The sequence below is a fragment of the Candidatus Lernaella stagnicola genome, from assembly GCA_030765525.1.
Taxonomy (GTDB): Bacteria; Lernaellota; Lernaellaia; order Lernaellales; family Lernaellaceae; genus Lernaella; species Lernaella stagnicola.
The window spans coordinates 1-115,343 of sequence record JAVCCK010000042.1; the positions used below are offsets into that span (position 1 = coordinate 1).

Genomic DNA, 115,343 nt, shown 5'->3' on the forward strand with positions numbered 1-115,343 from the left:
ATGAGACACGTGAAGTTTGCGGCGGTGGCCGTCGCGCTGGCGCTCGCGGTGGTGATCTCCGTCGCCGTCGCGCAGCAAAACAAGGGCGGCGATGCGCCCGACGGCATGGTCCACATTCCGGCCGGATGGTTTCAGATGGGCTGCTCGCCGGGCGATTCGGAGTGCTACAGTGAGGAACAGCCAAGCAAACGCGTGTTCGTGGATGGCTTCTTCATGGACATCCACGAAGTCACACAGGCCGAGTACCAAAGGGTCATGGGGACGAACCCGAGTGATTTTTCAGGTTGCACGACTTGCCCGGTGGAAACGGTGAATTGGAACGACGCCCGCAGCTACTGCGGGAAAGTGGGCAAACGCTTGCCCACCGAGGCCGAGTGGGAATACGCGGCGCGGGGCGGGACGACGGGGGCGCGGTATGGCGAGATCGACGCTATAGCTTGGTATCAGGGCAATTCCGGCAAGAAAACCCACCCCGTAGGCCAGAAGCAGCCGAACGCCTATGGTTTGTACGACATGCTGGGCAACGTGTGGGAGTGGTGCGAGGATTACTACGACAAGAATTGGTATTCGAAGATGCCTGAACGCAACCCGCGAAATGATAATAAATCTCAGTTCCGCGTGCTGCGGGGTGGTTGCTCGATCTATAATCCTCAAATCTTACGCGCGTCGCGTCGGAACTGGTATCAACCTACGTATACGCTCCCCCACTTCGGGTTTCGATGTGTCGGGACTGAAAAATGACCCTTGGGCTCTTTTGCCCTTTTACCCTTGCCCCGCCGCCGGCGAGCGCGGTTTTTTTTGCTGTCGACATGCAAGGTCGGCCGCACACCCCGTTTCCGATTACTTGTCGGCGTTCGGTTGGATTTTCCGCGGTGACGATGTACCCTTTTCCCTCAAATTCATCTCGGTAACCTCAGCATTTGACCAACGACCCTTCGTGGAGGACTTCGATGAGACACATGAAGTTTGCGGCGGTGGCCGTCGCGCTGGCGCTCGCGGTGGTGATCTCCGTCGCCGTCGCGCAGCAAAACAAGGGCGGCGATGCGCCCGACGGCATGGTCCACATTCCGGCCGGGTGGTTTCAGATGGGTTGCTCGCCGGGCGATTCCGAGTGCAGCAGCAATGAGAAGCCGAGCAAGCGCGTCTACGTCGACGGTTTCTTCATGGACATCCACGAAGTCACACAGGCCGAGTACCAAAGGGTCATGGGCGCGAACCCGAGTCACTTTTCAGGTTGCACGACTTGCCCGGTGGAAACGGTATTTTGGAACGATGCCAGAAACTTCTGCACAAAAGTCGGCAAACGTCTGCCGACCGAGGCGGAATGGGAGTACGCAGCGCGGGGCAGGACGACGGGGGCGCGGTACGGTGATCTCAACAGCGTGGCTTGGTACATCGAAAACTCCGGCAAGAAGACTCATCCCGTCGGCCAGAAGCAGGCGAACGCCTATGGCCTGTATGATATGCTCGGCAACGTGTGGGAGTGGTGTGAGGATTGGTATGACAAGGATTGGTATTCGAAGATGCCGGAGCGCAACCCACGGAATGATAACCAATCTCAGTGCCGCGTGCTGCGGGGTGGTAGCTGGTTCAGTTATCCTCAGAACGTACGCGCGTCGTATCGGTTCAGGGTTCACCCGACGATTACGAACTTCAACTTCGGGTTTCGATGTGTCGGGAACGCTGATGAGTGATGGGGCATAAACGGCGAAATCACAGCCCACCTCTCGCACGTCACAACGGCGAAGAAGCTATTCAAAACCCTGAAGATTCGCTTCGTAAAGTAAATTTCACCTCGAAAACGATTGGCTTTATGGCGTTTTTTCGGCATCAGCCGCTTGGCGGATTCGCGCGATTGCCGGCGGAAGAAATCCCAACTGCGGAAGAAACCAGCAGGGCGCGTCACGTGTCGAAGTGCTTATCGCGCGGCCATAAGGGATCGCGTGGTTGACAAGCGACGAGCGTTGCGGTTTTGTGCAGGGCACACGCAAGGCTGATGATTACTCAACGTTGAAACGGAGGAAGGTTGATGTTCTTCAAGATGTCGCGCACGGCGCTTATTCTCATACTCGTTCTCTCTTTTACGGCCGTCACGGCGCTGGCCCAGGACGATCCGACGGCGACGAAAAAACCCTTTGAGTGGCGGTTTTTCTTTGGCTTGGGCGGCGGTCATACGATGCTCAGCGAATTGAACGCCGACATGGACGACGCGGGTTATAATGAATTCCCCGGCGGTTTTGGCGCCGGCAGCTTCGGATTTATCGGCAACTACAACCGTTGGATGTTCGGAACCCACGGCATCAGTTTCAGCCTTGCACCCATCGAAGATAAGGCCGAAAACTGGACGGCGGCGGCGGAGGGAAGCTTCGGCGTAGCGCAGTTCGGTTATGCTGTTTTGCACCAAGGCGGTTGGCAACTCTACCCGCTGATCGGTCTGGGTCTCGGGAATGCAACCCTGCGAATTTACGACGACACGGACACGGATTTCGACGAAGTGCTCAGAGATCCACGGCGGATGTCGAGCATTAAGACGGGTTTCTTCCTCGTCAACGCGGAATTCGGCTTCGACTACCGCTTCAATATGGTCCAGAACACACACGGCGACCGCAGCCAGGGCTTGGTGCTCGGCGGCCGGTTGGGCTACGCGTACACGCCGATCAACCGCGATTGGTCGATGGGCGACACGCAAGTGGACGACGCCCCGCTACTGGGCATCAACGGCCCGTACCTGCAATTCGTGATCGGCTGGGGCGGCGGCGGCGTGTACTGATTTCCAACCCTTAAAAAACGACGGCGGGCTCCCAAGAGTCCGCCATTTTTTTATGGCGACCAGGGTACTCGAAACCGCGTTTCCTTTTTTTGGACCGGTGCTATCGATTAATAGTCCCTGATTGAAAACGCGTGCGAGACTTGCCGGCGCTGCCGCTTGGCGTGCGTTGCCGGTGTCTGTTTCCACCGTGTTGAAAACCGTGTGAAGAAACCGCCGTCGGGGCGGTTTAAGTGAAGACAGACACAACAACCTGTCACCGAGGCGAAGGTGATCACGGATCGCGAAACGGGTCGATCACGCGGCTTCGGTTTCGTCACCTTTGCCGCGGCCGAAGACGCCGATGCGGCAATTGAAAGCCTCGACGGCGAGGAATTGGAGGGCCGCCGCATCAAAGTCAACGAGGCGCACGACCGCCGTAATGGCGCTAGCGGGTCGCCCCGCGAAAGTCGGCGGTAGGGCTCGTCTACTCGTTGTTGTTCTTTTGTTGATTAGGTGAAAATCCAAGCCCGACGGCTTACACGCCGCCGGGTTTTTTTGTGGGCAGAGGGTCAACATCGGTCGCGGAGCCTATTCGTTGACCTCGACGGAAAATCCCGCCGCTTCCAAGTGGCGGACGGCGCGTTGTCGGTCGGATTCGGCAAGCTCGCCGAAATCGCGGTAGTCGCCGCCGCGGCCGACTTTCTCCCACTTCGTGCGGGCCAGACGATTGTAGGGCATCAGGTGAACGGGGCCTGTGTAGCCGGCGTCGCGCAGAAAGTCGATGAGTGCGTCGAGGTCATCATCACCGGTGTTCACGCCGGGAATCAACGGCATGCGAACGACGAGTCGATCCGTGCCGACAACCTCGAGTAACTCGCGGAAGCGGTCGTGGATACGCTCGGGATCCGCGCCCGTCCAGCGACGGTGCGTCTCGGCCGCGACAAGCTTGAGATCGAAGAGTATCAAATCGACATTCTCGGCCAGCGGCGCGACCCACGACGCGTCGAAATAGCCGCAGGTTTCCAGCGCGACGTGTATGCCCGCCTCGCGCACCGACCGCGCGACGGCAAGCAGAAACTCGGGTTGCATCACCGCCTCGCCGCCCGTGAACGTCACGCCGCCGCCCGAGGTATCGTAGAAAGGCTTATCGCGCAAAACCGTCTCGCGGATCGCTGCGACGTCCATCTCGCGCCCAATGATTTCGGTCGCGCCGGTCGGGCAAGCCTCCGCGCAAGCGCCGCAAACCGTACAACGGGACGCCTCGCGTTCCAGGATGCCGTCACGAAGTTGGAGGGCGTTGTTCGGGCAGGTCTCCACGCAGACGCCGCAGGCCTCGCAGCGCTCGGCGAAGTGGGCGAGTTCCGGCTCGCGCCGCCACGATTCGGGGTTGTGGCACCAGGCGCAACGCAGCGGGCACCCCTTGAAGAACACGAGCGTACGGATGCCCGGCCCGTCGTAGATGGCGTAGTTTTGGATATCGAAAACAACGCCGTGCATCAATCAGCCGCTATGCTCGGTGCGGTGGATGATTTCGTTTTGAATTTCCTGGCCCAGATCGACGAAGTAGGTGCTGTAGCCGCCGACCTTGACGATCAAGTCGCGGTGGGCCTCCGGGTCGACCTGCGCCGCCCGCAGCGTTTCCGCCGACGCGACGGTGGGCTGAATCTGCGCGCCGCCCATTTGGAAATAAGTCTGCATCAACGCGATCCATTTATTCCGCGCCGCCGGTGTTTTACCAATGCCCGACGGGTGCTGCCTGATGTTCACCGCACAGCCCAGCAGGTGCGTGAAATCCACCGCCGCCACCGAACGCAGCACGCCCGTCACCCCGCAGCGCTCGACGTTGTAGGGGTTGCAACTCGCCGCATAGGGAGTCGCGGCCAGGCGGCCGTCGGGCGTGGCGGGCGAGAGCCGGCCGTCGATCGTGTGCGAGGTCATACTGTTCATGAAACCGACGAAGGGGCCGTCGCCTTTGAAGCTGCGGTGACGCGCGGCGGAGGCAAAGAGTGCGTCGCTGACGCGGCGGGCCAGCGCGTCGCTTTCGGGATCGGCGTTGCCCCATTTGCCGGGCACTTCGGCCACCAAGCGATGCACGTTTTCGTGGCCGACGAAATTGTCATCGACGGCGCGCATCAACTCCGCGAAGCCGATTTTCTTTTCGTCAAAGACCAGTTTCTTGATCACAAACAGCGAATCGACCACGTTGGCCAGGCTGTTGATCATGTTGATCCCGGCGTAGTTGTAGACTGCCCCGCCCCGCGTGATGTCGGTGCGCGTCGCCACGCAGCCTTCGATAAATGCCGACAGGCACGGCGCGGGCATGTGCTCGGCGAAGAGGCGGTCGCGCAGGTTCGAGGCCTCGGCGTTGATCGTCATCTGGAACTCGACGTGTTGCACGAAGGCGTCAAAAAGCTGTTCGAAATCGGTGAATTCGCCTACCTCGCCGGTCTTCGGACCCACATCGTGCAGGGTGCCGATCATCGTCGTGGCGTTGCCGTTGTGCAGCGTGATGTCGAGGATGTGCCCGAGCAGCAAACCCGTGAAACTGATGCCGCCGGTTTTGCCCGGTGCCAGCAGGTCGGTGCAGCCGGTGATCGCGTAATTGTTGGCGTCGGCCGGGGTGAAACCGTGGCGCTTCATGGCGGGCACGAAGACCTCGTCGTTCATCATCGACAGGTTGCTCGTGCCGCGATAGAGGATGTCGGCCACGTGCTCGTAAAGTTGGTGCGGCGTGTTTTTATGCACCCGCACGACGATGCTCGTCACGCTCTTGGAGCGGTCGGCGGCGTCGAGCAGGAGGTACGTGAGTTCGTTGGTCGCGTCCTGCCCTTCCGGCGTGAGGCCGCCGAGCGTGATCGGCGTCGAACCCTCGTAGCGCAGGTAGAAATTGCCGAGGAAATTCGACTCCGGCCGCAGATTTTGCGCCATCACCTTGAGCAGCAATTCCTCCATTAATTCGCAAGCTTCGGCGGCGGTGATGCGACCCGCGGCGACGTCGCGTTCGTAGTACGGGCCGAGGATCTGATCCAGCCGCCCGTAGGCATGCACGTTGGACGGGTGCGCCGTTTCCAGCGCTGCGCGGTGCGCCCAAATGGCCTGCGCGGCTTCGCGGAAAGTCTCGGCGGGATGGAGCGGCACCTTCCGGCAAACGGCAAGCAACTGCGCGAGTTGCGCCCGGCGTTCCGGATCCGTAGTCCGTTGTTCTTCCTGCTTAATTCGATCGGCCAGTCGCTGCGCATAAACGATGAAACCCTCCAGCGCCACGACGACCGATTGCAGAAACACACCCTCGTCGCTTTGCCGGTCCTCGACCTTGGCCAGCTCGGCCTCGACGTCTTCCTTGATGCCCAGCAGACCGCGGCGCAGCACCACTTCGTGGTCAAAAACGATGTGACCTTGGTAAGTTGCGATGGCTGCACCGAGCGAAACCACCAGCGCCTGTTTGCTCGGAGTGTTGGGCACGCCCTCGACAAATTGCTTGAGTTCGCCGTGGTAGAGGCCGGAGGTGGCCAGTTCGCGCGCCACGATGTCGGCGATGGCCTTGCCGCGCCAGTAGGGCAGCAGGTCGTCGAGCAGTTCGCGCCGGGCGGCCGGGTCGATGCCGAAGGGGTTGATGGTGCGCTCGTCCATCGTCTTGAGGCTGGGTTTGACGGGCATGGGGCCGAGGGCGGCGCTATTTTTGAAGGTGCGGTAAAGTCCTAATAATCCAAGCTTTTTCACCAGATACACGACAAAGCGCAGGTACGAGGTCGCTTGAAATTTCAGCAGCGTACTCTTGCGAAGTTCGGTGGCCAGCACGTCGTTGAACAGGCCGCGCTCGATGTCGATGGGCCAACCCAGGAAGTGCTTACTCCAGGCGCCGGCAAGGCGGTCGTCGGGGTCGAGGTTGTGCTCCATATTCTCGAAGACGTGCTTCATCGACAGCGCCACGCGCAGCGGCAGCGGGACGTCGCTTGTCTCCAGTTCGCGCCACTTGGCGGTGAAATATTTTGCGCGCTGGACACAAATTTGCGGCATTTCGGTCTGATATCGGCGTCGCATGCGGGTGATACGATGACTCGGCGCGCCACGTTTTGCGGCGGCCGTCATGAGATGTCACCGAATTGCGAGAACAATTTTCGATCATCGGCGGCGGCGCGGCGGTCGAATAGGCGCGCGGCTTTCTTGCCGTCACGGCGCCCGAATGCCTCGATCAGTCCCGCATAAAGCTTGACGGCGTTCGCCGGGTCGCCCACCGCCTGCATGTACACGCCGCTCATTTTTTCCACCACGTCGCGCAGCGTGTTGAGCAGGTAGACGAACACGAGGTTGCCGGTGGCCTGGGCGACCTGGTGGAAGAAAGCGAAGTCGGCTTCGGCGCGGGCGGCCGGGTCGTCGCGGGGGTAGTCGGCGACGATAGTTTCGAGCGCGGCCAGTTGCTCCGGCGTGATGCGCGCGGCGGCGAGGCGAATCATCTCAGCGCCCACGATGCGGCGGCTTTCGGCGAGGTTGAGGATCAGTTGCGTATCCAGGCCGATGCCGTTTTCGAGCAGGAATTTGACGAACTCCAGGCCCGCCGCGGTGTTGGTATCGCGGACGAACACGCCGTCGCCGGGGCGGATGCGCAGCAGGCCCATGGTTTCCAGGCGGCGGAGGGCTTCGCGCAGCGAGGTGCGGTTGATGCCCAGTTGGCGGGCGAGTTCGCGTTCGGCGGGCAGTTTTTGATCCGGGGTGAACTGGCCGTCAAGTATCAGGTGCGTGAGTTGGACGACGACTTCGTCGGAGACCCGCGTTCTTCGCACGGGCTTGATTTTGGCGGTCTGATTTGCGGCGGACATGGGCTGCCTTTCTGTTTATCGTTGCCGGCGGCATTGGTCCACTGGTTGGACCAATTCCTTTTTTGCCGGATTTTCGCGGAGGTGTCAAGGGTTGGCGGGTGTTTGGGTTGCCGGGTTCAACTTGTTTGTCAGGCGCGGGACGGCGGGACAAATTCTATTGCTTCATTTTCGCTATCAAGGACACCAAGTATTGCTCTGCAACCTTTTGATGGTGGTGGCCGATGGCTTTGAATATCTCGCATGCCATGCGGGAGTATTCCAACGCCTTCACGAAATCGTTTTGCGCTTCGAAAACCTTAGCCATGTTGTGCAAGGTAATCGCTTCACCAACCCGGTCGCCCACTTCGCGAAATATTTGCAGGCTCTGTTCATAGTATTCGAGCGCTTTCGCTAAATCGCCACGCGCATCATAAACTAGCGCGATGTTGCTCAGCGTCGTGCCTTCCCCGGCCCGGTCGCCCACTTCGCGAAATATTTGCAGGCTTTGTTCAAAGTATTCGAGCGCCTTCGTCAAATCGCCGCGCGCCCGGTACACTTCCCCGATGTTGTTCAGCGTCACGCCTTCCCCGGCCCGGTCGCCGACTTCGCGTCTGATTTGCAGGCTTTGTTCGAAGTATTCAAGCGCTTTCGTCAAATCGCCGCGCGCTTCGTGTACACACGCGATATTGTTCAGCGTGGAGCCTTCCAAGGCACGGTCGCCCACTTCACGGGATATTTCCAGGCTCTGTTCGTAAAACTTCAGCGCCTTCGCCAAATCGCCGCGCGCCCGGTACACGTCAGCGATGTTGTTCAGCGTCGTGCCTTCGCCGGTGCGTTCGCCGACTTCGCGAAATATTTGCAGGCTCTGTTCATAGTATTCGAGCGCCTTCGTCAAATCGCCACGCGCATTGTAAACTGCCGCGATGTTGCTCAGCGTCGTGCCTTCGCCCGCGCGGTTGCCGACTTCGCGTCGAATTCGCAGGCTCTCTTCGAAAAGGTCGAGCGCTTTCGCCAAATCGCCGCGCACTTGGAACACACCCGCGATGTTGTTCAGCGCCTTGCCTAATGCTCCGCGATCGCCGGTCACGTCTGCCTTCGCGCGGCGTTTTGTCTCCAGGTCCAACACCGCATCATAAAGCGACCACGTGTATAGCTGTTGCGAGAAGTCTTCGGTTTCCGAGAGGAACCGTTTCTCGTCGTCGAGACGGTCAAGGTATTCAACCGCGCGCATCAGATCGTCGACGCGCTCGCGGCGATCGCCAAAGCGCTCGCGGAAAAAGTGGTAGAACCCCAAGAATTTTTCGCTAACCTGTTCAGGTGACTCGGTAGAACATTCGCCGAGAATCCATTCTGCAAATAGCGCGTGGCGCATCTCGTGTTGGTAGGGGCCGTCGCCGGAACGGTCCCTGTACACGAGTTTGCGCACGCCGGCGTCCCCGAGGGCGTCTCGTGTTTCGTCAGGCGACAACTTGGCCAACACGGCCAGGTCGTCCCGCGTGACGGGAATGCCCAATAACGCGACGGTTTCAAGCAGCGACCGCGGTGCGCCGACGGCGTTTTCGAAAACCGTTTTAATTTCGGTTTCCAGCCGCTTGGGCAAACGCGCCAACGCGGCCTCCACGTCGGAAGCGCCGACCAGTTCTTTCGCGTAGATCGCCAGGGCCAGCGGCCAGCCGCGAACCTTCTCGAGAAACTCTTGGCACCGCTCGGGAGGAATTCTTTTCAAGCCGGGATGATCGGCGATTGTTTCGGCGGCGGCGTCGAGGTTTAGGCACTTGACTTCGTAATGATGGCTGCCGACTTCGCCCATGAATTTCGGCTCGTGCACGAGGAAATCGTCATTGCGCTGCGCGACAATGAATTTCACGCGGGGGATGTGCTCGGCGACGAAGTGAAACACGACTTCCGCGTTTTCGTTGGTGCGCAGGTCCTGCACCGGGTCGACGACGATCACCAAGCGTTCGGTGTGCGCTATTTTTGCCGACACGCCGCGCAACGCCTCGATGAGTTTTTCCTTATCAGGTCGCGGGTCGTCTTGAAAAAACAGTTCCAACCCCGCACCCACCTGCGGCACTGCCGCGACGATTCTCCGCCACCTGTCTTGGTTTCCCTTGAAGAGAGAGAGCTTTCCAAAAAGGTCGAAAGCCCAACCACGCAGGCTCAATTCAATGTTGTCGTCTCGAAACACGCGGAACATTTTCACAAAACGTTCGCTGCGGCCGGCGACAGCGCAGGCCATGAATTCATGAAGCACCCGCGACTTGCCCATGCCGGGCTCGCCGGTCAAGAGAAAGACGGGATCGTCGGAGTCGAGGAAACTAAGAATACGGGTGACGGCCTCGCGATGTTGTTCGCCGACGAATTTCAGTTCATGCGCGTTGCTCACAAGCGCCTCAACCGTATGGGGTGGTTTTTCCGCTTTCGCACTGAGTTCAACGGAAACGACCGTACCAAACAGGGGCTGATTTCACAATGCGCCGTATCGGTATGTCGTCGGGGGCTATTCCAAATCCAGCGCGGCGGCGGGGCTTAATCTATGCCTTCATTTTCGCTATCAAGGACGCCAAGTACTTCTCTGGGTATTCTTGATGGTGGTGGTCGATCTCTTTGAATATCGCGCATGCCATGCGGGAGTATTCCAGCGCCTTCTCGAAATCGTTTTGCGATTCGAAAACTTTAGCCATGTTGTGCAAGGTAATCGCTTCGCCGGCTCGGTCGCCCACTTCGCGCGTAATCTGCAGGCTCTGTTCGAAGTATTCGAGCGCCTCGGCTAAATCGCCACGTGCTTTGTGTACACCCGCGAGGTTGTTCAGCGTCGTGCCTACGCCGGCCCGGTCTCCCAATTCGCGAAATATTTGCAGGCTTTCTTCGTAAGACTCCAGCGCTTTTGTCAAGTCGCCACGCGCTTCGTGCATCATCGCGATGTTGTTTAGCGTCGCGCCTTCGCCGGCGCGGTTGCCCACGTCGCGAGATATTTGCAGGCTCTCTTCGTAAGACTCCAGCGCTTTTGTCAAGTCGCCGCGCGCCCAGAATACCCCCCCGATGTTGTTCAGCGTCGTACCTTCGCCGACGCGGTCGCCCATTTCGCGAGATCTTTGCAGGCTCTGTTCGTAAAACTCCAGCGCCTTCGTCAAATCGCCGCGCACCCGGTACACTTCCCCGATGTTGTTCAGCGTCGTGCCTTCGCCGGCGCGGTCGCCCAATTCGCGGTCGATTCGCAGGCTCTCTTCGTAAAGCTCCAGCGCCTTTTTCAAATCGCCGCGCGCTTGGTGTACACCCGCGATGTTGCTCAGTGACGCGCCTTCCCCGGCCCGGTCGCCCAATTCGCGGTCGATTTGCAGGCTTTCTTCGAAAAGCGCCAGCGCCTTCGTCATATCACCACGCGCCCAGAACACACCCGCGACGTTGTTAAGCAACTCGCCTTGTAATCGACGATCACCGATCGAGTTTGCCTTCGCAACGCGTTTTGTTTCAAGCTCCAACATCGCATCATAAAGTGACCACGTGTAAAGTTGTTCCGAAACGCCGTCCGTTTCATCGAGAAATACTTGCACGTTACCCATGCGGTCGAGGTATTCGATCGCGCGCATCAGGTCGTCGACACGATCGCGGCGATCGCCAAAACGCTCGCGGAAAAAGCGGTAGAACTCTTCATACCGTTTATTAACCGACTCTCGGGAAATCTGGCGGAGTTCGTGGCAAATCCACTCCGTGTACAGCGCGTGGCGCATGCGGAATTGCCGACCTTGTTCGGTATTCGCGCTTTTAATCAGCTTCGCCACATTGGGTACCCGTACGATTTCGGCAATATTCTCCGGCGCAAGGCCCAACAAGCGGGCCCACGTTTCCACGTCGACCGTCGCGTCAAGCAGGCACAAAGTTTCGATGGCCTGACGGGCGTCGTCCCTTAACCCGCCGTACAAACGGCGAATTTCCGTTTCGAGATCCGGCGGCAACGCATCGAGAATGTCGTTCACATCGCGGTCCGTGTCGGCCAGCATTTCGGCTTCGCCGCCGCGGTCGGCCACTTCGCGCCGAATTTGCAGGCTCTCTTCCAAAGGTTCAAGCGCTTTCGGCATTTCGCCAAGCAGTCGGTGCACGTCCGCGATGTTGTTCAGCGTGAGAACTTCCCCGACTCGGTCGAACACATCGCAAGATATTTGCAGACCCCTTTCGTAAAACTCCCGAGCCTTCGGCAATTCGCCCCGCGATTTGTTCATACATGCGATTTGGGTCGGGGTCGCACTTACTAATCGAATACTGCCGATCAGATTTGTGTACGCGTCGCGTCGTGCAATAAGTTCCAACAAGGCATCAAAGGCTGACAACGTATATAGCCTCTGCAAATCGTTTTCCGTTTCTGAGAGGAAATAAGCTGGGTTGTCGAGACGATCGAGGCATTCGATCGCGCGCATCAGGTCGTCGACGCGGTCGCGGCAATCGCCAAAGCGCTTGCGGAAAAAGCGGTAGAACTCCATATATCGCTCATTTACCGACTCTCGGGAAATCTGGCGGAGTTCGCGGCAAATCCACTCCGTGTACAACGCGTAGCGCATGCGGAATTGCCTACCTTGTTCGGTATCCGCGCTTTCAATCAGCTTCGCCACGTTGGGTACCTGGGCGATTTCGGCTATTTTCTCAGTCGTAACCCCTAACAAACCAGCCCACGTTTCCGCGTCGACCGTCGCGCCAACCAAGCACAAGGTTTCGATGGCCTGACTGGCTTCGCTCCTTAAGCCCCAGTACAAGCTGCGAATTTCCATTTCCAAACCCGGCGGCAACGCATCGAGAATGTCGTTCACATCGCGGTCCCTGTCGGCCAACATGTCGGCGTAGGCCGCCAAGGCGAGCGGCCAACCGCGGAGTTTTTCAAGGAACTCGGCGCGGCGCGACTCCGGTATTCGCGCCAGGGCTTCGTTGGTTTCGAACGTCTCTTCCGCCGCGCTATCCGCAAGCCTTTCGACGGCGAAGGTGTGGCGTCGCGCCAACCTCCGGAAGGCCGCGTCTAGCGCGAGGACGTCATCGTTGCGTTGCGCAATCAGGAACTTGATTCCCGGGATTCGTTGGGCGGCGAGTTGCACGAGCAGATCCGTGTTATCGCTACCGCTTAAGTCTTCCCACGGGTCGATAACGATCAGCACGCGTTTCGAATCATCCATTGCCGCCGAAACCGCTTGCAGCAAACGGATCAAGCGATCGCGCGGTTCCAGCAATTCGTCCTTGATAAGCTGCTCGGCAAGTTTGCCGATTTCCGGAAGCGCGCCAAGGAATTTCCGCCAGCGGTCTTTCGTTCCCCAGAAGCCCGCTTCTTTGTGAAAAAGGCTTTTGGCCCAATCCGTGAGAAGCGAGTTGATGGCGTATCCCGGAAATATTTCGAACCGGATGAGAAAGCGGGCGTCGCTATCTTGGAAAAGCGGTTGTTTCAACAATTCATGGAGCACCCGCGACTTGCCCATGCCGGGCTCGCCGGTCAAGAGAAAGACGGGATCGGCGGTATCGAGGAAGCGAAGAATACGGGTGACGGCTTCGCGATGCTGTTCGCCGACGAATTTCAGTTCATGCGCGTCGCTCACAAGCGCCTCAACCGTATGGGGTGTTTTTTCCGCTTTCGCACTGAGTTCAACGGAAACGACCGTACCAAACAGGGGCTGATTTCACAATGCGCCGTATCGGTATGTCGTCGGGGGCTATTCCGAATCCAGCGCGGCGGCGGAGCATTCGGGCCCGGCGACACCGGCGACGCAGCCGAGGGCGCGTGCGGCGCGGTCGGCTAATTCGAGGCCGACTTGCTTTTCCTCGTCCACCACGACGTCGGCCCCCGCCGCGTCCAGTTCGTGGCTAAAATACGCGTAGCGCGAGCGCACGATGATATGCGCGTCCGTGGCGTAGGCGCGCACGTTGGCCACGATGGCGCGCGCGGCGTTCGGGTCGGGCACGGTGACGATCACGTGGCACCCGGCGGCGATGCCGGCGTGGTGCAGCACTTCACTTTGCCGGGCGTTGCCGAGGTGGGTTTCCAGGCCGAGACGTTCGGCCGTCGCGGCGGTGCGGGCGTTTTGCTCGATGACAATCGGCCGCTGCCCCATCGACAGCAAGGTATCGGCCACTCGCCGCCCGGCCGGGCCGAAGCCGATGACGAACACGAGGCACACATCACCCCGCTCCGGCGGGGCGTCGCGCACGACTTGATAGCGCGGGAAAACACGGTGGATAGCCGCGTCTGCCCAGGGCACGGCGTAACGAACCATGTGCGGCGCGAAAAAGAGACTGAGGATCGTCACGGCAACGGCGTAGGCGAAGGTGTCGCCGCTGATCACGCCGGTGGCGGCGGCCGTGGTGGCGATCACGAAGGAAAACTCGCCGACCTGGCCGAGACTAATGCCGGTCGCCAGGGCGTCGTAGCGATTTTGCCGAAGCAAACGCAACACGCCGTAAACGATCAGTGACTTGCCGACAAACACAGCCGCCACGCCGAGCAATACGAGGTGCAGGTGTTCGAGAATCCACAGCGGTTGGGTGAGCATGCCGATGGACGTGAAAAAGAGCGTGACGAACATGGTGCGCAGCGGCCCGACATCGGCTCGTATCTGCGTGGCGAAAGGCGACTCGCCTAATAGTATCCCGGCGATGAACGCGCCGAGCGCGGGCGAAAGCCCTAACGTGTGCGCACCCCATGCCGCACCCAGCGCCCCGACAATCGCCAGCAAGATAAGCAGTTCGTGATTCTTGGCGAGGCTTTCAGAAAGCAGTAAGCGCGGGATGATTTTGTTGAAGATCAAGTATAACAAGGCGATCAGCAGCGCCGCCGCGCCCGCCGCCTTGAGCAGGGCCCCGGCTATCTGCATGGCCGAACCGCCCTGCCCCATGACCGTCACCAGCAGCACCAAGGGAACGACGGCGATGTCTTGCAGCAACAAGATACTCAGCGCGTTGCGGCCGGAGGTGGAATCGATTTGGGTCCGCGCCATCAACACGCGCAACACGACGGCGGTCGAACTAAGCGCCACCATTGCGCCGAGCACGAGCGCGGCGGGTGTGGTGTACATCCACGAGGCCGCGACGGCGAAAATCGCCAGGGTGAGAAGCACCTGCAACGTGCCGCCGATGGCCGCGACGCGGCCGAGACTGCGCAGGCGGGTCAGTGAAAACTCGAGCCCGATGGAAAACAGCAGCAGCGCCACGCCCAATTCGGCGATCTGGCGCAACACGTCGCCGGAAAACAGCAGCGGCCCGAGCACGGCTCCGGCCAGCAAATAGCCGACGATGGCGCTTTGTTTCCACCGCTCGGCCAGTGCGCCGAACACGAACGCGACCCCGAGTAAAAGGACGATTTCGAGCAGCAAAGTCCAGGTGTTCATGTCTCCCCCGCGTGAACGGATAATATAACCATAGCAGCGACATGCAAATCGGCCGGCGCTACGTTCGGCGCTTTACCCAGGGCCGGTCAGTGCGCTAGGGTCGGAACATCCACGGGAGGGTCATCGAATGAAGCGCTACACCGCGTGTGTGTTTGTTGGGGTGTGTGTTTTTCTCTGCCTACCTGCTTGTGTGTTGCTTTGCCTACCGGCCTGCGGGGACAGCGAGCCGATCAACGACGATGCCTTCGATCCTGACGAGCTCGGCGATGACGACGCGGGCGGCGGCTTATCGTCCGTTGATCCGGCGGGCCTGACGCAGCACGACCCGAAGTTGCAGGACCTCTACGACGAATTGGATTTCTACGACTACCTGGAATTCGAACCGGTGCGCGTCGGCAAGGGCGCGGCGGGCTATACCAATTATTATTACGACAAAGAGGATTTCCGCTGCTACAACGGCCGGCAAGCACACGTGGCGGTACGACCGGGAAAAGAAAATAAGGTGATGTTCTTCATGGAGGGCGGCGGCGCGTCGTGGCCGGGCGGCGGTTTCGCGGTGCAAATCAACTATCCTTTCGACATCAGCTACCGCAGCCGCGTACCGCAGAACCCGCTGCGCGATTGGACTTTCGTCTACGTGCCCTACTGCGACAACAGCATTCACAGCGGCGACAACGTCATGAAGGTCAAGGGCAGGACGCGCTACTTCCAGGGGTTGCGGCACACGGCGGCGGCGGTGGCGCTGACCAAAAAGCTTTTTCCCGACGCGGAAAAGGTGCTGGTCACCGGTGCGAGCGCCGGGGGGATGGGCACGTATCTCGCGTGGGTGATCACCAAGTCGCAGTATCCCGACACGGACACTTATGTCCTGTCCGACTCGGGTATGGGATTCTGGAATCCGAACGACCTGGAAACGTGGAACGTGATCAACGACGCCTGGGCGTTGCGGATGCCCTCGGCCTGCGCGCGCTGCGACAGCACGGTGCAGACCTGGCTTTTCGATCTGTACCTCGATCTGGACCCGCAGGTGCGCATCGGCATGTTTACGGCCTATCAAGACGTGATTATGTCCAATTTCTTTTTGAAGATGAGCGGCCCGGACTACGAGAAGGCCGTCATGGCAATCACCAACCAAATCAAGGCGGCGCACCCGCGTCGTTTCGGGCGGTTTTTTATCGAGGGGCGCACGCACACATCCTACGAATTCATTTTGCCGCCGGGGCCGCGTGTGGAGGTGGAAGACACCTCGCTTTTCGAATGGATCGGGCAACTGGTCAACGACGACCCGGCCTGGGTCGACCGGCTTGAGTAAACGCGGCTAACGAGCCAGCTTCGCCGAGGCGAATCCTTCATCATTCACGACGATGGTGCGCGGACCGTACAGCCGCCCGCTGCGCGCGTCGAACCACCGCAGCGTGACGCGCTCGCCCGGCACGCCCGCGACGGTGACGGCGATGGCGTCGTGTAAGGCCTCGATTTTCGTGAAGCGCTTGTCGGCCAGCGGCACGAACTTGTCGGTCTCGCCCAGCAACGCCAAGCCGTTGGTCAGGACCGGCGCGAGAATCAGGTGCGTGAAATCGTAGAGGTCGGCGATGGGCTTGAAGTGGTAGACGCCTTCGTGCAAGCGCGCCGTTTTCGTCCTCCAGTTGTAGACGACGACCGGCTCGGTCACGCCGAGTTCGGCGGCGAGGTCGATATGCCAGTCGGTGACGGTATCCGGGAAGTGGAAGAAGTCGCTGGGATCCTGGAGGTCGTAGGAGACGTAGGGCCACATTTTGTCCAGCTTCGCGCGCTGCGGGTGGTGCCGGGCGATGTGGTACGCGGTGAGGTAGCGCCAGCGGCCCAGCGCGCCGCGGTCGGAATAGGTTTCGGTGATAAACGGGCGCCGGTTGGGCAGCAGCATGGCGTCGATGGGCAGCGCGGGGCGATCGGGTTTGAGCAGTAGGCCGTCGACGCGGCAGGTGCGCGATAGCATGTCGGCGTCGGCCTCGCCGAGGCGGTCGCTGGGGCCGACCATGCCCGCACTCAGCGAACTGATCAGCGCTTCGGCCCAGCCGTGGTCTTCGGAAGTGCGGAAGTTGTCTTTGAAGGGCCAGATGCCCACCGCGTAGACGATCAGATTGTTGATGTGAAACTGCGGCCAGTAGGATTCCTTCGAGACGTTGGGGGCGTAGTCGATGCTGCTGCGCACGCTGGTGATGTTGGGGTGGCGGACCGAGTCCATCACGTGGGCTGCGCCGGACATGCAGATTTGCATGGTCATACCCTGATCGGCCATCGCGCCGGCCAGGTTATCCATATAGCGGTCGGTGGCGTCGACGGAGCGGCGCAGGGAGCGGTTGCCCCAGAATTGGTTCATCAGCCAATCCTGCTCGTAGGTGGTTACGCCCCAGCTTTTGGCGTTGCGGGCGAATTCGTCAAAGACGCCGCGCCCGACCGGCATGGCCATGCGGCGGTCGAAGACGAAGGGGTATTGGTCGACGTACTCGTTGTCTTTGGCGAACCAGCGGTTGTGGACGATAAGCGGCAACCCCGTCTTTTGGTGTAAGTACGTGAGGCCGTGGGGGAAGCGGTCGGCGGTCGGCTCCCAACGAAGCAAGCCGCCGGTGACGATGCCGCCCGCCTTTTTGTAGAACCAGGAATCGATCTGCAAGTAACCGTAGGGAATGCCGCGGGCGTCGGCGTCTTGTTTGACGCGCAGGAGCACTTCCTCTTCGGTCATGCCGGGCTCGGAGTTGTAGTAGTAGTACGCGCCGTTGTTGGTCCAGTAGCCCAGGTAGGACAGGCCGACATCGGCGTAGCGGTCGCGGCGCTCGGCGTGCTGCATCGCGCGAAGGCGGAAGCCCCAGCGCTCGATGGTATGTTGCACGCCGTGGCCCGCCACGAGTATGAAGCCATGGTGGAACCCGGCCGGGACGCGCTCGATATCGCCGTGCAGGCCGTAGTGGATTTGGCCGTTTTCGAAGGAGATCAGCGTCGCGTAAAAGTGTTCCGTCGAAGAAAACACGAGGCAGTCGAAGTCGTCGCTGTAGAGCACGAGCGGGCCGTTAGAAGCGATGTTCTCCAGGCGGGGTGGGAACATCGGCGTGAGCTGCCAATTGAGTACGTGCTTGTATTTCGGGTCGACGTCGATGACGCCGTAACTCACCGAGGGATGGTAGAAATCGCCGGTGGCGATGTTTTCCAAGCCGTCTTCGACGATTTTGACGATGTGTTGTTCGCCCGTGTCGGCGGTGTGTCCGTCGACGATGAGTCCCCCGAGGCGCGGCGTAACGCCTTCTCCGCTAAGCTGGGGCGTCGTGGCGCAGGCGGCCGCCAACGCAACCACAAACGAGAACGCAAACACCGTTATCCAACGCGTGTACCGTCGCATTTCGGCTCCTTTTTCGAGCACTGCTTTAGAGCGGCGTCAAATGTAGCGGGATACCCTTTGGCGGTCAATTGACGCTGTCGTTCGAAAACGTTTCGGCCAATATCGTGCAAAGTGTTCGTTGGCTTGTGAATAAACATATCTTGAAATATATTTGAAAAATCAGCGTGTGGAGAATTCATGCAAAAGAGAATCTATGAAATCGTCGAGAAGGCTTCGCCCGAAGACCGTGTCAGTCGAGCTTTCGATGTCGCGATACTTGCACTAATCGTATTGAATGTTCTGGCAGTGATTGCGGAGACTATCGACGAAGTTCAGTCGTCAATTGGACCTGCCTTGCGAGCGTTCGAAGTTTTTTCGGTTGTGGTGTTTTCTACTGAATATCTGTTGAGATTATGGTCATGCACGCTTTCGCCGCAATACCGACATCCGGTTTGGGGACGAGTACGTTACGCCTTTAGTTTTTTCATGATCATTGACTTCTTGGCCATTGCACCCTTTTATTTCGGCATGATTGGTGATCTTCGCTTTTTGCGTAGTCTTCGCCTCTTACGTTTCTTCCGCATCATGAAAACACTTCGCTATTCGACTGCTGCCCACACGTTGGTTTCTGTAGCAAAATCTAAAAAAGAAGATCTCACGATATCATTCGTTTTTTCAGGCGTATTGTTCATTCTCGCTTCATCGGCAATGTATTTCTGTGAGCGAGATGCACAACCGGAAGCGTTTGCCAGCATTCCACATGCCATGTGGTGGGCGGCGGCGACGCTGACAACCGTCGGTTACGGCGATGTCGCGCCAATCACCGTTGTCGGGAAGGTTTTAGGAGGGATTATTGCTATACTCGGCGTGACGACATTCGCCCTGCCTACTGCCATACTCGGTGCCGGATTTCTCGAAAAAGCGTCGAGTCGGAATGCTGCGATTTGCCCGCATTGCGGCGCAACGATTCAGGATGACGATTTGAAATAAAAGACTTGAAATGGGTTCTTCATTCGCAAATCGTTTTCCGTCGGACCTATCCGATTGAATCTGTCGCGTAGTGGCGTCAGCAGCCCACCTCACGGCATAAGTGCGAGGGCGGCGGGGGTGATCAGGTCGTCCGCGAGGTCCAGGACGCCGGTTTTGCCGCTCGGGGACATGATGCCCAGTTGGCCCATTTGCGAAAGGACGAAAACGCAGCCGTCGGCGTTGGTTTCCATGTCGGCATGGAATGCGATTAGATTACATCCGCTTACATCATCAGCTTGATGTCGCGTTGGAGGCGTTCTCGGCCCAGAACGCCGACGACAGCTTCGTCTCTTCCGGAGAAAAAAGGCCGAACGAACGGTTCTTGAAGCATGAACAACATTGTGTTCTGCAAGCTACAGCAGTAAACTAAATCCTAGGCACCGGTTTTTTACGTATTCGGTTATTGCCTAAGTGCCGTTTTCGGTGTGTTTAGTCCGGTGAGTCGTTGAGCGTGACATGGAGAATGTTTTTTAGTTCACGCGGAAAGGTATATTATGAACACAGATTTCCTTCGCCCCTTTCTGTTACTCGTCGTTGCCGCACTGCTGACCCTTGCGATCCTTCCTTCGCCCAGCTACGCGGATTGGGAAGAAAAATGGGCCGCCGCCTACAGCCATCGGGGGTGGGCGCAGGATTATCCTATTTCTATCTTGATCGCGCCCGACGGCAACGCGATTGTCACGGGTTCCAGTTATCTTTTGAAGTTTTCTTCCTACGGCCCACCCGGAGAAGACCACGCGCGCTTCGTCACCATCAAATACGATACGGCCGGGCAACCACTTTGGGTGGCGCAGTATCACCCCGACGACGACGGAAGCCATTGGCCGCAGGCGCAGGCCGTCGATGCCCAGGGCAACACCATCGTCACCGGCACATCATGGAACGGCTCAACGGATTTCGATTTCGCCACCGTTAAATACAATCCCGACGGTGAGCTTCTTTGGACGGCTCGTTGGACGGAAGCCGACATGGAAGACGTGCCGACCGCGGTTGCCGTCGACGCCGCGGGCAATGTTTTTGTTGCCGGCACTTCCTTGTGCGAAACGGAATTATTCGGCACCACGACGATAAAATATGACGCCGAGGGAAACGAACTTTGGGTCGAAACCCTGCCCTATAATTTGGGTACTCCCGACATGGGGAGCGTAATCGCCGTGACCGATGCGGGCGAGTCTTACGTAAGCGTGGAAGGCCACCGCGTGTCCTTTCCGGCGACAATCATTAAGCGAACCGCCGACGGCGAAATGCTTTGGCGAGTCGACCTGCCCGACACAAGAATTTACGCCCTTCGCCTGGACAGTGCCGGGAACTTGTTGGCGGTCGGGGACATTGACGACACAATGACACCCGTCGTCGCAAAATACGCTTCCGGTGGCGATTTGATTTGGCGTGTCGTCCTGCCGGATAGCAAGCCGGGACAACTTTCTTTCCGGCCACATCATTACCTGGCCCTCGACGACGCCGATAACGTCTACGTCTCCTCCCTCTATCGTTCGTTCGCCAAGATAAGTCCCGCCGGAGACCTGCTTTGGGCTACGACCCTCTATCGTTTCTCCACCCGCGCGTTGCAGCCGAGTGCCGATGGCGGCGTTTCGGTCGTCGGAACCAGCCGAGGCGATATGATGAATCCTTTCGACGATTACCTCGCCATCCTGCAGTTCGATGCCGAGGGTGAATTGTCCGAAACCGTCGTTCACGAATCCCGATACGGCTCCGAAGGAATCGACCTGGCACTCGACTCCGCCGGCCGGTTGTGGGCGACTGCCGGCCTCTGCCGATTCTACGTGGACTTCCCCAAGTTAGATTGTCTGCTTTGGGATATCTTTACCGTCCAGTATTCCGACGTCTCCTCACCGGTCGATGACGATGACGACACAACGCCAACAACGGATGACGACGACAACGACGACAACGACGATAACGACGACAACGACGATGACGATGACAACGACGACAACGACGACAACGACGATGACGATGACAACGACGATAACGACGACACCGACGATGACGATGACGACGATGTTTCGCCCGCCGGCGATGACGACGACCAGACCGAATCCGGCGATAGTAGTGACGGAGGATGTTTTTAGCTTGTTTTCGTTCAGCTCTTGACCGGTTTTTCTAATTCCGCGGCATTTTGAAGGTCGCTACATCACCAGCTTGATGTCGCGTTTGAGGCGTTCTTTGCCCAGGACGCCGATGACGGCCTCGTCGTTGGGGGTGGACTCCATTTTGCGGGCGTCTTCCTCAATGTGGACCATGGAGGTTTCGATGCCGTAGGAGCCGAGGATCTTCTTGAGCATCGGGTATTGCTCTTCCAGCGACTGCTTCACCGAGAGGAAGCCGCGCTCGGCCGCCTTGGCTCGCTGCCAGAAGGCCACGGGGTTCATCTCGAAGAACTGGACGTCGTTGATGCCCGGTTCGATCAGGATGATATCGCCCATGAAATTGGGATCCTGGGCGTAGTAGCGCATCGCCTGGTGCAGGCGGTGATGCAGCAACATGCGGAAAACCTGGTTGATCACCGCGACCATACCGCCGGCCGCCAAGTGGGGCTTGTCGGTGATGTACTGGTCGATTTCCTTGTACCACTGCACCACGAGGCGGTTTTCCAGCGGCCGGAACGGATTGTAGCAAATCACGAGGCTCGCGCCGTGTTCGACAGCCACGTCGATGTTGGCCGTGGCGGCCACGGCGCCGTCGACGTAATCGATGCCCTTGATGCGCGCCGGCTTGTAGAAGCCCGGCAAGGCGGTGGAAGCCTGGATGGCCTCGCTGATGGTCAGGGCGCAGTTTTCATCGTGGCCGAACACGACCCGCTCGCCGGTATCGAGTTTGGTGGCCGTGATGTAGAGCTCTTTGCGCTGCCGGTGATACAGATCGACGAAGTCGTTTTTGACGTGATTGGCTTCGAGGTTGTGGCGAATGTACGCCTCAAGCCGGCTGTTTTCGAAAATCCCCGAGGGGATGTAGTCGGTGATGGTGGGGATGCTTTGGCTGGCCGCGGCGATGCGCACCAGTATTTTCACGAGGTTATCAAAGTTTTTGTAGCTCGGCGAAAAGACGAAATCCGACACGTGACCCCAGAATTTCTTGTCGGAGGAAAAGAGCATCGACAGGAAATTGATACCGAAGCGCGGCAGCGTGGTCGCGAGGTCGAAAGTCAGTTCCAGGGGTTTTTGAATGAATTCGGAGATGTTGGGATTGTAGAAGTCGAGCGGTTTGAGTTGCGAAAGCCGGTCGGAGCGTCCGTCGAGGCTTTTGAGAACTTCTTCCGGCGAGATGCCCGTGCAGATCGGGCACGCGATCAAGGCGCCGGCAGACAGCCCCACGAACATCTCGAAGTCGATGATATCGCGGTTGATCATCAGGTCGGTCAGGGCCTTGAGGCCGCCCAGCTTATAGGCGCCGCCACTGACGGCACCGCCGGCCAAGACCAAGGCGGTCTTGGCGTTTTTCTTGCGGATGCTCAGATCGCTCTTCTGGACGATGGTTATTCCCATCGGTTCGCCTCCGGTTTTGCCCCTGCCCGTCGGTTGAGAGGCCGGACGTTTTTGCCGCCCGGCAGCCTCATGCTGCGTAGTTTCATCGTTGCTTGGCACAGAACGTATTGGTTGCGATCTGCGAACACACTCCAATATGTTGTGCGGAGTCTATCGGCCGACCACAACATCTGTCAACCATAAAGGAAACCGGATGTCTAGTCCCCCATTCCGGTCGTGGAATGTTTTGTCTTATTTTTCAATCGGTTGGAAAGTTCATTTCCCGTAGCGTAAAAGCTGCGGCCCCTGGCGCGGTGCGTCAAACAAGAAAGCTCCCCCTCCCCGCCACGCTCGGTTTCTTGCATGCGTTCCTCACGCGAGGGCGACCGTAGGCGGATTTCGCCACCCTGCCCGGCACGCAAAAACGCCGACAAGCATGCGTTGTGCTTGCCGGCGCTTATTAGAAGCAATCTTCCTTTTCGACCCTTAACGTAGCCGCAATTGGTTCCGTGACACCGTTCCCTGGTCGCCGTCGTTGAAGGCGATCGAATATTTGTTGCCGTTGATGGCCGAGACGGTCCCCGGGTAGTAGCGCCCGTCCGACCATTTCGCCAGCACTTTCACGCCGACTTTGACCATGGCCTTGGGCGGAACCACATCTATGACGATTTGGCTCGGCGCGCAGCATTTCTGGTCGCCGTCGTCAAAGGCGATGTGCCACCCGGCGTCGCATTTCTTGGCGATTTTGCCGTGGTACCACCCGTTGGCGGTCCACTCGGCGTAAACGGCGTGGCCGACGACAAATTTGCCCCCCGCTAGGGCGACGGTCGCGGCGATAAATAGCGCCACGATCAGAAACAGACAAAGCTTACGACTCATACGCGCACCCCCCTTTTCGGTTGAACGAAGCGAACCCCTCTCCTACCGCGATTGGTGGACGCGGGTCGCCTATTTGACTGTGAACGTCACCGAGGCGACTTCCTTGCCGCCGCTGTCGGTATCGTGCATGCGGAAGTCGTACGACCCCTTCTTTTTCGGCGCACTGAAGGTGAAAACCCCGGAGGTTTTGCCGCCAAGATACTGGTAGGTCAGGTCGTGTTTGTCGTTCTCGGCCTCGCTGCCGTGCGGTATCGACGCCGGGATAATGCCGATCCACGCGTTTTTCGCATAGGAACCGGGCGCTTTCCAGGTGACGTTAATCGCTTCGCCGGTTTTCACATCTGTTTTGTCGGCGCTGAGGCTGGGTCCACCGGAGCAGGCGCTAAGCACCAGGATGGACAATACGATCACACAAGCAAGCAACAGAATTCTTTTCATGAGTGTACTCCTTACAATCAAGTGCCGGGTCGGCTAGGCGAAGCCCGGCAGTCCGGTTTCCGTCGTTCAATCGCATGGCGAAGATACTCTGGCGCAAATCAGCGAAAGAAGCTCAATCATGGAGGTCATGGCATTCATTGCACATCGGTTTTGGCCTGTCAACGAAATCAGCCGCCGGAAGGCCCGAACCGGGCGAACCGACCGGTCCAGCCGAAACCTTATTGATACCGATTCCCTCTTGATAGAACCGAAGGCTGCGGGTGTTGAGGCGTGGGGAAGCGGTTTTTTCGCAGGTTGACGCCCACGCAATGATTCGCTTTTCGCCTGCCCCTTATTGACGCGACCGGCACCTTCCGGTACAAAGTCCGCACGTAACTTTTCCGCACTAATTATGCAACTTCCGAGATGGGGTGGGCAGATGGATCAGGATAAAAATCTCGCGCATATGTTCAAGACCAGTGCAACGAAATTCGGCAACAAGCCGTTTATGCGTTTCAAGAAAGACGGTGAATGGGCGACCCTGAGCTACCGTGAGGTGGACCGCATCGTCATGGACCTCGCCCAAGGCCTGTTGGCGCTGGGTTTCAAACGCGGCGACCGCATTTCGCTGCTTTCGGAAAACCGGCCGTACTGGGCGATGATGGATTTGGCCACGCAGTGCCTGGGTGGGATTCTGGCGACGATTTACGCCACCAACACTCCGAAGGAATGCGCCTACATCATCAACAACAGCGAATCGCGCTTCGTGGTGGTTTCCAACAACAACCAGTTGCAGAAGCTGATCAGCCGCAAGATCAGCCTGCCGACCGTGGAGAAGATCATCATCTTCGACCCGATCGAAGGCATTACCGATCAGGACGAGCGGGTGCTGTCGCTCAAGCAGTTGCGGGAAATGGGCCGCGACTACAACAAGCCCGAAGAGGTTGAGCAGGCCATCGGCAAAAGTACGATGGACGACGTGGCCACGTTGATTTACACGTCGGGCACGACCGGCGATCCCAAGGGCGTGATGCTCACCCACGGCAATTTCTACAGCAACGTCGAAGCGGCGATGTCCGTGATGCCCATCGAACCCGAAGAGTCGTTTTTGAGTTTCCTGCCCCTGTCGCACAGCTTGGAGCGCATGGCCGGGCACTTCACGCCCATGCACATCGGGGCAACAATCAGCTACGCCGAGTCGATCGACGCGATTCGCTCCAACCTGCAGGAAGTGCAGCCGACGGCGATGATCAGCGTGCCGCGCATTTATGAAAAATTCCACGCGGCGATCATGGGCAAAATCGAGTCGGGGGGCACGGTCAAACGCAAACTGTTCGCTTGGGCGATGAAGGTCGGCATCGAGCACAGCCAGCGCAAGATCGCCAAGAAGGGCATCTCGTTCCTGCTGCAAAAGCAATATGACCTGGCCGACGCGCTTGTCTTCACGAAGATCAAGGCGAATCTGGGCGGCAAGTTGCGGTACGCCATCAGCGGCGGTGCGCCGCTTTCGCCGGAACTGTTCGAGTTTTTCTGGGCGATGGGCATGGAGATTTACGAAGGCTACGGCCTGACCGAAACCTCGCCGGTGATCGCGGCCAATACGCCCGATGCGGTGCGCCGCGGTACCGTGGGCAAGGTGCTGCCCGGCGTGACGGTGAAGATCGCCGACGACGGGGAGATCCTCTGCAAGGGCCCGAATGTGATGAAGGGCTACTACAAGATGGATGAGGCGACGGCCGAAGCGATCGTGGATGGCTGGTTCTATACGGGCGATATCGGGGAGCTGGATGCTGACGGCTTTTTGACGATCACCGACCGGAAGAAGGACCTGATCATCACCGCGGGCGGCAAGAACGTCGCGCCGCAGAACATCGAGAACATGCTGAAGCTCGACCGCTTTATCGAGCAGGTGAACATCGTGGGCGATCGGCGCAAATACCTCACGGCGATCATCGCCCCGGCCTTCCCGGAACTCGAGGATTTCGCGCGGGATAAGGGTCTGACGTACACGAGTAACGAGGAACTGGTCGCCCTGCCGGCCGTGCGCGAGTTGATGCAGCAAGCCATCGACCGCGTGAACCAGGAATTGGCGAAATACGAGACGATCAAGAAGTTCTACATTTCGCCGGTGGTCTTCACGCAGGAAAACAACATGATTACACCGACGATGAAGGTCAAGCGCAAGAAGGTGACCGTGTTTTTCGCCAAAGAAATCGAGGCGATGTACGAGGAATAAAGGCGCGGGCCGACATCACTTGGCCGCCTAGCGGCAGTGGACGTTGAACTCCACGTCGTCGTTGACATAGACCGAACCCACCGACTTGCCGTCGCAATAGACGGTGATGCGCTTATCGACACTGCTGCCGAGATTCAAATAGTAGCGACCGCCGCTGTCGGGATAGGCTTTCTTGTTATTCCACGAGGTCGAAATCGTGTGGTTGCCCTTGAGGCATTTCTCGCCGCCTTTGCCGTAGCAGGCGCCGTAGAGGCCGTCGGCGGCGGCGAGCGTCGCACAGACGAAAAATAAGGCGAGCAGGACGCATACGAGTCGCATTTTCATGACCGATCTCCCTAATTAGACGTCGCGGCGACCGATTTGGTGTCGAGTTTTACTGGCTGAAGGCGCCGAGTAATTGCGTGGCGGCGGCTTCCTCGTTGCCATCGCCCAGGGCTGTTTGCAGCAGCTTCGCGTAGTTGCCGGGCAAATTGGCCACGACTTGCTTACCGTTAAGATAGCGCAGATCGTGCGCCAATTCCCACAACAGTTTGCGCGGCGTGGTCGTGCCCACCGACGCGCCGAGACTGAGGAAGTCGTCGCCGTCGATTTTCACCTTGCGGTTGCCGCGCCAGGCGATCACCACCTCGTCGATATCCCGGCCCTGCAATTCGTGCGCGAAGGCGATGAAAGAACGCACCACGTCCGCCGCTCCGGCCGGCGCGCCCACGTTGCGTACGTCGAAGACGATGGTTCCGGTATTGAAATAGGAGTCGTAGTAGGCCTTGGCGTGCACGCCCTGGTTCCGCGCGTCCTGACCGACAACTTTCTTTAGCGGTCGCTGCAGGCGGAAGTGATTCAACGCGAACACGCCGATAATCATCGCGAACGCGGCCAGGACCGCGATCGTAAAGCCTCGCTGTAAATTCTTCGACGTAAAGAAACGCCACGGGTTCTGCTTTAAGAGAATCACACGCATCCACCCTGTTTCGGCCTAAGCCCCGACGATACCCCCATCGCCGGTCGTCCAGCCTGACAAACTATTTTTCTTGCCGGCTAAAGTACCACGCAGGCCCGATAGCCAGCAACCGTACAGGCGTCAAAAAAGGCGGACCGAAGCCCGCCTCTCATTTCTTACATAAACGCTCGTAGGCCTCGACGGCCGACGATGCTTACATCGCAAAGTCGCCGCAGGTAATCGTCCCTTCGGCCACACCGATAAACAATTCGTTTTCCGCTGCGACCACGCCGCAGTAGAAGGTGACCACGCCCTCCAAATCGCCCTCGACAACGGTGAAGTCGACGAAGTTGGAGACAACATCCGCGGCACAAACGGCATCGGGAATGGTGTCGGGTTTCGCGAAGGATCCCTGCATCTCCCCGCTGGTCGCGTCGTGACGGAAACCGGTCACGTCATAGGCTTCTTCTTCGTCGCCGTCAGGCCACAGTTCGCCGGTAAGAACGCCGGTGTCGATGTCGATGTCGATGTACGCGGTCCACAACGATTGCCCGGCTTCGGCCGACGTGGTCGTGCCTTCGATGGACAAATCATAGCCGTTGCAGTCGCCGCCGGTATCATCATCGCCGCCGGTATCATCGTCTGTAGCGTCGTTATCGTCGTTGTCGTCGTCATCGTCGTCACAGCTACACGAACCGATTGCCAATGCCAGTGCAAACACACACAAAAGCACCAAGAACATCCGGACTTTCATCCTTGTGTCTCCTTTCAGATAAAGCTGAGTTTGGACATAACATACTAACTAACACATTTTGGGATTGAATTGTAAATAGCAGAATTGGATGCTCCCGGATTCCGTTTCGCGCACCTCCCGGCGTTGCTTGGGTCGGGGCGCATATCGTACAGTGAGCCGCCGAAGTTACTCGAAAGCAGCTCTTGCCGGTGTCGCCGGCGTCGTTTTTTTTCGCAGGGGCTTCGGCGCGACCGTGAGGGGAACATCATGCAAAACAGTCGTTTCAATTGGAAAAGCCTTGTGGGCCTGTGCCTGGGTTATTTCGCGGCCTATGTGGTTTACGGCACGTTCGTGCGCTGGCTGCGAATCACGCAGGAAATGCCCGGCATGGAAGTCACCTTCAACACGACGGTCGGCGGGACGCTGATCTGCATGGTGGTGGTGTTGGTGTTTTGGTGGCCGGGACGCCTCGTACTGCGCGAGCCGCGGGTTTGGGGCGGCAGAATACCCGGGGAATACGCCTGGCTGGTGCCGTCCGGTATTTGCACGGGTTTCGTGATTGTCACGACGACTTTGATGTACACCTACGGTTTTTCGGTGATGGTGGCGATGGTGCTGATGCGTTCGGCACTGATCGTGTCCAGCCGGGCTGTCGACGCGATTCTGATTCGACAGGGCCACGTGACCAAGCCGGTGTACTGGCAGGAAAACGCCGCGGTCGTGGCGGCTGTCGCGGCGATGAGCGTCGTGATTTTCGTGGCCGACAAGGACGATTTCAAGTTCTTTGAGTCCTCGGCCGCCATGATCACGATGCTGTTCTACATCATTCCCTACAGCCTCCGCATTTACATTTTGAACCGCTTCAAGACGCAAGCCGACCACAAGGCCATTTTCGGCATCGAGCAGATAGCCGCCTCCAGCACGATTTTCCTCGTCATGGGCGCGGTCGTGATCGCCTACCTCGCGGGCTGGAATCCGACGCCGGTGGCCGAATTCGCGGCCGGCGTCTTCAGCCCTACACCGGTGGCGATTCTCATCGGAATGGTTTTCGGAATTGGCGCGTTCTTCTCGGTTTTTCTTTTCCTCTTTAAAGACGGTTCAGCGACCTTCAACGTCACCTTGAACCGCCTGACCTCGCTGACTGCCGGCACCGTGGCGACGTTGTGCTTCTGGCTGCTTTTCGACGGTCAGCCAGTCAAGTCGTACCAGTGGGCGGCGTTGGGCGTCGTGCTTTTGGCGATCGGGCTTTTGGCCTGGGCGGGCAAGCGGCGAAAGCGGGAGGCAGCCTGAGCCGGGGCGTTATTTGATTTTTCCCTCGCGGCGCAGGCGGAAGTAATGCCGCCAACCCAGGATAAGCGGCCAGCGACGTTCGGCGGGGGTTAGTTCGATACGCACGCCGTAGGTTCGTTCCACTTTGTCCAAGAGATAATCCAGCCAGTTGTCGATAAACAGAATGTTTTTGAACCACCGCATTTTGCCGCGCCGGCGGCTGCGAGCCAGGAGGCTCCGCGTCGTCTCGTGAAGTGCGGCGCGTTGCGACACCGAGCGGCGCATGAAATACGTGCCGGGCGGGTCTTCGGCTTGGCGGGCGTGAAACAATTCGGGGTTGGCGTCGCAGAATTGATCGAGGTGGACGCGGTAGGCCGCGCGGTAGAACTCCGGCGCGGCGGCAAACAGCGCCGCGACTTTCTCGTCGGTCTTTTCCAGGCGCACCTCGCCCAGATAACTCAGCGCCAAAGCCTGCGTGATGAACTCGTCGAGGGTGAATTCGTTGGGCACTTTGTTGACTGCGTGCTCGGTGATGGTGCCCATCGCCTGCCAACAACACCCCAGCAGTTCGTCGCGTTCGAAGGTGTCACGATACCAGGCAAGCCCGATGCGTTTGGAAAAGCGACCGAGATGGTAGAGGTCGGACGCCTCGAAGTGAACTTCCCGCCGCAGGTCTTCGACACTGATCACGCAGACCTTGCATCGGAGCGGCTCACCCTCGTGTTCGATCTCCAGGAAGTAAACGTTCGGCGGTAATACTCGGGCCGACCAGCGGTCGCGGCGTCGCGAGAAGACCGAGCGGTAATCGTCACAAACCAGGTAAAAATCGAAAAAAGAATTCCCGCTCGCCGTCTCACTATCCAGACGCGACCCGTAGAACACCACTGCCGCAAGGCCGTCTTTGAAACGCCGGCGGAACTCTTCGACAAACGCCGCGACGACCGGCGAGGGATCCAACTCGCAGGTTTCGCGCAGCAGAGACAGCGGATCGACGGTCATCGCCATTGCGCTTCGGAGCTTTCCAGGCGGGCGATCCGCGCCTCCAGAACGAACTGGTAGGCGAAGAGACCGGGCCAGAGCCGGGTCAGGAAGTGGTAAGTGCCGTCCAAGAACCGGATAAAGAGGTTGTGGGCGTGAGTTTGAAATACGATCTCGAAAGGCAACGGCGTCGTGCGGCGCTCAACGATTTCAAAGCCGGTCTGCCGCACGAGGCGTTCAAACGTGGCTTTCGTGAACAGGCGCACGTGGGTGTCGTCCAGAATGCCGCGCGGGCCGTATTCGAAGCGGCCCAGCAAAAGCGACAGCCGATAGAACCAAATGGCGACGTTGCCGGTGGAAATGATCAAGCGGCCTTCCGGCGTCAGGTGCCGCCTCACCAGGGCCATGGCGGTCTCGCGGTGAACCAGGTGCTCGATCACATCGGCAAGAATCACCACGTCGAATTCGCGACCGTAGGGCAACTGGACGATATCGTTGTCTAAATCCATTTGATGGTAGTGGTCGTAGGGCAAGCGCACTTGCTCCGGCGGCAGCTTGTCGACGCCGACGACGTGACAGCCCTTCTTCGCCAACTCGTGGGCCAAAAGGCCTTGGCTGCAGCCCAGGTCCAACACTCGCGCCCCGGCGGGCACGGCATCCAGAATTTGGCGATGCGATCCCAGCGGCGAGCTTTTAAATGTGTACTTGCCGCCGTGTTGGATGATCCACCGGCCGTGTCGATGGATGTGCAATTGATGCAGGCGGTACCCCAGGGCAGCGGCGAGGATGCGCCACGCCTGCCGCATCGAAAGGGGCCGGCGACCGCTTCGCTTGACCGGCAGGGGCACGGCGCGCGGCAAGCGGCGCAGGATTTTGCATTGGATGAACAGCTCCGTTTCGAGTTCGGGACCGTCCGAGTTTTCCTGCAGGGGTATTTCGCGCAAAAGTGGTACGGCAAACAGGCGGAAGCCGGCGCGGTGGTCGGCGAGGTCAGTGTGCAAAATTCGGTTGAGCCGTCGATTCAAGCGCGCTTCGGGCGGGGGCAATTCGCCCGCTTGCGTGACGCCCAGTGCGCATTCTGCGCCGTCAAACACCGCCGCCGCAAGTAGAGGAACGACGGCTTCGGGATCGAACTTATCGCCGCGACCAGCCACGACGACGAAATCGAAATCTTCGTCGACGGCGTACTGCAGGCCGGCTTTCAACGTGGTTTCGTAACCGAAGGCGCGCACGTGTCGCAGCACGCGCAGTACGGGTCGCGGTGGTTCGGTGACCGGCTCGGCAACGGTGTCGCCGGGCGGTAGGTAGGCGTACACCGCGGTCAACAAGCGGTCAAAATCCAGCGGTAACTCGGCGGCGATCCGCTGCAGGTCGGCGGCGGAAGGGCACTCGGCGAGAAACAGGGCGAGACGCGGGAAGGTGTCTCCCATTTCGTCCCGGCGTTCCAGAAGCCGCGCCAACTCGCTTGTTTGGTTCGTGATAGGGCCCCCCTGCCCGGCCCGAAAGTCCCTCACGCGCGACACGGGCCGTCGGGTCGTTATTACACCACGAGCCGGGCAGCGACAACAGCGCCCCGTTGAAGTTCTCCCTTGATCGCGTCCGGTTCGGAACTTAGGATACATCTTCGCGAAAGGAGATAAGCGATTGCACCCGATCCTATTTGAGATCTTAGGCCATCAGGTTCGCACCTACAGCGTCGCCATGGCGTTGGGGTTCGTGGTGAGTCTTGCGTTGCTGCGGCGGCGCGCTCCATACGAGCAGATCAACGTCGACGCCGCGCTCAACAGCGCGATTCTGATCATCATCGGCACGATCGTCGGTGGCCGGATCATGTTCATCATCAATACGTGGTCCGAGCGCTTCGCCACCGAAGGTCGTACGGCGTGGGAAGTGTTTCTCGAACTGTTCAAGGTGTGGGAAGGCGGGCTGGTTTTCTACGGCGGCTTTCTCGGCAGTATCTTGCTCGTTTGGCTGTATCTGACGATCCGTAAAATTCCGGTACTGCAATACATCGACCTGTATGCACCCTATGGGGGCTTGGGTTTGGCAATTCACCGGCCGTTCGGCTGTTTCCTTAATGGTTGCTGTTACGGTGGGCCGACCCATATGCCGTGGGGTGTACACTTTCCGCTGAGCGCCTCGGCGACGCGGTGGTGGGGGATCGACCAAGCCCTGCACCCGACGCAAATCTACATGGGGCTTTCGGGCTTACTGATCTTTTTCGCGCTGGTGTGGTATCGCAACCGTAAGCAACGACACGGGGAAGTGTTCGGTCTGCTGCTGATGATTTACGCCGTAAATCGTTTTCTCGTCGAAATCGTGCGAGGCGATAAGATTCGCGGTCACGTGCCGGCGTTCGCGTTGATCTTTCTGGCGGTCTTCGGCGCGGGGATTTTGCTTTATTTTCTATTCCGTGCCAACGACGGCAAACTGCAGCCGTTGAAGTGGGTCGGTGTCGCTTTGTATACGTTGGGCGGATTCCTCGGCTTGTTCGGCACAACCAGCGGCAGCGCGCTTTCGGTCATGGAATCGCCGTTTTCGACGAGTCAATACATTGGCTTTTTTGTATTCGTCGCCGGCGCGGCCTTGTTCTACTACGCGCGATATTATGGGCAGGTCGTACAGCCGGAGTACGGCCAATTGATCGAATCGGAACCGGAAGAAGAGGAGGCGCCACACCCGGAGCCCGCCTGACGGGCTTGCCGCCCGGATGGGGTAAGGGTATTCTCGCGCACGTTTTGGGGCGGGTAGCTCAGCTGGTTAGAGCATCGGTCTTACAAACCGGGGGTCGGGGGTTCGAAACCCTTCCCGCCCAGATCTCTTCCGAATATTCTGCCTGTAATCGTATCGAACCGACATGATCCAAGGTGACTTGAATGTCGGCTTTTGCCGCCGAGTTCTCAAAACGGACGTGTTTTGGTCTTCGTTGGTCTTAGCGAAACCGCCGTTGATCCGGCGGCAGGAAATCGTTAGTCTTTCTTTTCGGGGTTCCACAAGTCGGGGTTTACAGAATGAAATTTTCGAAATTCCTTTGGATGCTGTTGGTGATCTCTCTGCTTTTCGGCGGCTTCGCGTGTGACGACGACGATGACGACGATAACGACGTAGCCGAAGGCGACGACGATGACGACGATGACGATGACGACGACAATAACGACGACAACGACGACGATGACGACGATGACGACGACGATGACGACGACGATAACGACAATGATGACGACAACGATGACGACGATGATAACGACACCGTCGAACCGATCACGCTGGATCTGATTGAGGGCTGCAATCCCTTCTCGACCAGCGAAGAATGCTACTTGCCGTATCCGTCGGCGTTTTTCCAGGCGGAAGACGCATCCAGCCCCACCGGTGTGCGCGTGAACTATCCGGAAGGCACGTTGCCGGTCAATCCGACGCTGCCGCCTTTTGCCATGGCGCCGACGAACACCGCCGACGGCGTTTCACCGGCCGGGCCGGTCATACTGCATTTCGCCGACGATGTTCACGGGGACTTTCTAACCAACGAACTGGAACTGGAAGAGTCGTTGGCGCCGGGCAATCCGATCGCCTTGTTCAATGCGGATACGGGCGAACGCGTGCTGTTCCTTTCCGAGATGGACATGAACCGGCGGCCGCTTTTCCCCGACCGCTATGCGTTGATTGTCCGCCCGATGGAACCGATGCAAATGGCGACCCGCCACATCGCCGTATTGACTACCGACCTGACCAACGATGACGGGGAGCCTTTCGAGGCGCCGCCCGCATTTGCCGCGCTGCGCGACAACATTCCGGTCACGAACGAAGAAATCGAGGCGATTCGCCCGCATTACGAAGAACTGTTCACGTTTCTGGAGGCGAGCGGTTACCCGCGGCACAACTTGTTGCTGGCGTGGGATTTCATGGTGGCGAGTCCGGAGTACCTGACGGGATCCGTGGTGTCGATGCGCGAGGCCGTGCTGCCGGAAATCCTCGGCACGGGTTTGGGATACACCATCACCGATGTCTACGAGAACCCGAATGAACACCTGCTGCGTATTGTTGAGGGCGACTTTGAAGTCCCGGGGTATCTCACCGAGGACAACGACATCATTTACGATGACGACCACCACCCGATCCGCCAGCCGGAAAATCTGTGGTTCCCGTATACGATGATCATCCCCAAGATGGCTGAAACAGCCGGCGAGCCGCTGCCGTTGGTGGTATTCGGCCACGGCCTCTTCGGTAGCGGGCGTTCCTACCTGAATGGCGGGATCGGTTCGTCCATTCACCCGCTGGCTAACGAAGCCGGCGTGGTGATGATCGCAACGGATTGGATCGGCCTGTCTCAGGGCGACTTGGAAATCATCCTCAATGAAGTACTTTACGATCTAAACCGTGTGTCCATCGTGACCGATCGGCTGCAGCAATCGCTAATTAACAACCTGACGATGACCGAGCTTGCGATTGGTAGTCTGCCGGAGGACCCGGCCATTTGGGACGGAGCAAACGCTCTGATCGATGAAGAGCGGATTTACTACTACGGCGCCAGCCTGGGCGGCATTCAGGGCACGTCGTTCATGGCGATTTCGAATCGTTTCACGCGTGGCGTGTTGGGAGTGCCGGGCTCGGTGTGGCTGAACATGATCCCGCGCTCGACGAACTGGGTGCCGATCAAGTTGATGATGGACCTGCTATACCCGGACCCGCTCGTCCAACAAATGGGCGTCGCTTTCATCCAAACACGCTTTGACATGTCCGACCCGGTCAACCTGTCACGACTGCTTTACGAAGACCCGTTACCCAACGTGCCCGACGAGCGCATCGTCTTGCTGCAGGAGTCGATCGGCGATTGCCAAGTGCCGAACCTGTCCACCGAGATGCTGGCCCGGGCCCTCGGCATCCCGCAACTCGAACCGCCGATCTACTACGCGCCCGGTTTGGACGCTATCGCTTCACCGACGAACGAATCGGTCATGGCGCAGTACTATCTGGTCGAGCAGGTTCTGGCCAATCCACCGCCGTTGACCAACGTTCCGCCGAACGTCGACAACGGATCGCATTTCGACATGCTTTTCATGCCGCACGTGATGGAGCAGGTGTTTCACTTCATGCTCGACGGAGAAATTGTGCAGTACTGCACCGGACTCTGCGACCCCGATTGATTCGGCCATGAACGAAGCGCTCGCAGCAAAATGCAGGACATGGCGCGACGAAGCTCACGCACACCTCACGCGTGAATTGCTGCCCTTCTGGCTGACACGAGCCCGTGACGATCGGCACGGCGGCCTGCTCACCCACGCCGACCGCCACGGAAACGATCCCGGTACCGACGAAAAATCCCTCATCTCGCAAACCCGGACCATTTACACGATGTCCGCAGCGCATCGCGCCGGCTATGGCGAAGGCCGCGCGGCGACGCTGGCACGTTACGGCGTCGATTTTTTACTCGCCAAGTTTTGGGATCCCGACCACGGCGGTTTCTATTGGATGGCCGACCGTACGGGGAAAATCGGCCATGACGCCAAGGTACTTTACGGGCACGCGTTTGCTGTTTATGGCCTGAGCGAATACACGCTCGCCACCGGCGATCCTCGCGGCCGCGATTTTGCCGCGCGCACTTTCGATCTGATCGCCGCGCGCTGTCGCGAGCCGGAATTCGGCGGGTACCGAGAAATGTTTGCACGCGACTGGACACCGGCCGGGCCCGGTGCAGCCGGCGGAGATCGCAAAACTTTCGACGTCCATATGCATTTGATGGAAGCGTTCGCCGCCTTGGCGGAATGTACCGGGGAGGCCACACACCGCGACGCTCTTCACGAAGTCATCGGGCTGCTATGCGGCAAGATGTTGCACGCGGAATTGGGCACGGGCATCCCGCAATTCGATTTCGCCTGGCATCCGCGGCCGCTTATTCGTTTTGATATCGTTTGGGGTCACGACCGGTTCAGCGACGGCGGCGTGAAGCCGAATCCTGACGACATAACCTCGTTTGGGCACAACGTGGAGTTCGCCTGGTTGTTGCGTGATGGGTTGCGGAAAAATGGAATGGATATAGGCGTCCACCGAGACGTGTCGCGCCGTCTTTACGAGCACGCGCTGGCTAGCGGTATCGATTGGAAGCATGGTGGTGTGTATGTGGAGGGACCGCACAGCGGCGGCGTATACGACACCGATAAGGAATTCTGGCAGCAGGCGGAATCGTTGGTGGGAATGCTCGACGCTTACGAGCTTTTTGGTAGGGAAGACTATCTAGACGCGTATGAGGCGGTTCATCGTTTCGTTTTCGACCACGTTATCAACCACGAAGTCGGTGAGTGGCGTCCGTTGCTAACCCAAGAAGGTCGAGCCCTCTGGCACCACCTCGGGGATTCCTGGAAAACGAATTACCACACTGTGCGGTCGATGATCGAGGTCATCCGCCGCCTTAACCGGCTTCTCGCGTCCAATTGATATTCAACATCGCCGGTTGCCGCTGCGGATTGCATCTCACACAAGCTGGAAACCGGTTGGCGATTTCGCTAGATTGAGCTTTATGAACGACCCCGTGCCGTCTAAAAGAAAGCCCATGCCGCGTTGGCAAATTGCCGCGGTGGCGACGATTCTCGTAGCCGTCGCGCTGTTTCACGCAGGGGTCAATCTCATTTACTTGCCGCGACACGCGCTTCCCGACGAAGAAGAATACGGTTTCATCCTGGGTAGCATCCACTTGGCCGAACGTTTTAAGGACGATCCGGGACAAGTGTTGAAGTCGATCTGGCGCTCGCCCCATGCCGTCAACGGAGCCAATCTACACGCCGTCGCCGGCGCCCTCGCCTTTCGGATTTATCCCGCGTACCGGTCGCTATTGGCCACCTCGACGTTTTTCATGCTCATCACCTTGTTGTTCATGTTTCTCGTGGCGCGCGATTTGGCCGGTTGGCCCGCCGGACTGATGGCGTTCGTGTTTGCCTCGTTTTTCCCCGTTATTTTTGTGTGGTCTCGGCTGTTCTATTGCGATGTTGGCCTCATGATGGTCGCCACGGTGGGGTGCTTTTTCGCAGTGCGAAGCGAGGGTTTCACGCGGCTTGGGTACGCGGCGGCTTACGGCGCGTGGCTGGCGATAACGCCGCGTTTCGGCTGGACGGTCAGCGATGCAATGATTGCGCTAATGGCGGTTGGGTCGCCATCGCTGCCGGTTTTTCTGAAGGGTGTTTGGGGGGAAGACGGAAAGCGGCGCCGCAGGGCTTTGGTGGGAGTCGGAATCGCCTTGGCGCTGTTTCTGATTTTCTTCGATCATCCGTGGCTGTTCAAGGCTTTTGATTATTTGCGCTATGAAGGCGTTGAGTTGGCGGGGACGAAATACGCCGGCGGTAATTTGTTGCTTCATCCCGAGTCGGTTTTCGCGTATCTGCCGGTCATCTACCGGGTGTTGGCCTCGCCGGCTTGGTCTATCGCTTTTCTGTTGGCCTTGCCCCTTTATCTTTATCGACCGTCCTGGAAAAAGATTACCGTGCTTTTCTGGCTGGCGTTGCCGTTAATGATTCTTTCGTTGGTGGCAAAAAAAAATATCAATTACGTACATGCGTTAGTGCCGGCCATGGCTCTGGTGATCGCTGTGGCATTGAGCGAATTGCCGCGCGCCCGTCTTGGCAAGGCGGCGTCGGCCATCGCTGCCGCGCTCGTTGTTGTTGCCGTTTTTCAGTTTTCCTTGATTACCTTCTATAATGAAGAAAACCGTGCGAAGTTCTCGCTTACCCGCCTCAACGACGTCCAACGGTTCTTTGAAATTCGCTTCCCGCTCCATTTCGTGAAACGGTGTCAGGATTCCGAATTCGAGAATATGGGGCGCGATGTGCGAGAGCTGGTGACGCAAACTTGGCCGGCGAAGCAACCTCTTTCGATCCTGCTGCTAAACGACGGCGCCCCAAGCGATAACCGCCTCGTGCAGATTTATTTACGCTGCGCCCTGAGCGACCGTGACCTCCAAATCGTCGATCCGCACGATCTCTACATGAACTTTCTGACACAAGAGCTGCGTGATCTCGCCGCAAAACAGGGCTTGGCGCAGGTGGCCGTAACGCCCTTGTTTACAAACGCGAAAAGCCAAACCTTTGACCTGGTCATTCGTGTTCGCTCGCCGTTTTCGCCCGGTTGTGACAACATCGAATGCGAATTTTTCAACAACGTGGAATCGCTGTGGTCCGATGTCGCCCAGACGGCATGGCAGGCCGATCAACAAACCGCCGTGCAAAAACACATTGCCGCTGAAATGGCGGCGTTCGTCGCGCTTCACCCACCATCGGATAAGACCGTGGCCAGTTACTTCACCTGCAATCGAGGCGGGAGCATCGTGACCATCGAGCAGCCCGAGATCTTGCCATGAATTTGGCGTCGGTCGGCCGGCCCGAATCTACTTGGATCGTTATTCAAAAAGAATTTTTACCAATACACTTCCGCCAAGGTTCACGGCGAATCCGGCCAGCAATACCCAAATAATTTTATCGAACGTCTTTTTTACGTCCCTAACGTCTTCTTTGATATGCGCCATTTCCCTCTCCATCGATTCACGCACGAGCTTACACTCCGCCTTACGCAAATACAGGCCGTTGTGATTGTGTTCGTCCTTGGGATTCGTCATTTGCATCCTTTCAGCCGTTTCCAGAAATCGAACGTCACATTCCGGAAATCAGACACCGCCCTCTCCCGCACCGCGCTATCCCTTTGTTTTTACTTATTTTTACGCTTTGGCACGGCAAATGCTTTGAGACGACACAAAATAACGACTCAACGCGGAGGATACCTCCATGCCACGCTCTCTGGTTTACCGCGCGTTTTTGCTTTCTTTCCTCATAACCTTTCTCGTAGCGTCGGCCGTCGCGTGCGGCGGCGATGACGATGATGACGCCGGGGCGTCCGATGACGACAGCGGCGGTGATGATGATGACGATGATCTGACAGACGCAGGCGCGGATGACTGGTTCACTGAAGACGCCGCGTGTGAAATCATCCTTGACTGTTTTGATTGGTGGACTGAGTGTCCCCCATTTGGATACGGCACGGTGGAAACATGGGCGTGCTTCGCTAACTACCTAATTATGGCGGAGTTGTTCCCCGGCAATGCGTGCCAATACCTGGACTATTGCCTCAACCTCTAGGGCGAATAACTCTGTGGTGATGTGGCGATATCAAGGCTGATTACACTCAGGTCGGTGGCGGCACCTATGCCGGTTTTCGCGACCTCAATTTGTAGCTCATCCCCACTAAATGACAGGCTGTACGTATACAGGTCGTTAGCCCCGTACGATACCGCCACGTCCTTATCATGCGCCGCGCTAGCGTCACCCGAAAACCAGCCGAACATGACGGAAAACAGTGCGCCTGTGTCGATTGTGAGCGAGAACGTGTCTGCGCTGTAGGCGTGGCTTGAGAGGTTGCCGTCGCGGGGGAAATATACGAGGTCGTCGTCCCCGCTCCCCGCGTCGTTACCCTCGGAATCGCCCGGCCATATTTCACTCGCTCCGAGCGCAGCGATATTGACCTTGCCGCACATGCGGACATATATCCACCGCCGCGTCCAATCGACACGGGCAGACGTGGGAACGGCGAGGCTATAGTCCGAGAGGTCGATTATCGTACACCCATCATACGTTGCACTCCCCGCGTCTAGCGCCAAAAACGGGATGTGGTAGAACGATCCGGTGTGTGGGTGGCTTTGGCAGTATTGCGGCGTATGGCGCGTCCATAGGTTTTCGGTGGACCCGAGGTAGGACGCCTTTGTCCGCAACTGGAATAGGTCCGTCTCGACAAGGGCATTGTAATCCGATGCAAGGGTCGGGTCGCCGCTGGATACGGTTTCCGACGAATAGGCGTTTCCGTTCGCATCTTCGTAGGCCATTTACTGTATCCCTTCCCGCTTCAACAGCGGTTCAAAAAGTTCCGTCCACCCGCGTGTCGCTGCGCAGTCGCTTGAGCGGCGCGGCGATACAGTTGGTAGCTGAGAAAATCATTTATCACACCGGTGTGTTTCGGCGGTCAATGTAAATGAGCGCAATGATAACCATCGCCAACCCGCCGATTGTGAGGGAGGCGTGGATGATATCGGCTATGTCCATTAGTCGTGACTCCAGCTGGAGTATTTGGTGTCATACCAGAAGCCATTGGTTTGCTTCTGTGCGTCGGTAGCAGCGCCAAACGCAGGAGCGCCCGTGTCCATCCACTGTCCGCGATGGAGGTCAAGCTGTGAGTCAACCGCCGTGATCTGACTACTACACCCGGCCCAATTACGGGCCGAACGTAGCACGTAAAACACGCGGCTAGAGAAGCCGTCACCGCTCCAAGACACGCAACTCTTCAAGCCAACGTCTAGGCGCATGGGGATATCGCACGACAGCATCGTAGGGTACGAGGTGAACAGCGCCCGATACCATTGGTCTAAGATATCCGCCGCGTCCACGTCGCGCCATATCCAACGGGATTCAATTTCGAGAATCTTATCATCGTCATAATCGGTGCTGCCAGCCGTGGCCGTCTTGCGGAATGTGTCGGTTGCCGGGTGGTAGCCGTACTTCAAGCGGATGCCGTCATAGTGCCAATCTTCGGGGCGTGGCGTGATTTGCTGCGAGTGGTCTACCCTGTGGCCGTTTAGCGATAACAACGCGGCGCGTGAAGTTGTCCAATGGTACAGTTTGTGCCGGGCGATTGTGATGTCATTGTTCGTATCGACCGTGAGAATGAGACCGGCGTCCCGGCAGATGTCAGCGATTATTTTGCTGATAGCCTTCTCGCGTTTGTCAATATATCCCCTGAATTTGTACGGGATTTTCGACGCCGCAAGGGCGAACTGTACTGCATCCACGTTGGCACTCGACAAGCCGCAATAACTAAGAAGAAGGTCCTGGATAATCAGGGCGGGGTTTTCAAGTAGATCGCCGTCACCGTCCGTATTGCCGGAGCATAATTGAGACGTCAAGCGGTCGCCTTGTGTGAACGTTGACTCGTTATCCCTATACGAGTTGAACGCGGTGAATGAGCCCGCCGTTAGGCTGGCGTCCGTGATGCTGTAATTGACGTTTTCCACGTCGGCAACGGATGCTTCCTTAGAGTCGCCACCCGAACACGTCCAACGGCATAAGCCGGTAATTGACGCAATCCCGGAACCGACACCTTCATCATTCGGATAGCAGATGCGAGCTACAAGGTTTTGGTTGGGCCGGTGATCGATCACAAAGCCGGGGATCGCAAACTCACTCGCTTGATCGGTCCAATCTCCGTAGAGGATCGGGATGTAGTCACTCCAAATGGATTGATCCAATCGCCCAACGTAAATGCCTCCATCATCGTACTCGTACACATCCTCAAAGGTGAGGCGCGGCAATTCGAAATCGTAGTGCGATAGCAGCGTGTCGGCTCGGATGCCCACTTGGTCGCCCTGAATCGTGACGCCGCCGTTAGCAATGAAGCCGAGAAAAACGAGATCGTCATCATCCGGATTCGCGCCCGCTATTACCTCATATACGTACACATAAACCGTCGTGTCGCTATCCTTGCAATTGTGCAGCCAGTCGGTCATATCGCCCGTGTATCGGTCTTGATCTTCGCGGGCGTATGCGAACGTAAACTCTGGAAGGCGCAATTCAGGGAACGGTTTTGTCCCGACCCCTTCGTCAAGGCGAGCCTCACCCGTCGCTAGTCCGTGGTAGGTCCCGGCATAGCTACCGCCTGAGACGTGAGCCGTGCGGCCCACACAGAGGCGGTACGTGTCTTTGTAGGGTCCGAGCAAGGCCGTCATGCGTATCAATAGCTGATAGTTGACGGTGACGCCGGTATAGTCAACGGATGTGGTCATTAGGCCTCTACGAGTTTCGCGGCTACCATGGAGCGAATGTCACACATATCGACCTCGTTGCCGGGGCATGTTTTGTGCGGGTCCGGAGCGTCCGCCAACGTGGCAATTTCGCGGTGACCGATGACGTACACCGCCTCGATATCGTATTCGTAGCAGAGGCGGACAAGCAGCCGGTACAGGCTGGCGTATTGCGCCCCGTTGAAGTCGCGCTTGTCACCGTGGCCGGTCACACAAACGCCGATAGAGTTAGTGTTGAGGCCGCGTGCGTGCGCGCCCGGCCGCTCGATAGGACGGCCCGTTTCGATTTCGCCGTCGTCACAAATAACATAGTGGTAGCCGATATCAGACCAACCGCGTTGACGGTGCCAAGCCCGGATCGTCCTAGCGTTGACGCCGGGGATGTCGGCGGCGGCAGTGTGGACTACCAACCAGTCGATTTTACGCATCGTACATATCCTCATCGTAGTAGCTGGCAGACGGCGTGGGGGCGGGCTTCTTGATCGCGTTGCTCACCATGTAGCCGATAGCCACGGCGGCAATTGCCGCGATACGGATGCCGTTGGTGATCGGGTCGGGTGTCGGGATCGCCGCGAGAATGGCGATAGCCGCGCCCGCCGTGCCGAGCTTGCGAGAGAGAAACTTTTTCAGGAATTCGAGATTCATGGAATCCTCCAAGTTAGCGTTTCGATTTCTTCCCGCGCTCCGCTGGGAATAGCTCAACCTCGATTCTCACCGGCTTGATAACGCCGCCGAAAAAAGGATAAGCGGCGCGGGCCACGTCATAGATATCGGGGCAATCGAGAAGCGCGGCCGCCGTCGTGCCGTTCGCATCGGTGACGACGATCCGGTAGGGCTTCGGTTCGGGCATGGTGTCACCTTACATGCTGATATGTACGGGTAATTCGTGGAGCGGACATTCACCGGGGGCTGGGGCAGCTGTTAGGAGTTTCCGAATAGTTCGATGCTGGGATAAAAAGCGGGGCTCCTACTTGGCGACAACGCCGCCGTTCGGACGCCCCCATACCGACGCAACTACATTACCGCGAGCGACGCGGCCGATGGTCAATGGGACCATCCAACGTTGCGAGCGCCCTACGCCGCTTTCGACTTCGGCGGAATGACGGTGATGTCTCCGATGACCGCGCCGGTCGCGCTTCGCCTGTTGGCAACGCAGAGCGTGCCGTCATCCATTTCAAACATAATCCAGCGGCCGGTTTCAACCCAGCCCTTGCACCCGGTGTCGCCACGGTAGCGACCGATAGTTACACGGTGATCCATTGTCAATCTCCCTCGGTTGCGTCCCGCCTGGACTGGTTTATATGCGCGGCTGTCAGCACACGCCGAATGCTCCGCGCGGGGAAACGCCACGTCATATAGAAGCCGTTAGCGTTTTCGGAAAATGTGATATCCCGGCCTTCGTCCATGCACTGGTTTACTTGGCCAATCACCACCGCGCCGGTTGTGTGGTGAAACTCGGAGCCGTCCGTTTGTGTGATGTACAGGTCCCAAACGTCGTGCATGGTTACCTCGAATCATCCACGCATTCGGTGAACGTTAGCGCCGCGTCCCATTGGTCACAGCGGCCCGTGGTTGGCTGCCACATGAGTTCGGTGTTATCGAACCACATATAATAGGCGAGCTTCAGCTTGCCCGGATACGAGTCCGTCACCGTTGTCGCTGCTGTCGGGATGCGGTCTGGTATCACAAATAACAGGATCGGGTCGGTACCCTTCATGTTGAGGTACTGAGCCGTCACGAGGTTGCGTTCGCTGTTGCTGAATCCTTGCACGCTCATTTCCAGCCGCATCGGTGCCTTCTGGTTTGCGGCGTATCGCGCCCCCAGCGTTTGGTGCTTTTGGCCAACCAGCGCCGGGCCGAATCTCACGTTGTCCTGGAAGTTGAACGTGGGCTGTGTGATGTCGCTATGGCACGCGACGATGAACCGCCCGATTTCCAATTGAGTCGGGTACGCCCCGGACGGGTCATAATGCGCCCACGGATACGTGCCGCCCGCCGGATTCGTAAACGATACCTTGAGCCGCACGTACCGGATTGTGCTTATCGCCCCGGCGTCAATGTAGAGGAAAATCCACTTAGTGTCATAGGCGTCGCGCGTGTCATAATCGACCAACGCATCGATGTTGTAATCATTCCAAGCGACACCGTTTGTGCTTATACCAATGGTGACGTCACAATCATCGGTGTTGAGCAGGTCCAGGTTATGGCCGCCGATGGCGACGTATTCCGGGTCATACGTTCCCGCGCCAAGGTCGAATTTGACATATACGTACCCGCCCGCGTTTATCACGTTGGGTAGGTCAATCGCTGTTTTCACGCCAAGGCGCGGGTCCTGCATGTTGGCAAGCGGAAAGTCGGAATCGCTGGCACTGGTTTCAGCAACCCCGCTACTGCTCCAATATGCGGACTTCGTCACGTCGCTGTCATCGCTTCGGAACGGGCCCGCGATAATGAACTTCTCAACATCGGACGTGGTGAGCGTCGATAGGGCCGTGCCGATGTAGATCGTATCGCTCGACACGGTGGATGTGATCCCGCCTTCGGTGCGGAGTTGGGCCTCTACCGTCTTGGTATCTTCGGTATTCGTGAGTGCGACAGGGTAGTCGGTGGACGGTGAGAACAGCGCCCACTTTCCCCACGCTTGCCCGGCTTCCCGGACGCGGATCATGTATTTGTCGAGCCCAACGCTTGAGCCGTCGATTGTCACGTTGCCGGTATCAGCGCCGGTGTTCGCCGCAACCTGCACCGACACGCCGTTGCCCGCGTAGGATGCCGCGCCCGCCTCAATCGAAACGAGCGTGATGATCGGTTGGTCAATGTACGCCGTGGCGTAGTCGCCAGCGTCGTTTTTACCGTCGCTTTCGTTGCCCGCTTCATCCACGTGAATCACGGCGTATTCGTACACGCCGTCATCGGCGAGCGGCACACCGGTTAGCGAGTTGTCGAGAAGGCCGTTCTCGTTACCGCTGAATTCGACACGGTCCCCGGTTCCCCACGTGGTTGTTTTCCATTCAGACCACGCACCTGCGTCTACGCGGCGTTTCAGATAGGTGTGGTCATAATCGGTGTCAGTCGGCACATCCCAGCCAAGCAGGACTTGGTATTGCTCGACTTGCGGGAAGTAGATATCAGCCGCCACGGGCGCGGTTACGTCCACGTCAATCCAGCCGCCGCCGCCGTCCGTGCCGTACACAAACGAAGTGCACCACTCGATAACCTGCACGTCATTGTCAACCATTGGCTGTCCGCTTGTGGTTGACAATTCGGCGATAACGGCACACACGCCTTCCCCGGATGTCATATCGTAGTAATCAATGCCGCCCGCGTCGGATGCCGCTACGTATCCGCCCTGGTTCGATATACCATCCCACGCCGCATCGGCGGAGCACGCAAGGTACTCGTAGGAGCCGCTGGCTAATAGGTCAATCGTGCCGTCGCATTCGCTGCTACCCTCTGTCGTTTCGTCGGTATCGACCGCGTAGAGATCGCCGTCGTTGACAAAGAACAGGGTCGCGGTTTCGGCTACGCTCGTGTCATACGCGACCGCCGCGCCGGTAATGGCGACCGATGCCGACGTGTCATAAACTTCGGGGGCGCTGTCCCAGATTTGCTCAAGCGCGTAGACGGTTTGGGTCCAGTCCCCTTCAGTGCAATCGTCAAGCACGTCGCTTTGCACGCGAATGGCGAATTGCATTCGCGCCGCTGATAGCTCGGAGAATGTCGCCTTGGTTGTGAACGAGACCGGGGGGCTGCCGTCGTGTGTGCTGTAGCCGACCGAGATATCCCCGCCGCTGCGAGAGATACGGAACCACGCCTTGCTAATCGCGGACACCTCACTGCTGGAGCCGCCGCCGCCGGCCGATGAATTCCAGACCCACTCGTAATAGGTCACGCCCGCGCGCCGCTCGACACGAAAGCGCATGTAGGCATAGACCGCGTAGGCGGGCTCGTAGGCAATAACGTCAACCCACACGGTGCGGTCGTTTGCGTCGATAGTTGGCCACGACGGAATCTGTATCCAGGTCTGCCAGTCGAAATCGCCAGACCACCGGCCCGTGCGGGCAAGCGTGGTCTGTTTGTCCGTATCGTCTGCCGTCGTCTTGACGCTGATTTCGGCCCGTTGGTTTTGCTCGAGTGTGCCGCTTCCCGCGTCACCATCGGTCCAATCACGCCAGCCTTGGATGCTGTTATCCTCAAAATCATCGGCCCACGATCCGCCCGCCGTGATATCCATCAAAAAGCTGTCAGCGGCAACCGATTCGAGATCGTAGTACGTATTGATATGATCGCCGTCGATAACGTAGACCTTGCCGTCAACGCAGCCCTGAGCGAACGCGGTAGCGGCGTGATCGCCGCTGTCATAGGCCACGGCGTCGGTGATGTTCACCACCGTGAGGTAGGAGGTATCGAATCCGCCGTCGTCTTTGTGACACAGCACGGCAAGGTATTCGTCGGTATCGCTGGCAGTCCAGCCGTGGATATCGTAGACGTTATCCGCATTCAGCGCGGGGGCGGTGCCGCTGTCGAGGTACGCGGCCCATGCGCCCGGCGTTTCGTCGCCAGATGCCGCTTGAAAATCGAGACCGCTGATATCGAGCCGGTAGACGCCCGCCGCGTCGGTTCCCATGTAGAGGTAATCGCCCACCTTGACCACGGAATTGAAGCCGCCCGCGAGCGCGGCAAACGCTACCTGTACCGCGTCGGTGCTGTTGAGGATAACGACATCGGCGGCGGTCGCGTAGGCTATGACAACATCACTGTTATCCGTCCACTCGCACGCATCCTGAATGTCGTTACTACCCTCTAGGAGGGCGTCAACGAACGCGGGCACGGCGGTCGTCTTGTGACCGCGTGTGTAGGTGTAACCGTTGGTTGCCATGTATTCGCTTTTTCCTTTGGGAATTCTCTGCGTGACTTCGATACATTCTCGACGTGAAGCGTCAAACGACGCTTAACATAGACGCTGCAGCTCACGATCGAGCACGTCGAATGCCGCCATCAGGCGCGCGTCTTGGTCGTCGGTTCCTCCGGCTCTTGGCAGAAGATTTCGATCGAGAAGCCGCACGTAGTGCTTCAAAACATACCGGGTAAACGGGGTCACTTCCGCATAGGGACATCGACGCAACACAAAGCCGCTTCGCCCCTGGCCGACTGCAACTCGAAACCGAGGATTCGATTCTCCGTCGCAGTTCCTCTGTCGTCGATCGTCGGCCGAACAGTCATTGCAGTTCCAATTCGCTATCGGCCGCGAGCCGCGATCGTCACCGACCATAAGCCACGCGGCCAGCCTCAGTTTTTTTCTTCTTCCTCAGATATGCCGGACATGTTGATCAAGTGCAGCGCTACCTCAGCAAAAAGATGCTTCGTCGTTGCCGGAAGTTGATCGCGATGGGTCCGCAACCTCTCGCCGTTGTCCACCTCTATCCGTTTCCCGTCGCTGCCGACCAGGGAAAGGTTCTCGATTTGCGCGGCATGCGCAAACACGATGCGCGCGCAGTCTTCCTGGTTAATTTCCACTTGCCCGGCTTCGGTTACGGTGACCTCACGATAGGCTTCCGCCTCCCTTTCGGTCATGCGACGCAAATGAAAAGTCAACGCCGCGTAGTCCGGGTTTCCAGCTTTCTTCTCCGCTTCGCCCCCGAACTGCGGCACGAAAGGTACAAGTTCCTTTTCGTCGATTGCCTTCAGTCGAATACCCATTGCCTCTCCTCGATCAGGCTTAATCCCACCTGAAACCGCGTCGATAGCGTCGTTGAAAACGCGACCACATTTCTTCTTCCAACATGTTCGCCAATTGGCGGGCGTCATGACGCTTTCCGGCACCTTGGTAGTGGAGCGTCACGTTCATGATCGGGGCGGACGGCGGTTGGCCGGTGCGGTTCATTTCCTGAAGGCGGCCGTGCCCGATAGAATGTGCCGCCTCCCGCCGAACGACGAATTCGCCGCGCTGCAAAATTGCCGGATGTTCGTTGCGACTCAGCACGCCGCTATGGTGCCGCGGCCAATTCGAAACCAACCCGCCGCGGTGAAAAGAGCCAACCAATATTCCTAAGAGGCCCGATCCGCCCGATGTCCCTGCACTCAAACCACCAAAGATGGCCTTCATCGCCGCCAACTTGATTGACGCCGCGATGATCTGCTTCATCACCCGTTTCCAGGCGCGCTCCCAATCATAGGTTCCGTCCACCAGTTGTCCCGCAATGCCGTCACCGATTGTACCGATCGACGCTTCCAGGCCTCGATACACCACACGTGTCGCAACGGCTTCGGCTTTCCATCTTCGCTGCAATTCGAGAGCTTGCGCCAATTCCTCTCGGGTGTTCGCGCCGGTATTCGCGCCGCCGGCACTCGATCCCGACCGTGTCGCCGCGCCGTAGTATGGCCCCTGGTACCGACGCGATGCCGAGGGAGCCGGCCCCGCAGCGACTCGCACCGTTTGCGGGCTGGAAATCTCGCGACCGGATCCATCCTTGACTCTAATCTCGAGCCGAATATCAATGGCCATACGTCTTCCCCTTACAGATACGCATGCCGCAGTTCAGTTTCCGGCGAACCGGTCGGGGCATACGCCGCGCCGCGTAGCGTCAACGGAATTTCTTCGCCCTTGGCACCGGAAATGGCAGGCATATCGAACTCGACGGTCGGCAGATACCACGCATGAATCGAGCCCTGCGTCGTACCGGCTTGAACCCAAACCGCCGTGGCAGTCTTACGGTCGGCAATTTGCCACCGGTCTTCATCACTAGTGAGATAGCCGGTGAGTTCGACGGTCACTTCGCGCTGTGCCGCGCTTACGATACCGGTTGCCGTCGCATCGCCGAACGTGTCGGTACGCAGCGCCTTGCCCTCGACATGAGTGACCTTCGCAGCCGTGATGTCGTACTTGGTGCCACCGAAGTAGATTCTTCCCAAAATGCCGGCGACGGCGGATCCGCCCGTGGTCGCACCGGGGTAGAACGGATACATCGAATCATCGGCGTCGTAAGTCCCGGCCCCTGCGCCGTTTGCGTTGCGCGATACGGTCACGATGTCGTTGTTGCTGTCGGTCGCCGTACAGATGACCGTCTCATCCGAGACGGCGTCGGTACCCATGATGAATGTGCAACGCCCTGCCGTGTGGATCTCGCTCAGGCAATCGTCAACATCCCAATCGGTTTCGTCGGCGGCGACATCCTCATTGACGCCCATCGCCATAAAGCGGGCCAAATCTTTTGCCGCGAACGAAGCGGCCACGACCGCCAGCCCGCCCGGATCGATATCGTATTCCCACTTGCCGACGACCACGCCGGCGGCGCATTCCACGAGATCGGCGTGGTAGTTGGCCGAATCGATGCCGTAGTACTTGTACACCGTCGCGCTTGCCGTGTTCGCCGCGCTCAGGCTGTACTGAATGCCGCTGCGGATCGTGGCGGCGGCGGCAGGCGTGTTCGGCAGGGCCGGTGCCCACGTCAGCGCGTTCGTCGCGATATTGCTGATGCACACCGCGATGGCGACGGATACGCCGTTTTCGTCCGCACACGGCACGCTAACCAGGTCGCCAATGCTCAACCCGGTCGAATCGTTTACGGTGCAACCGGTGGTAGAGGGCGCGGGTGCCGCCTGAACGGTGTACGTCCCGGCGTTGGTTGCCTTGCCGTACGCGGTTAGGTAAAGCGGGTCGATATCCACTACCGTGCCGACCGTGCCGGACGGCGCATCGTCGATAGTGAACGCACCTTCCACGGACCGTTTGCCGGTGATCGAAGCCTCTTTGCTACGACTGCCGGGCCGCACGTCGTTTCGACCGAGCCGCTCTTCATTTGGGGTGATTGTCAGGTCGGTAAACCTGAATGCGTCGGTCGCGGCGAGTTCTGCCGCCGTCCCGAAGGCACTCTCTGCCACGGAAAATCCGATTTGAGTATAATCGGTTTGTATTGCCATATTAGGCTACTCCTTGCTCGTCAAGGTTGGTCGAAAGGCCGATGCAGCACGGCGGTCATCCATAAATCAAAAGCGTGAGCCGTTGATCGTTTTTGCGGTGAGTGCTTTACTCGGCCGAGCTTGTCGAATTGCCACAAGATGAAATCCGCTGCGCAAGCGGTACTAAGGTTGTCGGCACTGGTCCCGTTTTTCCACTCGCGCATCAACGCTGTTTCTACATCCGCGGCCAATGAAAGAACGCCATCGTTTGCATCGACACTTCGACTCGCGTTGGCGAACAGAGAGAATCGAACACTGACGCTCATTCGGATGCGACCCGTGACCGCCGCCGTGCGTTTGGCTTCCACGACCTGGTAACCGACCGCCGGGAAGCCTCGACTCGCAATGTCCTCCTGGCGGAGCGGTCCTTCGTGAATTGTCGCGATCGCGTTGCGAAACGGCGCTGAACCGTCGACTAAGCCGAGGCAACGGTCAATCTCGGTACCCAGTGCTTCTAAGGCGCTGACGAGACTCATCACTCACGCTCCGCGCGAATCTGTTTCTTCAAATAGGGCCGCACCAACCACAGCGCCTCCGGATGCCAGACGGCTTGACCGCCCACGTTTCTCAGCGTCTGCGCCGAGCCCGGTTCGCCGCTCGTCGTGGTTCGCCCTTGCAGCACTTGCTTCGCAAGTTCGTGCGCATCGCGACACATCAACATCTCAACAGCTTGAATGGCGACGGCGCGTCGAATCGCCAGCGGCACGGCTGAAACGACGATCACCGAGCGACTCGCCAACGAGTCCGTGAAACCCTCGCCAAGGGAAAACGTGCTGCTTGCCTGCTCGTACGCTGTAATCCTGGCCGCATCCCCGTAATCTTCGTAATCGTCGCGGGCCAAGTGCACCGCACCTTCCACCAAGCGATACTCCGCTTCATTCAGGGAATCGTTGGTGAAGCTCGTCGTCTCACCGTCCTCGTTGACGGAAAAGGACCACGTGCGGCAAACCTCGTCGGTCGGCAACGAAAACGGCTGGTATTCAAACAGCGGCTCGCCACGCCACGCCAAGCTGTTCATTTCCGCGGCGACCGTTTGAATCGCCGCGACTCGTTCGGCTAGGCTGCCCGCCTCCCACTCTGTTTTGCGTGCGCCAACCAGCAAATTCGCGACTTGATCCAACGCGTCCGTAACTTCCAGAAATGCGCTTTGTTGCCTATGTCCCAGGACAGCATTCAGACTCATCTCGCTCCCTTTCCGCTGCTTGCCTTTGTGTGGTCGGGAAACATCGTTGCGGCAATTCTTTCCTGAATCGCCTTGACCAATGACTCGTCCGCTCCAGCGTCCACCAAGGCTTTCAATCGATCGATGTCGCCGTCCAGATCCACGATGCCGTAATCCACCGGCGGGCGGACGACGATCTCATCGGTCGGCCAACCGGCCCACAAACCGGCAATCCGTAAAGCGTTGGTCGCCGCTGAAGCCACGTTGCGGCCAACATCAGCCAGCGCCTGATTGGTATCGAGAAAGTCGAACGCCTTGCTGATGCCGCTCTGTTGGCGCCCCTCCCGCACACTGCCGCGCGTCAAATTCGCCAAGCGGTAAATCTCATCAATGGACCGGTCGATCTCGCTCATCAACAACTCGGCCTGCGTGGCGTCCGGGCTGATGTACTGCGACGCCGATCGGCCTTCGGGATAAAGAAAGATGCTTGCCGTACCCAACCGCGATATGTCGCCTTGCTCGCCGTATTCCTCCGCGCTTCCCTCCGCTACTAATTGGGAGAACGTTTGACGGAAGAAGATCTCCGAAAGCAACGATGCGACGTTCAAAATGTGCGCTTGCACGGGCTCGAGGTCCTGCCCCAAGCCCTGCCCGATCACCGGATCGCCGACGTCGCGATACTGCAACGACACCAGCGGCACCTCGCCCGTCCGGTTCTCGTAACGAGCCAGCACTTCGCCGTTGCCGTCTACAACGGTGCATTCGTCCGGCGTCCATGCGCGATAGACACCCGTTTCCGGTCTGCCGCCGCGTCCCGGACTCCCGGTGCCCGGCCACCTTGATTCACGAACCAATGCGAACGTGAAGCGGCCATCTGCATCGGCCTGCCAATTCAAAAGGTCCATCGGCGCCACGTAATACAGATACGGCCGAACGCCCAAAGCGTCTCGCGCGGCTTTGTTTCGCGGTACCGTGCCGTCCGGCATCGGCGGCTCGTCGATCCCGATCACGCAAAAGCCGACCGCCGCCGTGAGCGGCATGAGCCCCTTCATGAAATCGAGCAGTGATGTGCCGCGTCGGTCCGCATCACGAAGCAGCGCCCGACCCATTGGGGGCACGCGTAACTCCCACGCCGGCCGAAAGAGATAATTCGCGTACGTATCGCAAATCGGCCGCACATAATTGAGCAACGTGGCGCGGCTCAAACGACGCGAGAAGTCGCGCGCATTTTCTAAACGGTGGGATTCCAGCGCCCGCTGGACGTAGGCCCGCCCGCCGAAGTAAGCGTTGCGCCACAATTCCCAAAGTGAAACGTGTTCGCGGTATTCGGCGTGAACGGTCTGCACAGTGTTTCTATCCATGTCGCTCTCTTCTGATTTTGTTGACGGCGGATGCGTGTTCGCCTCGTGCCGTCAGTTGGCCGTCGTGAACGCGATAACGCACCAACGGTTCCGGTAGGTTGTGGATCACCGCGCCTCGCTTCAGCAGCTTGAGCCACAGCGCAAAATCCTGCGCGACGGGCTCATCCGGATAACCTCCGACGTCGAGCACGCACGAACGGCGAAACACAACCGTGGGGTGATTTAGAAACCAATTGGATCGCGCGGCTTGGTTTGCCGTCACAATCGCCGGATGGTGTGTCTGCCCCGACCTGTCGAACCACTCGATCTGCCCGCCCAACACATCCACATCGGAGTGACGCGCCAAATGACGAGCCTGTTTCGCGAATCGCTGGGGCATCGATAGATCGTCGGCGTCCATACGCGCCACGAAATCCGATGCGCAATGCCGCAATCCTTCGTTCAGGGCTTCGGCAATACCTCGATTCTTAGCGAATCGAAGCAACGTTACGTGTGGCCGTCGCACCAAACCGTCCAAGGTCTGGATCGTTTCCGGATCCGTGCTTCCGTCATCCACCAGGACGATCATCCGCGGCCGATGCGATTGCTCGTACACAGAAAAGAAAGCCGCGCGCAACCAGTTTGCCGGCGTATCGCGAACGGGCATCAAGACGTCGAAGTCCGGCCAACTCAATGCCCGCCGGTATTCCGCGTCGTGGTGACGAACGTGTTCGCCGATGTCGTGCCGCGTCTCAGCCTCTACAATTTCTCGCGCCGCCGTGACCCGCGATCCGTGTTCGCACCCGGTGTCGTTTAAGTACTTGATGAACCCTTGGTCCTCATCAACGAGGGGAGCGGCGCCATTGGTATTGAAGGGCACGCCGCCCACGCGACGCGCTACGACCGGCACGCCGCACGCAAGCGCCTCGACGATCACATAGCTGCCGCTTTCACGAATTGACGGCACCATGAGCACGTCCATCGCCTGATAGTGTTCGGGCATATCGGACGGCGGCACGTCACCGGCGAATTCAATCCAATCGACATCGCTGACTCGCTTTTCGAGTACGCTCTGGTAGCTGTTCGCCAAGCCCATGCCGACAAAACGAACCGTCCACCGCCTATCCGGATTGCCCCACGCCAAAAGCGCGTCGATAAACGCCGGCGGTATCTTTTCCGGCGAGACGCGTCCCGCGATCCCGGCAATCAAACGACGGGGACGAAAAACCGACAGATCGACGCCAAGCGGAATCGCCGTGATTTCCGCCGCCTGCCAGTTCGGTCCCAGGTTGTCCGGTGGATAGTTCGACAAAATCGCGCGTGGCCGGCACCACGTGGGCTTCGCATCGGCGAAAACCAGTTCGTTATGGACGACCCACACGACCGGACAATCCGTAAATCGTCCATAGATCACCGACGGCCCGTGGTGCACCAACAAGTCCGGCGCCGTCTCGTCGAGAAACGACCGGCATGCGTCATCCGATAGGCCCGGATGGACCGTCGCGTTCGGAAACTCGTAGGCCCCCCTTATTCCCGGGCTGACAACATGAACGTCCCACTCAAGACCCGTGTGTTGACACCACTGACTGACCATCCGCTGTATGCCGCCCGTCGTGAGGTCCCACGGGATTACGTGCGTAACGATCGGTCTGCCTGGTTCGCCGCCTTTCAGCGGCTCATCGTCGACTCGTCGCCAGCCGCGGTGTTCGGCTCGCGCAAACTGTCGTTGGCGCAGGCGTCGACGCGTCCCGTCCGGCCCAACGGCAAGTATCCTATTCATCTTTTCGGAAGGTGGGGCGGCACGGCGCAATGCCGCACCGCCCCGGCTGGGGGTGGGAGTGAGACAAGTTAGGAGACTTGGATATCGACGACGCCGTAGTTGTTCGTGCCGTCGTGAGGAGCCGAGATCCAGCCGTAGTAGATCGTCGCCGTAACCTGCGCATGCACGAAACGACCGTCCGAACCCGCCAATTTCGTCGTGATCGGCTGCGGGTCCGCCCAGGCGACCGCTTCGCGATGCAGCAACAGACAATGCGTCACGTCGCTGCCGCTGACGCTCGTCGTGCGCAGACTCGTCGACATATACACCGGCACGCCGAAAATGCTGCCCAACACGCCGGTCGTCATCGCCTGGCTGCCCGTGAAGTCAGCCGAACTGAACTGGTCGGTCGCTCGAATCGCCGCATACAATTTCGGATTGAGCACGAACGCCCTGCCCTCCTGCGGCAGATCCTGGTCGTCGAAATACCGCACCGCCGTATTGAGCGCGTCGATGATGTCGGCGTCGGACTTGGCGTCCAAACCCGTCAAATCCACCGCCGAATGGGCCGAACTGGAGTAGATTTGCGCCATGTCGTAGTCCACGTACTCCGCCAGCGCGTATCCGAGCTTCGCCGTGTATTTGCCGATCAGATCCTGATTCGCAAAAACCAACAGCGGATCGGAAATCTCCACGCTTGCGTACTTCTTCCGATCAATGGCCAACTCCACGCTCGCTGCGTCGGTAAGCTGCGGATCGAACAATGCCTGTTTGGTTTCCGGAATGTCCTGCACGTCGGTTCGCTGAAGGTTCTTGAACACCGGAATCAACGCCGTATCGCCGCCCCCGGCGAACAACGGATTCCAGTTCTCAAGCAGACCGGCAATCACCAAGTTCTTTTCGTACGCGTCAATCGTTTGCGCCGACCAGATTTCCGGAACGAATTCTTCGTGCGTTGTCGTAGTCAAAGTGCCCGAGGCCATTTCTATTCCTTTCCACGTCGACCGCTGTGAAGCGCTTCATTGACCGTTCGCTTCACCGCCGGCTCAAGCTGCCGGTATTCACCGGAATTGACGACGGCGCGCGCCCATTCGAACCCACCCTTGGTTTGGGCCGGATCCGATCCACGCGCTCCCGTCCCGCCGCCCGCCGGGGCGTTACGTAGCTCGTCCGGAATGAAGTGTTGGTCCGCCAACGCCTCATCCAACGGTCGATCATTGATTGTGATGATTTCCTGATTACCGTCGTCGCCTGTGGCGATTTCGATTTTGTGCTTCTTCAGCACAGCCATGGCCACGGGGTGAAGCCTTTCAATGACCCCGGCTTTACGCAGTGCCGCCGCGATTTCGTGGTCGACCCGGTACTGCCGGAATTCCCCCGATACGTTCTCCATGTCCGCGACGTGTTTTCTCGTTTGCTCTTCAGTTTCCTGTCGCGTCTCGGCCAAGTCGCGTTCCGCTTGCTCCAGCGCCTCCCGACTTTCGGCCGTCTTTTCCGCAAGGCGCTTGGCAAACGTTCGGTTATATTCCTCTCGCAAATGAGGAAACATCTGCAGCGCTTCGCGCAAACTACCCGGTATGGAACCGGTCGATTCCGTTTGAGGCTCGTCAGCCATCCATTCACCTCAGTATTTCTGTTTAATGAATTAATTTCCCACGCCGCCCGTGGCGGCCTCGCAGACTAATTGCAGCTCGATATTTCGAATTGGAGTAGCGCAAAGAAAATGCGCCATACCGCAAAGTGTGGCTCCCATGTCATGCTGTGTTCCTACCAAAACGCCGGCTGGTGCCGGGTCGTGTGCAACGCGTAACGAAGCGCGTCGCAGGTGTGATCGTCTTCTTTTCTGGGTATCTCGCCCGTTCCGTGTTCATCCCAGCGATAGCTGGTCATTTCACGAATCGTTTCCGTGCAACGCCGATGGATGACCAAACCCACGTGCCCGTCGCGCGGAGCCAGTAGACCCGCTACCCGTTGAATTCCCGCCAACACATCATTGTTCGCCGCACGCGCCGCCAGACCCGCTTGTCGAAATGCTTGAATGCTTCCCGGCGCACTTGGGTCGCAATAGAAAATCCCTTGCCCGTATTGTTCAACCAATCGCTTCGCAATGCTTACCCACGTGCGCGAGCCGGCCCCGGCAACGAGCACGCCGCGATGCACTTCCTCGGCCGCCACGCACCAGCGCTCATCCCCGCAACAGCGTTGCATGACCAGAATCACGCCGGGATGACGAAATCCCCAGTCGACCCCGTATCGTGTTTCCACCACCGGCCCTAGATCGTCTTCCACCGCGTGAAGGCGAAGCGAAAAATCATTGTATATCTGCCCGACAAATGCGTCGAAGCTGGCTTCGTACTCCCGGCGAAAATATGGCTCCGGTAAGCGCTGTTTCGCTTTCTTCACCTCTTCAGCCATACCCTGAATCGCCGCATTGGCCACGGTCGGCCAAGTGTGGAAAGAATAATCCGCGTCACCCGCCAACGCGGGCTCGACCAAATGCCGATAAAACCAATTTCGCCCAAGCGGCGTCGTTGAAAAGATCGCCCAACCGGCGCGATCCGTCAGCCGCATCCGCAGCCCACCCAACCACGCCTCCGCCTTCACCCGCGCCGCCTCGTCCACCCACAGTCCGTCCAGCCCCTCCGCCACGAGGGTTTCAGGCCTTTCGGTTGTCTTGAAATCCACCGTGATGCCACCGCGCAGCCGCAATTCGCGATCCGCCCTGCGATAACTCTCAAGCAAAACGCCGCTCATACCGCCTAACGCTGTAAACAACTCCCGCTGTTGCACCTTTCCGATGCTGTAGGTAGGCGCAGCCGCCCAGTAATGCAGAGCGCCCCTCTTCACAACGCGGTCCCGATATATTCGGCGTAGAAACTCCCGCGCCGCCGCGTGCGTCTTTCCCGCACGCACTCCGGCTGCGATCGTCGCAAACCGCCGGCATTCCCGGTGAAACCGGGCCTGTTCGCTATGAGGTCGATACACGTTCTATTTGCTTGTTGGAAGGAAACGAGCCAAAGCGTCACGCAGCGCCTCTTCGTAATATCCCCCGGCTGCCGCACCGCCCGGCTCGCGATAGAAACCCTGTAATTCCGCCAAATCTTTCAAAATCGCCATGGAATCCCGCACGTTCCCCGCCTGCTCGGCGATCGCAAACAAGCTCGCCCTTTTCTGGATATGCCACTCAACCGTCATGTCACCCCGCGACTTGCTCGCCACTCGATTCCCAAAGCGACGCAAGTATCGTAGCGCTTGCCGGCGGCTGATGCCCCACTCGTCGACGCATCGCTCGATCGCCACCTCGCGCCCGCACCCTTCCGAAAGCCACTGTTCAACTCGTTCCAGTCGACTTGCCAATTGTCGCTTCGTAATTCGGGGGTTTTTCTCGCTTCGGTTTTTGTTCATTGCCTACCCTCGTCACCTCGGTTTTCGTCCGTCCGTTTCTACCGCCAAAACGCTTTACGTAGTATGCGGGGATCAGGGTCCGCAAATGTTCGACGTCCTTGCCTTGCCCCGTCAGCTCTTTCAATATTTTGAACCAAGCGCGATAATAGATGAATTGAACTTGTTGATATGACATTCCTAATTTTCGCCCGATTTCCCCAAAACTCGCTTGCGGAACAATGCCTAATTCCTTTTCCAGTTCGCTCCTTATACGCGACATACTTTTAACCTCATCACACAAAAAAGCCCGCAACCTCTGAGGCTTTTGCGAGCTTGACGTTGTTATATCACAATAATCCCGCTTATACAACACAGCGCCAAATATTTTACGTACGATTTGCATCGATACGACGTATCCTCCACAAATGATTGATGATTTTCGCCTCAATTTTCGACACCCACCGATAGGCCGCACTTTTCCCGACCCGTCGCGCCCTCTGGACAATGTCGATCGCGCCGCCTTCCCGCACAAATGAGTAGTAAACATGACGCTCCCGCTCACCCGGCAGTACGTATTCAACGACGCGTCCGATCTCCAGGATTCGCGCCAGCCGTGCCTCCTTGCGCCCCTTCTCTCCGTATCCACCGCGATTTGTAGTTCCACTGCTTAAGTAATGCTCCATTTTTGCGGCCGACGAACGCGGCAACTCGCCGTTTTCCGCCAACGTTACGTATTGTTCCACCCATTTCCTGATGTCGTGGCCCATATTTCCTCCACTCCTAACGCTTGAACCACTTTCGATTGAAGCGAGTTCGCGCTTTCCATCGCGCCTCGCATTCTCACCGCTCGTCTCAGGACAGCGCCGATACTCCTCGACTTGTCGAACCCACATGACCGTTGTACAGTTTCGAATGCGATCGCCGCCCGAGGATTTGCACCGGACACAGCATCGCATTATATTACGAGGGCGTCAAGAATAATCGTAGAATAATTTATTCTCGGCGGAAAGGGCTTTCTCTTGTTCGCTAAGCGAATTCGCGAAATCAGAGACCGTTTCTTCGACGGCAACAACGTTCGCTTCGCCGAAACAATCGGTGCCAAAGAGGCCAGCGTCCGGAGTTGGATCACCGGCCGCTCTGTTCCGGGAGGATTATATCTCGCACAAATATGCGTAATATTGAATGTATCGCCTGCTTGGTTGCTCACAGGCCGAGGCCAGGTTGTCGCCGATCCCTTGCCGATCCCCGATCTTAAAATCGTCGCTCGCGCGTCATCCGCCCTCAAGCAGACGCAACGGCTCTTGCGCGCTGTTCCAATTCTCAGTGACCCCGCCGCCGCGGGCGATCCACGCAACATAAATGATAACGACATCGAAGATTTCGCCGTGATTTACGACCATTGGCACGGCCGCGAACAACGTGCCTTACGCATCAAAGGCGAATCGATGTCGCCCCTACTTCACGACGGCGACATTGTCGGAATCGATATTTCGCTTTCCAACGATCCGCGAGAACTTAACGGCCGCATAGTCTCCGCCCGCTGTGCCGACGGCGTCGTGATCAAGCGACTTACTCTCTCCGGCAGCCATGTCGTATTACTTTCCGAGAATCCGGATTTCCCGCCGCTGGTCTTCGACGTCCAACATGACGCCATTATCGGACCCGTCATATGGGCTTGGCACAAATTTTAATCGCCGCCTGCTCCCGCTTCAAGCAAGTGATATCCCCACGGTCGTAATATGACATAAAGTCCTTCCTCTGCCATCTCGCGGGGCGAACGCTCGTACTCGTTGGCATCGGCCCGGTCCATGATTTTTACTTTATCACCATTACAGAGATTCCATATCACACGCGCGTGGCGTTCCGCGTCCGAGAAGTTGACAACTACCAGAAACCGCCTCGCGTTCACTTTCCACTCATGGGCAACAATATGCAAAAACCCCTCGTCGCCCGCCCAAGCCGGTTCACGACGACATTGCGCCCATTCCCCTCCTCGCAATCCCGTGTCGGTCAACCAAGTCAAAAAACGCGAATAGAATTCTTTCAACTCCTCATCAAGAATTTCCTGCGGACGCCTTCGCAGTTGCACCGGCAAACGTACTTGCGCCCCCTCCATTTGCCCCTCATGTAACAACACGCTGCCGGGAATTGTTAGAGCGATCACGGCCGCGGCTTGGTGCTTCGACGAGTCGAAAATACCGGCGACTCGTTTTTCGTCATGGTTTTCCAAAAAGCGAAGTGATTTATTTTGATATGATATATCTGCCCATAAATGCTGCACTATGCGGTCGGAGTCGCCGTGAATGATTCGATCATAGAATTCCTTGTCATACGTCGCCGCAAAGCCGAGTTCCTGAAGTCGGTGCTCCATACCCCAGTACGCTTCTGCGAGAAAAAAGAACTCCTCGCAATCCTCACGTACTTCCCGGATTACTTCATCCCAATATTCTTTGACCGGCGCATCGTGCCAAGCCGCACCTAACCTGCTACTCCACGTCCTCTCCATGACGTCGCTCAATGCCAGCATCGCCATATCGCAACGAACGCCGTCGCTGATCTCGGAAATACTTCGCAACGTTTCCACCATCGCCGCTCGGAGTCCCGGGTGCCGCAAATCCAACTGGGCGGTATCGGTCCACGGGGGGAAATACGGGTCGCGTCCGAAAAACACGTGTACCGCCTCACCGCGGTATTGAATCGCGAAGGTTTCTCCCGGGATCTCGGCCGCCGCCCTCATGTAGTATTCGGGGTATTCCAATACCCACCGATGATCGCGCGCCGTGTGATTCGGCACAAAATCGAGTATCAACCCGATGTCGCGGGCCAGAAGCCGCTCTCGCAAGACCTTGAGCGCTTCTCTACCGCCAAGTTCCGCGGCCACTTCATACGCTTGCACGGCGAACGGTGAGCCGATCACATCCGCCGGCGTAAAATCGGGCAGTGCCTGGCGATACTCGGTTTGGAGGTCCGGATGCTCCGCGGCAATACGCTTCCCTACCGAACCTGTCTGCCAAACACCCATCAGCCAAAGGAAATCGACGCCGAGATTGGCGACGCGATCCAATTCTTCTTCCGGGATTTCAGCTAGCGAGATTCTCCGACCGGCTCCCGCCGCAAGTTCGGCAAGCCACACGCGGGCGTTGACTTCAAACACGATGGCATTTGATTTCCAGTGTTTCGTCATGTTGTCCGATTCTACCGCGCGACGCTCCGTTGCCCGCGCCGGGCCCGACCGGCCTGTCAGGTTCTATTGGCTTTTCCGCTCGCCCTTTTTTAAGGTGAAAACCTGATGAATCTTCACGTGCAGCGGCATTCCGCCCGCAAGTAGCGCCGCCCACGGGTCCTGTGCTCCACCCATTTGCGCTTTCGTTTTCTCGTCCATGTTGTCGAAGTTGATCATCATGCGCCCGTCCATCTCTCCAGTGCCCTCCAGGTGCATCACCATGCCGGTTCGCAAATCCATCGACGCTTCGTAGGTCTCCAACCCCTTCATTTCCATGGTCAACTTCATTCCCAGGAATTCCATCGTAGACCCGCCTTCCAACGGGACAATTTCACTCCGGCCGTTCAACTTTGCCATGTTCTTCTCGACCTGGCTCAGCGTAATCGTGTGGTTCGCCCGATGCGGGAAACCGGCCTTCACGTCAAACGTCTTGGCCCAGGATTCACCAACGCGAACGGCTTGATCCGGATACACCGACATCGACGGCAACATCATGTCGCGCAACGTTTCATCCGACATCACCTTCCGCATTTCCTTTGCAAGCATCGCTCGCGAGGCAGGATCTTGACCGGGAATCGCGTCCACCAGCACGTCGACCATGCGGTCCCCACCTTCCACGCGCACGACTTCGCCGTTTGAGCGCAAGACGACCGTAAAGGTAAATCCTTTCAGCGCTTCGAATATTTTGTCCGCCGCGTTATCCTGCACGTTGTTGTCCATCTCGGGCATTCTCGTCGTCGAGCTCATCGACGCATCGTCGAACGTGTACTCCACCTCTGCCTCCCCGCCCGCCACCGATTTGACTCGCAACGTGACTAGAAACTCACTCGTTCGGCTTTGCTCGATCGTCATGCCCATCATCGTCATCGTGATGTTCTGCACCTGCGTAACGCTTCCGTGAAAAGCCTGGCCTTCTTTCAAGTCCAAGCGCGGCTGAATTGTTCCATCGCTTCTCATGCCCACCGACGCGCAACCGGCAACCCACACGACAACAAAGGCAACGACGACAAACCATTTCTTCATTGAATTCCTCCCGCGCCGCTCGCAACTATGGCGGCGCACAAACTATCGGATCCGTAACATTCGAGGTTTCAATCGGTAGACAAACAAACCGCCGAAAAGGATCCGGCCTTTACGAATAAATCGCCTTACCGGCCATCGTTTCCTTCGGTCGGTTATGGGGCCGGCACTACCGGTGCAGCCGGTTGCGGCGCCCTTTTGTCCTGCGGCCTGTCCGCGGCCGGCGGCTTGCCCAGGTTAAGAAGCTGACCGATATCCGGATCGACCATCCACGTATCAGCGTCCTCGTACCAATACCAATATTGACGAATCAGGGGCGAGCGCACGCTCGAAGACGGCGCCACGTTCAAATTGACAAATCGCACCAACACCAATCCGTACCAAACTTTGGGGACATGTTTTCGCTTTACCGCGTCAGCCGCTTTTTGCTTCTCTTTGTCCGGAACCTGTAAACTCACCGGCGTCTCGGGGCGATCGCCGCCCGGCTCCGGGGCCGCCACCTCTCCCGGCATATAAGGAAAAGATTTCGCACTCACCGCGGCATAAGTAACCTTGTAGCTTTCCATATGAACCCGCGCATAAACCTGCTCGGCCGCCATCATAAACTCAGGCTGCCGCTCCGGAATGACCATTTGCACGGCTTCGTCGTAATACCGCCAGGCGACCATGCGATTGAAATCGAGCGCCGCCTTCATCAGTTCCTCTTGCAGGTTCTCCTGCTTTCGCAGGATCCGGTTTTCGGCGTGACAGGAAAACAGAAAAAACAACGCCAGCACCAGCGTTAGCGAAAACAGACGTCGTCCCTGCAACATAGAAAACCTCTTCTTTCGGTGATCGAAACCTGCTGCTATAAAGCCACAACCAACCGCCGACCGCAACTGAAGAACCTGATTCCTTCTAGACCTCGTAGTCGCGTCCGTGTAGGCTGCCGCCATGTCGTTCTGGAAAGACCAACTCCGTTTCGAACTAAGAAACACACCGCGAAGCCTACGCTTGCTGGCTCGCAGACTCGGCCTCGTCCAGACGCTCGCCGTCACCGCCGAACTCGCGGCTCATCAAGCGATCGGCCGGCCGTGGCGCGGTTATCCACCACCAACAAGCAAGAAGGAAAAAGCCAGCCGCAAGCAAGCGGGACCCGCCATCCTTCTTTATCAAATCCTCAAACGGCGCTTCGGCGACTATGAGGCTCTCGACATAACCGGCGAAATCGTCACGGCGGGCGCTGTCGAGTTTCTATCCATCGTAGTTCCCGTCGTGCGACCGGAAGACTACGAAAACGTCCCCCAAGCCGAGCAGCTTCGACGACTCACCGAAGTCGCCGACCGCTTCCCCAACGGTGACATTGCGCCGCCCCATATCGAGGCGGACCTTTCCTTTGGATACGACGTCGTTCGTTGCCACTTTCCCGAGTTATTCAAAATGCTCGGCGTGCCGGAACTCGCGCCCTTGTTTTGCCGGGGCGACAAAATCTTCTTCGACCGCCATCAACCGTACCTGGAGATGCGGCGGACCACGACCATCGCCGAAGGCGGCGAGGTATGCGATTTTCGGTTTTTCTGGAAATAAGAAACAAATGACTTTGGCTTCGAGTTATTTCTCCGAGGCATTCGCTTTGGGCGGCGGCGTTTCACCTTTACGCTTCGCGGCCATACGTTCGTCGAATTCTTTGTCGGCGGCCCGCTCCCTTTCGAGAAATTCCTTGACGGCCTTATCACGCTCGCCATGTTTCTCGCCGGTGCGGATTTCATGCAGCAGTATCTTGGCGAAACGGTTTTTCTCTTCGAGTTGCAGCACGCGCTGCAGTGCTTCGATGGCCTGTTTCGTCTTGCGTTCGTGTTTGTACATCAAGCCAAGACAAAGATTGGTGATAGGCGAATTCGGCGACATGGCCAGCCCGCGTCTGATCATCTGACGGGCTCGTTCGGCTCCGCGCACATCCCGCAGATGATCGCGAATGAAATACGCCAGCCCGAGCTCGGCCCAATACTCGCCGTCCTTTTCGTAGACCTCCAACGCGGATTCCAATTCAATGATCGCTTGCGGCAGATCCTCCTTCGTGAACAAGTAGCTCTCGCCCTTTTGCCGTAAAATGTCCGCGCCGAATTCAATGAAATCCGGGTCGAATATCTTGTACCGATATGCGCGGCGACTTGCCTGTTCCTTCAGAAAATCGTACGCCTTGGCGATGTGCCCTCTGAATTGCCGATGGAGCTGCTCCTCCAAACCTTGGCTGTTGCGAATGGCCGCATCGACTTCCGCGATTCGCCGCTCGTGAACCTCCCGCACTTTCGCGTCGTTCGCGGTCCAATGGACACTCAAAACTTCGAACATCGTTCCTTGTTCGATGATTTTCAGGTCTTCCGTCAACTGTTGGATCCGTATCATCACCCGATCTTCGCGGCTTTCTTTGAAGAACCCGACCAGACCCAGTAAGTAAAGCGACCAAACCATCCGTTTCGTCTGTTCCGGTTTCAAATTCGTGACGATCATCACGCGTTTTAGGGGCGCGTCTCGCTCGGCCACGATGGTGTAGAACTTCTCGAGCCCTTCCCCGAATTCAAAATCTCCGACCCTGAAGTTCGGCCGCTCGACAACACCGAGAAACAAATCCATCCGCTCGCGGAGTTCCTCGTCAATCCATTCGATGGGATAGCGTTTCCAAATAAGGTTGAACATCAAGCGCGGAAAATCGATGTGAATACGCGCGACCTTTCCCGGCAGGCCCGTCGTCGGCCGGAAAACATACGTCCCCTCCGACCACGCGAACAAATCCGTCAATTTCACCTCAACCTGGATTCGCAACATCTCGCCGAGCCGCTTATCACGAATCGCGCCCATCTCCACCAATTCCACACCTTGTAAACGACCCGAGTGCTTGGCGCGCCGTAATGATTCGACCACATCATGCTGTTCCAGAAGACCCGCTCGCTGGATTACGCGACCTAAACACTCGCCCGGTATGAACGGAGATGACGACACATTCACCAAGTCGCCATCCTCAAAGAATAAAGTCTTGTGCTGTTGTTCCGGACCGTGAAGGCGCAAGACACCCGTACGCTTCCGCGTATAAAAGTCCAGCATTAACGGAAAGAAACCGGCCAACGTCCACTCGCCGCGCTCTTCCGCACCGGCCGCCGCCGTAACTTCAGCCTCGCGACCCGTGGCTTTTTTCGTGGCGGGTCCGGTTGGATCCTCATCCGGAGTATCGGCAACCTCCGAGCCTTCGGCCGTCGGCTCGTCGTCTTGTTCCCTTTCGCCCGCCTCGTGTATCAATTGTCGTTTGATCGAAGCGTCGGCGAACAGGATCAGGTCGCTCTGCACCAATTTTGTAAGGATTCGCTCGAGTTCCAGGCGCTCAATGCGGCATGCCGACATGAGTTCCTTGAGCGAAATCAAGCCGTTGACGCGGGACAGAACAAACACGTCCCTCTCATTCAAAGCCACCGGCAAGTTCGTAAAATCAACTCGTGTATTTAGGGTGGGAACGTGTTCCCAAAACGAAGCACTAAGCATTGCATCCCTATCGCGTGAGTTGTAACTTCGTTCGAACCGGGTAAATTACCCGCGTGGCCGGTCGGATCCAGAAGAGCCGCGCCACGTCACGAATCGAAACGTAAACAGTTCACCGGCTACGGCGCGTAATAATCAAGTTCCGGTCGAAGCATCTCGGCCGTCGCTTTGTTACCCAGGGAATTGGTCATCGATCCAACGATTCGTACGCCGCCGTCCTTGACTTTCCCCTCGAACAGCACCGTTCGATCATCGTCTGGATCGAGGCTACCCAACCGCAAGCTCATCGCGTCCTTAACCATTCGGCCGTTGAACGTGACCTGGCCGTCACCCATCACGGGCTTCAACACGTGCGGTTCGTCAATACGATCCAATGAGGTCAACGACTCATACAATTTACACGTGAAAATGCCCCTCAAGTCTCCGCCGCCAAGCTCCTGAAATTGCGTTGTACACGTGACTTCCCTGCCTTCGTCATCTGAAAAAACGGCCGTGTATTCGCCGTCCAGCGCGACATCTTTGGGCATATACATAAACCCGACAATCAGAACGACGAAAAACAGAAGAATCAGTGGCAGAGTCCGCGTTAGCAGATACTTGTTACGAGCCCGCGTATTCGCGTACTCATTTTGCGTCGTCGCGTAACTGCTTGCCGGTTTTTCCGGGGCGAGTTCCTCGAGTTGTTCGACAATGGCGTCCGTATCCATGCCGTCGGACGAGCCGTCATCGTCCGTGTCTTTCTCGTCTCCGTATTGTCGAGCCGAAACTTCCAACGCGCTGGAGCTAACCGAGCCCATTTTCTCGCCGCGTTGGTAGGCTGATACATCGTCGCTGGGGTCCATCAGGACGTTGGCCATTGTCCCAACCTCCACGTCTCCCCCGGCTGGTGCTTCTTTCGAACGGCCCTCGTGTTGGGCGTCCGGCGGCACTTTTCCCGTGTCGATTTCGTACCGCTGCGTGGGACGCGGCCCGGCATCGAATTCCTCGAACGCTGATTCCATTTCCTGAGTGCGATCCAATTTCGCCGCGAGGCGTCCCTCGCCCCGACGGCGCTTCTGTTTTGGACGGCTCGCCGCGTGGCGCTTGAAAGCCACTGATAGACCGCACTGTGGACACGCACCCTCAGATACTGATGTTTCCGCTCCGCAGCGCGGACACCGCAAAATTCTCTCGGTCATCGAGGAAGCCTTTTCTCTATGTTGTCCGCCTACTTACAATCCAGTGACCCGATATTCCCCCGCAAAACGAGCCTAATTCCCTGTTGCGCCGCATTATGCGTCAATATCGCCGGACGTTCAATAGTCAGCCCGCGTGCAAAACCCGACGTAAGCCGGACCACCCTGCGGCCGGCCGATTTCCCTAGTTCGGCCCCGATTTCTCGCTATTCGGCCCTATCTTCTTCCCGCTAATCGAATCTTGTCTGCCGCGCCACAGCCAACCTTCACTGACTTGACAGTTTTCCCCGTCACACCGCGTCGCATGGAATGAAATCATTGCCGTCGGTAAATTGTTCTGCCAAGCGTATCCCGTTTCCACCGCCTCGTATTCTCCGGATCCGTACCGTTTCTGCAGGTCAAAAAGTCGCGCCTTGATCTCCGCCTCACTCCACGAGCGCAAATACAAAAAAGCGACTGCCGCCAAGCCCCACTCACTATCGAAACCCAAAATACATTCCCGGTGTTTATCGTCCTGCCGCCACCGCCGCCCTTCCAGACCGGCGAAGAAATCCGTTTCCTCGCCCGGATCATCCCAAAGCTGCCGCACGTTATATTCATTCATCCCGAATCGAAGACCCTCAATCTTCAGTTCCGCCGCCGCCTTCTTCCGCCAGCGCCCCCGCGATTCGTCCATCGCGCCAAACGCAACTCGATCCACATACGTCGCGATGATTTCGTTTCCTTCTTGCTTCAGAAAGATCTTCGTGGGTTCGGCATCGTATTCCAGGAAAAGTGTCTCGCCTCGTGACAGGTCGGCCGCTAAATCGTAACCGCGATCGAATCGTTCTTTGAACCCGAACGCCTCATCCAAGGAGCCCGCGCGATGAACTCGCACCCGTAGCAAACGATCTTCCCAAAAAGTCATCGTCAGATGCGTCGCCCCGCGCGTGAGCCATTTCGGTTTGGTCTCGCGCCCCCGAAAAGGAGATTCCACGATCCAGTTCTGCCCGCGCGGCGTGTCGTAGCCCAAAAGACGCGCTTGGTCTCCCGGATACACGCTTCGCAACTGGTCCAGCCCCATGCCCATTTTGATCGGGCCGAGTTCAAACGCCTCCCCCTGGCCGGGAAGCCGTTGGCAGCCCACCAAAAACACGAAGAACAAAACGATGAAAAATACCCGTCGATTCATCCTTTGATCACCACCAGAGGTTTTAATCTAGCCACTTTTCGAGCCAATCCCGCCCCCTCGACTACGTCCACGACGCTTGCCACATCCTTGTATGCCGCCGGCATCTCTTCGGCCAACGTTTTTCGTTTCTGCGCCCGCACGATGATACCGTCGGCCGCCAATTCCTCATCGATCAGCCGGTTCTTGGCCTGCTTCGTGGCCGCCGTGCGCGACAACAGCCGACCCGCACCGTGGCACGCGCTACCGAAAGTCTCCGCCATCGCTGCCGGTTCTCCCACAAGAACCCAACTCTCCCGGCCCATGTCGCCGGGCACCAACACGGGTTGTCCGACCGAGCGATAGCGCGACGGTACGTCACGATGGCCCGCCGGATACGCCCGCGTGGCTCCCTTCCGGTGAACGACAAGTCGACGCTGTTTTCCGTCAACCTCATGTTTCTCAATTTTCGCGATATTGTGCGCCACGTCGTATATCGTTCGCATCTGCACTTCCCGCGGCGCCACAGCCAGGGCCGCCAACAACGCCCGCTCGACCAACGCCATCAACACGTGGCGGTTGGCGAATGCGAAATTCGCGGCAGCCGCCATCGCCCCGAGATAGCGCTGTCCCGCCGCGCTCGTTACATGCGCGCACGCCAGTTGGCGATCCGGCAACTCTAACTTGTTTTTCTGGACGTAACGCGCCATCACCGACAGAAAATCATCGCACACTTGGTGGCCCAGCCCGCGACTGCCGCTGTGTACCATGAACGTCAACTGTCCGCGCCGAAGCCCGAACGCGTCGGCCGCTTGGCGGTCAAACACTTCGTCCACCACGCCGACCTCGCAGAAATGGTTGCCGCTTCCCAACGTGCCAAGCTGTCCTTTGCCGCGTTTGAGCGCCGTATCGCTCACCTCGTCCGGATTAGCGCCCGGCAGACAACCTTCGCTTTCCAGCCGTTCCAGATCGCCGGCATCACCGTATCCCTCGCGCGCCGCCCAGGCAGCGCCCTCCGCCAAGACACGTCGCAGATTCGCCGTCGTCAAGCGAACTTCTCCGCCACGCCCCAACCCGGCGGGAATCGTGGCAAACAGTGAATCGGCGATACGCTCGATGTCCCGTCCTTCCAGATCCTGAACGTCCAACGCACTCGCCGCCAAACGCACCCCGCAGTTGATGTCGTAGCCCACGCCGCCCGGCGAGACGACGCCTTCGTCATAGTCGAAAGCCGCCACGCCGCCGATCGGAAAACCGTACCCCCAATGAATATCCGGCATCGCCAAACTGGCGCTCACGATGCCCGGCAAATGAGCCACGTTGCGCACTTGCGTGGCGGCATTATCCTTCTCGAGTATGGCTTCAAGAACCGCGTCGGCGTAAATCCGCCCCGGCACCCGCATGCCGCCTTCCCGCGGCAATTCGAGCCGGAAGGGGTCGATTCGCCTCCAACGCGTCATCCTTTTCTCCTCGATGCCCTGTTGCCGAGCGCGGCAACGTGCCCTCGATCACCGCCGGTTACTTCGCCTCTTCCCCGTATGTGCGATCTTCCGCGACCGCCCGCAGCGACTCCAAAAACTCCTTCGGCGGGCGTTTGACCGAGCCGTCCCGCCGCGTGAAAGCGTGCCGCGTATAGCCGCGAACACACAATTCCCCCGATTCGTGCCGGATCTGATACTCGAAGCGAATCGAGGCCGATCGCACCCAACTGCGACTCAACCAGCATTCCACGCTCAGCAATTCATCGAAGGTCGCCGGTCGTTTGTGCTCAAAATGCATCTCCACGACCACGATCAGATGCTCTTCCTCTCGAAACATCGCCAGCGGCGGAATCGAAAACTCCCGGAACCACTCCGCGCGCGCCATGTCCATCATGCGCAGGTAATTCGCGTGATAAACGACACCCAAGGCGTCGGTGTCGCCGAAAATGACACGATACGGAGCTTTGAGAACCGCCATCAAGCACCTCCAACACGAAACGAGTGCCAAGTGTAGCAAGCTCGGTCGAAACTTCACAAGCAGCGATAATTTTCGCGCCCCGCCGCATCGCACGTTCGCCGGTGTTTTTCGCGATCGAACGTCTCAACTTTCCCCGTCTCAACGATTCGTTCGATTTTGTTTGCATACAGCGTCGTTTTTGTTAGAATTTCCCCACAAACTCATGTCGCATGCGAGGGAGTGAGCCGATGAGAATTACGCCACTGGACATCAAGCAGCAACCGTTCAAGAGAGTGCGTAGCCGCTATGATGCGGGCGAAGTCGATTCCTTCTTGAATATGGTCGCGCTTGAAATGGAAGGTTTGCTGCGCAATCACGAAACGCTGAAAGACGAATTGCGCCGCACAAAGGCTCGGCTCGACGAACTGACCGAAAACGAGAAAATCCTCAAAGATGCGATCATCTCAACCCAAAAGTCGGCGGAGACCATCCTCGAAAACGCGAGGCAGAAACGCGAAATCATCATCGCCGAGGCCAAGCTGGATGCCGAAACCCTCGTGCGCAACGCTCACGAACAGGTTAAAAAGCTGACCGAAGACGTCACCGAATTGCGGCGGCAACGCGCCCGCGTCGAGGCCGAGTTAAGCGCCATCCTCCACGCGCATATCAAAATGCTCGAGGCGACGTGCGAGGAGGCCGACCGGCACGACGAAGAGGCCGACAAAGTGGCCATCCTGTCAAAAAAATAAGTGGCTCTCACGCTCAAAAGCAGCAAAGAAGGCGTCCTGCTCGAGCTACGGGTTTCTCCGAAAGCAAGCGCCGACCGCCTCGGACCGATTCATGCCGACCGGCTGAAAGTTGCCGTCACCTCCCCGCCCGACAAAGGCAAGGCCAACGCGCATGTCGTAAAACTCCTCGCCAAAAAGCTCGGCATCGCCAAACACCAAGTGCGGGTCATCGCCGGGCACACCGACCGCTCCAAAACCGTCGTGATCGAGGGCTTGTCCGCCGGGCAGGTGCGCGCCAAACTCGGCCTATGAAAATGCCGGCGCTCGTCATCATCCTCATCGCGCTTATTCTGCCGACCACAAGTTACGCCGCTGTCGAATGGATGCGTTACGACAGCGCTCATTTCGGCGTCTTCTTCCCCCGCAATGAAGTCCAATCCGCCACCGCTTTCGCTGCCTCGGCGGAACCATTTCGCCGCTCCGTGATCGGCGCGCTCGGCAAAGACTTCGACGCCGAAATCCTGGTCTACCTTGCACCCGATCGCGAAACCTACGAATCGTTGCAACCGGGACGCAACGTCCCAAAGTGGTCCGTGGGCGTCGCCTATCCCCACAAGCAAACGATCTACATGTTCTCCCCGTCCGGCGCGTTGCGCGAAGGTTTGCACGGCAACCTCGCCCAAACCTTTCTTCACGAGATGTCGCACGTCGCCCTTTTCGAGGTGCTGAATCGCCGTCACCCGCCCAAATGGCTAACCGAGGGCGTGGCCCAAATGGTCGCCCAGCAGTGGTCCTCGACCGACTCCGTACGCCTGACCGTCGCCCTCATTTTCGACGGCCTGATTCCACTAAAAGAACTCACGCGTCGTTGGCCCAGCGGGGAAAGCCGCGCGAAACTCGCCTACGCCGAATCCCTCTCCTTCGTCATTTTTCTCAAAAAGAAGGGTTGGCTGACCCCGGTACTCGACGAACTAGCCGCCGGCGAGTCAAGCACGCGCGCCCTGCGCAACGCCACCGGTCTGTCGCTGTCCCAACTCGAAAAACGTTGGCGCAAATTCCTGGAACGAGAACAATCCTGGCTTAGCCTGCTGAATCACGGCTGCATATTCGGCGCGATGTCCTTGTTGGCGGTGTTCAGTTGGTTCGTGTTCCGCCTCCGCCAGCGACGCCGCTACGAAACACTCGACGACGACCCGTACCCGAATCGCGACCGCCGCATGGAGGAACCGAAAAAACTGCGGAAGTTCCGCGTCGTCAAAAAGGATGACCGATGGCACGGCCGGCATTGACCGAAACCTCGCCACCCACTTTTTTTAGAAAGCGCCGACGCGAAATCTTTGCCTTGCTCGCCACGTTCCTCTTTCTCGTCGCCGCCGAAACCGTCGTGCGACTCACCAATCTCGTCGGTCGCCCGACCACCAACCTGCCCGGCATGGCCGCCAACCTCGAACAATCGATCCTCGACGACCCGGAGTTGTTCTGGCGCTTCAAGCCCAGCCAGGCCATGGATGGTGACCGCCGCGTGTACCACATCAACGCCCTCGGCTTGCGCGACCGCGAAGTCGCCGTGCCGAAACCCGCCGGCGTCTACCGCATCCTTTCCCTCGGCGAATCGACCACGTTCGGCGCGGGCGTCGCCTTGCCCGAGACCTACACCAAGGTCGCCGAACACCTGCTTCGCCAACGCTTCCCAACCCGCAACATTGAAACCGTCAACGCCGGGGTCGGCGCTTACACATCGTTCCAGTGCGTCAAATACCTTGAGCTCGAAGGCAAGAAACTTGAGCCCGATATGATTTGGCTTTTCTCCGAGGCCAACGACGGCTTGGCGAGCTTCGTACGCAACTACAAAAACCTGGAGCACGGCTTCGGCTATACCGACCGCGAACTGCATGAGACGCGCAACCGCTACGCCGGCCTGCTTTCGCTGCTTAATCACAGCGACCTGTACAAACTCCTGCGCCGCCTGCAAACCATCCAAACCGTGCAGTCCTACAAACAATACGTCGCGGGCGACCAACGGGAATCCGCCGCCGTGTATTGGAAGCCGCGCGTCCCGCCCGCCGATCGTCGGGACAATCTTTTGCGTTTCGTCACACTCTCCGGCGACCTCGGCGCCGTGCCGGTCTTCCTCCTGCCCGCTTATTTCAACAGCCGGCCCGCCGCCGACCGCCCCTTGCGCGGCATCGCGGAAGATACCAACACGCCGCTCATCGACCTGCCCGCGGCGGTGCATGCTTCGGGACGCTTCGGCGAGAGTTGGTACAGCCAAGAAGAACTCGGCGGCCATCCCAATGCGTTGGGGCACCGCCTGATGGGCGAAGCCATCGCGGCCGACATGATTTCGTTCTATGAAAAGAAGGGGTGGTAGCTTCGTTAGTTCCCTGGCTCTTGACCGGGCGGCGGGTGCCCCTGGCCGAGGTTTTCGCTTTCCGATTCCGACGCCTTGCGCATCTTTTGCCACATGTCGCTGGCCCACCGCCGTTTATCGTCCTCGTTTTTGATTTTATAGAGATTGACCAGCATCTCGTAAAACTTCAGCCGCCGTGTGGGAAGGGCGTTCTCGTCCTCCGCTTGCTGCAACAAATAGCGCTCCGCTTCTTCGAATTTCTGCAATTTGATCAGCGTCCGTCCCTTGCGAAGCATCTCGTTTTCATCGCGCGGATTTTGCTCCAAGTAGCGATCCAGCCACGTGGCCACCCGGTGATAGTCCGGCAATCGTTCCAGTGAATCCACGACCTGCAAAATGTCGATGTTGTCTCGATAGTCCGGGCCGCGATCCCACAGAATCTCCGCCGCGAGCGCTTGGTCGACCAACTGCAGACGGTCGGCGACCACCGGCGGAATCTCACCCGCAATCCGCGCGCCCATATCCTTCCACAGCATCCGGTACTTCATCCATTCACGGTCGCGAAAATAGAGCTGCGACAACGCCGCCAAACCGGTCGCGGCCACAAAAGGATGATCCGGATGCTCGCGCACCAGCCGCGCCAACGCTGCCTCCGCACGGTCCGGCGCGCGCTGCTGATAGAACACGTACATGATCAAATTGAGTTCGCCGTTTCGAACGGCCTCGGTATTGGGACGCCGCTGTTCCAACGCCAACAACGCCGCTTCCGCTTCGTCGTCGAGACCTGCCGCCATCATCAAGTGGATGCGCTGCAAATGATCCCGGTCCCCTGCACCGCCTACCCGCAACGCCCCGCGCCAGGCGTCTTCAATCGCGTCAAGCAACGAGTCATCGGCCAGACGAAACAATCCTTGCGCCGGCTGAATTGCTGAACCGACCAGCGCCCCGTCCGGTAAGATCATCACCCCGTCATGCTTTGCGCCCTTCCGCCATAACGTGATCACGGGTCGCCCCGATCCCAAACGGTCGCGGCGTTGCACGGCTGCATTCGCATCGTCGGTCAGCGCCGTCCCGTTCAGTTGATTAACGATCGCCCCCGGCAGTTCCAGGCGGTAAGGCGGCTCAGAGCCCGCAAAAAGAAAAACCGCATGTACCTGCCAATTCTCGGCGTCGGCAATCCGAAGTTGCCTGCCGTCGTCCACCGCAATCGCCGGATCAATCTTCTCACGTTGCCCGGCCGCCGGCTGCGCACTCCGTGCAGCCACCTCACGAATAAGCGGATTCCGATGCGTTACGAAATCCTTCCCGGTTCCGCGAGCCGCAATATCGAGCGCCGTCTGCCACACCGCGGAATCATCACGCCACGCCGGTATGCCCTGCACGTCTATCACCCGAACCGACGGATCCGCCTCCGTTGCCGTATCCCCACTGCGACGCGCATCGCTCCCGCACGCCATCGTGCCGATGACGGCCAGCCAAACAACCATGGTGATGAATCGCCTCATTCTCTTCGGACGATAGCGGCCCGCTGCCGGATCGTCAACGAACGCCGCCCTGATAGGCGAGATCGAAAATCCGCGAATAAGGGAACACGTTGAGAGAATTCCGGCGCCGTTGATCGCCTCCCGCTCGCCGGAAACTTGCGGTTCGGCCCGCGCCCGAAAGAAAAGCACTTGAAGTATTGTTGTTACTAGTTATATATTAACATAGATGAAGCATGAACAAGAACAGCACAGCCTGGAAAAGTGTCCGCTTCACCCGGACCACATGAAACGTCTGTATTGCCGCCGCTTCGGGATCGCGATTTGCGATCACCCGGAATGCGCCAGATGCGTGCAGCCCTATTCGATGTGTAAATATCGGAAATCATGTGAGATTTGGGCACAACAGGGAAAATCAAAATGAGAAAATGGCTCCTGCCGTTGATCGGCGTTTTGTTCGGTGCGGCCGGCGGGTACGCGTACTTCCACTTTTTTGGATGCGCCAACGGATGCCCGATGAAGTCCAGCGGCCCCTTCATGACGATATACGGGGCGGTTCTCGGGCTTTTCACGTTGCAGACGATTGGTGAAATCGTCACGAAAGTTAGAACCGGCAAAAAATTGGAGAGAGCTGGAGATCCTAAAGAAAACAACGCGCAATAAAACGACGACGTCTCAAGCTACGATACGGGGCGCACATTTGTGCGCCCCGTTTTACTTCATCCCTTTACGACGATATTCAGCAGTTTCTTAGGCACAAAGATCCTTTTGACGACCTGTTTGCCCTCGATCTGCTTCTGGACGGCCTCGATTTTCTCCGCCGCTTCCCAGGCGCCCTGCTCATCCACGTCCACCGGCAACGTCACGCGGCCGCGTAGTTTGCCGTTGACTTGAACAACGAACTCGATTTCCTCGACTCGAACATGTTCTTCGTCCCACTTCGGCCAGCCGCCGCTGGTAATCAACGGCCCGTTGCCCAGTCGCTCGAATAGCTCGTGCGCGATGTGCGGCGCGAAGGGTTGCAGCAGCTTGAGCAGCGTTTCAATCGCTTCCCGTTTTTGCTTCTTCCATTTGTACAACTCGTTCGTCAGTTCCATCATGGCGGCAATGGCGGTGTTGTACGCGAAGTCGTCCAGGTCCTCGGTCACCTTTTTGATCGTTCGATGCACCGGCCCGAGTTCATCCTTACCCTCCAGCGGCTCGTCGGAAATTTCATGCTCGGTCGCCAACCGCCAAACGCGTTCCATGAACCGCCGCGCGCCGACAATTCCCTCACTGCGGAAATCGCCGCCCATCACGAACGGCCCCAAAAACATCAGATACGTTCGGAAGGTGTCGGTCCCGAATTCATCCAGGTACTCGTCCGGATTGATGACGTTGCCTCTCGACTTGCTCATCTTGGCGCCATCTTTGATGAGCAACCCGTGAGCTTGGAACTTCTTGAACGGTTCCTCGAAATCGATCAGCCCCATGTCCTTGAACGCCATCGTGATGAAACGCGTGTACATCAGGTGCAATACCGCGTGCTCGTTGCCGCCGACGTACATATCGACCGGCAGCCACTTTTTCACCAAATCCCGATCGAACGCCTGCTCTTCGTCGTGAGCCGACAAATACCGGAAGAAATACCAAGCGCTGTCCAAGAAGTTGTCCATCACGTCAACGTCGCGCTTCGCCGGGCCGCCGCAGGTCGGACACGTCGTATGGACAAACTCCGGCACCGCCGCGAGCGGACTCTCGCCCAGACCAAGCGGCTTGACGTTCTCGGAATACGGGAGTTCGACCGGCAACTCGTCCTCGGGTACGGGCACAATGCCGCAATCCGGGCAGTGAACGATCGGCACCGGCGGACCCCAATAACGCTGCCGCGAAATGCACCAATCGCGCAGGCGGAAGTTCACCGTGCGCTCCCCGAATCCCTTTTCGACGCAATAGTCGGTCACCTTGTGAATCGCTTCGCGACTATCCATGCCGTCGAAAGGACCCGACTGCACCATCGTCCCCTCGAAGGGGTAGCACTGCACAAATTCGTGAATTTGGCCGTCGGAGCTGATCACTTCGATGATGGGCAAGTCGAATTGCTTCGCGAATTCGTAATCGCGTGTGTCATGTGCAGGGACGGCCATGATCGCCCCGGTGCCGTAGCCCATCAACACGTAGTCGGAAATCCAGATCGGAATTTTCTCGTTGTTGAGCGGGTTGACGGCGTACGCGCCGGTGAAACAGCCCGTCTTTTCTTGTTCCTCGGCCATGCGTTCGATTTCAGGCTTGATGATCGCGTCCTTCACGTAGGCCTTTACCGCATCGGCGTGCTCCGGCGTCGTAATGACGTCGACAAACGGATGCTCCGGCGCGAGCACCATGTACGTGGCTCCGTACAACGTGTCGGGACGCGTCGTGAACACGACCAATTCCTCTTCGTGGCCCACTAGGGGAAAGGTAATCTCCGCTCCTTCCGAGCGGCCGATCCACCGGCGCTGAGCGTTCTTGGTAACGGGCGACCAGTCAATCCATTCCAGGTTATCAAGCAGCCGCTGAGCATACGCCGTGATGCGAAAATACCATTGCGGCAAGTCTTTTTTGGTCACCGGGGAATCACAACGCTCGCAAACACCGCCGACGACCTGTTCCTCGGAGATCACCGTCATGCAACTCGGACACCAGTTGACCAACCCGGACTTCCGATACGCCAATCCGTGCTTGTGCAACTGCAGAAAAATCCACTGCGTCCACCGGTAATATTTCGGGTCGGTCGTGTTGACTTCGTGCGCCCAGTCGAACATCGCCCCAAGCCGCTTGAGTTGGTTTTCCTTGAAATTCTCCACGTTTTTCGGAATCAGGTGCCACGGGTGCGTCCCGACTTTCAACGCGTAGTTTTCCGAGTGAATCCCGAACGCGTCGAATCCCATCGGCTCGAACACTTCATACCCGCGCGCCATCATGTAACGCCCATGAATGTCGGCGCCCGTAAACGCAAAACAGTTGCCCACGTGCAAGCCCTCTGCGGACGGATACGGGAACATCATCAGGTTGTAGTAGGGATTCTCGGCCGTAGACAGATCCAAATTGTAGGTCCGTTCCTTGGCCCAACGGTCCTGCCATTTCTTTTCCACTGCGATGTGATCGTATTTCGTTTCCATCGTCTAATCCTCTGTTTCCACTGGATAGCCGGGACCCGGCCGGCAGCCCGGACGTTATAAATCGGGGTCCGCGGTCCGTCAACTGATTGCTTGTTCTTCTTAAGGGTAAATGGCCCCGCGCCGCCGTTCTAGCGAGCGGGGTTGGATAGGCCGAGGGCAAGGATGCGGCCGCGGCCGCCGGCGGTTTTATCTGCACCCACGGGTGCGGCTGAATTCCTCTGCTTAATAGGCTTCACGGTCGTCATTTCGTCCTCTTACGGCACACTATACGCATCGCGCCTACCGAGCGCAACGGATGGAATAACTCAGTTTGCCGCGCAGGTCGGGCAATAGGCGTGCTTGATATAGGTCGCATCCTCGTAGGCCACATGCACCGTGCCGTCGGCGGTGGTTTGAATGGAAGTCTGGCGACTGCCGCCGGAAGCAAACTGGATGTTGTCGGTTGAAAAATCGACGTCGCCGGCCGCGTCATCGTCGCCGGTTGTGTCGTCATCGCCGCTCGAATCGTCATCGGTAGAGTCGTCATCGGTGGCGTCATCGTCCGTGGCGTCATCGTCTAGGGCCGAATCGTCATCGCTCACGTGCTCGCAGCACCCTCCAATACATCCCCATCCGGGACCCAGCGCCCCCGCTTGACTTGAACACCCTGCCCGCCTGTGCCATACTTCCTGCGCTCACGGCGCGGTAATGGAAATTGCGCCCAGACGAAAACAACGCAAATGGACGACAACGAAACCGTAACCATGTTGCATGAGCGACTGAACCAATAAATCGCCAAAAGCAAGCCGGCCGTGTGTGCCGGCTTTTTTATTGCCCGGAGTAAAAAATGCTACGTCGCCTGACTGTCATCCTCGTGGTCGCCGCCTTCTGCTTACCCACCGTGGCCGGCGCCACTCGTTACGAAGCTACAACGACCATCGACGGCCACCTCGCCGCCGCCGACAGCGTAATTGTCGAGATGAATCCAGACCTTACCTTCGCCACGTTCGAAAAGCGCCTGCGCGATGCCCGGTACGCCGTGCGCCTGGCGAGTCTCGATGACGGAACGATCGTCGAAGCCACCGACTTCAAAGCCATCGACCTGTACGACGGTGAGGATGTATTTATCGCCGTGGTCGACGTCGCGGCTGATCTCGACCTCGAAAAGCAAATCGCCGAACTCGAAAGCATGCCCGGCGTGCAAAGCGTTTGGCCGAATTACATCCACGCGCCTTTGTTCCGCCCCAACGACCCGTACTACAACCAGTACCAGGGCAATTTCCGCCAGCTTTTCCTGGAAGACGCCTGGGATATCACCACCGGCGGCGGAGCGACGGTCGGCGTGATCGACTCCGGCTACCGTCGCTCAGGTCTGGAAGATGCGGCCGAGAATACCAGCGGCGGCTATGACTTCTGGGGTAACGACACGAATTGGAACGATTACATCGGCCACGGCACCCACGTCAGCAACACGGTCGCCGAAGCCACCAACAACCGCAAAGGCTGCGCGGGCATCGCGTTCGACGCCCGCCTCATGCCGCTGAAAGTATTTCCGGATTACGACGGCGGCGCGTTGGAAAGCGATATCATCTCCGCCATCAACTACGCCCGCACCAACGGGGCCGACGTGATCAACATGTCCCTGGGCGGCGGCGGCTACGTTTCTTCCACCGACAGCGCTATCGATCGCGCCTTCAACGCGGGTGTCGTGGTCGTTGCGGCCTCCGGCAACGACGGCGTCAGTCGCGTGGACTACCCCGGCGCTTACGACAACTCCATTGCCGTGGGCTCCTGCAACACGCACGCGCCGGGCGCCAATCCGCAACGGTCGTCTTTCAGTAGTTACGGCAGCGCTTTGGACCTGGTCGCCCCGGGTGACGGTATCGTGCAGGAAACCTACGAGCCCGGCTACGGCGTCGATTATTACTCCCTGGGCGGCACGAGCATGGCCTCGCCCCACGTGGCGGGCGTCGCCGCGCTGCTGGTGGCTCACGGCGGCGCTCATCCGCAGGGAATCCGCCAGTCGATGTATGACACGGCGCGCAGTTCGTCGAGCTCGTGGACCAACCAACTCGGTTGGGGCGAAGTCGACGCTTACGCCGCGCTCGTTGATTACGCCGGGGCCGCGTTGAACAAGCCGCCCGTAGCCGAAGGCAACGCCAGCCCGACCGGTGGCCGCGCCCCTCTGACCGTCACCTTCCGCGGCGGCAACTCCAGCGACCCCGACGGCACGATCGAAGCCTACCGCTGGAAAATCATTAACAACGGCAACGTCATCGGCAACTCCAAGGTGACGACGCACACCTTCCCCAATCCGGGAACGTACAAAGTGGAGTTGCTCGTCACTGACAACCGCAACGCCACCGACACCGACCTGCTCACCATCAACGTCACCTCCTCCACCGGCGGCGACGATGACGATGCCGACGATGACGCCGCCGATGACGACGACACCTTCGACGATAGCGAGTGCGGCCAACTTCTGAATATGGTCTACGGCGGCTGCAACTATGCCCTAGCCTTCGAGAACGGCCAGAGCATTCAACCCGCCACCGCCATGCAAATGTGCGAGGAAAGCGCCGACAGCGAGGGGTGGCTCTGCCTCCAGCAGTGCTACAACGACTCGGATAGCTGCGGGTATTGGCGCGGCTGCGCCCGTCAGGTGTGCGGCATCCGCGTGCTCCAAGACAACGGTGCCGACGACAGCGGCAACGGCGACGAAAACGACTTCATGTGGGGCTGTGGCGAGTAGCCTTCACCCCAGGCTGACCCTGGACCCGAAACCGTAGGAGCGACTTCAGTCGCGACCGGGCAAGGCCCGGCGCTGGGACCGAATGCGTCTGACGACGTCGTTGTCACACCGACCGCTCCCGCTGGTCGCTCGGCGCGCCTCACACAAAACCGTAGGAGCGACTTTAGTCGCGATCAGCGTTTTCCGAAAACGCTATCTGGTTTCTATATACTGCCCCCGGAAAGCCAAAATAATTAAGTATGGTGTCCCTTAAATTAAATCTGAAAGCCGAAATATTTAAGTCTGGTGTCCCTTAAAGTAATCGCGCTTCCGCAGGCAACACGTCGGCCCACGCGGTCATTAATCAAAGCCACCCCAACATCTTCCCGATCTCCCCTAGAACGCTAACAACAGCACCAAACGCGATCAAAGACAATCCTCTGAGAAAAAGTTTTTCAACCGCATGGATATAGTTTGCTTTTCTAATAAGAACATCTTCGTTCCACTTCACCTGTGCAATCCGAATCGTTATCCTTTCGGAAATATTGTCCCTGCCTTCTCTCAACATGTCCAATAAATTTTCAGCACATGGCCTTCTAAAAACACCAATCTTTCTTACCTTGATGGAATATGCGACTGCAACCAAAAGATGTATCTGTGCCAAAAGATACGCTACACCGACTACCGGCGACACAAGCGGCGTCATCCTTCCGCCTGTTGCAAATACCGCCGGGATAATCGATAACACACTTATCGCAACACCTAGCCCACCGAAAAATGCCGCAGCTTTATTTTCGAGAACTTCCTTTCTTTTCGTCTCTGATTCCTGTATTTCCTTGGCCATTTCTTCAATGGCGCCAGATTCATCGTTTTTTTCTGAAACCGTTTTTCGAACCCTTTCCAACACTCCATTCCACCTTGCGTCTTCACCGTCGCCACAATTTCTCAAGTCCATGATCGCATGTGCATGGTTCGCCTCATGTGGTGGCCAAATCATATATAGCAGTTTGCGCATTTCCATGCTTTCCTCTCATTTCCTCTTCGAAATCATCAAATCGCACAAGGCCTCCGCAATTGGTACGCCGTTCGGTTTTTGAAGCCATCCCCACTCGCCGTTCGGGTTTACTTCAAGAAACCAGAATCGCCCTTCATGCTCAACGATATCTATCGCTCCAAAATAGAGGTCATTTTCTAGCACCAATTTGACGCACAAATCAGCAATGTCGTCTGGAATCGAGCACCGTTTGAATTCAAGGCCATCTTTTTGGGTCCTCCAATCAAGATTAACTTCTTGATTCTCTCCAGAATCGATTCGCACCGAAAACAATTTTTTTCCAATCACCGTAACCCTGTAATCTGTTTTTTGAAAGAGTGCCTGCTGATAAATTGATGGGCAAACACGAACACTATCCTCGTCTCCAGCCGCTATACCGTCAATTCTATTCGTGAAAATGAAAAAATCCTGTTCTGGCTCTTCGATTAACGGCGAATAGAGAGCCTTTGCGATAACACCATTTCTATGTTTACCAATAAAACTGTTAATGGCTTCCGGATCATTCGAAATGAGCGTGTCCGGTACTTGAAAACCGAGGTCTGACGCCAAATGTAGCTGGCGTATTTTACTTTCCATAACATCATTTGCTGAAGGATGATTCACCCAAGTTACGTTCGGGACTATCATTAACGACTCAAGCCAGGAATACCATTGCTCATTGACATACTTCTGCACTGCTGACGACGGCTTATTTCCATCGTCTAAGTCATCATACGGTTTGCCCGGTCTTCTATTCCAAACAACTGACACCGTCTTAAGCAGGTCGTACAAGTCGCCTTTATGTGTAATCGCGATTTGGCGCGTTGGAAATGAAATGCTGACTTTCTCCGTCACCAAATCCTCTGTATTCAATCGAATAAACGGTTCCCCTCTCTTTTTGAGCTCTCTGACGACAAAATCCGCGGTAACGTCCCACTTATTTGTTAAGATTAATATCATGATCGTGCGCTACCTCCACATCCTACGATCTTTCATGTCATCTCCTTTTTCGATGTCGCATTTTTTTGTATCTGGGCCGCTCACGCCTTCCAAGTCGATGGCTGGTGTGTTATTTCGATCTCCTTTCCACCGCACAATGTCTTCGAGAACATCAAAATAATAGTCTGGGTTAGGAGCTGCGCGCCCAGGAGATAAGCATTTTTTTGCGTACTTAAAAAGGAAGGGCCGAGCTTGAATGATTTTTTCTCGGATATCTGGCTTTTCGTTCTTTCCACTCATTTCATCAGTTCCTAATGTTTTGACGGTTTTTGATTGTTCCACAGCCATTTTTGTTAAATGACATCCGTGTGTCGCACCCAATTCTTTGGACACAGGTTTGCGCTACGTGGCTTTTCTGTCAAAGTCGTGGTCGCGGCGCGTTTTATTTTCCTTAAGAATGCCTTTCCTTTTTTTGACCACCGTGCTCTTGGTAGCGCTCGACAGAGATTTTCAGAAGCCTTTCTTGTAATTTAAGGGACACCAACCTTAATTATCCGACGCATCTTTCACTCCGTCGATGCCGTCTTATCGGACTATCGATCCGAATACGGCTCCCGAAAACGGCGGTCCCACGCAACGCTCGCCGTGGCACTTTGTCTAAAGTCCCCTCCTTCGTGGGAACGACGTTGGTGGATAATCTGCGTTGTGGCGGGCGGAACATACGAATTATGCGCCTCTGGTCTTGCGAACGCAAGTCCGAGCCGCACAGCCTCCACGCCGATTTGTAGAACCGGAACATGTACTTGTAACGTGTCCCGGTTTTCTACTGAAAGCCGAAATAATTAAGTATGGTGTCCCATAAATTACCCGAATCCGCGGGAATCAGCCTGTCAATCGTGTTGATTCGTAAGGTGACAGTGGCATGAAATGAACTAAACACTTCGAGATTCAAGGTTTTGGAAGGCGGGGATACGGACTTAAGTGCAGCGATCGCCTTTTCGTCCGGATTTACTTTCTGCCCAGATTTAATGAGCCCTTCGAGTCCTCGCGAAATATAGAGCCCGAGAATAGGTGTCAGCGCGAAAAGGACGGCCCGCGCTTTGGGATCTCCATAAGCCTCGGGGATCCAATCTCCAATGTCTCGGACAATTCGTTTGAACCTGCGAATCCGTTTTTTCAGTGTATTATTATCGTTGCATTCTGGATCGAACCGCTTCAACTCTTCCAAAAGTTCAGTGCCCATTTGTCACCTCCCTAAGAAATTTGGAAATTTCGGCACAATTCAAAGGGTAATTTAGGGGACACCATGTAATTTATGGGACACCAACCTTAATTATCCGACGCATCTTTCACTTCTTCGAGGCCGTCATTTCAAAATATCGATCCGAATACGGCTCCCGAAAACGGCGGCCCCGCGCAACGCTCGCCGTGGCGATCTTTCTAAAGTCCCCGCCTTTGCAGGAACGATGTTGGTGGGAAATCTACGTTGCGACGGGCCGACCAACCAAATTTTGCGCCTCTGGTCGTGCGAACGCAAGTCCGAGCCGCACAGCCTCCCCGCCCAGGCACAGAATCCTGAAGGGGCGATTCACGGATCGCCCGGATCGGCTTTGTTTCTCCGTCTTGTCGCGCCCGCGGGCTTTCTCATCCAATGTTCTTTGGGACTATTTTTTCAACAAGGCTTTGATATCATGGCGACGGATATTGGTTGGAGCGCCCCCGAACTGCGCGGCATTGAACCGGAGAAAAATTAAGGATGGGTGTTCCCGGAATTCCGGGCGCTGTTGCATTGTGTGTCGTCGTTTCGACCGAAGCAGGTTATCGGCAGATCTTTGGAGGCATGGGACGTGTCGTACAAGACCGTTTTCGCGCTTTTGATTGGTGGATTCGTACTCGTCGCGGCGCTGGTTGCCGTGTTTCACTTTTCCGTGGATCAATTCACTTTCCAAGACGAATTCTTGCGCCAAAAGCCCAAGGACGTGTTTTCGTCCAACAAAGGCGTTATGTCCTTTGCTGAGTTGGACGGCTATCTCTACGCCGGCACCTGGAACGAGACGACGAAGGCGCAGCTCTGGCGATCGGCCGACCTCGAATCATGGGAGGCGGTCACCACCGACGCCTTTGGGCTGCCCCGCGCTGCGGAATTCGTGTCGTTGGTCGCTTTTGACGGCGCGATCTTTGTCGGAACCATCAACGGTGCCGACAACGATCCGGCCCTCATCGTGTGCTACAGACCGGGAGAAGGCGCCGAGTTGGCGGCGGCCGACGACGTGTTCGCCCCCGGAGACAATTACGTCAAAGCCCTGGCCGTGTGGCACGACCGGCTCTATGCCGTGACCGATCGTGAATTTGTGATGTCGCGATCCGGCAAACGCGGCAGCTTCCGGCGGGCGTGGCCGGCGCAAGAACAAGGCGTATCGTTCAATTCGTTGATCGTGTTCAATGACCGCCTGTTCGTCACGGTCGTCCGGGCCGATGCTTCGTTGCGCATCCTGCGCGTTGCCGAAAACGGCACCACGCTGCTGCACACAAAACTGCCGGACTTGAAACGACCGATTCTCTCTACGGCCTTTGGCCGTTTGATTGTCGGCGGCAAGGACTCGGCGCCTCCCACGGAAATCATGCACCCGCTCGCCCCGACGCCCAAAACCCGAAAAGGAACCGGTTTGCCCAAATACGATTGCTTTGCCGAATATCACGGCCGAACGTTTTTCGGTACACGGCGCAGTTCCTGGAAACAAAAATGGCACGCGGCGATACTGTTCGAGTGCGACGAACAACAGTGCTGGGAAGCGACCGAACCAGGGCTCGGCGACGATAACAACATCATGATCAGCACGATGACCGTCTTTCGTGAACGGCTGGTTGCGGGCACCTGGAATCTCGTGAGCGGTGCGCAAATCGCCCATCTGACCGGCGACAAAACATGGAAACGCGTTAACCCCACCCACGCCGCCCACGTCCCGCCCAATCCTCGGCAGGAAAAACGGCTTGACGCCCCCGGCGACGCCGTCGCAAGGACACACCCGTAGTGTCCCCATTTTAGCAAGACAGGATTAGGCGGCTTTTGGGGTGAAGTAAGCCGCTTGGACCTCGTTGGGCGTTTGGTAGTCGAGGGCCGAGTAGACGCGGTCTTGGTTGTACCAGCGCACGTACCGGTCAATCGCGTCGTGGGCCTCGCTCCAGGTGTCGTAGCTGTTGGGCCAGATTTCCTCCTCTTTGATCGTGCGGATCACCCGTTCGAGAAACGCGATCCGTCACTCACAGCTTTCGCCGGTGTCCCGCCAGGCTAGGGCCGTGCCATCGCCGATGGAAATGGTATCTTGCGCGCGACCGGTCCAGTAAGCGCTTGTCAGGCCTTGCATTGGCCACGTCACGCGGCCGGCCTTGCTGCCGTAGCTGCGCTCGAGCATCCAAGGTCCCATGGCAAACTGCATCGACCCGGGCACGCGCCACTTCATCGGTAGATAGTCGACCGCTCGGGGCAATTCGTCTTCGATCCAGCCCTCAAAGAGGACGATGCCGAACAGTGTCACTTCTTCGGTACACATTGCGATTTCTTCCTCCGTCGGCCATTCGACTTCCACGTTGAAGTCCGGCGGTGGATCGGAATGCAGCAGAACCGGGTAGTTGCGGCGTGGATCGAATTTGTTTTCCGGCCCGGCCTGGTACTGTTCGGTTTGTGACAACACATCGACCATCTCGGCCACAAATGGGTCCAGGTCGGGGTCGATGTCGGAGTCGACCATGTAGTCGTACAACACGCCGAAAAAGGCGTCGCCTTGACCGGCGACTTCTTTGCTTTTTATCTCCTCGAATATCGCCGTACCCATCTGGTTCCAGAAATCCGGGAACTCGGCCGGATCGACCCGCGCCTGGAGGTTCCACAGTGTCGGGTAAATCAGCGATGGGGCGAAGGTCGGTCGGCACCACTTCGGACTAAAGAACGAGCCCATCGTGTTGATGATGGGCCAGAACTCCATTTCCGCCATCATCTGGTCAACGAAGTGCAGGTATTGGTTGTCACCCGTCACGTAATGCGCCGCCAGGGCCCACTGGACCATAAAGGCGATATCCCCACCGCGAACGCCCGGAGCCAGAATCCAGGCGATCGGCACTTCGGCATCGGCGTCGATTCGCTGAGTCAGCGCGAGAAACTTGAGCATGAATTCCAACGGCTTTGCGGCGTCCAAATCGAAGGCCGGCTCGGTGATCTCCATTGGCGGACCGTCCGGGCAACTGGCGTCAAACGAATCCATGTGGGCCGGGCTCGGCTGCTCCATCACGTAAGCGACGATCGTATCGATTTCAGTCAGATCGATATCGCCCGGATCCAACAAGAGCCGCCCTCCGGACAAATATTGGGTCACAAAGGCCCGCAATATCGCGTTGGACTGCAGGTTGATGATCCGCATCTTCTTCAAGCGGTTGATCGTGCAGGGGAGCGCTTCGTTGACGAGCCCACGCAAACGGTTCGCCTCGGCATCGTCGCCAAGCATGTCGTAAGCGAGCATGATCCCCGGCAGGCTGCGTACGTGCATGTCCCGCGAGGCGTCACCCTGCCACACCGGCCACACGTCCCGGTGTACGCCCAAAATCTCCACACCTTCGGTGTAATAGGACGGCAGGCGGTCGAGAATCGCCTGGGAAAGCGGATACGTGAAGTGTCCGGAATCGGGGTCCGAGTAATGGCCGATCGCCTTCCCCGGATGGCCAACCGCATAGATGCCGTCGTCCTGAAGCATGGCAAAATGGCTGCGCGCCAGAAATCCGGGGATCTCCGTGACCTCGTAAAAGAACATCATCGAGTCGAACTTATCGAGCATTCGCAAATAGTCCGCCCCGGTTCCGGTCTCTTGGTAACGCGCGGCGGCTGAACCCAGAACCATCCCGCTCCACCCAGAGGCGTCGCCGTAGCCGTTGTAACGCTCGAATATTGCCGGGTCGCTCCACACTTCCTCCGGCGTTCCGGGGGCGATGGGGATCGTCGTGTAACGATCCGAGTGCTGCCCTTCCATGTTCAGATAAAGGTCGTAATACCGGTCGTACCAGTACATCTGTTCGAGCATTGGGGCCGGATTGGAGGCCCAATCGTCTTCACCAGCGTCCCAGATTTCGCACGAGTGCTTGGTGTCGCCGATGCAACTGGTCTCGCGATAGATGGCGCAAGAGGTCATCGTGGCGGGTAGCTGCGACTCGTTTGCCTCGGGCCAGATGGCTTTGAATCTGGGCACGTTGGGGTAGGGAATATCGTCATCGTCATCATCGTCATCATCGTTGTCATCGTCGTCATCGTCATCATCGTCGTCATCGGTGGCGTCGTCATCCACGGCGTCATCGTCGGCGACGTTGTCATCGTCGGCCGCGTCGTCATCGTCGGCCGCGTCGTCCGCGCAGGAAAACAGGCAGGCCGAAAAAAGGCACAGCACGATGAAAAACACGGCCGGGAAGGAACTTTTCATTTTTCACTCCGATCACGAGGATGGCATTCAGAAGGGCACTATGCCACAAACCACCGCGCCATCAAGGGCGACCCGCGTCCATGGTCAGCGGGTAATCGGACAAAACCGACATATTGAAGGGCTGGAAGAAAACCGCGTAATCCAGTGGGTAAAACCGGGACACGTAACAAGTGCATGTCCCTGGGTTTTCCCGGGCGATTTCAGCACTGGACCTTGTCCGGCCCTCACCCTGGCTCGCAGCCGTCCCTCTCCCTGAGGGCAATTTAATAAATTGCACTTAAATTCCTCTTAAATTCCTGGTGTCGCTTAAATTCCTCCTTAAATTCCTCAAGTATGGGTGTCCATTAAATTCTCTATATTCGGAGACATAGCCATGCCCACGCAGCAGACAGTTCTTCTCGTCGGCGGAACAGGACGCACCGGCAGACGCGTCCTCGAGCAGCTTCTGGGTCGAGGCGTCAATGTACGCGCCATCGTGCGATCTCGCGAGAAGCTCCCACCGGGAGCCGCAGAAAATCCTAACCTCACGGTCATTGAGGCCAGCTTGCTTTCACTGAATGATGAGGAGCTCCAGCGCCATGTTCGTGGGTGCGACGCTGTGATCTCGTGCCTTGGTCACGTTCTCTCATTCAAGGGCCTCTTTGGACCGCCGCGCGATCTCGTCACACAGGCTGCCACCGTGTTGTGCCGAGCGGCCGAAGCGCTAAAACCCGCAACCCCGATCAAGTTCATCCTCATGAGCAGCGTCTCGGTCCATCGCCCTGGGGGCCTCGACAAGCGCCGTGGATGGTTCGAGCAGGCCTTCGTGCGGACGCTTTGCATCGTGCTCCCGCCTGCCAACGACAACCAACGGGCTGCAAACGTCCTCCATGAAAAGATCGAGAAGAGCCATCCGTTCGTGCAGTGGGTGGCGGTCCGTCCAGACACGCTCCTGGAAGGCGACATTTCCGAATACACGCTGCATGATGGCCTCGTGAGCAGTCTCTTTAAGCCGGATTCCACGAATATGGCCAATGTCGCGCACTTCATGTGCGAACTGGCGACGAACCCGGAGACATGGGAAGGGTGGAAGGGAAGGCTGCCTGTGATCACCAACGCTACCGCAATGTAAATTTCCATCCATCCAGGTAAAACCGGGTCATGTATTTGTAGATACTTCAGTCGGTAAAAACAGGGACATGTACTTGTTACGTGTCCCGTTTTTGGCCAGTTATGGTTGTCCCTTAATTTATGTCTTAAATTATGTAACATTGAGAGCCGTTTGACACACATGTAAAAAACTAGGGAACTAATGGATATAAAACTTGTTTTATTTTTATCTAGTTATCGAAAGGAGGATAAGCGACATCTAAGTATTCCCTTCAACAACTGACCGATTACAATTGTCAGTCTGAAATAACGGCCGAACTGGAGAAATTCCTGAAGGCGGATGGCACTTTTAGCGCTCATTACCTTGAGGAATTGTTTGGGTTTTCAGGAATGGCGGCGCAATTTGTCACAACTTCGGTGATCTTGATTGTCGCTCGTAAGGCGGATTCCGAAGAAGTAAGGTCACTCCTAGACTATTTCGATGGATATTCAGGTAGCTTTCGTTATGAAGCCATATCGACGAAAATATCGATTAACGTCACGGCAATGTTGATCTACGACGAAGCATACAAAATGGCTCGCGTCTTACTCCAACGACCTTAGGGAATTCGCGGGACACTCGTAACCGCGTGAGTCAAGGGCCTTCCTCAAAAACCTCTTCTAGTGGCAGGATTTCCGGGGACAGTATTCTCAATTATCGAACACATCGTTTGCTCCGTCGAAAGGCCCGTTCCTCGGCGAATGACATCGATGAAGGAAATCTACGTTGGTGCGGGCGGAACATGCGAATTTCGCGCCTCTGGTCGTGTGGGCGCAAGGCTGTACTTTCAAGCCCTCACGCTCGGGTAAAACCGGGACACGTAACAAGTACATGTCCCTTTTTCGCATTTTGTTTTTGGATTCCCGCCTACGCGGGAATGACGTACTCTTTTATTTTTGTTTTCCTGCCTCGTCGGGAATGGCGGGACCAAAGGATGCATAAGCGGCGGCGTCCGTCGTGCCAACAATTCTTCTTTCGTCATCCCCGCGCAGGCGGGGATCCAGACCAAACCACCCCGGAAAGAACCGGGACACGTAACAAGTACATGTCCCTGGGTTTCCCCAGGCTGAGCCTGGACCCAAAACCGCATGCGTCTGACGAGGTTGTCGTCACCACGACCGCGCCCGCTGGTCGCTCTTCGAGCGTCGTGAAAACTGTCCATAGAAGAGGCTTTCGAGGAGGGCCCTTGACTCACGCGGTTATGGGTATCCCTTAAATTATGCGTATCAAGGTTTCTTTAACAGATTCAATCAAAACCGCATCTATCTAGTTCTTTCACGGTCTTAGCACCCATGATGCATCGACACTGAAGCCGGACAGAACTCATACAATCGCTCATAAATTCATCTTTAATCGCCCACTCAGCAAATGTTGCAGACCCTGCCTTCACTCCCCAACGGAGGAGATCCTTGATCAAACCATCGTCCAGATCGTCTAGATAATCAGAATCTTCCTCGATTTCCTTTATCATAATCTTGACTGCATGTTTCAATGCAAGTTCGCACTCCTCTTCGGTGGGAGGCTCGAACCAAGAGCATCCGGAAATCACTAATAGAGAAATACACAAAGATACTATACATGCGATTTTCGATAGCCTCCGTGTCTTGCTCATTCTACCTACCCTTCGTGCATTGGACCGTATACCCACAATAGCAATGCGGCGGTTCTGTATTATCTTGAATATATATTATCTTGTTTACTGCATTGAATGGGGTAGGTCAACCTTTCGGCTCACCTTCGACCGGGCAAGGCCCGGCGCTAGGACCGCGTGCGTCTGACGACGTCATTGTCACCACGACCGCTCCCGCTGGTCGCTCTACGAGCCCCAGGCTGAGCCTTATCCGGCCCTCACCCTGGCTTGCAGTCGTCCCTCTCCCACAAGGAGAGGGAAACGGAAATCTCGGCGGCCTGCCTCCCCTCTCCAGGTGGGAGAGGGGCCGGGGGTGAGGGCAATTCACCGGGCCTTCTCCGGGCTACAAGCACCTCTGTCTGTTTTCTGCTAGAATGCCGGCTAGAAATACGGAGGTTCCCGATGCAAAAAGTCGCCCTGTTGCTCGTTGTACTGTTAGCCCTCGCCGTCATTGGATGCCCTTCCGGCAATGACGATGACGATAACGACACGTCGCTTGTCGATGACGACAATGACGACAACGACACGTCGCCTGTCGATGACGACGATGATGACGACAATGACGACGACGACAATGACGATAACGACGACGATGACGACGACGATGACGACGACGATGACGACGACACCACAGGCGAAGTCTGGACCGATGACGTTTCCGGCCTGGTCTGGCAAGACGGCAATGCCAACAGGCTCGATTGGCAAAGCGCCAAGGCCTACTGCCAAGACCTGACTTGGGCAGGCTTCGACGATTGGCGCCTGCCGACGCCCTCGGAGCTGCGCAGTCTGATTCGCGGCTGCGGCAACACAGCGACCGGCGGCTCCTGCGGCGTGACCGACGAGTGCCTCGCCTACATGACGTGCTGGAATCCGCCGTGCAATGGCTGCCTCCCGCTCCGCGGGCCGGGGCCCGAAGGCCGATACTGGCCGGCGGATCTTTCGGGCGACGGCTGGATCTTTTGGTCGTGCTTTCAAGTTGATGAAAACCCCTTCACCGCGTGGCGCGTCCACTATTACAACGGCTTGGTCAGTTACAACGACGCCGAGTATCTTTACAGCGCGCGTTGCGTGCGTTGATCCGCTGCCGTGGCCAAGTTCTTCTCTGCTTCGTTGACAACATGACTCGATTTTCATACAGAAATTGAAGGATCGGTTTCGGGAAACGTGTTCCGAAACACTCACCGTGTTTATCTGAAAGGGAAGATGATGTTGTCGAAACAACGTTGGATCGTTCTTTTTGTGTTTCTTTCGATGTTGCTTTTCGCGCTTCCCTTGGCATGCGACGACGACGATGATGACGACGATGACGACGATAACGATACGACGACCGACGACGACGACGACAATGACAATGACGACAATGACGACGACGACAATGATGACGACAATAACGACACGGCGGCTGACGACGATGACGATGACGACGATGACACCGTTCTTCCTGAAGGATGCATCGCCGGAGATTTCTCGGTTTACTTCGGCATGCTTCACTCGCACTCCGCCTTTTCCGACGGGCGGGGAACGCCGCGAACGGCCTACGAGCACGCGCGCGACGAAGGCGACCTCGACGTATTCGCGTTGACCGATCACCTCGAATTGCTCTATCTGCCGATCCCGCCCGACAAGTGGGAACGGCTCCACGACATCGCCGACGAATTCTACGAGCCGGGGTCCTACGTAAGCCTGGTCGGCTTCGAGTACAGCAGCGCTTTCGACCTGCCGACCTTCGTATCCTCCGGGCACATCAACGTCTTTTTCTCGGACGAGATGTTCCCGATCATCATGCTCGACTACCACTACTTTTATGAACTTTTGCTGCAATGCCCCGATTGTCTGGCGCAATTCAACCACCCCGGATACGGCGGCCAGACAAACTGGGATAACTTCGAATACGACCCCGATATGGATTCGCAAATCAACCAAATCGAACTGTCGACATGGCACCTGGACGCTTGGCCGTTCCTTTTCGAGGCGCTGGACAAGGGTTGGCGCCTGTCGCCGACCTGGAATCAAGACAACCACGACGGCGGTTGGGGCACCGAAGACGATCACCGCACGGGCTTGTGGCTATCGGACCTGACCCGGGAATCGGTTCGCGATTGCCTGCGCGACCGGCGAACGTTTTCCACGCTCGATAAAAACGCGTCGCTCCGCTTTCAGACCGCCGAAGGGTGTTGGATGGGCTCGGATTTGTCCGGCACGACGTTGGCCACCTTGCTTGTCGAAGCTGTCGATCCGGACGAAGGCGACGGGTTTGCATCTCTCGAGTTGTGGGGAAACGGCGAACAGCTTTTGCTTGATTTCGACTGCGCCGGAAACCAGATCTGCGAACTGGAGGATACTCTCACGCTGAGCGGCGCCGGCGATTACGTCCTGGTCCGGGCCGTGCAAGAAGACGGCGACCTCTTGGTCTCCGCGCCGATCTGGTTCGGCCCCTAACACCTTCCCGCGCTTCAGCGTCAGAAAACGTCGGAAAATTGTCGGCTCACGGCGTATCCTCCGACATCGTGCCGATGCGGTAGGCGCCGGTATTCGACGTGGCGTACAGCCAGTCCCGATCGCGGGAAAGTTCCAGCCAGCGGATTCGTTGCCCGAGGTAGACACGACGCACGACCCGCCACGTATCGATGTCGACGACGTACAAGCGGCCGTCCAAGTAACCCCCGGCGAACAGCCGCCGATGCTTTTCGTCGAAAGCCAAATAGCGGATGCCGCGCGCCAATTTCAGGCGTCGCGTTTCGCGCCATGTGTCCATGTCGAATTCGTGTATCGTGCCGCTGGTGAATGACGACACGAACAGCCTGCGTCCCGGCACGTCGGCCGCCATACGCAACGAGTACCCCAGTTTGAGGAAACGTTTCGGCTCGCCGGTATCGAGGTCCAACACCCGCAGCCGCGCGATCGATGAGGTGATCAGCGCTCGGCCGAGCGGGTCGATCACCAAGCCTTGCTGGCCCGCTTTGTCATAGGTGCGCACCGGTTCGAGCGTAGCCTCGTCCACAACGCGAATGTGCATGTCGTGCTCGTTGAGCAGGTACAGCGAGCCGCCGTCGGCATCGTAGGCAAGCTGCGTAACGCGCTCGACGTCGAGGATCTTTTCGCGCGAGAACGTCAGGCTGTCGGTCGCCAACTCGACGAGACGGTGTTCATCGAAATCGCCGACGAAGGCCTTGCGCCGCTTGCAATCGACCACGGCATTGTCGAAGGCTTTGCCCCACTGAAGGCGGCGGAATTCCCGATCCTTATCCACGACGAAAAGCCCGCGATGACTACCGATCAGTACACGATCGCCGCGGCAATCCGGGGCCACAAACTGCAGGCAGCAACCCACGGCGTCGGGAAGTTCCTGCCGGAGATCGGCGTGAGTGAAGATGGCCTCGACGCCGTCTTGGGCGAGAATGTCGGGGATGTCCCCCGTCGGGTTCATGACGTAAAACACGCCGACCCGCGCCCCGAGCAACATCACGGCAAAAAACCCGAGCAGCGCCAGGCGCGGCAATCGCGACTCCACCCAAAACCGTGTCACGAACAGCACGAGTGCCGTGCCCACGACGCCGAGCAACGCCAAATGGCCGCCCAGCAGCAGCGCCATGAAGCCGAGGATGCCGATCATCACGAGCCATGGCGCTCGGGCGAAGCGGGTGCGATAAATCACGACGGCGGCGGTGCCGCCTACGACGATGAATCCCAGGGTGTATTTCGGGTCGATCATCCAAACCAGGAAGATCGCCGGCACGAGGTACAGCACCAACGCGACGTAATAACCGATGCGCAACACCAAAAACGCTCTCGGTGCGCGACTGGCAGTATAAAAACGCAACGCGAGCAACGCGGCGAGGATTACCAGACTCCACGGCAACTGCTCGATCAGCAGGTACGCGCTAGCCGGGAAAAAGTGCGCCCCGTATACGACAAGCGCTGTCAGGGCCAAGCCTGCCAGAGTGAGAGGATCGCGTCGGCGATGTTTTTTTACCGTGTCGTTCATGGGCCGCCGTGTTTCTTCGAGACGCCTGCGACTTCATAACACCCTGCTCGCGGCAAGACAAGAAAGCCGGCGATCCGCGTGGCGTTGGGCGCCGGTACGTTTCTTCATAAAAAAGAGCCCGGCCCGTTGCGCATTCCGTTTCACTTGGTACGTTACGGTTCATGAAACGCCGGAATTATCATTGGATGGCCCTCTTACTTGTCCTGGGGATTGCGTGGCTGGCTGCCGCGGGGTGCCAACGTCGCGCGGATCGCACCGCGCCGCGGGAGCCAACGCCCGAACCCGCTGTCGCCCCAGCCGACGCGAAAAACGTCATCGTGATCTCTATCGATTCGTTGCGCTGGGATCATTTGGGTTGCTACGGCTACGGCCGACCGACGAGCCCGACGATCGATACCTTCGCGGCCGAGGGCGTGCTGTTCAAGCGGGCCTACGCGACGAGCCCCTGGACGTTGCCCAGCCACGCTTCCCTATTTACGGGCCTGTGGGCAGACACCCACGGCGTGAACACGGAGAAGGACCAGCTTGCCGTCACCGCGACCACTCTCGCCGGACGCCTGCGCAACAGCGGCTACCGCACCGGGGCGGTTGTCTGCGCGCCTTTGTTGTCGCGGCATTTTCGGCTCGACATCGGTTTCGACGACTACGATACGGACCTAGCGGCGCTCGTGCCGATGAAAGCCCGGCGGATGAAAGTCGCGCCCGACGTGACGGCCAAGGCGCTCGCCTGGCTCGACAAACGCGACGAACGCCCCTTTTTCCTTTTCCTGCACTACTGGGATGTGCACCACGATTACAATCCGCCGCGCAAGTACGTTGAAATGTTCGACCCCGATTACGACGGCGACGAGCGCGGGCTGGACATTACGATCCGCACAGATTTGCGCCCAGGCATGAACGAACGCGACCTGAAGCACATCATCGCGCGCTACGATGGAGAGATTCGCTACACTGACGACCACCTGCAGCCGCTGCTGGAGGGCATTGCCGGTCGCGGCCTGGCGGAAAACACGATGGTTTGGATCGTGGCCGATCACGGCGAAGAATTTCTCGACCACGGCCAGATGGCGCACAAAAAAACTTGTTTCGAGGAAGTCGTGCGCATTCCCATGCTCGCCCGTATCCCGTGGCTGAAAGAAACCGCACGCTATGTCGGCGATGCCGTCAGCTTGGTCGACTTGTTCCCCACGATTCTTTCCCTGCTTGGCGTCGACTACGGCGACGTGCCGGTACAGGGCGCCGATTTGACTCCGACCATCACGGGTGGCGCTCGTTTGGACGCGCGTATTTTACAGGTGGAGACAGCCGTCGGCGTTCTGCCGCGGGCGCTGAAGCCCGTGCATTGGGCCGCATTGATTTCGCCCGGGAAACTCAAGCTGCATGCGTGGCGCGCCCGCCGGGACTCGGAGGCTACGCCGCGCGTGTTGTTGTTCGATCTGGGCAGCGATCCACGGGAGAAGCACGATCTGGCACGCCGGAAGAAACGGGCCCGGCGCCGTTTGATGCACGAACTTCTAACGCGTAAAAAAGCGCACGACAAAATTCGCAAATCGCTGTTTTCGGAAGAGACGCCTCAGGGAACTATGAAACCTGAGTTGGCCGAGACCCTGCGAAGCCTGGGGTATCTGGAATAGCGGCTAGTGCGTGGCCGTGATGATCCACATAATCATAATCAACACAAACAGCACACCGCCGACCATGTATTCGACCTTGTCGGTTGGCGACGCCGGCCTTTTATCTTTCATTTCGCTCATCGTTACCTCATTGGGTGCGGCCGCATTGTACCAAAAGACCGAGCGCGGCCAAGCCCCGCCGGGCGGAACCTGTGAAAAAGAAACGGCGGCCCCGAAGGACCGCCGGTTTGTTTCTCGCGTCGTTGTTAGAACCGGAGGCCGGCGCTTAGATAGATCGACCACGGCCAGTAGAGCATCGTGACCTCTTTATCGCCGGAGCCTTCCCATTTTAGTGGACCAATCGTGTAGAGAATGTCGGTGCGCAGATTGATCCCCGCAAATATGTCGAACTTCCGTTGGCGAATCACGTCGGCGTCCACCCCAACCAAACCGTAGGGTCCGACGGTCCAACCGATAAAGCTCTTGCTGTCGTACTCGTCGGTGTCGGGCGTGAAGGAAAGCCGCCAAATGCCCAAACCGGCACCCGCCTTGGGTCGAACGCGGCCAAACTTACCGAAGATCTTTCCAATGCCGGCGTCGAGTCGTAAGCCGTTCATCGTCCAATCTTCCTTGTCGCCATCGATCTGCTTAACGTCGTCGGACGTAAACTCCATATCCCCGGAGTGATGCAGGTAGCCCAGCCCTAATTGGATGTACCACTCGGTGGAGGGGTACAGAGTGAAATGCAGGCCCATGTAGGGAAAGCTTACGGTGCCCTGCCCGGAGAGGTCGACTTCGACATCGTTGTCGTTATCGGTAACTTTTCCAAACGGCATCAACCCGAACACCGGTAGGCCGAAATCGGCGGCGATGTCGAACATGCGCACGTTCGTACCGGAGGGCGATTTGTTCTTGCTACCCTTACTCTTTTTACCCTTCTTGGCCGCCATTGCCGTAGCCGGCAACATCAAACCAACGGCCAACAACAGGACAAGAAAAATCATCGTCGTGCGTTTCATCAAATTCCTCCACGTGCAACGGTGTTTCGGATTGGGGAAAACGCGGTTCGTTGTTATCACGAAGCCTGTTTACGTTGCCTTAATGTAACACGAACGCGCGCGAGGTCCATCGAATTCACAAAAATAGACGCCCTGCCACGTGCCCAGCAACAACCGCCCTTCGGCAACGATCATATCTTGCGAGCAGCCCACCAAACTCGATTTGACGTGGGCGGTGGAATTGCCTTCGGCATGGCGGAAAGCTCGTTGATCGGGCACGGCTTTGTCGAGCGCCAGCAGGATATCGGACACGACCGTTGGGTCGGCGTTTTCGTTGATGGTTACCGCCGCCGTCGTATGCGGGACAAACACCGTGACCACACCGTCGCGCAGGGCAAATTCCCGCACCGCGTCGCGCACGTCGTCGGTGATGTCGATGAATTGTTCGCGGGCCGTGGTACGAACCGTGATCTTCTTCAGCATGATCCTAGAATACGTAACCCGCCGTCGCGCCGGCAAAGAAGCCGCTGAACAGGCCGAAGTCGACCGACAGCCTGATCATCGGCGCCGGGTAGAACCGCCAGCCGTGCACGAAACCGCCCAAAGGTATAACCGGCGGCACTTGCTTGTCGGACGGGTCGTTAAGGGGGTTACCGTTTTCGTCGGACTCGTCGACTTCGAGTTGGCCGTACACAAAACCGAAACCAACAGTCGGCCCGATGTAGGGTTCAACGGCCGGATGAATGCGCCACTTCCACAGAATCGACATATCCACCGTCGCCATACCCAGGTTGGCCTCGACGTGGTAGGTGTCGATTTCCTTATCGCCACGAACGCGCCATTCACCGTCGCCGATGGAGAGGCCGTAATTCTTGACGCTCCATTGCAGGTCGAACTGTGTCAGTCCGTACGAACAATAGACGCCGTAACCGTACGCGGCGATGGAAGTAAATTTCTCATATGCGGGCGACAAAAACGTACTCGGCACGAAGCTGTATTGAAACTGCGCTCCGACCGAGGGGGTTTTTTCGTCCTTCACTTTGGCGGCCATCGCGCTGCCGGCCATGAGGAATATACACAAAAGCGCGATCAAGAATACGCGAATCCGCATGGAAAGCTCCGATTATTGAGTGCCACAATGACGGGGTACCATACGCTATTGCAGTCGAAGCTGTCAATTCCAACAACCAAAAAGAAAACCGGACGTTGGCACGAATCCAACTCGTCCGGTTTTCTCTCCAGCGGGCCGTTTTTACGTCTTGCCCAGGACTACTATCGGCAGCCTTCGGAGCAATGGGCCACCCGAGGAGATGTATAACGCCTCATGTATGCCTCCAGTTTGGTGGTTGTTGAACCAACTTTAGACAATGTGGCGCCGACGGCTTCGCCTGTCAAGCAATGACTACCATTTTGGTCGGTTTTTCTCCCTACCATACTGCTCGTTCCAAATACGCATCGAGCCTTACCATAACTTCACAACCCGTTGTTATCAATGGTGATTTGTTTCACGATGCCTCCACGAAAACTACGGGCGTACTCGCGGTTACGCCAACATCCGGTAATTCCTACGCTTTAAGTAGTAGTCTTAGGCGCACAGCAATCCCCTTCACGTAAGTGAAACGAACCTCGGCTGGGTCTTTGCTTTACAAGGCCGCCGCTTTGCGAGATAATTCAATAGTTACCTAATAATGCCCAGAAGGAGTGCGAAAAACGTGCGTCGGGGAGCACTTTTCACATTGGTACTGGCGCTGTTTTTTGCCGCAACCGCCACCGCGGCGAACTGGCCGACCTTCTTTTATTATCAGGCGAGCGGTCGCCAATTGTTGGGCGTACAGGTCCGCGCGCAAGCCGAACCGGTTTGTCTCGTCTTCGGTGAACCCGACGAACTGCCCCCCGGCGTAGTCGCCCAATTCGGCGAAGCGATTTTTCTCGGCGACGGCGCCGACATGAAATCGAACCTTACGGCTTTCCGCCGGGCCTTGGCGGAACAAAACGGCGAGAAGAACTTCGAAATCGGCGCGTTTTCCACAGGCGACGTCGTGCGCATCCAGCAATTGATCACCGGTAGGAATACGACTACGGAAATTGACGGTTTGCGCGGCTTCAACCTCAATGCCGCACTGGCGGACGCCGAAGAAATCGACGCGCTACTCTTGTTTATGGATTTGACCAGCCTGCATCGCACGGGCGTCAAGCAACCAAGCAGACGGCAAATCAACAGTTGCCGTCCCATGATTGAGCGCAATCTGAATGCTCTGGTCACCCACGGCCCGCCGGGTCTGCTGATGGGGACGTTGCGCGTATCGTTCAGCATGGCCGAATGCCTCAACAAAAAAGAAGACGCGGACGGCGACGGTATCGTGGATGTTGACGAAGTGCAGTTGTACGGCACCGACCCGCGCAACAAAGATACCGACAACGACGGCATCGACGACGGCCGTGAAATCGCGCTGCTGGATGATTTTCCCGCGTTGAAACCCACTCGGGCCGACAGCGACGGGGACGGTTTGTCCGACGGCGAGGAATTTGCGTTACGGGAACGGGGAATGTTGATCGATCCCGGTTCCGCAGACACCGACGGCGACAGTATCTCCGACAGCCAGGAATTGTCGACCTTGCACGAGGGAAAAAGCTTCGACCCCACGAATTCGCACAGCTTCTCGCCGACGGTTGGGGACGGGGAAATTTTCAAGCAGCACAGGGACGCCGATGAGAATGTCAGCCTCGGCGCCATCGTGCTGATTGTGGCGGCGATTTTGCTGGCGGCCGCCATCGCGCTGCTGCTCTATTTCTGGCGCAAGGACAAGGATACGCGTATTACACGGCAAAAGGCCTTGCAGCATCAATTACCGGAGACGTTTCGCCCGGCGCCGAAAGATACGTTCGCAAGGCACGCACCGGGCACCGGGTCCAAACCCGGAAACAATGCCCGGCCGAATGACGAAAAAGAAAGTGACGCCGCGCGGCCACCCGCCGAGGCGAAGCGCGCCGCTCGTACGCACTCTCTCATGGAAGAAATGTGGGAGGGTGTTTTTATGGGCGGCGAGGAGGACGATGACATGCCCGATCCGGAAGCCAGGAAGGCCATCGCTGAAGTCAAAGAGAGTTTGAGTCGATTGGAGTCGCACGTAATACAGCTATCCTCGGCCGTCACCACGATCGCCGAGCGGTTGGACAAATTGGTGCCGAATCTTGACTCACGGCTTAAGGGCGTGGAGAACGCCATCCTCGCCCTGCAAAAAAGCGGCGGCGTGATTCAGGACAAATCGATCTTAAAGAAGTTCAACGAGCAAGAATTGTTGATCGGTCAATCGATGAACGAGATGGGGCGGTTGCTTGACGATTACAGCATTCGCATCCAACGCCTGGAATCTCAGATCCGATTGATGATGGATTAGTTCAGGGGCTCACCGCCGCAAAGGTCGCGTCCCTCGTTGAAGCCGAAATCCAACCCAATTGAAACGCGGTGTGCGGACCAATCACCACATTTTCCAGGTTGTTGATTCGTTGGATTTCGAATTCGCGCGTGGGTACGTAAATGCCCATGATTTCCGCTGCTTCTTGCGGATGGCGTGGCTGCTTATCGGGATTGGCGTATCCGCTGGGGAACAGCGGGTAGCCATGTTCGTCTAGTTGTGGCTCGGCGCCGAGCATACGCGTGACATAATGCGCCACCGCCTCAATGTAGTAATCGTTGCTGTATTGCCCCTTCAAAGGCAGGCGCATGTAGCCGACCTCGTCGTGGTAGTAGCCGAGTTTCTCGATGTAGTCGTTTTCCACACCGCTGTCTTTACTCAACTCGACGAACAGTATGTGATCGTAGGCGTTTAGATCCAGACCGTTCACTTCTTCGATATTCTTGAAAAAGCGGTGGAAAGCCCGGTTCGCCTTAAGCCCTTGCCACGACACCGAGGCGTCGCGGCTGGGTTTGGGCACAGCACCGCCGATTTCGTACAGCCCGTAGGTATCGATTTCCACGATGTCGATCTGCCCTGATGCGACGCGCTCGAATTCCCGCTGAAACCAACCGTCGATATCGGGAATCGTGTGTTCGGCGCCTTCGGTCAACTCGCCGGGACGCGTGGTCGTGCCCATGCGAGTGAAATACTCGGCCAGGTCTTCGGTCATTTCGCGCGCCGTTAATACGACCGCCACTTTCTTCGTGTTGATATACAGGTTGTTGAACCATCGCTTGGCCTGGGAACCAACGGCCAGCCACAACCACAAAGCGATAAATACTCCGGCCACCGAAGCCAGCGCGATCATCACGCGCCGTCGCTTATATCGTACGTAGCATTCCGGACACAGCAGTTTTCCCTTTGAGCCCACGATGCATATTTCGCAGATATACTTGTGACAGCCGGGCTCTTTGCACTTCGCGCGCGCTCGGCGATGAGGGTGCGTTGAACAGAAACGCCCCGCCCCACGTCCGATGGGTAGGACCTCGATATTGGCGCCGGCTTCCCGCAACGTTTCCGCGAATTGTTCACCGGCTTCCAACGGAATCGAAGGTATCAGTTCAACCGGTGTTTCTTCAATAATATCACCGGCTTCTTCGAACGTTATCCCGAGTTGGCTTGCCAGAACCTTGATGACTTCGTACTTGTCTTTCTCATTTTGAATTTCGACAAGAACTACTTTGGCTTTTTCGGCTTCTTGCTGGCTTTTACCCTTGTCGTCGGCCATACCGCCTCCATCGCGCTGAATGGATCAGTTCGTCCCCGTTAGTTTACATAGTCTTGTAGGACTTTCACAACCACCGGTTTATTCTTTCCCGAGGGACTTCCTAATCGGCCTTTTTCCTCTTTATCTTTTCGGCAAACGATTCTACATTCATTAGCGGGACGGCACACTCCCGCGGAGGTTTTTTTTGGTTTTACGGGCGACGCACCTTGCGCCGCAGTTAGCTGCTGCAAATACCGCGATCATTCGCGATCCGGGTGATCGAAGTGTAGCGCGGCGACAGAGCGAGAGTGTCGAGCGCCGACGTCGCGACGTACTTGCCCAAAACACGCAAGAGCGAAACGCCCCTTTAGAAAAGCGGCTGCGCAACGAAAGCGAGTGGGCCCAGAGTCGTCCCAAACCGGCCAAGTTGACGTCCAATCAACACTTCAAAGACCGCATCCCGCCCGGCGCGATTTTCTACGATGAGATGGACGATCTCACCAACGGCGTCAACCAACCTGGTTTACTCGTTTCGCTGCGCGTTTGACGTACGTCCCACCCCGCCGCTATAACCACCGAACGTTGCACGACGAAAAGGAAAACCGCTTATGTTGAAACGTGCTTTGGTCCTCAGTTTGATTGTGCTCTCGGTTGCCGTCGCCCAGTGGGCGGTGGCGCAATCCGGCACCGATTTGTCGCTGTACCGTGAAGAACAAGTATCGGTGTCACGATATCCCGGCGGCATGCAGATGCAGATGGTCACCAAGTCATGGATCACGAATCAAAAAATGCGCACCGACGCCGCTGACGGCGCTGACGTTACGATCGTTCGTGCCGACTTGGACAAAGTGTACAGCATCAACATGAAGCGGAAAGTCTATTCCGAAGTGCCGATCGATGTATATCGGCGTACGGCGAAGCTGTCGCTGGCCATGCTGAGCGCCGATCCGACGTATCGCTGGACGAACCGCACGAAAACGATCGGCAAATGGAAATGCCGCGAAGTGATCGTGGCTGAAAAGACGGGCGCCGCCGGTGAACGTATGCAGACCGTGTGGTGGGTCAGCGAAGATTCCAAATTGGATAATCGTTTGTTCCGACGCATCATGGCGGTAACGGTCGGATCCGAGATGGACGCGGAGACGGCGCGCTTTTTCGAAAAGCTCGCCAACATTCCGGGCTATCCGGTACAAACCGAAAGCTCGTATACCCGCGAGGGCACAACGATAAAATCCGTCAACAAACTGATCAAGCTCGAGCGGCGCGAAATCGATGAATCGCTTTTCGAACTGCCCGGCGGGCTCACGAAAATCGTGGTGCCGATGCCGGGGCAATTGAAATAGCCGGCCGAACTGCGCACAATACGAAACAGTCGGGGGCGGAAGGAACAAGTTATGTACACACGCAGACCACGCAACGAAAAAGAGTTGCAGCTTGATATCTGCATCAATGAAGATGTCTGCCCGTGGCAGTCGACAGGGTTTGACCGCTATTTCTTCGTCCACGAAGCCCTGCCGGAAATCGACCGCGATGAAGTGGACGTCACAACCGAATTCCTCGGCAAGAAACTACGCGCGCCGATCATGATCGCTCCGATGACCGGCGGCTTTGAAACCGCGGCGAAAATCAATCGTCACCTGGCGCAAGCCGCCCAGGAACTCGGCGTGGCGATGAGTGTGGGCAGCCAGAAAATCGCCATCGAGAAGCCGGAACAGGCCGCCACCTTCCAAGTGCGCGACGTCGCGCCGGACATTCTGCTGTTCGCCAATGTGGGTGCCGTGCAACTCAATTACGGATACGGCGTGGAAAAAATGCAGCAGGTCGTCGACATGATCGGCGCCGACGCGTTGTGCCTGCACCTGAATCCGTTGCAGGAAGCGCTCAAGGAAGAGGGAAACGTCAACTTCACCGATCTGGCCGAAAAAATCGCGGTGATCGCCCAGGAATTATCGGTGCCCGTGTTTGTGCGTGAAGTGTGCAACGGCATCAGCCCGCGTACCGCGGAACTGTTGATTCGCGCCGGCGTGGCCGGTATCGACGTGGGCGGCGCGGGCGGGACCAGTTGGATGATCGTCGAAGGTTTGATCGCCAAGGACGAAAATCGCCAACGGATCGCCGAGAGTTTCCAGAACTTCGGTATTCCGACTGCGCAGTCGTTGGTCAATGTACGCTCGCTGAGTAAAACTTTGCCGCTGATTGCTACCGGCGGCGTCCGCTCGGGAAAAGACGTGGCCAAAAGCCTGGCGCTGGGCGCCAACCTCACCGGTATCGCCGCGCCCCTATTGAAGCCGGCGTTGGTCAGTCCTGAAAAAGTGATACGAGAGTTGATGCGCGTCATCGAAGAATTGGAAATCTTGCTGTTCTGCCTGGGAAAGAGAAACCTGGCCGAATTCCGCGCCGACGAAAACGTGCTGCACGAATACATCGCGCTCGCACCGCATCAGGGCTAGCGCGCGCGCAGAATCGACTCGCCGCGCTTGCGGAGTTTTTCCGCAAAATCCAACGATAGATAGAATAAGGCGTTGTTGATCGCCTGCTCGAAACGCGTGCCGTGCGTCAGCGCGCCGGTCACACCGGCCTTTTGTTGCGCCCCGGTCGCCAACGAACGATATGCCACCGGCACCGCGGGGCGCCGGCCCGGAACACCCTCGGATTGGAGCAGCAGGCCGCGTTCCCTGCCCGTGTCCACCTCCCGTACGATGACTTCCATCGTGAATTGCACGAGAAAACGATTCTCCCGGTGTTTTCGGAATTCAAAGTAGGGATTTTGCGGCACGCAAATCAGGTCGAACTCTTTCCCGGTCGGCTCTTCCACCCACTCCACCTGCTCAACCGCAAGTCGCGCCGCGTCGAATAGCCCGTTGGCAATCGCCAGGCCTAATTGTTTGTCCAAGCCGTATTTTTCACCGACGCCCGCCGGAACGCGATCCAACGCGGACGTTTTCACCAGCGCAACGCGCAGCGGCAGTTTGGGGAAATCCTCCGGTATTTCGGCATGGACGAAAGGCCGGCGCGCAATCTCGTAACTGCGCGTGCACGCCAACGCAAACGCCAATGCGGCGATCACCAGGATAAGGCTGAAGTTTCGAATACTCCGCATGCCCGCGATGATACGGACGCCGGCCGCAGCCCGCAAGGTGACGGCAAACACTTTTATGGCACGCATCGCGCTCGACGAAACCGGCGGCTAGAGCCCGTAAATCGGAGAATACTTCTCGCGCAGGTAGTCCATGAGCGGTTGCGCGCTCGGCGGCTCGCCGGTGGCCCATTCGATGAGTTCGTCGCCGGGCAGACGTTTCCCCTGCGTATGGATTTTCTCCCGTAGCCACGCGAGTATCGGCGCGAAATCGCCTCGCTCGATCAGGCCGTCCATGTCCGCCAGGTCGGCGCGAATCGCCTTGTACAATTGCGCCGCGTACAAATTGCCGATCGTATACGTTGGGAAATACCCCAACGCACCCAGCGACCAGTGGATGTCCTGCAACACGCCGTCGGCATCGCGGGGCACATCGATGTGCAGGTAATCCTTCATCTTGCGATTCCACACCTCGGGAAGGTCGTTCACCGAAATCCGCCCGGCCACGAGGTCGACCTCTATTTCGAAGCGCAGAATGATATGCAGGTTGTACGTCACCTCATCAGCCTCGACCCGAATCAGCGACGGTTTCACGATGTTCATCATTCGATGCACGGCTTCTAACGACACGTCGTGCAATTGCTCCGGGTAAAACTCTTGCAGCGTCGGATAGAAGTGTTTCCAGAACGGCAGACTGCGACCGATCACGTTTTCCCAAAACCGGCTTTGACTTTCATGCACGCCGAGCGAAACCGCTTCGCCACGCGGCGTATCGAGGTGTTCGTCGGGCACTCCCTGCTCGTACATGGCATGACCGGCTTCGTGAATCGTGGCGATCAGACTGGGGCGAAAATCGTCTTCGAAAAAACGCGTCGTGATGCGCACGTCACCTTTTTGTCCGCTGCAAAAGGGATGCGCCGCAACGTCCTGACGGCCGCCGGCGAAATCGAATCCGAGGCTTTTCACGACCGTACGCGCGAACGCCCGCTGCTTGTCGATCGGATAATGCCGGCCGATGATCGCTGAGGCGTCGACCGGTTCCGCGTCCAGGATCGTCTCCAGAAACGGCACGAGCCGATCCCGCAAATCACCCAGCAAGGTGCGGATCGACGACTCCGTGGCAAAAGGTTCGTGGCGGTCGAGCATGGCGTCGTAAGGTTTGTCTTCATAGCCCAACGCCGCGGCTTCCTGTTTGCGTAGTTCCACGGTGCGTTCCAGCAACGGCGCGAAAGCCGCAAAATTGTCGTCGCGACGCGCTTCCACCCAAGCTGACTGGGCTTTGCTGTCGTGCCGACTCATCTCTTCGACCAACGCGACCGGCACCTTCACGGCGCGGTCAATCTCGCGCTTGATCTCGCGCACGTTTACTCGGCCGGTTTCGTCGAGTTCGTCGACCCGCTCCGCCAAGGCGTTGAGGCGTTCGACCATCACCTGGTCGGTTAACCGACGATGTAGAATCCCGTCCATGAGCGCCACTTGCTCGGAACGACGCCCAATGCCCAGCGGCGGCATGTTGACCTGTTGGTCCCAGTGCAACAGGCCGCCGACGCCCGCCAGCACGCTGATTTCCCGGTACCACCGGATGATTTCATCGTAGGTTTGTTGGGTCTTCAATATTTCCCACCTTTCTCGCGCGAGCGCCTAATCCCACTGGGCGCGCGCAAATCCTATGTATTCCTTGCCCTTCGACCAACCGTCGCGTGCGTTGAAGTAGAGGCGTGTCTCGTCTTCGAACACGGCCAAATCAAACGCATACACGAAAGCCCGCAGCCACCCCTCGCCCGTCGGTTGGATGATGGGCTGCTCATGCACTTGCCGAAAACGATAACCGTCGTCGGATTCCAACAACATGATCGCTGATCCGTGCCGGCCGTCCGGGCCGCGGTAAATGCCGTTGTTGAAAGCCCAGAATCCGCCGCCTTCCTTCGGGTACAACTTGATCGAGCCCGCGCCGCGGTTTCGCCAACGGTGATCGGGGTCCGGCCCGATAATCGGCACCGCATGCCGCCGGTAAGGACCCAGGATATGCTCGCTTTCAGCGACCCCAATATACCGCGGCTCGGTCACGAGTGTATCAAACAACGCGATGGCTCCGGCGCTGTAATACAAGCGGTAGGTGTCGCCATCCTTGACCAATCCCGGGCAGCTCGTATAGCTCGGCAAGCGTCCTTCCCAGGCCAGCAACGGCGCCAGGATTTCCCGCTCCGCGCTCCAGGTTTCTAAGTCGGTCGAAGTACGGGCGCAGATTCGGGAACGGTGGTAGGTCGCCGCGTGCAATTCGTAGAACAGGTGGAATACCCCGTCCTCCGGGTAAACGAAGGCGCGCATACCCCGGCAAACATTCCCGATCAACCGCCATGCCACGCCGTCCTCCCCGATGAAATGCTGCACGTGCCGCAACGTGTTGCAGAACAAGTGCCATTGCCCGTCGGGCGATTCGCCTGGTGTCAGCACGGTGGGATCGCCCATCAGCCAGTTGGGCGGGGACGGATGGATGACAGGATTATCCGGATGCAGCACCCATCTCGCGGCGGCCAGGTCCTTCATCGTCACCTCGCAGGTCGTCATTTTGCGGAGACGTCGCATTATGATAGCCCGTCCGGCGGCTCGCAAGCGCTTGGTCGGTGCCTCGGTCGGCGGTTTCGTTTGACCCCCTCGGGGCGCGCGGTATAATTCAATTTATTCCCACCCGGAGGTTTGCATGCGTTTGGGCCGCCTGATCGGTTTTGGCTTCGCCGCGTTGTGCTTATTGCTGGGTCTGATCTACCTGCTGTCCCTGGCGTCGCCCCAAGCAATGAACAAGACGGCTAACGGCCTGATTGCGGCGGCGCTGTTGGCGATCGGCGTCGGGTTGCTCATCGTGACGTTGAAATTCCTGCCGGCCCAAAAAATCGAGCACACGGTCGTACGGAAGATCGAACTGCCGGGTGAAACCGAACTGCGGGAAATCAAGTGCCGTAATTGTGGGGGAGCGCTCGGCCAAGACAACATCGACATCGCCCGCGACGGCAGCGTCACCGTAACGTGTCCCTATTGTTCTTCCACCTACCAGATCACGGAGGCTCCCCTATGGTGAGCGCGGCCCGTTATCTCGGCTGGTTTGTCGTTGCGTTGTTGGCGTTGTGCCTCGCCGCGCCGGCGGCGGCGGCGACAACCTATGTTTTCGAAGTGCCGGAAATGACGATCGACCTGTGGCCGCAACTCGACGGCGGTCTGCGCGTGCGGTACAAAATCGTCTTCAAAAACCTCAGCCATGATCCCTTGGATATCGTCGATATCGGCACGCCGAATGACGACTTCCAACTCGATTCCTTTTCGGCCTCCATCAACGGCACTTCGCTTTCCACGTTTCGCCCGAGCCAATACGTCACCGGCGTCGAAATCCCGCTGGCGCCCCACGAGATTCAACACCAGCGTGAGGGCACGCTTCTGGTCGAGTTCGTCCACCCGGACATGGTCTACTACGATAGTGATGACAAGTCCTTCACGAGTGTGGAGTTCGGCAACACGTATTTCGGTGAAGAGTTCATCCGCAAGTATACGAAGCTCACCATGCGTTGGCATTTTCCCGATGGCGTCACCGGCAACGAAACGAAATGGCACCGCGACGAACCCATCGAAAAAGCGACCGTCGGCAATCACTTGGTGTTCACGTATCGGTGGGATCAGGTTCCGCTCAAACGCATGTACAAAACCGGCATCGGCTTTCCCGCCCGCGTGATGCAGGAAGGCGCCATCACGGAACACACTTTGTTCGACTCCTGCGCGGAACTCATCGCCGCGAGTTGCGGATTGATCGCCGCCTGCGCCCCCGCGATAATCTTCTTCGCCATTGTCGGATTGGTGGTCGGCCTCCCTTACTTCCTCCGTCGTCGCCGCCTCCGTCGCTACCTGCCCCCGGCCATCGGCATCGAGGGCGCCGGTCCCAAACGCGGGCTGGCCGCGCCGGAAGCCGCAGTCATCCTGGAATTGCCGCCGGACAAGGTGCTGATGATGATCCTGTTCGGCGTGATCAAAAAAGGCGCCGCTCGCGTCGAGAAGCACGACCCGCTGACGCTCGAAAAGCTCGAGCCCGAACCCAAGCAGCTACGACCTTACGAACGCAAATTTTTGGTTGCGATCAACAAAAACGGCCGGCTCTCGCAAGCCAAGCTCAAGTCGATGTTCGTCTCGCTCGTACGCGCCGCGAACCGCCGTCTGAAAGGCTTTTCTCGCCGCGAAAGCCGCGATTACTACAAGGGCATCGTCGAGCAGGCTTGGCAACAAGTCGAGGGCGCCGCCACGCCCGAAGTGGGTGAGTTGTTCGCCGAAAAAGCCGAATGGTTGGCGATGGACGATGACTTCGGCGACCGCACCTCCCACACATTCGGCGACCGCGACGTGATTGTGCTACCGGGTTGGTGGGCGTCGGGATGGGGACATTATCGATCCGCGCCGAGTCCCACACCCTCCGGCACATTCACGATCCCCGGTGCCAATTGGGCGGCCGATTTCACCCAATCCGTCGGCCACTTTTCCTCGACGGTCGTCGATTCCGTCTCCTCTTTCACCAGCGCCGTGACGCACGTCACCAATCCGCCGCCGGTCTCCTCGACGAGCGGGGGATCTTCCTCGGGCGGTGGGGGCTGCGCGTGTGCGTGCGCCTGCGCCGGTTGCGCTTGCGCTTGCGCCGGTGGGGGCCGCTGATCGCGGCTGCTTATTTGAGGAGTGCCATCAAGCGCGCGGTGTACGACTCGTCCCTCGCCGTTTGGTCGTCGGGGCGCTCGGTGAGGTATTGCCGATACGCTTCGGCGGCTTGATCGTACGCCTCACCGGCAACGAGCAGACGCGCCAAATGCAATTGCGCCGTATGATCGCTTGGGTCACGGCGGACGATTTCCCGCCACGCCTCCACCGCCGCGCGCGACGCTTCGGGGAGTTTTTCCAGCAGTTGCGCCCTCGTACGCCGCCCTTCCGAGTGATCGGGGCAGTAAACGAGTAGCATATCTAACTCATTCAGCGACGCGGCGATGTCTCCGTCCCTCCGGCGAACCCGCGCCAAGTCAAAGCGCCACGCGCATTGGCCCGGATCTTCGACCAACAATTGCTCCAGAACGGTCGGATCATCGACGTGGTTGAAATCGAGCCCGGTGGTCAGCGCTTCCCGCCCGCCTTGTTGCCGCGTCAGCATGCGATCGGCGTATACGAGTTCCGCCAAGGCGCTGAGGTCGGCAGGATCGCACGCCACGGCCTGGCGCAGCCACACGTACGCCGCCGCAAACCGACCGGCGTGTCGCGCCATGACGCCAAGGCCGAAGTACGCCTCGCTTTCATCCGGCGCTAGAGACAGCACCGTGTGGTACTCCCGCGCCGCGACATCATGGCGTTTTGTTGCTCGCGCCACGTGGGCCAATCCTAAATGGGCGCGAACGTTGCGCGGCTCGATCGCCAACACGGCGTTGTACCCGGCGTCCGCCTCGTCCAGGTCGCCACTTTCGCGTTGATAATCTGCGAGGATGAGACGGGCGCGCACTTCTGTAGGATTCTGCTCGAGGATCGCGCGCAATTTCGCCTCGGCCTCTTTTTGCGCCGCCGAACGAACTTTGGCCGCCAGCGCTTCAAAAAACAGAGAGCGATCTTCTCGGCGTTTATCCGCCACTTCCTCCAACAAGCGCACGGCTCGATCGTACTGCTCCTGCCGCGCCAGAAGACGGCCCAACAACAATCGCGTGTCGTCGTCTCCCGGGTCGCGAGTCAAGATGAACTCACTCAACTCCACCGCTCGTGCAAGCGTGTCGGGCCGTTGCGCGTGCAGCCCGGCGAGTCTGCGATAGGCCGCCAAATCCGCAAAAGTGTTGGAAATCCGGGTCTCCAACATGTCGATTTCCTGCCGGCGTCGACGCCGCGCGTTTTCGTCGGACGATGCGAATCCCGCCGCCGCCAAACCGGCCGGATCAACGCTCACCGCCTTCCGAATCGCCCGCACCGCTTCGTCGTGATGCCCAAGGTGGCCGTGTACCGCGGCCACACCAAGCAGCGCCGTGACACTTTGAGGATCGATCGCCGCACCCGCATCGAAAGCAGCCAACGCCTCGTCCCAACGTTTTTCGTCCGTGAACAGTTGGCCCAGTTGCTCTTGAGGCGCAGCTTTATCCGGGTGGTCCTGCGCCGCCTGCTCCAATACCCGGCGCGCTTTTTTCGCGTGTTTTGAACGACGCATTCCGGCCCGTAACTTGCGCCACCAGACGGATAGTTGGAAGCCGTTCCCTTCCATATGTTTTTGCAGGCGATCGACCTGCGCCCCCAGCGATGCGGCGAAACGGGCGTGCGCCTCCGCCAACGCCAAGGCCGTGGATAGATTCATGGCGCCGCTCTCTCGACTTGCTTCGAACTCGGAAATCGCCTCCTCAAACTGTCCCGCCGAAAGTAGAATTCGCGCGAATAATTCGCGAGCTTCGCCCCGGTTCCCCGCCGCCTCTAATACCAGCCGACCTTCTTCGACAGCCTGCTGCTTCCGCCCGGCCCGCAACAGCAAACGAGCCAACGCCGTGCGAGCCTGGGTGTCGGTGGGATTCTGCGCGAGGATTCTGTGGTATTGCTCGACAGCGCTATCCACTTCGTCTCGCCGGCTCAGCAAACGCGCCAGTTCGTTGCGAGCAATCAGGTCGTTCGGGTGATCGTTGAGAAACTCATGGTAGATCATCAAAGCATCGCCGGTCGAAGCGGTGTCGGCTGCATAAACCCGTGCCAAGTTCAATCGCGTGTCGCGGTCGTCCGGTTCCAGGGCCAGGGCCTCGCGATACGCCGCGGCCGCTTCCAGCGAGTTTTGTTGCGCGGCCAGCACGTCACCGCGCAACCGCCACGCTTCAACGTCGCGCCGGTCAGCGGCTAAGAGCCCGGCCAGCGTAGCCAGGGCACCGGCTGGTTGACCGGTAGCGTGGTAGGCACGCGCCAGACCGACGCCGCTTTGTCGCTGGAAGTCGGTATGCGCGGCAAGATGGTTGAACTGACGAATAGCGTCGCCATAGCGCTCGACGGCCATCATCTGCTCGGCCAACAATAAGCGGGCTTCGTTGTCGTCCGGGTGACTCGCGAGGCAGATTTCCAGGTGTTTGATCGCACCCTGCCTATCACCCCGCTCGGCCTTGGCGCGGGCGAGGATTCGATGGGCGCGCGGCTCGTCGACCTTCACCTGCAAAACACGTTCGGCTAAGCGGGCGGCTTCGGCAAGTTGCTGCTGATCAGTAGCCAGTATCGAAGCCAGTTCGAGAGCGGCTTCGGTGTTGTCCTTGGATTCGGCCAGCAGATCGCGGTAGGTTCGTTCGGCGTCCTCTTGGCGACCGAGGCGCTGATAAAAACGCGCCAATCCCATTTTTCCAAAGGCAGGGTCGGAACCGTGGCTCGCCACGTTTTGCCAAGCCTCCATGACCGCCGCGGAATCGATCTGCTCGCCACGCTCGAGCATGACCGTGTACGCTTCGGCCAACAAACGCCACGCTTCGGCGTTGCCCGGCTCGTCCTCCACCGCGGCCCGCAGGCGATCGACCGCCGCGCGGTATTGACCCAGACGGTAAAGTGACGCGCCGTCTTCGAAGGCTCCGGCCCATAGGTGACCCGGCCATAGCAACGCGAAACACGCGAAGACGAGAATCGCCACACAGCTACGCTTCAAGCAGTTCTCCCTGGTAATCAAACCCCGGAGGCAAGAATAGGTAAAGCCGCCGAGGAAGTAAACCGCCGAGGTCAAGAGACGCGCATTATCAAACAGTTAGCCGCTTGCTTGCAATTCCTCGCCTGCAACCGCATGATGCGCGAAACGGTACCGGCCAATACGGAGGATTGCATGATCCGTGCGTTGTTCGTGTTCGGAACCCGCCCCGAAGCCATCAAACTGGCGCCCCTGGTGCTCGAAATGCGCAAGCGCCCGGCCTGGGAACCCATCGTCGCCGTGACCGCACAACACCGCGAAATGCTCGATCAAGTGCTGGGCCTCTTCGGTATCGAGCCGGATTACGACCTCAACCTCATGAAGCCGGGCCAAAGCCTAGAGATGATCCTCGCCGGGGTGTTCACGCATCTGCCGCCGGTACTTACCGAAGCACGGCCGGATGTCGTCGTGGTACAGGGCGACACCACCACAACTTTTTGCGGCGCGATGTGCGCGTTTACGCAGAAAGTGCCCGTCGCTTACGTTGAAGCCGGATTGCGAACCAACAACAAATACTCGCCCTTCCCCGAAGAGATCAATCGCCGCTTGACCAGCGTCGTCGCCGACTACTGCTTCGCACCGACCGAAACCAACCGGCAAAATCTCTTGGGCGAAGGGTACGACGATTCCCAAATCTGGGTGACCGGCAACACGGTCATCGACGCCCTGCTACACGTGGCCGACCGTGATTTTCATTTCGACGATCCCCAACTCGCCAACCTCCCCGGCCGGCTGATTCTGGTCACCGCCCACCGGCGTGAAAGCTTCGGCGAGCCCTTCCGCAACCTGTGCCGCGGCCTGGCCGAGATCGCCCGCCGCAACCCGGACGACACGATCGTCTATCCGGTGCACCTGAATCCGAACGTGCGGCAACCGGTCAGCGAGATCCTCGACGGCATCGACAATATCCGCTTGATCGAACCGCTGGATTACGAACCCTTCGTGCACCTACTGAAAAAGGCGCACCTGGTTCTCACCGATTCCGGCGGCATTCAAGAAGAAGCTCCCGGCCTCGGCATTCCCGTGCTCGTTATGCGCGACACCACCGAACGACCCGAGGGCGTCGATGCAGGTACCGTGAAGCTGGTAGGCACCGCCACGGAGAAAATCGTCGGCGAAGCCATCCGTCTGCTCGACGACGAAGCGGCCTACGCCGCGATGGCGCAGGCAAAGAATCCCTACGGCGACGGCCGGGCATGCCCGCGTATCTGTGAACTCTTGGAAGGAATACTCGGCACATGACACGTCGGCGAGTTGTGATCCTCGTTCTGCTTTTGGCGCTGTCGGCGACCGTGGCCGTGCTGGCGACGGCGGACGACGACACCGACGAACCGACCGCGTGCGACGCCGTCATCGAGGACGTCGGTTACAGCGAGTACTACGACCGCGTGACGATCATCGTTTCTGCCGGCGACGATGCGGAAGCCGAATACGGCCTCGGCGATACGTTCCTCATTCGCCGCGAAACCTATTGCGACGACAGCCGCGACATTCTCGCGGGCACGGCGATCCTGCAAAGCGAAATCGAGTTGACCGCTGCTAAGGGCACTCTCAACGAAGAAACCGGCCGCTACGAATTTTTGTTTCGCCACCTTAGCCCGCCCGCGGGGTACCTCTCCTACTTGCTGATTCCACAAGGCGGGGATGCGCCGTGCAGCGAAAACGGCGTCGACAACGGCGAATCGTCGCTGGCGGCATGTGAAGACGAAGAGGCAGGCTGCGGCTGCTGACCTAAACCGCGCGATTTACGCGTGCGGTTCAATCACCACCTTGAGACATTCCGTACCACCGGCCACGAGGTCGAAGCCCTGTTGGATTTCGTCAAGCGGCAGACGGTGCGTGATCATCTGCGCGGCGCGAAAACGCCCGGCGGCAATCAGGTCCAGTGCGTGGACGTGGTCGGCCGGCTCGCCCGCGTAGGTCGTGGTAAGCGTACGGTCCTCACGCCAGAAAAACTTGTTCATGTCGAACGGAAAGCGCACACCCTCGTCGGTCGGGGCGAACACGAGCACCGTGGCGCCGCGTTCGGCCGAGTCGAGACCCTGCTGAATCGCCGGGATCGCGCCCGCGGTAAGGATCACCCGGTCGGCCAATCGCCCCGCGCAAACCTCGCGGAATTTTTCGGGGCTATACTCGTCCGGCGTGAACGTAGCGTCGGCGCCGAAGCGCTCTGCTTGTTCGAGGCGGTAGGGTGACAGGTCCGTGGCGACGATGGTGCCCGCGCCCAGCGCTCGCGCCAACTCGATGTGCATGATGCCCGACACGCCCGCGCCGATCACCAGCACGTTCATACCGGCCTCGATGCCGATTTTCTCCTGCCCGCGCAGCACGCAGGCTAACGGCTCAGCGAACGACCCTTCGGCGTATGAGAGCTTCTCCGGCAACGCGTAGGTGCCCAGGTCGACATTGATCTTCGGCAAGCGCACGTACTGGGCAAATCCGCCCGGGTGAAACGTGGTCGAGCGGATGGTATCGCAGGCCGTCGGGTGACCGCGATGGCAGTGGCGGCACGAGAAGCACGGCACGTGGTGGCTGGCGGCGATGCGGTCGCCCACCGCGAATTTGCTCACGCCCTCGCCCACCTCGACGACTTCGCCCGCCACTTCGTGACCCAGCACGAGCGGCACCTTGTCGCGCCGGTACCATTCCATCACGTCCGAGCCGCAAATGCCGCTCGCGTGCACCTTCATGAGGATTTCGCCGGGGCCGATGACGGGCACATCCTGCTCCTGGATGCGCACGTTATTATTGGCATAGTACATCGCGACTTTCATGATCGCTCCTCAACCGATTGGGGCGGACCCGCTCCTACTGCGCCGCTTTCGTATCCTGGTAGATCTCGAACGCTTCCTTCGGCTTGGCGTTGCCGTGCACGATGGCGGTGATCGCCTTGATCATCCCGACCGGGCTGTCGCTTTGGAATATGTTACGGCCCATGTCCACGCCCACGGCCCCGGCTTGCACGGCGTTGTACGCCATCTCACATGCGGCCATCTCTTCCAGCTTCTTGCCCCCGGCAATAACCACCGGCACCGGACACGTCGACGTGATTTTTTCGAAG

At 58.0% G+C, this 115,343-nt stretch carries 100 protein-coding genes, 1 tRNA gene and 1 pseudogene (1 of these 102 running past the window's edge); 36 read left to right on the plus strand and 66 right to left on the minus strand.

The features are described from left to right. From P9L99_19615 to P9L99_19630, 4 genes and pseudogenes are all read left to right on the plus strand, one after another. Positions 1-741: formylglycine-generating enzyme family protein (locus P9L99_19615; GenBank protein MDP8225578.1), on the plus strand; the 741-nt coding region annotated here is incomplete at its 5' end. A 209-nt stretch (positions 742-950) separates the two neighbouring features. Further along, a complete protein-coding gene (locus tag P9L99_19620) occupies positions 951-1,694 on the plus strand; it encodes a formylglycine-generating enzyme family protein (protein MDP8225579.1) in 744 nt (247 codons plus the stop codon). 335 nt (positions 1,695-2,029) lie between these two features. After that, positions 2,030-2,770: a hypothetical protein gene (locus P9L99_19625; protein MDP8225580.1), complete on the plus strand. Its 741-nt coding sequence runs from the start codon at positions 2,030-2,032 to the stop codon at positions 2,768-2,770. Between the two features lie 261 nt (positions 2,771-3,031). Further along, positions 3,032-3,226, plus strand: a pseudogene (locus P9L99_19630) (hypothetical protein). Positions 3,227-3,337: 111 nt separating this feature from the next. On the opposite strand, the gene P9L99_19635 reads toward P9L99_19630, so the two are convergent. The 6 genes from P9L99_19635 to P9L99_19660 form a co-directional block, all read right to left on the minus strand. Further along, entirely contained in the window at positions 3,338-4,246 is a 909-nt protein-coding gene (locus tag P9L99_19635; GenBank protein MDP8225581.1) for a glycyl-radical enzyme activating protein, read from the minus strand. A 3-nt stretch (positions 4,247-4,249) separates the two neighbouring features. Beyond that, the gene (locus tag P9L99_19640) at positions 4,250-6,838 is read right to left on the minus strand and encodes a pyruvate formate lyase family protein (GenBank protein MDP8225582.1); all 2,589 of its coding nucleotides are present in this window, start codon (positions 6,836-6,838) and stop codon (positions 4,250-4,252) included. Further along, complete coding sequence (locus tag P9L99_19645) at positions 6,835-7,566, minus strand: FadR/GntR family transcriptional regulator (GenBank protein ID MDP8225583.1); 732 nt, start codon at positions 7,564-7,566, stop codon at positions 6,835-6,837. The genes P9L99_19640 and P9L99_19645 overlap by 4 nt, the downstream gene beginning before the upstream one ends. A gap of 154 nt (positions 7,567-7,720) precedes the next feature. Further along, the gene (locus P9L99_19650; GenBank protein ID MDP8225584.1) at positions 7,721-9,931 is read right to left on the minus strand and encodes a tetratricopeptide repeat protein; all 2,211 of its coding nucleotides are present in this window, start codon (positions 9,929-9,931) and stop codon (positions 7,721-7,723) included. Between the two features lie 148 nt (positions 9,932-10,079). After that, complete coding sequence (locus P9L99_19655; protein ID MDP8225585.1) at positions 10,080-13,118, minus strand: tetratricopeptide repeat protein; 3,039 nt, start codon at positions 13,116-13,118, stop codon at positions 10,080-10,082. Between the two features lie 114 nt (positions 13,119-13,232). Continuing rightward, the gene (locus P9L99_19660) at positions 13,233-14,903 is read right to left on the minus strand and encodes a cation:proton antiporter (GenBank protein MDP8225586.1); all 1,671 of its coding nucleotides are present in this window, start codon (positions 14,901-14,903) and stop codon (positions 13,233-13,235) included. Positions 14,904-15,030: 127 nt separating this feature from the next. On the opposite strand from P9L99_19660, the gene P9L99_19665 reads away from it, so the two are divergent. Further along, the gene (locus P9L99_19665; protein ID MDP8225587.1) at positions 15,031-16,215 is read left to right on the plus strand and encodes a pectin acetylesterase-family hydrolase; all 1,185 of its coding nucleotides are present in this window, start codon (positions 15,031-15,033) and stop codon (positions 16,213-16,215) included. A 6-nt stretch (positions 16,216-16,221) separates the two neighbouring features. On the opposite strand, the gene P9L99_19670 is transcribed toward P9L99_19665, so the two are convergent. Continuing rightward, complete coding sequence (locus P9L99_19670; GenBank protein MDP8225588.1) at positions 16,222-18,276, minus strand: hypothetical protein; 2,055 nt, start codon at positions 18,274-18,276, stop codon at positions 16,222-16,224. A gap of 177 nt (positions 18,277-18,453) precedes the next feature. On the opposite strand from P9L99_19670, the gene P9L99_19675 reads away from it, so the two are divergent. After that, positions 18,454-19,245, plus strand: coding sequence for an ion transporter (locus P9L99_19675; protein MDP8225589.1), 792 nt, complete (start codon positions 18,454-18,456; stop codon positions 19,243-19,245). Positions 19,246-19,334: 89 nt separating this feature from the next. Here P9L99_19675 and P9L99_19680 read toward each other — a convergent pair whose 3' ends face one another. Further along, on the minus strand, positions 19,335-19,475 hold the full coding sequence (locus P9L99_19680; GenBank protein MDP8225590.1) for a hypothetical protein: 141 nt from the start codon (positions 19,473-19,475) through the stop codon (positions 19,335-19,337). Positions 19,476-19,778: 303 nt separating this feature from the next. Here P9L99_19680 and P9L99_19685 point away from each other — a divergent pair, with 303 nt between their 5' ends. Continuing rightward, positions 19,779-21,377, plus strand: a complete 1,599-nt coding sequence (locus P9L99_19685; GenBank protein MDP8225591.1) for a hypothetical protein — start codon at positions 19,779-19,781, stop codon at positions 21,375-21,377. A 57-nt stretch (positions 21,378-21,434) separates the two neighbouring features. On the opposite strand, the gene P9L99_19690 is transcribed toward P9L99_19685, so the two are convergent. From P9L99_19690 to P9L99_19700, 3 genes are all read right to left on the minus strand, one after another. Beyond that, positions 21,435-22,790, minus strand: a complete 1,356-nt coding sequence (locus tag P9L99_19690) for a patatin-like phospholipase family protein (protein MDP8225592.1) — start codon at positions 22,788-22,790, stop codon at positions 21,435-21,437. A 465-nt stretch (positions 22,791-23,255) separates the two neighbouring features. Further along, a complete protein-coding gene (locus P9L99_19695; protein MDP8225593.1) occupies positions 23,256-23,648 on the minus strand; it encodes a DUF4537 domain-containing protein in 393 nt (130 codons plus the stop codon). Positions 23,649-23,717: 69 nt separating this feature from the next. Further along, positions 23,718-24,086, minus strand: coding sequence for a hypothetical protein (locus P9L99_19700; GenBank protein ID MDP8225594.1), 369 nt, complete (start codon positions 24,084-24,086; stop codon positions 23,718-23,720). Between the two features lie 418 nt (positions 24,087-24,504). On the opposite strand from P9L99_19700, the gene P9L99_19705 reads away from it, so the two are divergent. Beyond that, positions 24,505-26,301 (plus strand): long-chain fatty acid--CoA ligase, encoded by a 1,797-nt coding sequence (locus P9L99_19705; GenBank protein ID MDP8225595.1) that lies wholly within the window; start codon positions 24,505-24,507, stop codon positions 26,299-26,301. A gap of 27 nt (positions 26,302-26,328) precedes the next feature. Here P9L99_19705 and P9L99_19710 read toward each other — a convergent pair whose 3' ends face one another. The 3 genes from P9L99_19710 to P9L99_19720 all read right to left on the minus strand — a co-directional run bounded on the left by P9L99_19710 (position 26,329) and on the right by P9L99_19720 (position 27,992). Further along, on the minus strand, positions 26,329-26,625 hold the full coding sequence (locus P9L99_19710) for a hypothetical protein (GenBank protein MDP8225596.1): 297 nt from the start codon (positions 26,623-26,625) through the stop codon (positions 26,329-26,331). Between the two features lie 49 nt (positions 26,626-26,674). Next, positions 26,675-27,253 (minus strand): hypothetical protein, encoded by a 579-nt coding sequence (locus P9L99_19715; GenBank protein MDP8225597.1) that lies wholly within the window; start codon positions 27,251-27,253, stop codon positions 26,675-26,677. Positions 27,254-27,452: 199 nt separating this feature from the next. After that, the gene (locus P9L99_19720; protein MDP8225598.1) at positions 27,453-27,992 is read right to left on the minus strand and encodes a hypothetical protein; all 540 of its coding nucleotides are present in this window, start codon (positions 27,990-27,992) and stop codon (positions 27,453-27,455) included. A 246-nt stretch (positions 27,993-28,238) separates the two neighbouring features. On the opposite strand from P9L99_19720, the gene P9L99_19725 reads away from it, so the two are divergent. Continuing rightward, a complete protein-coding gene (locus tag P9L99_19725; GenBank protein MDP8225599.1) occupies positions 28,239-29,261 on the plus strand; it encodes a hypothetical protein in 1,023 nt (340 codons plus the stop codon). Positions 29,262-29,270: 9 nt separating this feature from the next. Here P9L99_19725 and P9L99_19730 read toward each other — a convergent pair whose 3' ends face one another. Continuing rightward, complete coding sequence (locus P9L99_19730; protein ID MDP8225600.1) at positions 29,271-30,245, minus strand: hypothetical protein; 975 nt, start codon at positions 30,243-30,245, stop codon at positions 29,271-29,273. Next, a complete protein-coding gene (locus P9L99_19735) occupies positions 30,236-31,732 on the minus strand; it encodes a bifunctional glycosyltransferase/class I SAM-dependent methyltransferase (GenBank protein ID MDP8225601.1) in 1,497 nt (498 codons plus the stop codon). The genes P9L99_19730 and P9L99_19735 overlap by 10 nt, the downstream gene beginning before the upstream one ends. Positions 31,733-31,862: 130 nt before the next feature. On the opposite strand from P9L99_19735, the gene P9L99_19740 reads away from it, so the two are divergent. The 5 genes from P9L99_19740 (at position 31,863) to P9L99_19760 (ending at position 38,559) form a co-directional block, all read left to right on the plus strand. Then, positions 31,863-32,912 carry a prolipoprotein diacylglyceryl transferase gene (locus tag P9L99_19740; GenBank protein ID MDP8225602.1) on the plus strand — a complete coding sequence of 350 codons (1,050 nt, stop codon included), beginning with the start codon at positions 31,863-31,865 and terminating at the stop codon, positions 32,910-32,912. A 47-nt stretch (positions 32,913-32,959) separates the two neighbouring features. Beyond that, positions 32,960-33,033, plus strand: a tRNA-Val gene (locus P9L99_19745). A gap of 196 nt (positions 33,034-33,229) precedes the next feature. Next, the gene (locus P9L99_19750; GenBank protein ID MDP8225603.1) at positions 33,230-35,359 is read left to right on the plus strand and encodes a hypothetical protein; all 2,130 of its coding nucleotides are present in this window, start codon (positions 33,230-33,232) and stop codon (positions 35,357-35,359) included. Positions 35,360-35,366: 7 nt separating this feature from the next. Next, a complete protein-coding gene (locus P9L99_19755) occupies positions 35,367-36,647 on the plus strand; it encodes an AGE family epimerase/isomerase (GenBank protein MDP8225604.1) in 1,281 nt (426 codons plus the stop codon). A gap of 115 nt (positions 36,648-36,762) precedes the next feature. After that, the gene (locus P9L99_19760; protein ID MDP8225605.1) at positions 36,763-38,559 is read left to right on the plus strand and encodes a hypothetical protein; all 1,797 of its coding nucleotides are present in this window, start codon (positions 36,763-36,765) and stop codon (positions 38,557-38,559) included. Positions 38,560-38,598: 39 nt separating this feature from the next. Here P9L99_19760 and P9L99_19765 read toward each other — a convergent pair whose 3' ends face one another. Continuing rightward, positions 38,599-38,814: a hypothetical protein gene (locus P9L99_19765; protein ID MDP8225606.1), complete on the minus strand. Its 216-nt coding sequence runs from the start codon at positions 38,812-38,814 to the stop codon at positions 38,599-38,601. 166 nt (positions 38,815-38,980) lie between these two features. On the opposite strand from P9L99_19765, the gene P9L99_19770 reads away from it, so the two are divergent. After that, positions 38,981-39,331 (plus strand): hypothetical protein, encoded by a 351-nt coding sequence (locus tag P9L99_19770; protein ID MDP8225607.1) that lies wholly within the window; start codon positions 38,981-38,983, stop codon positions 39,329-39,331. Here the strand turns inward: P9L99_19770 and P9L99_19775 are convergent. The 20 genes from P9L99_19775 to P9L99_19870 form a co-directional block, all read right to left on the minus strand. Further along, complete coding sequence (locus tag P9L99_19775) at positions 39,328-40,071, minus strand: hypothetical protein (GenBank protein MDP8225608.1); 744 nt, start codon at positions 40,069-40,071, stop codon at positions 39,328-39,330. The two genes, P9L99_19770 and P9L99_19775, sit on opposite strands and share 4 nt — an antisense overlap. 216 nt (positions 40,072-40,287) lie before the next feature. Then, a complete protein-coding gene (locus P9L99_19780; protein MDP8225609.1) occupies positions 40,288-42,021 on the minus strand; it encodes a hypothetical protein in 1,734 nt (577 codons plus the stop codon). Next, a complete protein-coding gene (locus P9L99_19785; GenBank protein MDP8225610.1) occupies positions 42,021-42,467 on the minus strand; it encodes an N-acetylmuramoyl-L-alanine amidase in 447 nt (148 codons plus the stop codon). Before P9L99_19785 ends, P9L99_19780 begins: the two co-directional genes overlap by 1 nt. After that, complete coding sequence (locus P9L99_19790) at positions 42,460-42,684, minus strand: hypothetical protein (GenBank protein ID MDP8225611.1); 225 nt, start codon at positions 42,682-42,684, stop codon at positions 42,460-42,462. Before P9L99_19790 ends, P9L99_19785 begins: the two co-directional genes overlap by 8 nt. A 13-nt stretch (positions 42,685-42,697) precedes the next feature. Then, positions 42,698-42,889, minus strand: a complete 192-nt coding sequence (locus tag P9L99_19795) for a hypothetical protein (GenBank protein ID MDP8225612.1) — start codon at positions 42,887-42,889, stop codon at positions 42,698-42,700. A gap of 224 nt (positions 42,890-43,113) precedes the next feature. Continuing rightward, positions 43,114-43,299 carry a hypothetical protein gene (locus P9L99_19800; GenBank protein ID MDP8225613.1) on the minus strand — a complete coding sequence of 62 codons (186 nt, stop codon included), beginning with the start codon at positions 43,297-43,299 and terminating at the stop codon, positions 43,114-43,116. Positions 43,300-43,543: 244 nt separating this feature from the next. Further along, positions 43,544-46,918, minus strand: coding sequence for a hypothetical protein (locus P9L99_19805; protein ID MDP8225614.1), 3,375 nt, complete (start codon positions 46,916-46,918; stop codon positions 43,544-43,546). A gap of 410 nt (positions 46,919-47,328) precedes the next feature. Further along, on the minus strand, positions 47,329-47,739 hold the full coding sequence (locus P9L99_19810; protein MDP8225615.1) for a hypothetical protein: 411 nt from the start codon (positions 47,737-47,739) through the stop codon (positions 47,329-47,331). 19 nt (positions 47,740-47,758) lie between these two features. Further along, positions 47,759-48,544: a hypothetical protein gene (locus P9L99_19815; GenBank protein ID MDP8225616.1), complete on the minus strand. Its 786-nt coding sequence runs from the start codon at positions 48,542-48,544 to the stop codon at positions 47,759-47,761. A gap of 11 nt (positions 48,545-48,555) precedes the next feature. Further along, positions 48,556-49,920: a hypothetical protein gene (locus P9L99_19820; protein ID MDP8225617.1), complete on the minus strand. Its 1,365-nt coding sequence runs from the start codon at positions 49,918-49,920 to the stop codon at positions 48,556-48,558. A 59-nt stretch (positions 49,921-49,979) separates the two neighbouring features. Further along, entirely contained in the window at positions 49,980-50,306 is a 327-nt protein-coding gene (locus tag P9L99_19825) for a hypothetical protein (protein ID MDP8225618.1), read from the minus strand. Between the two features lie 167 nt (positions 50,307-50,473). Then, on the minus strand, positions 50,474-51,181 hold the full coding sequence (locus tag P9L99_19830) for a hypothetical protein (protein ID MDP8225619.1): 708 nt from the start codon (positions 51,179-51,181) through the stop codon (positions 50,474-50,476). Then, the gene (locus P9L99_19835) at positions 51,178-52,521 is read right to left on the minus strand and encodes a hypothetical protein (protein ID MDP8225620.1); all 1,344 of its coding nucleotides are present in this window, start codon (positions 52,519-52,521) and stop codon (positions 51,178-51,180) included. Before P9L99_19835 ends, P9L99_19830 begins: the two co-directional genes overlap by 4 nt. Further along, the gene (locus P9L99_19840) at positions 52,514-54,280 is read right to left on the minus strand and encodes a glycosyltransferase (GenBank protein MDP8225621.1); all 1,767 of its coding nucleotides are present in this window, start codon (positions 54,278-54,280) and stop codon (positions 52,514-52,516) included. Before P9L99_19840 ends, P9L99_19835 begins: the two co-directional genes overlap by 8 nt. Before the next feature lie 68 nt (positions 54,281-54,348). Continuing rightward, entirely contained in the window at positions 54,349-55,242 is an 894-nt protein-coding gene (locus P9L99_19845; protein ID MDP8225622.1) for a phage capsid protein, read from the minus strand. Positions 55,243-55,244: 2 nt separating this feature from the next. Further along, positions 55,245-55,874, minus strand: coding sequence for a hypothetical protein (locus tag P9L99_19850; protein MDP8225623.1), 630 nt, complete (start codon positions 55,872-55,874; stop codon positions 55,245-55,247). A 152-nt stretch (positions 55,875-56,026) separates the two neighbouring features. Then, positions 56,027-57,172, minus strand: a complete 1,146-nt coding sequence (locus P9L99_19855) for a terminase family protein (GenBank protein MDP8225624.1) — start codon at positions 57,170-57,172, stop codon at positions 56,027-56,029. A 75-nt stretch (positions 57,173-57,247) separates the two neighbouring features. Further along, a complete protein-coding gene (locus tag P9L99_19860) occupies positions 57,248-57,616 on the minus strand; it encodes a hypothetical protein (protein ID MDP8225625.1) in 369 nt (122 codons plus the stop codon). Continuing rightward, complete coding sequence (locus P9L99_19865; protein MDP8225626.1) at positions 57,591-58,046, minus strand: hypothetical protein; 456 nt, start codon at positions 58,044-58,046, stop codon at positions 57,591-57,593. The genes P9L99_19860 and P9L99_19865 overlap by 26 nt, the downstream gene beginning before the upstream one ends. After that, positions 58,030-58,410: a hypothetical protein gene (locus P9L99_19870; protein MDP8225627.1), complete on the minus strand. Its 381-nt coding sequence runs from the start codon at positions 58,408-58,410 to the stop codon at positions 58,030-58,032. Before P9L99_19870 ends, P9L99_19865 begins: the two co-directional genes overlap by 17 nt. Before the next feature lie 534 nt (positions 58,411-58,944). On the opposite strand from P9L99_19870, the gene P9L99_19875 reads away from it, so the two are divergent. Beyond that, positions 58,945-59,334: a S24 family peptidase gene (locus P9L99_19875; GenBank protein MDP8225628.1), complete on the plus strand. Its 390-nt coding sequence runs from the start codon at positions 58,945-58,947 to the stop codon at positions 59,332-59,334. Here the strand turns inward: P9L99_19875 and P9L99_19880 are convergent. The 3 genes from P9L99_19880 to P9L99_19890 all read right to left on the minus strand — a co-directional run bounded on the left by P9L99_19880 (position 59,331) and on the right by P9L99_19890 (position 62,698). Further along, a complete protein-coding gene (locus P9L99_19880; protein ID MDP8225629.1) occupies positions 59,331-60,827 on the minus strand; it encodes an alpha-amylase family glycosyl hydrolase in 1,497 nt (498 codons plus the stop codon). The two genes, P9L99_19875 and P9L99_19880, sit on opposite strands and share 4 nt — an antisense overlap. Positions 60,828-60,890: 63 nt before the next feature. Next, positions 60,891-61,889: a DUF6263 family protein gene (locus P9L99_19885; GenBank protein MDP8225630.1), complete on the minus strand. Its 999-nt coding sequence runs from the start codon at positions 61,887-61,889 to the stop codon at positions 60,891-60,893. Positions 61,890-62,041: 152 nt separating this feature from the next. After that, entirely contained in the window at positions 62,042-62,698 is a 657-nt protein-coding gene (locus P9L99_19890) for a hypothetical protein (protein ID MDP8225631.1), read from the minus strand. 121 nt (positions 62,699-62,819) lie between these two features. On the opposite strand from P9L99_19890, the gene P9L99_19895 reads away from it, so the two are divergent. Continuing rightward, positions 62,820-63,452, plus strand: a complete 633-nt coding sequence (locus P9L99_19895; protein ID MDP8225632.1) for an L-2-amino-thiazoline-4-carboxylic acid hydrolase — start codon at positions 62,820-62,822, stop codon at positions 63,450-63,452. Between the two features lie 24 nt (positions 63,453-63,476). On the opposite strand, the gene P9L99_19900 is transcribed toward P9L99_19895, so the two are convergent. From P9L99_19900 to P9L99_19920, 5 genes are all read right to left on the minus strand, one after another. After that, positions 63,477-65,309, minus strand: a complete 1,833-nt coding sequence (locus P9L99_19900) for a hypothetical protein (protein MDP8225633.1) — start codon at positions 65,307-65,309, stop codon at positions 63,477-63,479. A gap of 206 nt (positions 65,310-65,515) precedes the next feature. Continuing rightward, positions 65,516-66,415: a hypothetical protein gene (locus tag P9L99_19905; GenBank protein ID MDP8225634.1), complete on the minus strand. Its 900-nt coding sequence runs from the start codon at positions 66,413-66,415 to the stop codon at positions 65,516-65,518. A 340-nt stretch (positions 66,416-66,755) separates the two neighbouring features. Continuing rightward, positions 66,756-67,742 (minus strand): hypothetical protein, encoded by a 987-nt coding sequence (locus P9L99_19910; protein ID MDP8225635.1) that lies wholly within the window; start codon positions 67,740-67,742, stop codon positions 66,756-66,758. Then, positions 67,739-69,178 (minus strand): RtcB family protein, encoded by a 1,440-nt coding sequence (locus tag P9L99_19915; protein MDP8225636.1) that lies wholly within the window; start codon positions 69,176-69,178, stop codon positions 67,739-67,741. The genes P9L99_19910 and P9L99_19915 overlap by 4 nt, the downstream gene beginning before the upstream one ends. A 58-nt stretch (positions 69,179-69,236) precedes the next feature. Next, entirely contained in the window at positions 69,237-69,677 is a 441-nt protein-coding gene (locus P9L99_19920; GenBank protein MDP8225637.1) for a thioesterase family protein, read from the minus strand. A gap of 227 nt (positions 69,678-69,904) precedes the next feature. Here P9L99_19920 and P9L99_19925 point away from each other — a divergent pair, with 227 nt between their 5' ends. From P9L99_19925 to P9L99_19940, 4 genes are read left to right on the plus strand one after another with little or no spacing between them, the layout of a single operon-like run. Continuing rightward, positions 69,905-70,405 carry a DivIVA domain-containing protein gene (locus P9L99_19925; GenBank protein MDP8225638.1) on the plus strand — a complete coding sequence of 167 codons (501 nt, stop codon included), beginning with the start codon at positions 69,905-69,907 and terminating at the stop codon, positions 70,403-70,405. After that, positions 70,406-70,696 (plus strand): DUF167 domain-containing protein, encoded by a 291-nt coding sequence (locus P9L99_19930; GenBank protein MDP8225639.1) that lies wholly within the window; start codon positions 70,406-70,408, stop codon positions 70,694-70,696. Between the two features lie 2 nt (positions 70,697-70,698). Next, positions 70,699-71,673 (plus strand): hypothetical protein, encoded by a 975-nt coding sequence (locus P9L99_19935; GenBank protein ID MDP8225640.1) that lies wholly within the window; start codon positions 70,699-70,701, stop codon positions 71,671-71,673. Then, the gene (locus tag P9L99_19940) at positions 71,655-72,755 is read left to right on the plus strand and encodes an SGNH/GDSL hydrolase family protein (GenBank protein ID MDP8225641.1); all 1,101 of its coding nucleotides are present in this window, start codon (positions 71,655-71,657) and stop codon (positions 72,753-72,755) included. Before P9L99_19935 ends, P9L99_19940 begins: the two co-directional genes overlap by 19 nt. Positions 72,756-72,760: 5 nt before the next feature. Here P9L99_19940 and P9L99_19945 read toward each other — a convergent pair whose 3' ends face one another. After that, positions 72,761-74,221 carry a hypothetical protein gene (locus tag P9L99_19945; protein MDP8225642.1) on the minus strand — a complete coding sequence of 487 codons (1,461 nt, stop codon included), beginning with the start codon at positions 74,219-74,221 and terminating at the stop codon, positions 72,761-72,763. A 414-nt stretch (positions 74,222-74,635) separates the two neighbouring features. Here P9L99_19945 and P9L99_19950 point away from each other — a divergent pair, with 414 nt between their 5' ends. Beyond that, positions 74,636-74,878 carry a hypothetical protein gene (locus P9L99_19950; protein MDP8225643.1) on the plus strand — a complete coding sequence of 81 codons (243 nt, stop codon included), beginning with the start codon at positions 74,636-74,638 and terminating at the stop codon, positions 74,876-74,878. Positions 74,879-74,934: 56 nt separating this feature from the next. Here P9L99_19950 and leuS read toward each other — a convergent pair whose 3' ends face one another. Together leuS and P9L99_19960 are read right to left on the minus strand one after the other, a co-directional pair. Next, complete coding sequence (gene leuS / locus P9L99_19955) at positions 74,935-77,355, minus strand: leucine--tRNA ligase (protein ID MDP8225644.1); 2,421 nt, start codon at positions 77,353-77,355, stop codon at positions 74,935-74,937. A gap of 305 nt (positions 77,356-77,660) precedes the next feature. After that, complete coding sequence (locus tag P9L99_19960; protein MDP8225645.1) at positions 77,661-77,936, minus strand: hypothetical protein; 276 nt, start codon at positions 77,934-77,936, stop codon at positions 77,661-77,663. A gap of 245 nt (positions 77,937-78,181) precedes the next feature. On the opposite strand from P9L99_19960, the gene P9L99_19965 reads away from it, so the two are divergent. Continuing rightward, complete coding sequence (locus P9L99_19965; protein MDP8225646.1) at positions 78,182-80,086, plus strand: S8 family serine peptidase; 1,905 nt, start codon at positions 78,182-78,184, stop codon at positions 80,084-80,086. A gap of 343 nt (positions 80,087-80,429) precedes the next feature. Here P9L99_19965 and P9L99_19970 read toward each other — a convergent pair whose 3' ends face one another. The 4 genes from P9L99_19970 to P9L99_19985 all read right to left on the minus strand — a co-directional run bounded on the left by P9L99_19970 (position 80,430) and on the right by P9L99_19985 (position 83,280). Further along, complete coding sequence (locus P9L99_19970; GenBank protein MDP8225647.1) at positions 80,430-81,080, minus strand: hypothetical protein; 651 nt, start codon at positions 81,078-81,080, stop codon at positions 80,430-80,432. A gap of 15 nt (positions 81,081-81,095) precedes the next feature. After that, complete coding sequence (locus P9L99_19975; protein MDP8225648.1) at positions 81,096-81,953, minus strand: hypothetical protein; 858 nt, start codon at positions 81,951-81,953, stop codon at positions 81,096-81,098. A 114-nt stretch (positions 81,954-82,067) separates the two neighbouring features. Further along, on the minus strand, positions 82,068-82,385 hold the full coding sequence (locus tag P9L99_19980) for a hypothetical protein (protein MDP8225649.1): 318 nt from the start codon (positions 82,383-82,385) through the stop codon (positions 82,068-82,070). Positions 82,386-82,860: 475 nt separating this feature from the next. After that, a complete protein-coding gene (locus P9L99_19985) occupies positions 82,861-83,280 on the minus strand; it encodes a hypothetical protein (protein ID MDP8225650.1) in 420 nt (139 codons plus the stop codon). A gap of 604 nt (positions 83,281-83,884) precedes the next feature. Here P9L99_19985 and P9L99_19990 point away from each other — a divergent pair. After that, the gene (locus tag P9L99_19990) at positions 83,885-85,069 is read left to right on the plus strand and encodes a hypothetical protein (GenBank protein MDP8225651.1); all 1,185 of its coding nucleotides are present in this window, start codon (positions 83,885-83,887) and stop codon (positions 85,067-85,069) included. Between the two features lie 24 nt (positions 85,070-85,093). Here the strand turns inward: P9L99_19990 and P9L99_19995 are convergent, their stop codons facing one another. Both P9L99_19995 and P9L99_20000 read right to left on the minus strand, forming a co-directional pair. Next, positions 85,094-85,291, minus strand: a complete 198-nt coding sequence (locus tag P9L99_19995; protein MDP8225652.1) for an integrase core domain-containing protein — start codon at positions 85,289-85,291, stop codon at positions 85,094-85,096. 3 nt (positions 85,292-85,294) lie between these two features. Continuing rightward, positions 85,295-87,499, minus strand: a complete 2,205-nt coding sequence (locus P9L99_20000) for a hypothetical protein (GenBank protein MDP8225653.1) — start codon at positions 87,497-87,499, stop codon at positions 85,295-85,297. A 373-nt stretch (positions 87,500-87,872) separates the two neighbouring features. Here P9L99_20000 and P9L99_20005 point away from each other — a divergent pair, with 373 nt between their 5' ends. After that, positions 87,873-88,610, plus strand: coding sequence for an SDR family oxidoreductase (locus tag P9L99_20005; protein ID MDP8225654.1), 738 nt, complete (start codon positions 87,873-87,875; stop codon positions 88,608-88,610). A gap of 1,264 nt (positions 88,611-89,874) precedes the next feature. Here P9L99_20005 and P9L99_20010 read toward each other — a convergent pair. After that, entirely contained in the window at positions 89,875-90,120 is a 246-nt protein-coding gene (locus P9L99_20010) for a hypothetical protein (protein ID MDP8225655.1), read from the minus strand. Between the two features lie 540 nt (positions 90,121-90,660). On the opposite strand from P9L99_20010, the gene P9L99_20015 reads away from it, so the two are divergent. After that, positions 90,661-91,335: a DUF1566 domain-containing protein gene (locus P9L99_20015; GenBank protein MDP8225656.1), complete on the plus strand. Its 675-nt coding sequence runs from the start codon at positions 90,661-90,663 to the stop codon at positions 91,333-91,335. A gap of 132 nt (positions 91,336-91,467) precedes the next feature. After that, positions 91,468-92,697 carry a DUF3604 domain-containing protein gene (locus P9L99_20020; protein ID MDP8225657.1) on the plus strand — a complete coding sequence of 410 codons (1,230 nt, stop codon included), beginning with the start codon at positions 91,468-91,470 and terminating at the stop codon, positions 92,695-92,697. Between the two features lie 46 nt (positions 92,698-92,743). Here the strand turns inward: P9L99_20020 and P9L99_20025 are convergent, their stop codons facing one another. After that, positions 92,744-94,243 carry a hypothetical protein gene (locus P9L99_20025; protein ID MDP8225658.1) on the minus strand — a complete coding sequence of 500 codons (1,500 nt, stop codon included), beginning with the start codon at positions 94,241-94,243 and terminating at the stop codon, positions 92,744-92,746. Between the two features lie 185 nt (positions 94,244-94,428). Here P9L99_20025 and P9L99_20030 point away from each other — a divergent pair, with 185 nt between their 5' ends. Further along, a complete protein-coding gene (locus tag P9L99_20030; protein ID MDP8225659.1) occupies positions 94,429-95,877 on the plus strand; it encodes a sulfatase in 1,449 nt (482 codons plus the stop codon). A 245-nt stretch (positions 95,878-96,122) separates the two neighbouring features. On the opposite strand, the gene P9L99_20035 is transcribed toward P9L99_20030, so the two are convergent. The 3 genes from P9L99_20035 to P9L99_20045 form a co-directional block, all read right to left on the minus strand. Continuing rightward, positions 96,123-96,875 (minus strand): autotransporter outer membrane beta-barrel domain-containing protein, encoded by a 753-nt coding sequence (locus P9L99_20035; GenBank protein MDP8225660.1) that lies wholly within the window; start codon positions 96,873-96,875, stop codon positions 96,123-96,125. 69 nt (positions 96,876-96,944) lie between these two features. Next, the gene (locus P9L99_20040) at positions 96,945-97,337 is read right to left on the minus strand and encodes a secondary thiamine-phosphate synthase enzyme YjbQ (GenBank protein MDP8225661.1); all 393 of its coding nucleotides are present in this window, start codon (positions 97,335-97,337) and stop codon (positions 96,945-96,947) included. Positions 97,338-97,341: 4 nt separating this feature from the next. Beyond that, a complete protein-coding gene (locus P9L99_20045; protein MDP8225662.1) occupies positions 97,342-97,965 on the minus strand; it encodes a hypothetical protein in 624 nt (207 codons plus the stop codon). A 601-nt stretch (positions 97,966-98,566) separates the two neighbouring features. Between P9L99_20045 and P9L99_20050 the strand changes: the two genes are divergently transcribed. Further along, positions 98,567-100,252: a hypothetical protein gene (locus P9L99_20050; protein MDP8225663.1), complete on the plus strand. Its 1,686-nt coding sequence runs from the start codon at positions 98,567-98,569 to the stop codon at positions 100,250-100,252. Position 100,253: 1 nt separating this feature from the next. On the opposite strand, the gene P9L99_20055 is transcribed toward P9L99_20050, so the two are convergent. Beyond that, positions 100,254-101,540, minus strand: coding sequence for a B-box zinc finger protein (locus P9L99_20055; protein MDP8225664.1), 1,287 nt, complete (start codon positions 101,538-101,540; stop codon positions 100,254-100,256). Positions 101,541-101,724: 184 nt separating this feature from the next. Between P9L99_20055 and P9L99_20060 the strand changes: the two genes are divergently transcribed. The 3 genes from P9L99_20060 to fni all read left to right on the plus strand — a co-directional run bounded on the left by P9L99_20060 (position 101,725) and on the right by fni (position 103,969). Beyond that, positions 101,725-102,066, plus strand: a complete 342-nt coding sequence (locus P9L99_20060; GenBank protein MDP8225665.1) for a hypothetical protein — start codon at positions 101,725-101,727, stop codon at positions 102,064-102,066. A 61-nt stretch (positions 102,067-102,127) separates the two neighbouring features. Beyond that, positions 102,128-102,862 carry a DUF4412 domain-containing protein gene (locus tag P9L99_20065; GenBank protein MDP8225666.1) on the plus strand — a complete coding sequence of 245 codons (735 nt, stop codon included), beginning with the start codon at positions 102,128-102,130 and terminating at the stop codon, positions 102,860-102,862. Between the two features lie 51 nt (positions 102,863-102,913). Continuing rightward, positions 102,914-103,969, plus strand: coding sequence for a type 2 isopentenyl-diphosphate Delta-isomerase (fni, locus tag P9L99_20070; GenBank protein ID MDP8225667.1), 1,056 nt, complete (start codon positions 102,914-102,916; stop codon positions 103,967-103,969). On the opposite strand, the gene P9L99_20075 is transcribed toward fni, so the two are convergent. Genes P9L99_20075 through P9L99_20085 form a run of 3 tightly spaced genes read right to left on the minus strand, consistent with a single transcriptional unit; the run spans position 103,966 to position 107,181 of the window. Then, positions 103,966-104,685: a hypothetical protein gene (locus P9L99_20075; GenBank protein MDP8225668.1), complete on the minus strand. Its 720-nt coding sequence runs from the start codon at positions 104,683-104,685 to the stop codon at positions 103,966-103,968. The two genes, fni and P9L99_20075, sit on opposite strands and share 4 nt — an antisense overlap. Before the next feature lie 21 nt (positions 104,686-104,706). Next, complete coding sequence (locus tag P9L99_20080) at positions 104,707-106,209, minus strand: carboxypeptidase M32 (protein ID MDP8225669.1); 1,503 nt, start codon at positions 106,207-106,209, stop codon at positions 104,707-104,709. Positions 106,210-106,236: 27 nt separating this feature from the next. Then, on the minus strand, positions 106,237-107,181 hold the full coding sequence (locus tag P9L99_20085; GenBank protein MDP8225670.1) for a hypothetical protein: 945 nt from the start codon (positions 107,179-107,181) through the stop codon (positions 106,237-106,239). A 115-nt stretch (positions 107,182-107,296) separates the two neighbouring features. On the opposite strand from P9L99_20085, the gene P9L99_20090 reads away from it, so the two are divergent. After that, positions 107,297-107,671, plus strand: a complete 375-nt coding sequence (locus P9L99_20090) for a hypothetical protein (GenBank protein ID MDP8225671.1) — start codon at positions 107,297-107,299, stop codon at positions 107,669-107,671. After that, positions 107,665-109,281 (plus strand): hypothetical protein, encoded by a 1,617-nt coding sequence (locus P9L99_20095; protein MDP8225672.1) that lies wholly within the window; start codon positions 107,665-107,667, stop codon positions 109,279-109,281. The genes P9L99_20090 and P9L99_20095 overlap by 7 nt, the downstream gene beginning before the upstream one ends. Positions 109,282-109,291: 10 nt before the next feature. Here the strand turns inward: P9L99_20095 and P9L99_20100 are convergent, their stop codons facing one another. Then, a complete protein-coding gene (locus P9L99_20100; protein ID MDP8225673.1) occupies positions 109,292-112,246 on the minus strand; it encodes a tetratricopeptide repeat protein in 2,955 nt (984 codons plus the stop codon). 174 nt (positions 112,247-112,420) lie between these two features. Between P9L99_20100 and wecB the strand changes: the two genes are divergently transcribed. Beyond that, positions 112,421-113,524, plus strand: a complete 1,104-nt coding sequence (gene wecB / locus P9L99_20105) for a UDP-N-acetylglucosamine 2-epimerase (non-hydrolyzing) (GenBank protein ID MDP8225674.1) — start codon at positions 112,421-112,423, stop codon at positions 113,522-113,524. Further along, a complete protein-coding gene (locus P9L99_20110) occupies positions 113,521-114,012 on the plus strand; it encodes a hypothetical protein (protein MDP8225675.1) in 492 nt (163 codons plus the stop codon). The genes wecB and P9L99_20110 overlap by 4 nt, the downstream gene beginning before the upstream one ends. Positions 114,013-114,027: 15 nt before the next feature. Here P9L99_20110 and P9L99_20115 read toward each other — a convergent pair whose 3' ends face one another. Together P9L99_20115 and lsrF are read right to left on the minus strand one after the other, a co-directional pair. After that, the gene (locus tag P9L99_20115; protein MDP8225676.1) at positions 114,028-115,056 is read right to left on the minus strand and encodes an alcohol dehydrogenase catalytic domain-containing protein; all 1,029 of its coding nucleotides are present in this window, start codon (positions 115,054-115,056) and stop codon (positions 114,028-114,030) included. Between the two features lie 34 nt (positions 115,057-115,090). Continuing rightward, positions 115,091-115,343, minus strand: partial view of a 3-hydroxy-5-phosphonooxypentane-2,4-dione thiolase gene (gene lsrF, locus P9L99_20120; protein ID MDP8225677.1) — the final stretch only. The gene runs 569 nt beyond the window's last position; only the last 253 of its 822 coding nucleotides appear in the window; its start codon lies beyond the right edge, outside the window; the stop codon is at positions 115,091-115,093.

Coding starts and splice junctions, on each gene's coding strand:
- P9L99_19985 (MDP8225650.1), bottom strand. CDS start 83,280: ATGGGCACTGAACTTTTGGAAGAGTTGAAGCGGTTCGATCCAGAATGC.
- P9L99_19950 (MDP8225643.1), top strand. CDS start 74,636: ATGAGAAAATGGCTCCTGCCGTTGATCGGCGTTTTGTTCGGTGCGGCC.
- P9L99_19940 (MDP8225641.1), top strand. CDS start 71,655: ATGGCACGGCCGGCATTGACCGAAACCTCGCCACCCACTTTTTTTAGA.
- P9L99_19895 (MDP8225632.1), top strand. CDS start 62,820: ATGTCGTTCTGGAAAGACCAACTCCGTTTCGAACTAAGAAACACACCG.
- P9L99_19675 (MDP8225589.1), top strand. CDS start 18,454: ATGCAAAAGAGAATCTATGAAATCGTCGAGAAGGCTTCGCCCGAAGAC.
- P9L99_19915 (MDP8225636.1), bottom strand. CDS start 69,178: ATGACGCGTTGGAGGCGAATCGACCCCTTCCGGCTCGAATTGCCGCGG.
- P9L99_19970 (MDP8225647.1), bottom strand. CDS start 81,080: ATGCGCAAACTGCTATATATGATTTGGCCACCACATGAGGCGAACCAT.
- P9L99_20055 (MDP8225664.1), bottom strand. CDS start 101,540: ATGGCCGACGACAAGGGTAAAAGCCAGCAAGAAGCCGAAAAAGCCAAA.
- P9L99_19870 (MDP8225627.1), bottom strand. CDS start 58,410: ATGGGCCACGACATCAGGAAATGGGTGGAACAATACGTAACGTTGGCG.
- P9L99_19935 (MDP8225640.1), top strand. CDS start 70,699: ATGCCGGCGCTCGTCATCATCCTCATCGCGCTTATTCTGCCGACCACA.
- P9L99_20040 (MDP8225661.1), bottom strand. CDS start 97,337: ATGCTGAAGAAGATCACGGTTCGTACCACGGCCCGCGAACAATTCATC.
- P9L99_20085 (MDP8225670.1), bottom strand. CDS start 107,181: ATGCGACGTCTCCGCAAAATGACGACCTGCGAGGTGACGATGAAGGAC.
- P9L99_19720 (MDP8225598.1), bottom strand. CDS start 27,992: ATGAAAGTCCGGATGTTCTTGGTGCTTTTGTGTGTGTTTGCACTGGCA.
- P9L99_19680 (MDP8225590.1), bottom strand. CDS start 19,475: ATGGAAACCAACGCCGACGGCTGCGTTTTCGTCCTTTCGCAAATGGGC.
- P9L99_19685 (MDP8225591.1), top strand. CDS start 19,779: ATGAACACAGATTTCCTTCGCCCCTTTCTGTTACTCGTCGTTGCCGCA.
- P9L99_19760 (MDP8225605.1), top strand. CDS start 36,763: ATGCCGCGTTGGCAAATTGCCGCGGTGGCGACGATTCTCGTAGCCGTC.
- P9L99_19750 (MDP8225603.1), top strand. CDS start 33,230: ATGAAATTTTCGAAATTCCTTTGGATGCTGTTGGTGATCTCTCTGCTT.
- P9L99_19775 (MDP8225608.1), bottom strand. CDS start 40,071: ATGGCCTACGAAGATGCGAACGGAAACGCCTATTCGTCGGAAACCGTA.
- P9L99_20095 (MDP8225672.1), top strand. CDS start 107,665: ATGGTGAGCGCGGCCCGTTATCTCGGCTGGTTTGTCGTTGCGTTGTTG.
- P9L99_19640 (MDP8225582.1), bottom strand. CDS start 6,838: ATGACGGCCGCCGCAAAACGTGGCGCGCCGAGTCATCGTATCACCCGC.
- P9L99_19830 (MDP8225619.1), bottom strand. CDS start 51,181: ATGAGTCTGAATGCTGTCCTGGGACATAGGCAACAAAGCGCATTTCTG.
- P9L99_20015 (MDP8225656.1), top strand. CDS start 90,661: ATGCAAAAAGTCGCCCTGTTGCTCGTTGTACTGTTAGCCCTCGCCGTC.
- P9L99_19880 (MDP8225629.1), bottom strand. CDS start 60,827: ATGACGAAACACTGGAAATCAAATGCCATCGTGTTTGAAGTCAACGCC.
- P9L99_19665 (MDP8225587.1), top strand. CDS start 15,031: ATGAAGCGCTACACCGCGTGTGTGTTTGTTGGGGTGTGTGTTTTTCTC.
- P9L99_19780 (MDP8225609.1), bottom strand. CDS start 42,021: ATGACCACATCCGTTGACTATACCGGCGTCACCGTCAACTATCAGCTA.
- P9L99_19800 (MDP8225613.1), bottom strand. CDS start 43,299: ATGGATCACCGTGTAACTATCGGTCGCTACCGTGGCGACACCGGGTGC.
- P9L99_20075 (MDP8225668.1), bottom strand. CDS start 104,685: ATGCGTGCCATAAAAGTGTTTGCCGTCACCTTGCGGGCTGCGGCCGGC.
- P9L99_19700 (MDP8225594.1), bottom strand. CDS start 24,086: ATGAAAAGAATTCTGTTGCTTGCTTGTGTGATCGTATTGTCCATCCTG.
- P9L99_19795 (MDP8225612.1), bottom strand. CDS start 42,889: ATGCCCGAACCGAAGCCCTACCGGATCGTCGTCACCGATGCGAACGGC.
- P9L99_19865 (MDP8225626.1), bottom strand. CDS start 58,046: ATGCAAATCGTACGTAAAATATTTGGCGCTGTGTTGTATAAGCGGGAT.
- P9L99_19620 (MDP8225579.1), top strand. CDS start 951: ATGAGACACATGAAGTTTGCGGCGGTGGCCGTCGCGCTGGCGCTCGCG.
- P9L99_20065 (MDP8225666.1), top strand. CDS start 102,128: ATGTTGAAACGTGCTTTGGTCCTCAGTTTGATTGTGCTCTCGGTTGCC.
- P9L99_20045 (MDP8225662.1), bottom strand. CDS start 97,965: ATGCGGATTCGCGTATTCTTGATCGCGCTTTTGTGTATATTCCTCATG.
- P9L99_20115 (MDP8225676.1), bottom strand. CDS start 115,056: ATGAAAGTCGCGATGTACTATGCCAATAATAACGTGCGCATCCAGGAG.
- P9L99_19810 (MDP8225615.1), bottom strand. CDS start 47,739: ATGGGTATTCGACTGAAGGCAATCGACGAAAAGGAACTTGTACCTTTC.
- P9L99_20030 (MDP8225659.1), top strand. CDS start 94,429: ATGGCCCTCTTACTTGTCCTGGGGATTGCGTGGCTGGCTGCCGCGGGG.
- P9L99_19835 (MDP8225620.1), bottom strand. CDS start 52,521: ATGGATAGAAACACTGTGCAGACCGTTCACGCCGAATACCGCGAACAC.
- P9L99_19980 (MDP8225649.1), bottom strand. CDS start 82,385: ATGGCTGTGGAACAATCAAAAACCGTCAAAACATTAGGAACTGATGAA.
- P9L99_19925 (MDP8225638.1), top strand. CDS start 69,905: ATGAGAATTACGCCACTGGACATCAAGCAGCAACCGTTCAAGAGAGTG.
- P9L99_19730 (MDP8225600.1), bottom strand. CDS start 30,245: ATGGCGATGACCGTCGATCCGCTGTCTCTGCTGCGCGAAACCTGCGAG.
- P9L99_19725 (MDP8225599.1), top strand. CDS start 28,239: ATGCAAAACAGTCGTTTCAATTGGAAAAGCCTTGTGGGCCTGTGCCTG.
- P9L99_20035 (MDP8225660.1), bottom strand. CDS start 96,875: ATGAAACGCACGACGATGATTTTTCTTGTCCTGTTGTTGGCCGTTGGT.
- P9L99_19840 (MDP8225621.1), bottom strand. CDS start 54,280: ATGAATAGGATACTTGCCGTTGGGCCGGACGGGACGCGTCGACGCCTG.
- P9L99_19785 (MDP8225610.1), bottom strand. CDS start 42,467: ATGCGTAAAATCGACTGGTTGGTAGTCCACACTGCCGCCGCCGACATC.
- P9L99_19705 (MDP8225595.1), top strand. CDS start 24,505: ATGGATCAGGATAAAAATCTCGCGCATATGTTCAAGACCAGTGCAACG.
- P9L99_19965 (MDP8225646.1), top strand. CDS start 78,182: ATGCTACGTCGCCTGACTGTCATCCTCGTGGTCGCCGCCTTCTGCTTA.
- P9L99_19845 (MDP8225622.1), bottom strand. CDS start 55,242: ATGGCCTCGGGCACTTTGACTACGACAACGCACGAAGAATTCGTTCCG.
- P9L99_19885 (MDP8225630.1), bottom strand. CDS start 61,889: ATGAAGAAATGGTTTGTCGTCGTTGCCTTTGTTGTCGTGTGGGTTGCC.
- P9L99_19670 (MDP8225588.1), bottom strand. CDS start 18,276: ATGCGACGGTACACGCGTTGGATAACGGTGTTTGCGTTCTCGTTTGTG.
- P9L99_20090 (MDP8225671.1), top strand. CDS start 107,297: ATGCGTTTGGGCCGCCTGATCGGTTTTGGCTTCGCCGCGTTGTGCTTA.
- P9L99_20005 (MDP8225654.1), top strand. CDS start 87,873: ATGCCCACGCAGCAGACAGTTCTTCTCGTCGGCGGAACAGGACGCACC.
- P9L99_19850 (MDP8225623.1), bottom strand. CDS start 55,874: ATGGCTGACGAGCCTCAAACGGAATCGACCGGTTCCATACCGGGTAGT.
- P9L99_19805 (MDP8225614.1), bottom strand. CDS start 46,918: ATGGCAACCAACGGTTACACCTACACACGCGGTCACAAGACGACCGCC.
- P9L99_19910 (MDP8225635.1), bottom strand. CDS start 67,742: ATGAATCGACGGGTATTTTTCATCGTTTTGTTCTTCGTGTTTTTGGTG.
- P9L99_20110 (MDP8225675.1), top strand. CDS start 113,521: ATGACACGTCGGCGAGTTGTGATCCTCGTTCTGCTTTTGGCGCTGTCG.
- P9L99_19710 (MDP8225596.1), bottom strand. CDS start 26,625: ATGAAAATGCGACTCGTATGCGTCCTGCTCGCCTTATTTTTCGTCTGT.
- P9L99_19890 (MDP8225631.1), bottom strand. CDS start 62,698: ATGTTGCAGGGACGACGTCTGTTTTCGCTAACGCTGGTGCTGGCGTTG.
- fni (MDP8225667.1), top strand. CDS start 102,914: ATGTACACACGCAGACCACGCAACGAAAAAGAGTTGCAGCTTGATATC.
- P9L99_20000 (MDP8225653.1), bottom strand. CDS start 87,499: ATGAAAAGTTCCTTCCCGGCCGTGTTTTTCATCGTGCTGTGCCTTTTT.
- P9L99_19790 (MDP8225611.1), bottom strand. CDS start 42,684: ATGAATCTCGAATTCCTGAAAAAGTTTCTCTCTCGCAAGCTCGGCACG.
- P9L99_19755 (MDP8225604.1), top strand. CDS start 35,367: ATGAACGAAGCGCTCGCAGCAAAATGCAGGACATGGCGCGACGAAGCT.
- P9L99_19765 (MDP8225606.1), bottom strand. CDS start 38,814: ATGACGAATCCCAAGGACGAACACAATCACAACGGCCTGTATTTGCGT.
- leuS (MDP8225644.1), bottom strand. CDS start 77,355: ATGGAAACGAAATACGATCACATCGCAGTGGAAAAGAAATGGCAGGAC.
- P9L99_20025 (MDP8225658.1), bottom strand. CDS start 94,243: ATGAACGACACGGTAAAAAAACATCGCCGACGCGATCCTCTCACTCTG.
- P9L99_19770 (MDP8225607.1), top strand. CDS start 38,981: ATGCCACGCTCTCTGGTTTACCGCGCGTTTTTGCTTTCTTTCCTCATA.
- P9L99_19695 (MDP8225593.1), bottom strand. CDS start 23,648: ATGAGTCGTAAGCTTTGTCTGTTTCTGATCGTGGCGCTATTTATCGCC.
- P9L99_19660 (MDP8225586.1), bottom strand. CDS start 14,903: ATGAACACCTGGACTTTGCTGCTCGAAATCGTCCTTTTACTCGGGGTC.
- P9L99_19625 (MDP8225580.1), top strand. CDS start 2,030: ATGTTCTTCAAGATGTCGCGCACGGCGCTTATTCTCATACTCGTTCTC.
- P9L99_19815 (MDP8225616.1), bottom strand. CDS start 48,544: ATGGCCATTGATATTCGGCTCGAGATTAGAGTCAAGGATGGATCCGGT.
- P9L99_19690 (MDP8225592.1), bottom strand. CDS start 22,790: ATGGGAATAACCATCGTCCAGAAGAGCGATCTGAGCATCCGCAAGAAA.
- P9L99_19920 (MDP8225637.1), bottom strand. CDS start 69,677: ATGGCGGTTCTCAAAGCTCCGTATCGTGTCATTTTCGGCGACACCGAC.
- P9L99_19945 (MDP8225642.1), bottom strand. CDS start 74,221: ATGGTTGTTTGGCTGGCCGTCATCGGCACGATGGCGTGCGGGAGCGAT.
- P9L99_19645 (MDP8225583.1), bottom strand. CDS start 7,566: ATGTCCGCCGCAAATCAGACCGCCAAAATCAAGCCCGTGCGAAGAACG.
- P9L99_19635 (MDP8225581.1), bottom strand. CDS start 4,246: ATGCACGGCGTTGTTTTCGATATCCAAAACTACGCCATCTACGACGGG.